At 71.8% G+C, this 113,110-nt stretch carries 99 protein-coding genes and 8 pseudogenes (2 of these 107 cut by a window edge); 51 read left to right on the forward strand and 56 right to left on the reverse strand.

Annotated features, from left to right (window positions below):
• Positions 1-915, reverse strand: partial view of a WXG100 family type VII secretion target gene (locus AB0D59_RS14545; RefSeq protein WP_362564757.1) — the 5' portion only. Its footprint begins 1,764 nt before the window's first position; only the first 915 of its 2,679 coding nucleotides appear in the window; it begins with the start codon at positions 913-915; the stop codon falls past the left edge of the window.
• A 197-nt stretch (positions 916-1,112) separates the two neighbouring features.
• On the opposite strand from AB0D59_RS14545, the gene AB0D59_RS14550 reads away from it, so the two are divergent.
• Positions 1,113-1,835, forward strand: a complete 723-nt coding sequence (locus tag AB0D59_RS14550; RefSeq protein ID WP_362564758.1) for a hypothetical protein — start codon at positions 1,113-1,115, stop codon at positions 1,833-1,835.
• A gap of 86 nt (positions 1,836-1,921) precedes the next feature.
• On the opposite strand, the gene AB0D59_RS14555 is transcribed toward AB0D59_RS14550, so the two are convergent.
• Positions 1,922-4,639 (reverse strand): right-handed parallel beta-helix repeat-containing protein, encoded by a 2,718-nt coding sequence (locus tag AB0D59_RS14555; protein ID WP_362564760.1) that lies wholly within the window; start codon positions 4,637-4,639, stop codon positions 1,922-1,924.
• Positions 4,636-5,457, reverse strand: coding sequence for a hypothetical protein (locus tag AB0D59_RS14560; RefSeq protein WP_351710685.1), 822 nt, complete (start codon positions 5,455-5,457; stop codon positions 4,636-4,638). The genes AB0D59_RS14555 and AB0D59_RS14560 overlap by 4 nt, the downstream gene beginning before the upstream one ends.
• Positions 5,458-5,707: 250 nt before the next feature.
• Between AB0D59_RS14560 and AB0D59_RS14565 the strand changes: the two genes are divergently transcribed.
• Complete coding sequence (locus tag AB0D59_RS14565; protein ID WP_362564761.1) at positions 5,708-6,406, forward strand: response regulator transcription factor; 699 nt, start codon at positions 5,708-5,710, stop codon at positions 6,404-6,406.
• A gap of 105 nt (positions 6,407-6,511) precedes the next feature.
• Here the strand turns inward: AB0D59_RS14565 and AB0D59_RS14570 are convergent, their stop codons facing one another.
• From AB0D59_RS14570 to AB0D59_RS14605, 8 genes are all read right to left on the reverse strand, one after another.
• Positions 6,512-7,906 carry an EsaB/YukD family protein gene (locus AB0D59_RS14570; protein WP_362564763.1) on the reverse strand — a complete coding sequence of 465 codons (1,395 nt, stop codon included), beginning with the start codon at positions 7,904-7,906 and terminating at the stop codon, positions 6,512-6,514.
• A 50-nt stretch (positions 7,907-7,956) separates the two neighbouring features.
• Positions 7,957-8,280 carry a WXG100 family type VII secretion target gene (locus AB0D59_RS14575; RefSeq protein WP_351710679.1) on the reverse strand — a complete coding sequence of 108 codons (324 nt, stop codon included), beginning with the start codon at positions 8,278-8,280 and terminating at the stop codon, positions 7,957-7,959.
• A 65-nt stretch (positions 8,281-8,345) separates the two neighbouring features.
• Positions 8,346-8,669: a WXG100 family type VII secretion target gene (locus AB0D59_RS14580; protein ID WP_351710677.1), complete on the reverse strand. Its 324-nt coding sequence runs from the start codon at positions 8,667-8,669 to the stop codon at positions 8,346-8,348.
• Between the two features lie 205 nt (positions 8,670-8,874).
• A complete protein-coding gene (locus AB0D59_RS14585; RefSeq protein ID WP_362564764.1) occupies positions 8,875-11,418 on the reverse strand; it encodes a hypothetical protein in 2,544 nt (847 codons plus the stop codon).
• Positions 11,419-11,549: 131 nt separating this feature from the next.
• Positions 11,550-14,141 (reverse strand): hypothetical protein, encoded by a 2,592-nt coding sequence (locus AB0D59_RS14590; protein ID WP_362564766.1) that lies wholly within the window; start codon positions 14,139-14,141, stop codon positions 11,550-11,552.
• Between the two features lie 201 nt (positions 14,142-14,342).
• The gene (locus tag AB0D59_RS14595; protein ID WP_362564767.1) at positions 14,343-14,780 is read right to left on the reverse strand and encodes a nuclear transport factor 2 family protein; all 438 of its coding nucleotides are present in this window, start codon (positions 14,778-14,780) and stop codon (positions 14,343-14,345) included.
• Positions 14,781-14,840: 60 nt separating this feature from the next.
• Entirely contained in the window at positions 14,841-15,677 is an 837-nt protein-coding gene (locus tag AB0D59_RS14600; RefSeq protein WP_362564769.1) for a hypothetical protein, read from the reverse strand.
• Positions 15,677-16,900: a Glu/Leu/Phe/Val dehydrogenase dimerization domain-containing protein gene (locus tag AB0D59_RS14605; RefSeq protein ID WP_362564770.1), complete on the reverse strand. Its 1,224-nt coding sequence runs from the start codon at positions 16,898-16,900 to the stop codon at positions 15,677-15,679. Before AB0D59_RS14605 ends, AB0D59_RS14600 begins: the two co-directional genes overlap by 1 nt.
• A gap of 276 nt (positions 16,901-17,176) precedes the next feature.
• On the opposite strand from AB0D59_RS14605, the gene AB0D59_RS14610 reads away from it, so the two are divergent.
• Entirely contained in the window at positions 17,177-17,626 is a 450-nt protein-coding gene (locus AB0D59_RS14610) for a MarR family transcriptional regulator (RefSeq protein WP_362565073.1), read from the forward strand.
• Positions 17,627-17,689: 63 nt separating this feature from the next.
• Here the strand turns inward: AB0D59_RS14610 and AB0D59_RS14615 are convergent, their stop codons facing one another.
• Together AB0D59_RS14615 and AB0D59_RS14620 are read right to left on the reverse strand one after the other, a co-directional pair.
• Positions 17,690-18,820 (reverse strand): ABC transporter permease, encoded by a 1,131-nt coding sequence (locus AB0D59_RS14615; protein WP_362564772.1) that lies wholly within the window; start codon positions 18,818-18,820, stop codon positions 17,690-17,692.
• 137 nt (positions 18,821-18,957) lie between these two features.
• Complete coding sequence (locus AB0D59_RS14620) at positions 18,958-19,743, reverse strand: SDR family oxidoreductase (RefSeq protein ID WP_362564773.1); 786 nt, start codon at positions 19,741-19,743, stop codon at positions 18,958-18,960.
• A gap of 262 nt (positions 19,744-20,005) precedes the next feature.
• On the opposite strand from AB0D59_RS14620, the gene AB0D59_RS14625 reads away from it, so the two are divergent.
• A complete protein-coding gene (locus tag AB0D59_RS14625; protein WP_362564775.1) occupies positions 20,006-20,671 on the forward strand; it encodes a TetR/AcrR family transcriptional regulator in 666 nt (221 codons plus the stop codon).
• Positions 20,672-20,791: 120 nt separating this feature from the next.
• Positions 20,792-21,460: pseudogene (locus AB0D59_RS14630) on the forward strand (alkene reductase); the annotation flags it as partial.
• Positions 21,461-21,519: 59 nt separating this feature from the next.
• Here AB0D59_RS14630 and AB0D59_RS14635 read toward each other — a convergent pair.
• Together AB0D59_RS14635 and AB0D59_RS14640 are read right to left on the reverse strand one after the other, a co-directional pair.
• Positions 21,520-21,837 carry a hypothetical protein gene (locus AB0D59_RS14635; protein ID WP_362564776.1) on the reverse strand — a complete coding sequence of 106 codons (318 nt, stop codon included), beginning with the start codon at positions 21,835-21,837 and terminating at the stop codon, positions 21,520-21,522.
• A 107-nt stretch (positions 21,838-21,944) separates the two neighbouring features.
• Positions 21,945-22,319 carry a ferredoxin gene (locus tag AB0D59_RS14640; RefSeq protein ID WP_362564778.1) on the reverse strand — a complete coding sequence of 125 codons (375 nt, stop codon included), beginning with the start codon at positions 22,317-22,319 and terminating at the stop codon, positions 21,945-21,947.
• A 136-nt stretch (positions 22,320-22,455) separates the two neighbouring features.
• On the opposite strand from AB0D59_RS14640, the gene AB0D59_RS14645 reads away from it, so the two are divergent.
• Positions 22,456-22,821 (forward strand): DUF6479 family protein, encoded by a 366-nt coding sequence (locus AB0D59_RS14645; RefSeq protein WP_362564779.1) that lies wholly within the window; start codon positions 22,456-22,458, stop codon positions 22,819-22,821.
• 2 nt (positions 22,822-22,823) lie between these two features.
• Here AB0D59_RS14645 and AB0D59_RS14650 read toward each other — a convergent pair whose 3' ends face one another.
• Both AB0D59_RS14650 and AB0D59_RS14655 read right to left on the reverse strand, forming a co-directional pair.
• A complete protein-coding gene (locus AB0D59_RS14650) occupies positions 22,824-23,279 on the reverse strand; it encodes an RpiB/LacA/LacB family sugar-phosphate isomerase (protein WP_362564781.1) in 456 nt (151 codons plus the stop codon).
• Positions 23,280-23,376: 97 nt separating this feature from the next.
• Entirely contained in the window at positions 23,377-23,769 is a 393-nt protein-coding gene (locus tag AB0D59_RS14655; protein WP_362564783.1) for a peptidoglycan-binding domain-containing protein, read from the reverse strand.
• Positions 23,770-24,348: 579 nt separating this feature from the next.
• Here AB0D59_RS14655 and AB0D59_RS14660 point away from each other — a divergent pair.
• The 3 genes from AB0D59_RS14660 to AB0D59_RS14670 all read left to right on the forward strand — a co-directional run bounded on the left by AB0D59_RS14660 (position 24,349) and on the right by AB0D59_RS14670 (position 27,694).
• Entirely contained in the window at positions 24,349-25,371 is a 1,023-nt protein-coding gene (locus tag AB0D59_RS14660) for a DNA-directed RNA polymerase subunit alpha (RefSeq protein ID WP_362564785.1), read from the forward strand.
• Between the two features lie 424 nt (positions 25,372-25,795).
• Positions 25,796-26,608, forward strand: coding sequence for a class I SAM-dependent methyltransferase (locus AB0D59_RS14665; RefSeq protein ID WP_362564787.1), 813 nt, complete (start codon positions 25,796-25,798; stop codon positions 26,606-26,608).
• A gap of 300 nt (positions 26,609-26,908) precedes the next feature.
• A complete protein-coding gene (locus tag AB0D59_RS14670) occupies positions 26,909-27,694 on the forward strand; it encodes a hypothetical protein (protein WP_362564788.1) in 786 nt (261 codons plus the stop codon).
• A gap of 25 nt (positions 27,695-27,719) precedes the next feature.
• On the opposite strand, the gene AB0D59_RS14675 is transcribed toward AB0D59_RS14670, so the two are convergent.
• Positions 27,720-28,151, reverse strand: coding sequence for an enoyl-CoA hydratase/isomerase family protein (locus AB0D59_RS14675; RefSeq protein ID WP_362565075.1), 432 nt, complete (start codon positions 28,149-28,151; stop codon positions 27,720-27,722).
• Between AB0D59_RS14675 and AB0D59_RS14680 the strand changes: the two genes are divergently transcribed.
• Positions 28,121-28,387: an acyl-CoA dehydrogenase family protein gene (locus tag AB0D59_RS14680; RefSeq protein ID WP_362564790.1), complete on the forward strand. Its 267-nt coding sequence runs from the start codon at positions 28,121-28,123 to the stop codon at positions 28,385-28,387. The two genes, AB0D59_RS14675 and AB0D59_RS14680, sit on opposite strands and share 31 nt — an antisense overlap.
• Before the next feature lie 2 nt (positions 28,388-28,389).
• On the forward strand, positions 28,390-29,151 hold the full coding sequence (locus AB0D59_RS14685) for an acyl-CoA dehydrogenase family protein (RefSeq protein ID WP_362564792.1): 762 nt from the start codon (positions 28,390-28,392) through the stop codon (positions 29,149-29,151).
• A gap of 1 nt (position 29,152) precedes the next feature.
• Here AB0D59_RS14685 and AB0D59_RS14690 read toward each other — a convergent pair whose 3' ends face one another.
• Both AB0D59_RS14690 and AB0D59_RS14695 read right to left on the reverse strand, forming a co-directional pair.
• A complete protein-coding gene (locus tag AB0D59_RS14690; RefSeq protein ID WP_362564794.1) occupies positions 29,153-29,860 on the reverse strand; it encodes an SDR family oxidoreductase in 708 nt (235 codons plus the stop codon).
• A 127-nt stretch (positions 29,861-29,987) separates the two neighbouring features.
• A complete protein-coding gene (locus tag AB0D59_RS14695; protein WP_362564796.1) occupies positions 29,988-30,689 on the reverse strand; it encodes a hypothetical protein in 702 nt (233 codons plus the stop codon).
• A gap of 71 nt (positions 30,690-30,760) precedes the next feature.
• Between AB0D59_RS14695 and AB0D59_RS14700 the strand changes: the two genes are divergently transcribed.
• A complete protein-coding gene (locus tag AB0D59_RS14700) occupies positions 30,761-31,186 on the forward strand; it encodes an HIT domain-containing protein (RefSeq protein WP_362565077.1) in 426 nt (141 codons plus the stop codon).
• Between the two features lie 49 nt (positions 31,187-31,235).
• On the opposite strand, the pseudogene AB0D59_RS14705 reads toward AB0D59_RS14700, so the two are convergent.
• Positions 31,236-31,676: pseudogene (locus AB0D59_RS14705) on the reverse strand (transposase); the annotation flags it as partial.
• A gap of 86 nt (positions 31,677-31,762) precedes the next feature.
• On the opposite strand from AB0D59_RS14705, the pseudogene AB0D59_RS14710 reads away from it, so the two are divergent.
• The 5 genes and pseudogenes from AB0D59_RS14710 to AB0D59_RS14730 form a co-directional block, all read left to right on the forward strand.
• Positions 31,763-31,861, forward strand: a pseudogene (locus AB0D59_RS14710) (1-acyl-sn-glycerol-3-phosphate acyltransferase); the annotation flags it as partial.
• Positions 31,862-31,998: 137 nt separating this feature from the next.
• The gene (locus AB0D59_RS14715; protein ID WP_362564797.1) at positions 31,999-33,012 is read left to right on the forward strand and encodes a class I SAM-dependent methyltransferase; all 1,014 of its coding nucleotides are present in this window, start codon (positions 31,999-32,001) and stop codon (positions 33,010-33,012) included.
• A gap of 280 nt (positions 33,013-33,292) precedes the next feature.
• On the forward strand, positions 33,293-33,493 hold the full coding sequence (locus AB0D59_RS14720) for a hypothetical protein (protein WP_362564799.1): 201 nt from the start codon (positions 33,293-33,295) through the stop codon (positions 33,491-33,493).
• A gap of 137 nt (positions 33,494-33,630) precedes the next feature.
• Positions 33,631-34,548: a hypothetical protein gene (locus AB0D59_RS14725; protein WP_362564801.1), complete on the forward strand. Its 918-nt coding sequence runs from the start codon at positions 33,631-33,633 to the stop codon at positions 34,546-34,548.
• 280 nt (positions 34,549-34,828) lie between these two features.
• The gene (locus AB0D59_RS14730; protein ID WP_362564803.1) at positions 34,829-35,674 is read left to right on the forward strand and encodes a helix-turn-helix transcriptional regulator; all 846 of its coding nucleotides are present in this window, start codon (positions 34,829-34,831) and stop codon (positions 35,672-35,674) included.
• On the opposite strand, the gene AB0D59_RS14735 is transcribed toward AB0D59_RS14730, so the two are convergent.
• Both AB0D59_RS14735 and AB0D59_RS14740 read right to left on the reverse strand, forming a co-directional pair.
• Entirely contained in the window at positions 35,671-36,453 is a 783-nt protein-coding gene (locus AB0D59_RS14735) for an enoyl-CoA hydratase (protein WP_362564805.1), read from the reverse strand. The genes AB0D59_RS14730 and AB0D59_RS14735 overlap by 4 nt on opposite strands.
• A gap of 10 nt (positions 36,454-36,463) precedes the next feature.
• Entirely contained in the window at positions 36,464-38,638 is a 2,175-nt protein-coding gene (locus AB0D59_RS14740) for an acyl-CoA dehydrogenase family protein (RefSeq protein WP_362564807.1), read from the reverse strand.
• Between the two features lie 153 nt (positions 38,639-38,791).
• On the opposite strand from AB0D59_RS14740, the gene AB0D59_RS14745 reads away from it, so the two are divergent.
• A complete protein-coding gene (locus AB0D59_RS14745; protein ID WP_362564809.1) occupies positions 38,792-39,442 on the forward strand; it encodes a TetR/AcrR family transcriptional regulator in 651 nt (216 codons plus the stop codon).
• Here AB0D59_RS14745 and AB0D59_RS14750 read toward each other — a convergent pair.
• A pseudogene (locus AB0D59_RS14750) lies at positions 39,438-39,822 on the reverse strand (methylmalonyl-CoA mutase family protein); the annotation flags it as partial. The gene AB0D59_RS14745 and the pseudogene AB0D59_RS14750 overlap by 5 nt on opposite strands.
• A 189-nt stretch (positions 39,823-40,011) precedes the next feature.
• On the opposite strand from AB0D59_RS14750, the gene AB0D59_RS14755 reads away from it, so the two are divergent.
• On the forward strand, positions 40,012-41,121 hold the full coding sequence (locus AB0D59_RS14755) for a SpoIIE family protein phosphatase (RefSeq protein ID WP_362564811.1): 1,110 nt from the start codon (positions 40,012-40,014) through the stop codon (positions 41,119-41,121).
• 277 nt (positions 41,122-41,398) lie between these two features.
• On the opposite strand, the gene AB0D59_RS14760 is transcribed toward AB0D59_RS14755, so the two are convergent.
• The 6 genes from AB0D59_RS14760 to AB0D59_RS14785 all read right to left on the reverse strand — a co-directional run bounded on the left by AB0D59_RS14760 (position 41,399) and on the right by AB0D59_RS14785 (position 50,175).
• Positions 41,399-43,558: a beta-galactosidase gene (locus tag AB0D59_RS14760; protein ID WP_362564813.1), complete on the reverse strand. Its 2,160-nt coding sequence runs from the start codon at positions 43,556-43,558 to the stop codon at positions 41,399-41,401.
• Between the two features lie 55 nt (positions 43,559-43,613).
• A complete protein-coding gene (locus tag AB0D59_RS14765; RefSeq protein WP_362564815.1) occupies positions 43,614-44,579 on the reverse strand; it encodes a carbohydrate ABC transporter permease in 966 nt (321 codons plus the stop codon).
• A complete protein-coding gene (locus AB0D59_RS14770) occupies positions 44,576-45,514 on the reverse strand; it encodes a sugar ABC transporter permease (protein WP_362564817.1) in 939 nt (312 codons plus the stop codon). The genes AB0D59_RS14765 and AB0D59_RS14770 overlap by 4 nt, the downstream gene beginning before the upstream one ends.
• An 85-nt stretch (positions 45,515-45,599) precedes the next feature.
• Entirely contained in the window at positions 45,600-46,991 is a 1,392-nt protein-coding gene (locus AB0D59_RS14775; RefSeq protein ID WP_362564819.1) for an extracellular solute-binding protein, read from the reverse strand.
• A 356-nt stretch (positions 46,992-47,347) separates the two neighbouring features.
• Complete coding sequence (locus tag AB0D59_RS14780) at positions 47,348-48,487, reverse strand: LacI family DNA-binding transcriptional regulator (protein WP_362564821.1); 1,140 nt, start codon at positions 48,485-48,487, stop codon at positions 47,348-47,350.
• Positions 48,488-48,786: 299 nt separating this feature from the next.
• Positions 48,787-50,175 carry a hypothetical protein gene (locus AB0D59_RS14785; RefSeq protein WP_362564822.1) on the reverse strand — a complete coding sequence of 463 codons (1,389 nt, stop codon included), beginning with the start codon at positions 50,173-50,175 and terminating at the stop codon, positions 48,787-48,789.
• A 572-nt stretch (positions 50,176-50,747) separates the two neighbouring features.
• Between AB0D59_RS14785 and AB0D59_RS14790 the strand changes: the two genes are divergently transcribed.
• Positions 50,748-52,142, forward strand: coding sequence for an alpha/beta hydrolase-fold protein (locus AB0D59_RS14790; RefSeq protein ID WP_362564823.1), 1,395 nt, complete (start codon positions 50,748-50,750; stop codon positions 52,140-52,142).
• Positions 52,143-52,271: 129 nt separating this feature from the next.
• Here the strand turns inward: AB0D59_RS14790 and AB0D59_RS14795 are convergent, their stop codons facing one another.
• Positions 52,272-52,403 carry a hypothetical protein gene (locus tag AB0D59_RS14795; protein ID WP_362564825.1) on the reverse strand — a complete coding sequence of 44 codons (132 nt, stop codon included), beginning with the start codon at positions 52,401-52,403 and terminating at the stop codon, positions 52,272-52,274.
• Between the two features lie 53 nt (positions 52,404-52,456).
• Between AB0D59_RS14795 and AB0D59_RS14800 the strand changes: the two are divergent.
• The 3 genes and pseudogenes from AB0D59_RS14800 to AB0D59_RS14810 form a co-directional block, all read left to right on the forward strand.
• Positions 52,457-53,299, forward strand: a pseudogene (locus AB0D59_RS14800) (SDR family NAD(P)-dependent oxidoreductase); the annotation flags it as partial.
• 613 nt (positions 53,300-53,912) lie between these two features.
• A complete protein-coding gene (locus AB0D59_RS14805; RefSeq protein WP_362564826.1) occupies positions 53,913-54,914 on the forward strand; it encodes an NADP-dependent oxidoreductase in 1,002 nt (333 codons plus the stop codon).
• 13 nt (positions 54,915-54,927) lie between these two features.
• A complete protein-coding gene (locus AB0D59_RS14810) occupies positions 54,928-55,359 on the forward strand; it encodes a MerR family transcriptional regulator (protein WP_362564828.1) in 432 nt (143 codons plus the stop codon).
• An 83-nt stretch (positions 55,360-55,442) separates the two neighbouring features.
• On the opposite strand, the gene AB0D59_RS14815 is transcribed toward AB0D59_RS14810, so the two are convergent.
• Positions 55,443-56,327 carry a helix-turn-helix transcriptional regulator gene (locus tag AB0D59_RS14815; RefSeq protein WP_362564830.1) on the reverse strand — a complete coding sequence of 295 codons (885 nt, stop codon included), beginning with the start codon at positions 56,325-56,327 and terminating at the stop codon, positions 55,443-55,445.
• Positions 56,328-56,470: 143 nt separating this feature from the next.
• Here AB0D59_RS14815 and AB0D59_RS14820 point away from each other — a divergent pair, with 143 nt between their 5' ends.
• Complete coding sequence (locus AB0D59_RS14820) at positions 56,471-57,487, forward strand: aldo/keto reductase (RefSeq protein ID WP_362564832.1); 1,017 nt, start codon at positions 56,471-56,473, stop codon at positions 57,485-57,487.
• A 71-nt stretch (positions 57,488-57,558) separates the two neighbouring features.
• Positions 57,559-57,772 (forward strand): annotated as a pseudogene (locus AB0D59_RS14825) (transposase); the annotation flags it as partial.
• A gap of 380 nt (positions 57,773-58,152) precedes the next feature.
• Here the strand turns inward: AB0D59_RS14825 and AB0D59_RS14830 are convergent.
• Complete coding sequence (locus AB0D59_RS14830) at positions 58,153-58,599, reverse strand: DUF1772 domain-containing protein (protein WP_362564834.1); 447 nt, start codon at positions 58,597-58,599, stop codon at positions 58,153-58,155.
• 90 nt (positions 58,600-58,689) lie between these two features.
• On the opposite strand from AB0D59_RS14830, the gene AB0D59_RS14835 reads away from it, so the two are divergent.
• The 6 genes from AB0D59_RS14835 (at position 58,690) to AB0D59_RS14860 (ending at position 68,247) form a co-directional block, all read left to right on the forward strand.
• Positions 58,690-59,268: a TetR/AcrR family transcriptional regulator gene (locus AB0D59_RS14835; RefSeq protein WP_362564835.1), complete on the forward strand. Its 579-nt coding sequence runs from the start codon at positions 58,690-58,692 to the stop codon at positions 59,266-59,268.
• 1,550 nt (positions 59,269-60,818) lie between these two features.
• Positions 60,819-61,811, forward strand: a complete 993-nt coding sequence (gene dhaK / locus AB0D59_RS14840) for a dihydroxyacetone kinase subunit DhaK (protein ID WP_362564836.1) — start codon at positions 60,819-60,821, stop codon at positions 61,809-61,811.
• Between the two features lie 49 nt (positions 61,812-61,860).
• The gene (dhaL, locus tag AB0D59_RS14845; RefSeq protein WP_362564837.1) at positions 61,861-62,460 is read left to right on the forward strand and encodes a dihydroxyacetone kinase subunit DhaL; all 600 of its coding nucleotides are present in this window, start codon (positions 61,861-61,863) and stop codon (positions 62,458-62,460) included.
• Complete coding sequence (locus tag AB0D59_RS14850; protein WP_362564838.1) at positions 62,453-62,863, forward strand: PTS fructose transporter subunit IIA; 411 nt, start codon at positions 62,453-62,455, stop codon at positions 62,861-62,863. The genes dhaL and AB0D59_RS14850 overlap by 8 nt, the downstream gene beginning before the upstream one ends.
• Positions 62,864-63,323: 460 nt before the next feature.
• Entirely contained in the window at positions 63,324-65,510 is a 2,187-nt protein-coding gene (locus AB0D59_RS14855; RefSeq protein ID WP_362564840.1) for a CocE/NonD family hydrolase, read from the forward strand.
• Between the two features lie 463 nt (positions 65,511-65,973).
• The gene (locus AB0D59_RS14860; RefSeq protein WP_362564842.1) at positions 65,974-68,247 is read left to right on the forward strand and encodes a M4 family metallopeptidase; all 2,274 of its coding nucleotides are present in this window, start codon (positions 65,974-65,976) and stop codon (positions 68,245-68,247) included.
• 84 nt (positions 68,248-68,331) lie between these two features.
• Here the strand turns inward: AB0D59_RS14860 and AB0D59_RS14865 are convergent, their stop codons facing one another.
• The gene (locus AB0D59_RS14865) at positions 68,332-68,967 is read right to left on the reverse strand and encodes a TetR/AcrR family transcriptional regulator (protein ID WP_362564844.1); all 636 of its coding nucleotides are present in this window, start codon (positions 68,965-68,967) and stop codon (positions 68,332-68,334) included.
• Between the two features lie 163 nt (positions 68,968-69,130).
• Between AB0D59_RS14865 and AB0D59_RS14870 the strand changes: the two genes are divergently transcribed.
• On the forward strand, positions 69,131-69,892 hold the full coding sequence (locus AB0D59_RS14870; protein ID WP_362564846.1) for an SDR family NAD(P)-dependent oxidoreductase: 762 nt from the start codon (positions 69,131-69,133) through the stop codon (positions 69,890-69,892).
• A 21-nt stretch (positions 69,893-69,913) separates the two neighbouring features.
• Here the strand turns inward: AB0D59_RS14870 and AB0D59_RS14875 are convergent, their stop codons facing one another.
• Complete coding sequence (locus AB0D59_RS14875) at positions 69,914-70,600, reverse strand: glycoside hydrolase family 75 protein (RefSeq protein WP_362564847.1); 687 nt, start codon at positions 70,598-70,600, stop codon at positions 69,914-69,916.
• 383 nt (positions 70,601-70,983) lie between these two features.
• On the opposite strand from AB0D59_RS14875, the gene AB0D59_RS14880 reads away from it, so the two are divergent.
• Both AB0D59_RS14880 and AB0D59_RS14885 read left to right on the forward strand, forming a co-directional pair.
• Positions 70,984-71,946 carry a fibronectin type III domain-containing protein gene (locus AB0D59_RS14880; protein ID WP_362564849.1) on the forward strand — a complete coding sequence of 321 codons (963 nt, stop codon included), beginning with the start codon at positions 70,984-70,986 and terminating at the stop codon, positions 71,944-71,946.
• Positions 71,947-72,113: 167 nt separating this feature from the next.
• Positions 72,114-72,668: a hypothetical protein gene (locus AB0D59_RS14885; protein WP_362564851.1), complete on the forward strand. Its 555-nt coding sequence runs from the start codon at positions 72,114-72,116 to the stop codon at positions 72,666-72,668.
• 6 nt (positions 72,669-72,674) lie between these two features.
• Here the strand turns inward: AB0D59_RS14885 and AB0D59_RS14890 are convergent, their stop codons facing one another.
• The 4 genes from AB0D59_RS14890 to AB0D59_RS14905 all read right to left on the reverse strand — a co-directional run bounded on the left by AB0D59_RS14890 (position 72,675) and on the right by AB0D59_RS14905 (position 76,711).
• Positions 72,675-73,217 (reverse strand): PadR family transcriptional regulator, encoded by a 543-nt coding sequence (locus AB0D59_RS14890; protein WP_362564853.1) that lies wholly within the window; start codon positions 73,215-73,217, stop codon positions 72,675-72,677.
• A 22-nt stretch (positions 73,218-73,239) separates the two neighbouring features.
• Positions 73,240-75,255, reverse strand: a complete 2,016-nt coding sequence (locus AB0D59_RS14895; protein ID WP_362564855.1) for an NADPH-dependent 2,4-dienoyl-CoA reductase — start codon at positions 75,253-75,255, stop codon at positions 73,240-73,242.
• Between the two features lie 105 nt (positions 75,256-75,360).
• Positions 75,361-75,729, reverse strand: a complete 369-nt coding sequence (locus AB0D59_RS14900) for a hypothetical protein (protein WP_362564856.1) — start codon at positions 75,727-75,729, stop codon at positions 75,361-75,363.
• Between the two features lie 112 nt (positions 75,730-75,841).
• Positions 75,842-76,711 carry a hypothetical protein gene (locus AB0D59_RS14905; RefSeq protein WP_362564858.1) on the reverse strand — a complete coding sequence of 290 codons (870 nt, stop codon included), beginning with the start codon at positions 76,709-76,711 and terminating at the stop codon, positions 75,842-75,844.
• A 274-nt stretch (positions 76,712-76,985) separates the two neighbouring features.
• On the opposite strand from AB0D59_RS14905, the gene AB0D59_RS14910 reads away from it, so the two are divergent.
• Complete coding sequence (locus tag AB0D59_RS14910; RefSeq protein WP_362564860.1) at positions 76,986-79,064, forward strand: SpoIIE family protein phosphatase; 2,079 nt, start codon at positions 76,986-76,988, stop codon at positions 79,062-79,064.
• Positions 79,065-79,275: 211 nt separating this feature from the next.
• On the opposite strand, the gene AB0D59_RS14915 is transcribed toward AB0D59_RS14910, so the two are convergent.
• Both AB0D59_RS14915 and AB0D59_RS14920 read right to left on the reverse strand, forming a co-directional pair.
• Entirely contained in the window at positions 79,276-80,061 is a 786-nt protein-coding gene (locus AB0D59_RS14915; protein ID WP_362564862.1) for a putative protein N(5)-glutamine methyltransferase, read from the reverse strand.
• A gap of 25 nt (positions 80,062-80,086) precedes the next feature.
• Entirely contained in the window at positions 80,087-81,151 is a 1,065-nt protein-coding gene (locus AB0D59_RS14920; RefSeq protein ID WP_362564864.1) for a hypothetical protein, read from the reverse strand.
• A gap of 135 nt (positions 81,152-81,286) precedes the next feature.
• On the opposite strand from AB0D59_RS14920, the gene AB0D59_RS14925 reads away from it, so the two are divergent.
• Positions 81,287-81,730 (forward strand): MarR family winged helix-turn-helix transcriptional regulator, encoded by a 444-nt coding sequence (locus AB0D59_RS14925; RefSeq protein WP_362564866.1) that lies wholly within the window; start codon positions 81,287-81,289, stop codon positions 81,728-81,730.
• On the opposite strand, the gene AB0D59_RS14930 is transcribed toward AB0D59_RS14925, so the two are convergent.
• Entirely contained in the window at positions 81,691-82,440 is a 750-nt protein-coding gene (locus tag AB0D59_RS14930; RefSeq protein WP_362564868.1) for a GNAT family N-acetyltransferase, read from the reverse strand. The genes AB0D59_RS14925 and AB0D59_RS14930 overlap by 40 nt on opposite strands.
• The gene (locus AB0D59_RS14935) at positions 82,437-83,360 is read right to left on the reverse strand and encodes an NADP-dependent oxidoreductase (RefSeq protein ID WP_362564869.1); all 924 of its coding nucleotides are present in this window, start codon (positions 83,358-83,360) and stop codon (positions 82,437-82,439) included. Before AB0D59_RS14935 ends, AB0D59_RS14930 begins: the two co-directional genes overlap by 4 nt.
• Positions 83,361-83,762: 402 nt before the next feature.
• On the opposite strand from AB0D59_RS14935, the gene AB0D59_RS14940 reads away from it, so the two are divergent.
• The 5 genes from AB0D59_RS14940 (at position 83,763) to AB0D59_RS14960 (ending at position 88,120) form a co-directional block, all read left to right on the forward strand.
• Positions 83,763-84,350, forward strand: a complete 588-nt coding sequence (locus AB0D59_RS14940) for a DUF3592 domain-containing protein (RefSeq protein WP_362564871.1) — start codon at positions 83,763-83,765, stop codon at positions 84,348-84,350.
• Between the two features lie 254 nt (positions 84,351-84,604).
• A complete protein-coding gene (locus AB0D59_RS14945) occupies positions 84,605-85,573 on the forward strand; it encodes an acetylxylan esterase (RefSeq protein WP_362564873.1) in 969 nt (322 codons plus the stop codon).
• Between the two features lie 22 nt (positions 85,574-85,595).
• Positions 85,596-86,000 (forward strand): nuclear transport factor 2 family protein, encoded by a 405-nt coding sequence (locus tag AB0D59_RS14950; protein WP_362564875.1) that lies wholly within the window; start codon positions 85,596-85,598, stop codon positions 85,998-86,000.
• Between the two features lie 89 nt (positions 86,001-86,089).
• Entirely contained in the window at positions 86,090-87,256 is a 1,167-nt protein-coding gene (locus tag AB0D59_RS14955) for a serine hydrolase domain-containing protein (protein ID WP_362564877.1), read from the forward strand.
• A gap of 120 nt (positions 87,257-87,376) precedes the next feature.
• Positions 87,377-88,120 (forward strand): GntR family transcriptional regulator, encoded by a 744-nt coding sequence (locus tag AB0D59_RS14960; protein ID WP_362564878.1) that lies wholly within the window; start codon positions 87,377-87,379, stop codon positions 88,118-88,120.
• Here the strand turns inward: AB0D59_RS14960 and AB0D59_RS14965 are convergent.
• The 6 genes from AB0D59_RS14965 to AB0D59_RS14990 all read right to left on the reverse strand — a co-directional run bounded on the left by AB0D59_RS14965 (position 88,090) and on the right by AB0D59_RS14990 (position 95,154).
• Positions 88,090-88,848, reverse strand: a complete 759-nt coding sequence (locus AB0D59_RS14965; RefSeq protein WP_362564880.1) for a class I SAM-dependent methyltransferase — start codon at positions 88,846-88,848, stop codon at positions 88,090-88,092. The two genes, AB0D59_RS14960 and AB0D59_RS14965, sit on opposite strands and share 31 nt — an antisense overlap.
• Before the next feature lie 69 nt (positions 88,849-88,917).
• Complete coding sequence (locus AB0D59_RS14970; protein ID WP_362564882.1) at positions 88,918-90,831, reverse strand: hypothetical protein; 1,914 nt, start codon at positions 90,829-90,831, stop codon at positions 88,918-88,920.
• A gap of 282 nt (positions 90,832-91,113) precedes the next feature.
• On the reverse strand, positions 91,114-91,875 hold the full coding sequence (locus AB0D59_RS14975) for an SDR family NAD(P)-dependent oxidoreductase (protein WP_362564884.1): 762 nt from the start codon (positions 91,873-91,875) through the stop codon (positions 91,114-91,116).
• Positions 91,872-93,173 (reverse strand): histidinol dehydrogenase, encoded by a 1,302-nt coding sequence (hisD, locus tag AB0D59_RS14980; RefSeq protein WP_362564886.1) that lies wholly within the window; start codon positions 93,171-93,173, stop codon positions 91,872-91,874. Before hisD ends, AB0D59_RS14975 begins: the two co-directional genes overlap by 4 nt.
• A gap of 29 nt (positions 93,174-93,202) precedes the next feature.
• Positions 93,203-94,138, reverse strand: a complete 936-nt coding sequence (locus AB0D59_RS14985; RefSeq protein ID WP_362564888.1) for a VOC family protein — start codon at positions 94,136-94,138, stop codon at positions 93,203-93,205.
• Positions 94,135-95,154 (reverse strand): fumarylacetoacetate hydrolase family protein, encoded by a 1,020-nt coding sequence (locus AB0D59_RS14990; RefSeq protein ID WP_362564889.1) that lies wholly within the window; start codon positions 95,152-95,154, stop codon positions 94,135-94,137. The genes AB0D59_RS14985 and AB0D59_RS14990 overlap by 4 nt, the downstream gene beginning before the upstream one ends.
• A gap of 242 nt (positions 95,155-95,396) precedes the next feature.
• Here AB0D59_RS14990 and AB0D59_RS14995 point away from each other — a divergent pair, with 242 nt between their 5' ends.
• From AB0D59_RS14995 to AB0D59_RS15030, 8 genes are all read left to right on the forward strand, one after another.
• Entirely contained in the window at positions 95,397-95,702 is a 306-nt protein-coding gene (locus AB0D59_RS14995) for an antibiotic biosynthesis monooxygenase (protein ID WP_362564891.1), read from the forward strand.
• An 80-nt stretch (positions 95,703-95,782) separates the two neighbouring features.
• Positions 95,783-96,907, forward strand: coding sequence for an FAD-dependent monooxygenase (locus AB0D59_RS15000; RefSeq protein ID WP_362564893.1), 1,125 nt, complete (start codon positions 95,783-95,785; stop codon positions 96,905-96,907).
• Positions 96,904-97,908 carry an amidohydrolase family protein gene (locus tag AB0D59_RS15005; protein ID WP_362564895.1) on the forward strand — a complete coding sequence of 335 codons (1,005 nt, stop codon included), beginning with the start codon at positions 96,904-96,906 and terminating at the stop codon, positions 97,906-97,908. The genes AB0D59_RS15000 and AB0D59_RS15005 overlap by 4 nt, the downstream gene beginning before the upstream one ends.
• The gene (locus AB0D59_RS15010) at positions 97,905-98,873 is read left to right on the forward strand and encodes a cyclase family protein (protein WP_362564896.1); all 969 of its coding nucleotides are present in this window, start codon (positions 97,905-97,907) and stop codon (positions 98,871-98,873) included. The genes AB0D59_RS15005 and AB0D59_RS15010 overlap by 4 nt, the downstream gene beginning before the upstream one ends.
• Before the next feature lie 8 nt (positions 98,874-98,881).
• Positions 98,882-100,288 carry an FAD-binding oxidoreductase gene (locus AB0D59_RS15015; RefSeq protein WP_362564898.1) on the forward strand — a complete coding sequence of 469 codons (1,407 nt, stop codon included), beginning with the start codon at positions 98,882-98,884 and terminating at the stop codon, positions 100,286-100,288.
• A gap of 3 nt (positions 100,289-100,291) precedes the next feature.
• Complete coding sequence (locus AB0D59_RS15020) at positions 100,292-101,248, forward strand: fumarylacetoacetate hydrolase family protein (protein ID WP_362564900.1); 957 nt, start codon at positions 100,292-100,294, stop codon at positions 101,246-101,248.
• Positions 101,249-101,432: 184 nt separating this feature from the next.
• A complete protein-coding gene (locus tag AB0D59_RS15025) occupies positions 101,433-102,416 on the forward strand; it encodes a LysR family transcriptional regulator (protein ID WP_362564902.1) in 984 nt (327 codons plus the stop codon).
• Between the two features lie 52 nt (positions 102,417-102,468).
• On the forward strand, positions 102,469-103,239 hold the full coding sequence (locus AB0D59_RS15030; protein ID WP_362564904.1) for an SDR family oxidoreductase: 771 nt from the start codon (positions 102,469-102,471) through the stop codon (positions 103,237-103,239).
• Positions 103,240-103,242: 3 nt separating this feature from the next.
• On the opposite strand, the gene AB0D59_RS15035 is transcribed toward AB0D59_RS15030, so the two are convergent.
• From AB0D59_RS15035 to AB0D59_RS15055, 5 genes and pseudogenes are all read right to left on the reverse strand, one after another.
• A complete protein-coding gene (locus AB0D59_RS15035) occupies positions 103,243-104,196 on the reverse strand; it encodes a hypothetical protein (RefSeq protein WP_362564906.1) in 954 nt (317 codons plus the stop codon).
• Between the two features lie 162 nt (positions 104,197-104,358).
• Entirely contained in the window at positions 104,359-105,876 is a 1,518-nt protein-coding gene (locus AB0D59_RS15040) for an MFS transporter (protein WP_362564908.1), read from the reverse strand.
• Positions 105,877-105,889: 13 nt separating this feature from the next.
• Complete coding sequence (locus tag AB0D59_RS15045) at positions 105,890-106,312, reverse strand: VOC family protein (RefSeq protein ID WP_362564909.1); 423 nt, start codon at positions 106,310-106,312, stop codon at positions 105,890-105,892.
• 6 nt (positions 106,313-106,318) lie between these two features.
• Complete coding sequence (locus AB0D59_RS15050; protein WP_362564910.1) at positions 106,319-107,089, reverse strand: SDR family NAD(P)-dependent oxidoreductase; 771 nt, start codon at positions 107,087-107,089, stop codon at positions 106,319-106,321.
• A 124-nt stretch (positions 107,090-107,213) separates the two neighbouring features.
• Positions 107,214-107,819 (reverse strand): annotated as a pseudogene (locus AB0D59_RS15055) (cytochrome P450).
• A gap of 395 nt (positions 107,820-108,214) precedes the next feature.
• Between AB0D59_RS15055 and rho the strand changes: the two are divergent.
• Positions 108,215-109,363, forward strand: a complete 1,149-nt coding sequence (rho, locus tag AB0D59_RS15060) for a transcription termination factor Rho (protein WP_362564911.1) — start codon at positions 108,215-108,217, stop codon at positions 109,361-109,363.
• Positions 109,364-109,457: 94 nt separating this feature from the next.
• A pseudogene (locus AB0D59_RS15065) lies at positions 109,458-110,450 on the forward strand (serine hydrolase); the annotation flags it as partial.
• On the opposite strand, the gene AB0D59_RS15070 reads toward AB0D59_RS15065, so the two are convergent.
• Entirely contained in the window at positions 110,393-111,736 is a 1,344-nt protein-coding gene (locus AB0D59_RS15070; protein ID WP_362564913.1) for a glycosyltransferase 87 family protein, read from the reverse strand. The pseudogene AB0D59_RS15065 and the gene AB0D59_RS15070 overlap by 58 nt on opposite strands.
• Positions 111,733-113,110, reverse strand: partial view of a polyprenol phosphomannose-dependent alpha 1,6 mannosyltransferase MptB gene (gene mptB / locus AB0D59_RS15075; RefSeq protein WP_362564915.1) — the 3' portion only. Its footprint extends 17 nt past the window's final position; 1,378 of the gene's 1,395 nt are visible here — the last part of the coding sequence; its start codon lies beyond the right edge, outside the window — the gene reads right to left on this strand; the stop codon is at positions 111,733-111,735. Before mptB ends, AB0D59_RS15070 begins: the two co-directional genes overlap by 4 nt.

Here is a 113,110-nt window from a genome sequence, read left to right on the forward strand (position 1 = left end):
ACCATGCTCGACCTCACCATCCGCCGAGACATAAACCGTCCCGTCCTGCGAAACCCACCCACCATCCTGAGTATCCGAACCCCACATCGTCTGACCGTCAACGGCCCGCTCGGTCAGAAACTGCCCATCGGACGTCGTCTGCCCGTGCTCGACCACACCATCAGCAGTAACCATCGTCGTCCCGTCCTCCGACAGAAACGACCCATCATCCAACTGCGTCCCATAAACGGCCTGGCCATCGATCTGCAGAACTTCACCATTCGCCAGAAACGCACCATCAGGCGCCGTCAGACCATGCTCGACCGTGCCGTCGCTGGAGACATAGACCGTCCCGTCCTGCGAAACCCACCCGCCGTCCTGCGTGTCCGAGCCCAGCAGATGTTCACCGTCGACGGTGCGTTCGGTGAGGGACGGGCCGTCCGACGTGGTCTGCCCGGGATCTGGGTCGCCGGTGTCCGACGTGGTCGTCGTTGCGCCCGAATCCGGTGACGCGGATGCGGATGCGGACGGTGACGAATGAGGGTCGCCCTCCGGCGTGACCGACGTCGGCTCAGTCGGTGAAGTCCCGTAATCGGGCTGTGTGTTGTCGCGGACTCCTACCGTGTCACCGGCGTCCGGATGATCCGCCGGCGGATGGCCGTGGTGGTCGGCGTGGGCCGGCGTGTCGGGCTCGCTCGTCGCCCGGGAGAAGAACGACCTGTCCAGGTGAGTCAGCGGTCCGCCGTCAGGCGAGTGGTCGGCCCCGTCGGGAATGGAGCCGGGCCCGTCGACAACTGGTTCCGCCAGAGCCGAGCTCTGTGTGTCCGGCGCATCCGGGGTCTGGGCGTCGTCCTGGGCGGTCGAAACCGTCGCGGGTTCGAACAGACCCCGGTCCAGGGGAATCAACGCCTCGCCGTCGGTGTGCGCGTTCGTCATTTCGCCCCGTCTCCTCTCCCTGCCGGCGACTTCATATGTGTCCGCACGGTAAGGGTCGTGGAATGGTCGGAGACTGCGTAGATCCTTGTTACTGACGTACGGACGTCCTGGAATGGGGACGTCGAGCGACGGTCGATATCCCGGCACCATGGATAGGTCAATCAGAAGGCCGATGACCGAAGAAAGCGGGGTGTCCCATGGGCGACAGCGACGACGTGAGCCCGCACGCATCGGAATACCAGAGCGACCCCTGGGTACCGAACGTCGATCCGGACGCGAGCGATCACGGCGACCAGGAGGACGCGGCCGAGACCTACGCCGAGATCTACGGGGTCACGGCGACCACCAACCCGACCGACGACTCGGACGACGACGAGCCGCCGGACGAGATGGTGACCATGCCGAAGCTGAGCATGGCCTACACCACGTCCCCCGACCTGGTGCCCACCGAACCGGGAGGCGGGTCGGGCAGCGCCATGCCCACCCTTCCGGACAGCAGCGCCTTCTCGATCGACCTCGGCGCGCTGCGGGCGGCGGAGCAGACCTTCCTCGACGCCGTCGCGAATGCGTCGAGCGCGTACGAAACCTTGCGGGCCAAGGTGCAGGGTGCCATCGCCGACCCCAATCTGTTCGGCCAGAAAAACGGTCAAGTGGTGGGCAGCGGTCGGACGGCGAGCTGGGTCCCGGACGAACTCGCCGAGAGCGGAGCCCAGTTCGCCGAGGCGATCAACCCGCAGCTGACGAAGGTCATGCAGGACGGCGCGGGCGGCATCGAACTGATGGGCACCTTCACGGCGCTGCTCAACAACGCCGGCCAAACCTACGCCGAGACGGACTCGCAGTCGGCCATGCCGGACTTGGGCCCGCGTGCCCAGCCGGCGGTGCAAATAAGCGACATCGAGTCGAACTCGGCGATATAGCGGGTTCCGCGCACGCAAAACGGCGCCCAGCCACTTCCCGGCCGGGCGCCGTTCGCTGTGTCAGCCGGATGTGATCCGGGCCGCTCTCACTCGACGGCGACGGGCGGCAGATCGTCGGGGAGCAGGGTCACCAGGTCGTCCGTGGTCGGCTCCACCAGTTCCACGACCCGCTGCGCGTGCCGCTCCGTCATGCGCTGGAAGATCTGGCGGGCGGTGCGGCCGTTGCCGAAGCGGTCGTCGCGGACCAGCTCGCCGAAGTAGCCGAGCAGGGCCTCGCGGGTGTCGTCCGGCAGCTCGTACTCGTGCTTGGCCGCGTGGAACTCGACGATGCGGCCCAGTTCCTCGCTGCCGTAGTCGTCGAACATCAGGGTGCGGGTGAAGCGGGAGGCGAGGCCCGGGTTGATGTCGACGAAGCGTTCCATCTCGTCGGGGTAGCCGGCCACGATGATCACGACGTCGTCCCGGTGGTCCTCCATCAGTTTGACCAGGGTGGCGATGGCCTCGCGGCCGTAGTCGTTGCCCTGCCCGGCCGGGGTGAGCGCGTAGGCCTCGTCGATGAACAGGACGCCGCCGAGGGCGCGTTTGAAGACGGCGGTGGTCTTGGGCGCGGTGTGACCGACGTACTCGCCGACCAGGGATCCGCGGTCGGCCTCGATCAGGTGGCCGCGGGAGAGCAGGCCGAGGGCGGCGAGGATACGGCCGTACAGGCGCGCCACCGTCGTCTTGCCGGTTCCGGGGTTGCCGGCGAAGACCAGATGGCGGCTGAGCGGCGGCGCGGCGAGGCCGGCCTCGGTGCGCTGGCGGACCAGCTGCATGACCTTGACCATCGTGCTGACGTCCTGTTTGACGCTCTCCAGGCCGATCAGGTCGCCGAGTTCGGCCAGCACCTCGGAGAGACTCTCGGCGCGGGCCTGCCGGGTTCCGGTGCTCTTGACGTCCGGGGTCGCGGGGCCACCGCCCCGCCCGCCCGGTGCCACCGCGAGCGCCCCGGCGCCCGGAGCGGGCAGCGGTTCGCCGCCGAGTGCCTCCTCGGGCATCGTGCTGATCTTCACGTCGTCGACGCGGCAGCGCTCGAAGGTGGGGTCGGCGCCGTCGGCGAGTTTGAGGTCCTCGTCGGTGTCGTGGATACGGCAGCCGCGCAGCAGGGGCGTCGCCGCGCTGCCGACGTAGACGGCGGGGAAGCCGGTGGCGCTGATGTCGCATTCCTCGAAGCGGCCGGCGGCGTTGTCGGCGATGTAGACGCCGTTCTTCGCGGTGCCGGTGACGGTGGTGCCGCGGACCCGGGGCGCGGCCTTCGCCTGGACGACGAGGCCGGTGCCCTTGGTGTCGGTGATGGAGCAGTCGGTCAGCCAGGCACCGGCGCCCTCGCGGACGAAGACCCCGGCGGCGCCGGTGCCGGTGACGCGGGTGTCGACGACGAGGGCGGTGGTGCCGGCGCCGATGTCGATGCCCACGCCGGAGCAGGAGCTGACGGAGCAGTCGTCGACGAGCGGGCGGTGTTCGGTGCGCAGGGCGATGCCGGTGGTGGCCTTGGTGATCCGGCAGCCGCGGGCGGAGAGGTCGCCGCCGTCCACCTCTATGCCGCACAGTTCGGTGCTGTCGATCTTGGTGTCGGTGAGGGTCAGCATGGCCTGGCCCACACTGCGCAGTCCGTGTTCCGGGGTGCCCTGGACCCGGCTGTCGTGGAGGGTCACCCGGCTGCCGTCGCCCGCGTGGACGCCGGTGAAGGCGGAGACGGTGACCGCGCAGTCGACGAGGCTGAGCCGTGAAGTGTCCGCCGCGTAGACGCCGTTGGCGCCGGAGCGGGTGAATGCTCCGCCGCGTACCTCCACCTGTGCCTCGCCGCCGGCCGCGAGTCCGGAGCCGGAGGTGTCGGTCGTCGTGGTGTCGTGCAGCCGCAGCCGGCCGGCGCCGGTGGCGACGACGCCGGCCGCACGGATGTCGCTGATCCGGCAGTCGATGAGGGAGGCGACCGCGCGGCCGGTGACATGCACCGCGTCCCGGCCGGTGCGGGCGATCTCGCAGCCGCGCAGGGCGACCCCGAACTCGCCGCCGGCGGACGGCCCTTCACCGGCCGCGTCGTCGTCGGGGGCGGTGTCGGCCCCGGCGTCGCCGGTGATGACGACTCCCCCGGCCTCGCTGTCCCCGATCCGGCAGGTGCGCAGCACGGGCCGGGCGCTGTCGTCCACGGCGACGGCGGCCGCCCCGGTGTGGGTCACGGCGCACAGTTCCAGGGCGGCGCGGGCCGCGCCGGTGATCCGGATGCCATGGCCGCCGGTGCGGGTCACCGAGACCCGGGTGAGGGTGGGAGACGCGCCGTGGTCCACCAGGATGCCGACGGCGTCCACGTCGCTGATGCCGGTGTTCTCGACCACGGCCCGGCTGTCCCCGGCGAGATAGAGGCCGATGTCGCCGGTGTGGTGGAGTTCGCAGTCCCGGAAGACGGGGGTGGCGGTGCCGGTGACCTGGGCGCCGGCGCCGGTGATCTCGCAGCCGTTGACCTCCACCGCGCCCGCGGTGACCAGGACGGCCGGTTCCTTGCCGCGGCCTTCGAGGACCAGGCCCTGTATCCGGCCGCCGGGGCTCTGCACGGTGAGCGCGGGCCCGTGGGCACCGGCGACGATCCGTACCGTGCCGCGCCCCTTCTCGGCGGCGAGGGTGATGTCACGGTCCAGGACGACGCTCTCGGTGTAGGTCCCGGGCTGCACGGAGATCACCGCGCCCTCCGGGGCCTCGCGGACCGCGGCGACGATGGTCTTGTACGTGCCCCAGCCGCGAGGGGCGACACGCAGTCCGGCGCTCATGTCGAGGTGCAGGTCAGTCGCAGCTGGGCGGCGGCGACATGGACGCCCTCGGCCGCGTCGCCGCGCTCGGCCCCGGCGTCCACGAGCCTGACGGTGACCCGGCCGGTGCGCACGGTGAACGCGGGCGAGGTGTACCAGCGGCCCTGGTGGGTCTTGCCGATCTGGTCGACCAGAAAGCCGCCGAGGGGCTTGGACTGCTTGTCGGCGCTGGTGCCGAAGGCGTAGTCGTCGTCGTAGTAGTAGAAGTAGGCGGGCGAGCCACCGACCCGGGTACGGGAGGAGTTGGTGGGCACATAGCTGGAGACCCGGCAGGACGCGACCGTGAAGTGGGAGCTGAAGTCGTACTTCCACAGCGCGTAACGGGTGGCGTCGTATCCGTCGGCCTTGCCGGACACCGGCATGGAGAGATAGCCGCCGGTGCAGGCCTCGCCGGTGTAGCCGCCGCTGTCGGAGTTGGTCCAGGCGGTGGTTCCGTCGGCGTCGGTCCCGGTGGAGTAGCCGTACACGGCGAAGCTGGTGGAGCCGTCGCTGCTGGCGGCGCAGTCGGGGCCGGCGATGGCCTTCCAGGTCTGTCCTGAGCTCTGGCCGCCGGCCTGGTAGGGCGTGGCGTCCGGGCTGGGGGCGATCGGCCTGACCTCACTGGGCACGGCGAAGGCCGGGCCGCCGAAGGCGCCGTACACCAGCGCTCCGAGGGCGACGGCCAGGAGCGTGGAGATGCTCACCACGAGCATGCGTTTGCCCGTCAGGCCGCGCGGGTCCTCCGGCCGTACGGATTCGGCGAATGCGGAGGAGAACTCGCGCCAGTCCTCATCAATCATGCGAGAAAGCACCCCTCATTGTTGTGTTTCTGAATAACCCAGGGAAAGGGACAGGGATGGCAGGACGAATAGCCACGGTGCGGCGCACGGGTGGGCAACTCGGCCGCATGGCACCCGACTTGAGTTACGTACGAGGCCACGGGCAGGTTCACGTGATTTCTTTCACCGGGTCCAGGGCGGGGAAGGGGACTGACGCGGCGACTACGTTCGTACTCAGGAACTCACCAAACCTGAGAATGGCAGGAGCGCCATGTCCCCCCAGATTTCTCAGATCGCCGTCGTCGAGCAGCACAGCCTCGTGCGCCTGGGTCTGGAGACCCTGCTCTCCGGCAGCTCCCTGCTGCGGGTGGTCGCGCTGGCCGCGGACCCCGCGCAGCTGCCGGAAGCCGACGCGCAGCGCCTGGACGTCGTCGTCTACGGCGCTCCGCCGCAGCCCGGACCGTCGCTCGCCAAGACCGTCGCCGCCCTCACCCGGTGCGGACGGGTGCTGGTGGTCGCCGACTTCGCGGGCTGGCAGCCGGTGACCGACGCGCTGCGCGCCGGGGCCTACGGCTGTGTCGGCAAGCAGGCGGGCGAGCAGGAGCTGCTGCGCGCGGTGGAGACGGTCGCGCTGGGCGGTCTGCACATCGCGCCCGGTCTCGCCACCCGGCTCCACCACGAGCTGCGGCAGCCGGCCGGCACCCCCGCCCCGGCCCTCGCCCACCGGGAGCGGGAGGCGTTGCGGCTGCTGGCCACGGGGCTGACGCACGGTCAGATCGCCCGGCGGATGGGGCTGACGGAGGCCACGGTCAGCACCTACGTGAAGCGGATCAGGAACAAGCTGAACGTCCGCAACAAGGCGGACCTCACCCGGAAGGCGATCGAACTCGGCCTGCTCCAGGAGGACGAGTTCCGCAGCCCCGCGCTCGCCGGCGGCTTCTCCCCCGCCGGGTACTCCTCCGCCGCCTGACATCGCGCCGCGCCCTTCCGGTCGCAAAGCCCCGTCGTGACCGCCGACCCGCACAGCTTGTGCGGGTCGGCGGTCACAGTCGTACGGTCGTTCGCAGACGAGCCGTCAGATGTGGTGCCCCAGGCTGACGATGGCGCCGAACGCGCCGAAGGTCGCCACCGCCAGGGCGACACTGCCGCCGGCCAGTACCGAGCCGAAGCCGGCCAGCCACCGGGGCCGTGCCATCGCCGGCAGGTCCGGGCGGCGCATCATGCGCCGGAATCCGTAGACCAGGAGCACGGCCGCGGTCAGGGCGCTGCCCACGGGCCCCAGCCAGTTCGCCGAGCCGAAGCGTTCGGGGCCGGTGATCAGCAGGGTGAACAGCCCGGCCGTACCGGCCACCAGCAGCGGCACCACCTCGGCGACCAGCCGGGCCGACCCGGCGCGCAGCAGCACCGCGAGCCCCAGCAGTCCGGCCGCGGGGTTGGCGTACGGGGAGCCCGAGGCCGCCATGACCACAAGGCCGCCGCCGAGGACCAGGCTCAGGGCGCCGCTCCAGGTCGCCAGCAAAACGGTCGCGGCGCGTACGGCGTGGGCGACCTCGTCGTCGCGGGGCTCCTCCTGCACCCGCATCCTGACCCGCCGCCAGGTGAAGGCCACCGTGCCGCTGACGGCCGAGGGCACGACGGTGAGCAGGGCGAACGCGACCACGGCGACCACACAGGCCGTCTGGATCCCGCTGGCCCGCAGCGCCGCGAGACCGATGCCGAGCACCGTCGCGACGGCGGCCGTGAACAGGGTGGCGGAGGTGGTCACCGCCGGCGCCGCCACGGCGGCGAGGAAGGCGCCGAGCAGCGCGCCGAGGGCCAGGGCCGCCACGGCCAGCCCGGTCCTGGTCATGACGCCTTCCACGCCGAGCTGTTCGGTGCCGTAGCCCAGGGCGGCCGACCAGGCGCACAGGGCCAGCGCGGGCACCGCGCACAGGGCCATCGTCATCCGCAGGGCCGCCGGGACGGACCAGCCGCGCTCCATCGCGACCCACGCCAGTACGGGCAGGGCGAGCCCCGCGGCCAGCGCGAGGTCGAGCAGGATGCCCGTGCCCGGGCGGTGCCGGGCGGCGAGCACGAACAGGGTGGCGACGAGCCAGCCCAGGGCGAGCGCGGTCAGGGTGTACGTGCGGGAACGGGCGTCCCACCGGCGGTCCAGGACGCCCTCGGAGACCTCCGCGACCCGCTCGGCGACGTCGTGCACGACCGGGTCGTCCAGCTCGTCGGCGGTGGCGTCACGCAGGTAGAGGACCTGCCCGTCGGTGACGCCCAGTTCCGAGAGCGACCACTCCGGGGCGAAGGCACTCCCGGTCGCCGCGCCCAGGGTCCAGGCCGCCGGCATGATGTCGGACTCCCGCTGGTCGCACAGGCGCGCCAGGGTGTCGGCGTAGCTCACGATCGGGGCGCCGGCCGGGACCGCGAGGTCCACCTTCCGGCGTTCGCCGACGACGGTGATACGGCAGTGCTCATCCACGATGACGATTCCTCAGGGGATGCAGGGGTGTTCCGCCGCCGGGGCGACGGTCAGCGGTGCTGCCAGGTACGGGAGTTGGCCCACTCGGCCTCGGAGTAGTTGTTCCAGTTGACGTGCATCGCGTTGGCGATCTCGCCGAGCACGCCGCCGGGGCCGAAGAGACCGTTGGCGGCGTAGTTCCACTCCGCTTCCAGGCCCTCGAAGTACTGCTGTGCGGCGCCGTTCCAGTCCCCGCCGGCGAGGACCGGCTGGAGCTTGTTGATGAGGTCGTGGAGCTCGTCCGCGATGGTCTGGGCGACGCCGTTGATGTGCGTGCCCGAGCCGGCGAGCTCCTCCTTGACCATGAGGTTCGCGCCGTCGACGTTTCCTGCCATGATTCACTCCCTGGTCGTGCCGGATGCCGTGTGGGTAGGTCGGGGTACGCCGGGCTGACGGTGCGTCAGCTGAGGTTGGCGCTCGACAGACCGGCCTCGATGTTGTTGATCGAGGTGATGTTCTGCTGCTCGGTGTCGGTGTAGTTGACGTAGTTGCCGCGCAGCCCGCTGGCGATGTCGGTGAGCGCGTCGTGGAGCATGCGGGAGTAGATGTCGTACTCCTGCATGAGGGCCTGGAAGGTGTCCTGGGCGATACCCTGCCACCAGCCCTCCATGTTGACCACGTAGGTCTTGAGGTCCGAGAGCTGCCCCTGGATCTCCGCCGCCGTGCTGTCGCACGACGTCGCCGCCAGCGAAATCTGCTCCGGTGTCACCTTGAAGTCGGTCACCGTGCTGCTCCTCTCCGGGTGGCCTGATACCGGTCCAGTTCAGCGTCGCAGCGGCGGTAGGAAGTCGACAGATCCCCATTCCGGTGTCCCCGACGTCCCGCGGACGGTGTCCCGTTCCGGGGCGGTGCGATGGCGGACATGCCAAAAGTCCCTTGCGTGACAAGGAACTTGACGAGGTGTCAAATATCCATGCAGGACTGGGCGTTCAGGGACCGTCGCCCACGGGGCCGGCGCACCGCTCCGGCCAGCCTCCGTCGCCGGTCTGGCCGCCCCGGCCGCGCAGCGCGTCGTCCAGGCCGGCGAGCGCGGCGCGGTCGGCCTCGCCCAGTTCGGCGTTCGCGTCCTGGCCCGGTGCCAACGCCGGGGCCCCGCCCGAGGCGGGCAGTTCGCGCAGCAGGACGACCGGGGCCGGCCCGGCGCGCCGTACGTCGAGGATCATGAACGGGGTGCCCGGGGCGAACACCACCTCCTGGACCTCCTCGGGCCCGTCGGGGGCGTGGAACAGCGGCCGGACGAGCCGACCGGTCACCGACCAGATCGCGTACCGCGGGCCGGGCGGCCGGCCCGCGTCCCCGGCCGCGCGCACGCCGCTGAGCGGGGCGCGGTCCCGGAGCACGGTGCCGGGGCGCAACGGGTCGTTCTCCGGGTCCTCCGCGTGCGGCAGCGCGGACCCCGCGCCGCGCAGGACCGCGCCCCGGTGCGTCGGCAGCCTGCGCAGCGCCGACACCAGGCAGGCGGCGAACGGCAGGAGCCGGTCGTCGCGGCCGTGGCAGGCCGCGGCCAGCGCGTGGTGGTCGAGCAGGCCGCCCGCCTCGTCGAGGTGGAGCCGAAGCGCTGTCAGGTCCGCCTCGGCGGCTTCCCGTTCGGCATCGGCCATGGCCGGCAGCCTGCCGAGCGCGCGGGCGACGGCCGGCGCGTGCCGCTCCCAGGCCGGGCCGGCGAGCAGCCGCAGGGCCGTGTGCTCCGCGGGACTGCTGCGGTGGCCGGTGCGGAAGGACGACCGGGCGAGCGCCGGCCGTACCGGCGCGGTGGCGTCGGGGCGGGGCGCGCCCGGCCGGGGGGTCGGCCCCTCCGCGGCGGCCGCGACCGGTGTGGGCCGCCGGCTCAGGTACTCCCACGCCTCGTCGAGATCGGGCCCGGCGGGCGGGTCGGGGACCACCGGTTGCCGGGGCGCCGCGATCTCCTCCCGGCCCCGGATCAGATGCTCCCAGGCTCCGGCGAGATCCGGCGCGGCGACCGGATCGGCGGCGGTGCGGGGCACGGCCGGCGCAGCGACCGGACCGGTCGCGGTGCGGGGCACGGCCGGGTCCGCCATGGTGCGGGGCACGGCCGGGTCCGCCGTGGTGCGGGGCACGCCCGGTGCGACTGCGGCGACCGGAGTGCGCGAGTACGGGACGACCTCGGCCCCGCCGGACGCGGCCGGTGCCGGGGCCAGTGCCGCGGCCGGGGCGGCCTGGGTGCGGACGCCGTGGCGGGTGGCCAGTTCGCGCAGTGCGGGAGCATCGTCCGCGGTGGTGCCGTACACCTGGAGCGTGGCGCTCGCGCACACCTGCGGCGGCAGCGAGCCGAGCAGGCGGTCCAGCGCGGGCCACAGCGAGTGGTCCGGCCGCTCCCCCGGGACACCGGCCTCGATGACCGGCCCCTCCGGGCCGACCGCGAGCCCCGCACCCGGGCGGACGGCACCGTGCGCACCGACCCACAGCCCCGCCCGGGTCACCGTCACCCACCAGCGGTCGGTGAGCCGGACCGCGCCGTCCGGCGTGCCGTCCGCGCCGGGGAGCGGTGCCGCGCAGCCCAGCAGCCGGGGTTCCCGAGCAGGGTGGCACTCGGCGGCGTTGACGAACGGCAGCCAGCCGGGGGCGCCGTCCGCCCCGAGCACGACGGAGCGGACACCACGGGTGCCTCCGGACGGCCCGTCGGTGAGCAGCGGCAGCCCGGTGGCGACCACCACCGGAGCGCCGAGCCGGTCGGCCACGTGCTGGGCGAGCGGCAGCAGATCACCGGGGCCACCGGGCGCCAACCGCACGCCGTCGCGCACCGGTTCGGGCAGGATCGACAGCAGACCGGCGACGTCGTCCGCCGTCACCTCGTCTCCCGGCAGGCCGCCCACCACCACGGTGAGCCGGCGGGGGTCGAGCGGAACGGTGTGGTACAGATCGCCCGGAACCGTGCCGGGCGCCCGCGCGGGACGCAGCAACAGGCCGGCGGGGATCCGCTCGATCACGTGCCCGCCCGCGGTGTGCCCGGGAACCGCGTCGAGCGCGACCTCCCACGCGGGTCGCGGGCAGCGCGCGCCGATCGGCACCGGGGAGGCGGCACCGGGGGCGAACCCCAGCCATCCGCCGGGGGCGTACAGCGAGCCACCGGGCACGGTGTGCATCGCGGCGGCGGGAGCCTCCACGGTGACGCCCCAGCCGTCGGCGATCCGCCGGGCCAACGCCGGGTGGCCCGGGCTTTCCCCGCCCGTGCCCGCCATCGCCAGGCGTACGGCGGTACGGCCGGACGCGCGCAGCGAGTCGAGCAGTCCGCTCAGGCGGGGCCAGAAGTCCGGCTGCGCCATGGTCCCCGGATCGGTGAGCAGCGTGACCGCCGGGTCGCCGGCCCAGCGCAGCACACGCACGAGGTCGTCGACATCGGCATCGCCCGCCGGCGCGGGGGTGCCGGAGCGCAGCACCAGCAGGCGGTCGTGCTCCTCGACGCGTACCGCCGCGTCATCCACGGTGGCCCGGCCGGTGGTTGCCTGTGCCATCCCGGCTCACTTTCGGGTCGATATCGGGACACGGTGCGGGCTACGACGCCGGTGCGGCCGTCCGGCGCGCGGTCGGGGTCCTCCGCCTCGCCCGCCGCGGCGCCGCGCACCCGTTCCTGGTCCGTTCCGCATCAGGAACGTCCCGCCACGGCCGAGCACGAGGTGGCGACCGCGGCCTCGTCGCCCCGGCCGACGACCGACGACTGCGGCGACAGGACACCGGTGTTCCTCGCCTGCCTGGCCGCCACCACCGGAACGGGCTCCCGCGGCGCAGCCACCCGCCGCCCCCGCGCAGCGGCGCCGGTGGCAGGGGCAGCGGCAGGGGCAGCGGCAGCGCCAACTGCCGGGGGCATCCGCGACTCGACGACGGCCGGAGGCGTCCGCGACCCCGTGGCAGCCGCGAGCGCCTGGGGCTCGCTGACAGCCGAAGACGTCCGCGACCCGGCGGCCACCGGAGGCGTCCCCGACTCGGCGACCGCCGGAGGTGTCCGCACCCCGCCGACAGCCTGCGGAGCCCGCGACCCGGTGGCGGCCGCGGTCGGCCGCGGCTCGCCGGCAGCCGAGGACGACCGGGCCCCGCCGACAGCCTGCGGAGCCCGCGACCCGGTGGCAGGCGCGGTTGCCCCTGGCTCCCTGACGGCCGCAGTGGTCCCCTGCTCGCTCACAGCCGCGGGCGGCCGATGCCCGTCGGCCGACGGAGGCGTCCGGTGGTGGTCGTGGTCGTAGGTCGCCGGTGGGGTCGTCACCGGGACCGGTACGGCGGACGGCAGGTGTGGTGCGGGCGGAGTGGCGTGCGCGGCCTCCAACTGCTCCCGGTAGTGTTCCGCGGCGCGCAGCCAACGGTCGTTCGGGCCCGGCACCTTCTGCCGCAGGGAGACGATCGACGGCGCGATGCGCAGGGCGAGGGCGATGTCGGCGGTGTCCCGCCAGCAGGCGTCCGCGTTGGCGGCGGCCTGCTCCGCGTCCACGCTGTCCATCCCGGCGGTCACCAGCAGGCTGAACGCCACCCGCCGGTAGAGGTCCGCCGCGAGGGCGTTGTGTCCGGCGAGCCGCATCACGTGCGCCCTGATCTGACGGATCTGCAGTGCCGTGGGGTGCTCCGAGCCATGGGCGGTGAAAGCCTCGCGTTCGAGCGCGGTGGCGAGGGCCGTGGCGTCGTCGTACCGGCCCCCGTTGGCGGCCTGCACGATGCCGCCGATCCGTTCGCGGTAGCGGGAGAACCCGTCCGGCGCGGGTGCCTCCCCGGCGGGCGCGACAGCGGCCTGCGCGTCGGCGGCCGGTTCGGGCAGGGCGTCCGGGTCGGCGCCGGCGGTCGGCGGCCACAGCATCCGGACGCCGTGCTGCACGGCGAGGCGGCGCAGCATCCGGCTCTCCTCGGCCGAGCGGCCGGGCGCGTGCAGGACGGCGTACTCACGTGCCTCGGGATCGAGATAGTCGAGCACATGCGACAGGGCGGACCAGCAGGTCTCGTCGAGCGGCCGGTCCGACGGGCCGATCTCGACGGCGAGTTGGTCCGCGAGCACGGGTCGGTCGGCGAGCGGCAGGGGCTGTCCGACGGGTCCGAGGGCGAGCCCGGACCGGGTCATGGTGACCTGCCACCGTTCCGACAGCCGGACCACTCCGGCGTCCTGTTCCCGGACCTCGGGCACCGGGGAGCGCCAGCGCAGCAGCCGGGGGCCGGCGGCCTCGTCGTCGCCGCCGGACGCGGCGGGGCGGCACACCACTGCTTCGACGTAGGGCCGCCAGGTGGGCCGGCCCATGCCGTCGACGAGGACCGACCCGGGAACGGCGTCGGCGTCGGCGTCGTCCGGTACCGCGACCCGGGCCGCCAGGGGCGGGCCGGTCAGCACCTCCACCTCGATGTCCAGTGCGTCGGTGACCTCCTGGACGGCGGGCAGCAGGTCACCTTCGGCGCCGGGGGCGACGCGGATCCGCGCGCGCACCGCGGGCGGCAGCGCGGCGAGCAGCGCGGCCAGGTCGTCGGCGGGGATCCGGGCACCGCCGCCGGGGCCCGGCACGCCGACCAGCACGGTCGGGCGGCCGGTGTCGACGGGCACCGCGTGGCACAGGGCGCCGGGAGCGGGCGGCGGTGTGCCCGGCGGCTGGAGCAGCACACCGGCGGGGACGGGGCGGACGGTGTATCCGCCGGCCGTGCGTTCGGGCAGCGCCGCGAAGGCGGTCTGCCAGCCGGGAGCCGGATGGCGGGCGCCGAGCGGTGTCGGCTCCGTGCCGGGCTGGAAGAGCTGCCAGCCGCCGGACGGCTCGGCGGGGTCGGGGACGAAGAGGGTGCCGCCGGGGACGAGCAGCGCGCTGCCCTCGGGGGCGATCACGCCGAACCCCCAGGCGTCGGCGATCCGCTGGGCCAGCGCTGGCCGGTCGGCGCCCCCGCTGCCCGCGCCCGAGACGACCAGGCGCAGGGTGGTCGTACCGTTCTCCCGGAGCGTGTCGAGGACGTCACCGAGCCGGGTCCACAGCGCGGGCGGCACCGGGCCGTCCACGCCGACGACGACGGTGGCGACGCTCTGGCCCCCTTCGGCGCCCAGGGACCGGGCGAGTTCCGCGACGTCGTCCGGGCCGGGGACGGCTTGTTCGGTGGGGCGCAGCAGCGTCAGCCCGTCGTACTGGTCGACGAGGACGGGCGTGTCGAGCTCTCCCGCCGTGCCGCCGGGCTGCTGGCCCCGGCCCGGTGCCAAGCGCGTGAAGAGAGTGCCCCAGCGGGACATGAACTGCTCCTTCCGTGACGGCATGCCGCCCTGCGCGGGCGTACGTCCATGGGCGGCCTGCCGTCCCTCCGGTGCACCGCCGCCCCCGTGCGGGGGTCCGCCGTGGTGACGGTCCCCGCCGCGACGGGTCGGCCGCGCGGGTTCCCGGCCGCCTCCGCATACAGCTACGGATGGCCGGCAAGATCGGTTCGCCGCTCGCGGTTACGAGGGGTCGCCCGGTACCTGCCGGTCCGGGCCGAGCGGTGGTGCGGCGGCCGGTGACAGGTGCTCGTGCACGCCGAGCCAGCGGCCGTCGGCCTCCCGGCGGAAGACGATGGTCTCCCGTTCGTGGAGGGTCTCCTCGCCGGCGTCGGTGGAGATCCGGGTCTCGACGGAGTGGGTGAACACCGCGGTGTCGCCCCAGAGTTGGACCATCCGGTCGTAGGAGAGGCAGTGCAGCACCCGGAAGCCGTCCTCCAGCACCCAGCGCGCCATGACCCGCCGGTACTCGGCGACGGACTCGATGCGCTGCTCGGCGGTGTGGAAGACGAAGGTCGCGTCCGGGGCGAAGGTCTTGAAGTAGTCGTCCAGGCGTCCCTCGGCGTAGGCGGCCACGAGGTCGTCGGCGGCCTGGAGCACCTGTTTCCGGTCGTCGCTCATGTCGGTGTCTCTCCGGAGGTGGAAGGGGATGGGTGGGCGATGGGTGGGGAGGCGGCGGCGCTAGACGGCCACGAGGAGCAGCGCCCCGGCGCCCAGGCACAGTCCGAGTGCCTGATGCACCGTCACGCGTTCGCCGTCGAGCACGAGTGCGAGGACCACGGTGGCCGCCGGGTAGAGGGACACGATCGGTCCGACCACGCTCAGCAGACCCTGGTCCGTGGCGAACAGGCAGAAGGCGAAGGCGGCCGAGTCGAGCGCCCCGGCCAGCACCACGGGCAGCCACGGCACGGGCGCGCCGCCCGCCTTCGGCCACCCGCGCAGCGCGCCCGGAGCCACGCACAGGATGGAGACGGCGCGGGCGCCCACCAGGGGCCACAGGCCGGCGTCCGGTCCCGGATGGGAGATGAACACCAGCTGGAGTCCGAGCGCTCCGCCGGCCGCCAGGGCCAGCAGCAGCGTGCGCGTCGCGACGATGGCCTGCCGGATCCGCCCGGCCCGGCTCACCAGGGCGATCGAGAGCACCGCGCAACAGACCCCGCACAGTGCGAGCGGGCCGGGCGCCGTCTGGACGGCCAGTCCGACCACCAGGGGCACGACGGCCACCGTCACCGCCGTGACGGGTGCCACCAGCACGATTCCCTCGGCCGCCAGCGTCCGGTAGAGCAGCACCAGCCCCAGCAGGCCCGAGGCGCCGGCCCCGAACCCCCAGGCGAGGGCGGACAGTCCGGGCCCGTGCTCGGTGGTCGCCGCCAGCCAGACGCCGACCACCGGGAGGGACAGCACCTGGGAGAGGAAGACAACCCGCGCGGCCGGTACGTTCCGCGAGGCCCTGGCGCCGCAGTAGTCCGCCGCGCCCCAGCCGAGCGCCGCCACGGCGGCCAGCAGTGTGGTGACCATCAGGCACCCGTCCGGCTCAGCAGCACGTCGCGTCTGGCGTCGGCCAGATACCGGGCCGCCTGGCGGGGCGTGCACACGGCGTCCTCGGCGAGCTTCAGCGTCTCCGTCACCAGGTCACGCAGGGCTCCGCGCACCTTGGACAGGGAGGAGTCGGCGTTCGGGGCGACATCGCCGTAGAGCACCCACCACCACCAGGCGTTGGTCCCCGAGTTGGCGACGACGTCGGGTACGACGACACAGCCGCGGGCGCGGAGCCGTTCCTCCGCGCCCGCGGTCACGGGCAGGTTCGCCGCCTCCACGATGTAGCGGGCCGCGACCCGTTCCTGGTTGGCCTCGTGGACGGAGTAGGAGTTCGCGGCCGGGACCAGCACGTCGGCCGCGAGCGACAGGCAGTCGTCCCGGTCCAGGAGGACGTCGTCCGGACCGAGCCGGCTGCGGTCGATGGCTCCGTAGGCCCGGCGGTGGCGCAGCAGGTCCTCCACAGCGAGGCCGCGCGGGTTGGCGACGGTCCCGTGGACGTCGGAGATGCCGACCACCCGGATTCCCGCCTCGTGCAGGAAGCGGGCCGTCGAGCCGCCCATGGCGCCGAAGCCCTGGACGACGGCGGTGGCGGACGTCCGGGAGACGCCGTCCCGGTCCAGGACGATGAGGACCACCTCCGCGACCCCGCAGCCGCCGACCAGTTCGGCGAGTCCGATGCCGTCGACCTCGACGGCGAACGCGTCGGCGAACCGTTTCCGCGCCGCCTGCGGGTCGTCGAGGGTGCGCACGACCGGGGCGATGCAGCCGTCCACGCCCAGCTCGCCGAGCACCTCGTCGATGAGTTCCGTGGTGGTGACGAGGTCGTCGCCGGTCGCCCAGTTGTTCTCCAGGTACGGCCGGATGAAGGCGAGGAAGCGGGAGAGCACGCCGCGCGCCTCGCTGCTGAGCGGGTCGCAGTCGATGCCGCCCTTGGCGCCGCCCATGGGGAGGTAGCGGCCCGTGGGGTCGTAGTGCAGCGCCTCCTTGACGCTCATCGCCGCCGCCAGTTCCCTGACCTCCTCGAGACGGCAGCCCTCGCGCATCCGCAGGCCGCCGCTGGCCAGGCCCCGGACGAGCCGGTCGATGACGAGGAAGCCCTGGCGTCCCGTGACGGGGTCGGTCCAGGCGAGTGACGCCTCGGGGGGTCGGGTCGCCGCGCCGCCGGCACGGGCCGCGGGCGGGGTGCGAAGACCGGTGTTCACGGCGATGGCCTCCTAGGGAAAGCCGATGAGGTCTGACCGCGGAGCGCGCCACCGGCGGTCGTGGAAGACCCGGAAGCGGCCACTCACGCGCGCTCCGACGGTAGTTCCGGCCGCGGATCACCGGGCAGTCCCCTATTCCGGGGCATGGTCGGCGCCCCTCTTGGGGACCTGCTTCGCGGTAGCCTCTCCCTGTTCGGTCAACTGCGCAGGTCACGCGAGGAACCCATGAGCCAGCCGGAGACCACCGCCGGGACCACGGCACCGGCGGACGTACGCATGCCGGACTCCGTCGCGGCCGGCGCGCTCAATCACGCGATCCTCCGCGTGGCCCGTCTGCACCGCATGCTGGCCGGCCAGCTGCTGCGCCGGGTGGGACTCCACCCCGGCCAGGAACTGGTCATGATGCAGTTGTGGGAGCGGGGCCCGCAGCGGCAGACCGATCTCGTCCGGCTGCTCGGCTCCGACGCCGCCACCATGACGCGCACCGTCCGGCGGCTGGAGAACGCGGGCTTCGTCCGCCGGTATCCCTGTGCCACCGACAAGCGGGCCACCATCATCGAGCCCACGGCGGCCAGCAACGCCCTGCGCGGTGAGGTGGAGCAGGTCTGGACGGACCTGGAGACCGGCGTCGCCGAGGGCATGACCCCGGCCCAGCAGGCCGAGGCCGTCGACGTCCTGAGCCGTATCGAGGAGAGCCTCGCCCGCGCCACGTCACAGCAGACCTGACCAGGATCGGGGCGAACGTCCGCGGCGGGGCCGGGCGGTCCCCGACGGCAGAGTGGCAGGCCGTCAGCGTGCGACCGCGAGGTCCGTGGAGCCGGCCGGCCTGCGGCGGGCGGCGACGCGGTCCAGGACGTACTGGAGGGTGAGACAACCCAGGCCCCAGGCCGCCAGGGTCGTGACAGCACCGGTGAGATGCGCGTCGTGGAAGTAGGCGGCGCCCCGGAGCCCGCGTACCGCCGCGGCCGGCGGCAGGACCGAGGCGAGCGGAGAGAGCCAGGCGGGCAGGAAGGTGGTCGGCAGGATGGCGCCGGAGGTGGCGTTGCCGAGGATCAGCAGGACCACGGAGGCGACCGGCATGCCGAGCGGCCCGAACACGCGCAGCAGCACTCCGGCGGCCGCGGCGACCGCCCACGCCAGCAGGCCCACCACGAGGGTGACCACCGCGAACGGGGCGGGCAACGCGCTCAGGGCGGTGTGCCCGATCAGTGCCACCATCACGCCGGAGGCGGCGGCGAAGACCAGCATCGAGGCGACCCGGACGGCCAGCCGCAGGCGTGGCGCTATCTGGTAGGAGGAGACGGCGAAGAGGAAGCCGGCGAGCACCACGCCGAAGGCGGCGTAGAACACCGACAGTCCGCGGGAGTCGGCCGCCGCCAGGGGCAGTACGTCCTTCACCGGAAGCGGCTTGCCGACCGCGGCGGTCATCGCCGTGGCGAGGCTGGACACCGTGGACGGTCCCTGTGCGCCGGCGACCAGCAGTCGCGTGCCCCGGCCGTCGGCGACCAGGACGGCCGGAACGCGGTCGTGGACGACGGCCCGGCGGGCGGCCGCGGCGTCCGCGTACCGGTAGAAGGTGTAGCCGTCCGGGGCCGCGTTGTTGAGGGCGAGTTCGGTGCGCGCGGCCACCTTGTCGGAGGCGGCGATGCCCACGGGCTGGTGGCGGGCCGACGGGGCGTGGAAGGCCGCGAGGTACACGGCGACGAACACGGTGCCTATCGCCAGCGCGGTGATCACCGGGACGAGTATCGCCTTCCGGGCGCCGTCGGCCGCCGCGAGCACCGGGGCGGGCAGCCCGGGTTCGGAGTCGACCAGCGCGTGCCTGGCGTGCCGTGCGTGATCGGCGGCGGGATCGGCATCCGGGGGGTACGGGATCGGCTGGGGCGGCGCGCTGGCAGAGGGCTGTATGCCGTGGTGCATGGGGCGAGGGCTTTCGGGTCGGGCGGGGCACAGGGCCCTCGTGGTTTGTGCGGGGTCGGGCTGGGCGCGGGGCCCTCGAGGCTTGTCGCGGGTGGACGAGGGGTGGGTCCCCCGGCCCAGCTTCTTCGGCTGTCCGCCTAGAACATCCCGCCGTCGAGCCGCAGGGTGCGGCCCGTCATGTAGGCCGCGTCGGCGGAGGCGAGGAAGGCGTATCCGGCGGCGACCTCCGAGGGCTCCGCCAGCCGCCGCAGCGCGACGCCGACCTTCAGCCACTCGGAGAGGTCCTGCTTCCCGGCCAGATCGGGGTGCAGATAGCTCGCGCCGTTCTCGCGGGCCATGTCCGTGGCGGTGCCGCCCGGGGCGATGGCGTTGATGGTGATGCCCTTGCGGCCGAGTTCCGCGGACAGGTTCAGGACCATCGACTCCACCGCCGCCTTGCTCGCGGCGTACAGCGTGTGCCTGAAGAACGCCTTCGACGCACTCACCGACGAGGTCAGCACGATCCGGCCACCCTCACCCATATGGGTGACGGCATGCTGGACGGCGAACAACTGCCCGCGTGTGTTGACCGCGAAGACACGGTCGAAGTCGGCCGGCGTGATCTTCTCCAGCGCGTCGAAGTGCTCGATACCGGCACAGGACGCGAGCACGTCCAGCCGGCCGAACTCGGCGACCGCCCGCTCGACGAGTGCTTCGGTCTGCTCCGGGACGGCGACGTCGGCCTGAACGGCGACGGCGCGACCGCCGCCGTCACCGAGCTCGGCGACGAGGGCGTCCGCGGCCTCCTGGTTGCCCCGGTAGCCGATCGCCACCGCCGCGCCCTCCTGGACCAGTCGCCTGGCGACAGCGGCGCCGATGCCACGGCTGCCGCCGGTGACGACCGCCACCTTGCCTTCGAAACGTGCCTTCTGCGCGGATGACACCACTGCTCTTCTCCAGGGAAACGTCGAGGGGAGTGTCTCTGTGGGCAACGGCCGCGGCGCCCGAACCCGGCGGGAGACATGCACCGCGCCCGGGGCGTAGGCGCCCGGACGTCGCCGGTCTACGACGGGCACGCCCACCGTAACACCAACCGCAGGAAATCCTTCGCTTAGACATCTACCGGAGTTCGGCTGACGTAATCTCGACCCGTCGACCCGCAGCGATCACGGCCGGTCGGCGCGGCCGAGAAAGGACGGGCTCACGGTGGCTTCCCGCACCCCTGGCGACAGCGGCAGACCACGACTGCGGGCGGACGCGGCCCGCAACCGGGCACAGATCCTCGCCGCCGCCCGCACGGCCTTCCGCGAACTGGGCACCGCCGCCCCCCTGGACGAGATCGCCCGCCGCGCCGGCGTGAACATCGCCACGCTCTACCGGCGCTTCCCCGATCGTGAAGCCCTCGTCCAGCAGGTCGTTCTCGACGGGTTCGCCACGGTGGCCGACGCCGCCCGCCGCGCGCTGGACACGGCACCGCAGGACCCTCTGGCGGCCGTCGAGGGGTTCCTCCTCCACCTGGTCGGCGAACGGGACACGTTGGTACTCCCCCTGATCGGCGGGCCGGTCGCCACCGGCCCCGAAGCGGTCGAGCTCCAGGGCCGGATCGCCCCCCTCCTCGAGGAGGTGCTCGCCCTCGCCCGCTCCCGGGGCGCGATCCGGCCCGATGTGACGCACATGGACCTGATCACCACGGGGGCGCTGGTCTGCCGCCCCATGCCGTACCTGCCCGCGGAACAGGCCAAGGCCCTGGCCACCCGCCATGTGCGCATCTTCGTGGACGGCCTGCGCCCGAACGACCCCCGTCCACTGCCGCCCTCCCCGACCCACCGGGAGGTCGCCGCCCATCTGCACCTGGGTTCGGAGGGCGACTGAGCCCCGGTGCGGCAGGGCCGGCAGGACGGAACTGACGGTACATTTTGTCGGCCATTTATTTTTTCGCGACGAGGCGAGTTCACCGCCCCGCGCAACCCCGGGACCGCCGGTCCCTCCTGTGATTTCGTCACGCCGAAGGAGCTCACCAAGGACGAGATCCGGGACACGATCGCGGACTACGCCGACGCGGCCCGCAACGCCGTCGAGGCCGGCTTCGACGGCGTCGAACTGCACGGCGCCAACGGCTACCTCATCCACCAGTTCCTGGCGCCGAACTCCAACACCCGCACCGACCCCTGGGGCGGCAGCCCCGAGCGCCGGATCCGGTTCGCCGTCGAGACCGCCAAGGCCGTCGCCGATGCCATCGGCGCCGACCGGACCGGCTTCCGCATCAGCCCCGGCAACCCGTACAACGACATCGACGAGAGCGACCGGACCGACGTCGACGCCACCTACACCGCCCTCGTCGACGCCCTCGCCCCGCTGAACCTGGCCTATCTCCACCAGATGGAAGCCCCCGAGGTCCGCGACCTGACCCTGCGCCTGCGCAAGGCCTGGCCCACCACCTACATCCTCAACCCGTTCACCGGCATGGAGCCCACCGGCCCGGACGCACTGGCCCTGGTCGACGACGGCACCGCCGACCTCATCGCCTACGGCGCGCTCTTCCTCGCCAACCCCGACCTGCCCGCGCGCCTCGCCCAGGGCGGCCCCTACAACACCCCCGACCGGGCCACCAGCTTCGGCGGCGACCACACCGGCTACACCGACTACCCCGCCCTGGGCTGACCTCCGGCCCGGAACCACGACCGGCACGCCTCGGCGCCCATCGGGCAAACCTCTCGGGGCTACGTCTTGATCAGGTAGACGAAATATGCGAGCCGCCCCAGTACCGCGACGAAGAGTGCCGCAGGCGGGGCGAGAACCCAGACGCTCAACCAGCACTTGGCGACCGGGATCAGCGTGATCAGGACGGTCAGGGGAGCCAGGAGACAGACGATGTAGCCGGCCAGGATGTTGAACGGCACCACGGACGAGTCGTAGGCCACCCAGGTGTAGACGCCTGTGACGAAGTTCAGGAAGGCCAGCACGGGGGTGAAGACAGCGGCGCCCAGGACGGTGGTGACGGTCAGCCGTCGGCGTACGGGTATCCCCGGCGATGGCATCTCGGCTCCCCCTGGCAGTGATACCCCGCGCACAGACTAGGCCGCCGCAACGGCACCTGAGAGGGTTCCCCCGAACTGGTGACCGACCTGTTCCCGGAGGCCGCCGTTCAGGCCAGGACGGCCATGAACTCCGTGCAGGCCGTGGCGCACGCCCGGCACGCGGCCGCGCTCTCCTCGGCGCCGGGGCGGGTGTCGAAGGCCTGCGCGCACTGGAGGCACATCGTCCGGCACCACTCCAGCTGGACGCGCAGACCGGCCTCGTCCCCGGCGTTCTCCTCGGTCAGCGCCCGGCAGGTCGCGTCGCACACCTCGGCGCACATGATGCCCGTACGGCGCACCCGCTCCAGCTCGACCGTCCCGTCGGGATCGAACACGCCGGCGCGCAGCGCACACTGTCGGGCACACTCCGTGCAGGCCTGTGCGCAGGCGAAACGATCCTCGAGGTATCCGTAGAGCTCCTGTTGAGAAGTCGTCGACGTCATGCACCCCGGGTAGCCGAGGTGCGGGCCCGGCAAACCCGTCGCCGGGGCGGCTCCGGCGGCTACCGTCGCCCACCGCGCACGGCCAGCCACCGAGGGCGTCCGGTTCATCCCGTTCTGGGCTGGGTATCCCCTTCCTATGACTACGGCATCGATGGAGCTGGCCGCCCCCAGCGGCCTGTTGAGTCTCGGGCTGTTCGTGGTGGCGGTGGCCGTACTGGCGATGCTCGCCGGGGGCTTCTGGCTGGGCAACCGTGTCAAGTACCGCGAGTCGCTCCGGCCGCGCCCCGATGAGCAGCCGAAGCTACCGCCGGAGGGCGCGGTCCATGAGATCCGGGAGAACCGTGAGTCGGAGGAGATTCCCCGGATGCCCAAGGGCGGGCGTCCGCTCACTCCCTACGAGCTGAGCAATCAGCAGACCAGGCCGAGTACGTCGACGGACCGGCCGCGCTGGAGCAAGGGCAGCAGCGGCTCGTTCGGCGGTGGCGGGCTCGGCGCCCACTGACCCTAGACAGCCCCCCGGCCCGCGTCGAGACGTCCGACGTGGGTCACGTTCCCGAGATCCTCGGCGTCCTGGCTCGGCGTTGCCGCGAACCAGGCGTCGAGGATCTCCTTGAGCACCGGCTGCGAGGTCAGGCGCAGGCTCAGGGCCAGGACGTTGGCGTCGTTCCAGCGGCGGGCGCCGTCGGCGGTGTACGCGTCCGTGCACAGGGCGGCGCGGACGCCGGGCACCTTGTTCGCGGCGATCGAGGCGCCGGTGCCGGTCCAGCAGCAGACGATCGCCTGGTCGGCGCCGCCGGCGGCGACCTCGCGGGCCGCCGCTTCCGAGCAGACCGCCCACTGCGGGTCGGCCCCTGGCTCCAGCGCGCCGAACGTACGCACCTCGTGACCCCGGCGCCGCAGCTCCTCGACGAGGAGGCGCGCGACGGGTTCGTCCATGTCGGAGGAGACGGAGATCATCATGGTTCTCTCTCTTCTCCCCCGCCCAGAGGGCCAAACTCCCCGCGTCGACAACACCGCCCACCTCATCGCGGAGCGCACATCAACAGTGCGTGCGAGCTCACCCGTTGCGCAGCCTCGTCCAGGTGTTCGGGCCGATGATGCCGTCGGCGGTCAGGCCGCGGCTGGTCTGGAACGCCTTGGCGGCACTGGTGGTGAGGGGGCCGAAGGCACCGTCGACTCCCCTCGGGCCCACATAGAAGCCCCAGAGCTGGAGCAGGCACTGGGCCTCGCGCACCGTGTCCCCGGCAGCGCCCTCACGGATCGTGGGCGGTGTGAGCCGGTCGTCGAAGTCGCAGAAGGCCGGATCCTTCGCCGCGGAGGGACCTGCGGCGGCGAACGGGGCAGTGGCGGACGACGTCCTCGCAGGAGCGGGAGCCACGGCGACGGCAGTGGCCGCACCGGCCAGCACGAGGACGGCGACGGAGGCGGTGAAACCTCGTTTGATCTGCATGACGCTCCTTCGGGTGTCATCCGTACCGGGCCGAGCGGCCGAGCCGTCCGCACCGGACGACCAGTACGAGACCACCCCACCGCCCGCACACCAAGAGTGACCGACTCAACACGTAGCGCCACAGAGCGCGTGAGGCAGCGCGCGGGGCAGGTCATCACCGGCGGGCGGCCATCCCCCTGTGGGCGCGCACCCGGTTCACACTGGCGCGCGTCCGAAGCACGACGCGTACGCCGTCACCGCAGGGCAGAGCGCCTTCACGAAGCCCGAGGAACAGCCGGGCGTCGTCGGCTTGGGCACCCGCCGACGGGCCGCCTCGGCCGCTGTCCCCATCAACGTCATGTTCACGACGTCACCCTGGCCATGCAGCGCGTGCCTGCCTCGTCCCGCGCGCTCGGGAGCTGGACGCGGCAAGGCAGAGGCGGTGGGAGAGGCGGGCGGACGGGAAGCCAGACGCCTCCTCGCTGGGATGAAGTCGGGCGGGTCCGGCCTCATCGCAGGCCTCATCGCCCGTGCCGCCGTAGTCTTCGTGGTGACTACGGCGTCACATAGCGGGCGCCAGACCACTGGAGGCAACACCTCGTGCTGATTGCTCAGCGTCCGTCCCTGACCGAAGAAGTCGTCGACGAGTTCCGCTCCCGGTTCGTGATCGAGCCGCTGGAGCCGGGCTTCGGCTACACCCTCGGCAACTCCCTCCGCCGCACCCTCCTCTCGTCGATCCCCGGCGCTGCTGTCACCAGCATCCGTATCGACGGTGTCCTGCACGAGTTCACCACCGTGCCGGGTCTCAAGGAGGACCTCACCGACCTGATCCTCAACATCAAGCAGCTCGTCGTGAGCAGCGAGCATGATGAGCCGGTCGTGATGTACCTGCGCAAGCAGGGCCCGGATCTGGTCACCGCCGCCGACATCGCGCCCCCGGCCGGTGTCGAGGTGCACAACCCCGACCTGGTCCTCGCCACGCTCAACGGCAAGGGCAAGCTGGAGATGGAGCTGACGGTCGAGCGCGGCCGCGGTTACGTCTCCGCCGTGCAGAACAAGCAGGCCGGTCAGGAGATCGGCCGTATCCCGGTCGACTCCATCTACTCGCCCGTTCTGAAGGTCACGTACAAGGTCGAGGCGACCCGTGTCGAGCAGCGCACCGACTTCGACAAGCTGGTCGTCGACGTCGAGAGCAAGCAGGCGATGCGGCCGCGTGACGCCATGGCGTCGGCCGGCAAGACCCTGGTCGAGCTGTTCGGTCTCGCCCGCGAGCTGAACATCGACGCCGAGGGCATCGACATGGGCCCCTCCCCCACGGACGCCGCCCTCGCGGCCGACCTGGTACTGCCGATCGAGGAGCTCGACCTCACCGTCCGGTCGTACAACTGCCTCAAGCGTGAGGGCGTCCACTCCGTGGGTGAGCTCGTGGCGCGCTCCGAGGCCGACCTGCTCGACATCCGCAACTTCGGTGCGAAGTCCATCGACGAGGTCAAGGCGAAGCTGGCCGGCATGGGCCTGGCCCTCAAGGACAGCCCGCCCGGATTCGACCCGACCGCCGCTGCCGACGCCTTCGGTGCGGGCAATGACGGGGACACGGGCTTCGTGGAGACCGAGCAGTACTGAATACCGCGCTACGGCCGGGTCACAAAACCTCAGAGACGGAGATCCGCAAACCCGGCGCCCAGTCGGTGGACGCCCCCGGTGTGGCGTCCGTGCGGGCCCCGGTCGCGGTGGGCACCGAGGACATGCCGAGGCGTCCGTGGCCCAGCCGGGGAGTACCTGGACTCCGGACGCCTGGTCCTGATCCACGAACAGGCCCGGGTCCGCGCCTGCCCGCGTGCGGCCGCTCATGACTGGTGAGGCCGATCGGGTCAGGCGCGGCGCGCCTCGGGTGTGCGGGCGGTCGTCGGTGGAGGATCGGTGATGCGGCCGCCCCGGGACCGGGCCGCACCATCACGTGAGGAGGCCCGGCCATGAAACTCCGCGACCACCCGCTGTTCCGGCCGCTCGGGCTCGACGGCCCCCTCCGCGGCACTCCGGCGGCGCCATGACCACCGCTCCGGGCGGCGGCCGCTACGGCGAGGCCGTCTTCCGTCCCGGACAGGCGGGCGAGGCTGAGCGCATCGACGTCGGCGCACTCGTCTACGACGACCTCACCATGGCGCGGTTGCGGGCGCTCGGGGCCGGCCCGGGCTGGCGTTGCCTCGACGTGGGCGCCGGCACGGGCACGGTCTCGCGCAGGCTCCTGGACGAGGCCGGGGTGGAGAGCGTGCTCGCCGTGGACCGGGACGTACGTTTCCTCACCGAGCGGCCCGGGCTCGATGTGCTGGAGGCCGACATCACCGCCGCCCCGGACTCGATCCGCGGCCGGTTCCGGCTCGTCCACGCACGCTTCGTGCTGATGCACCTGTCCGAGCACGACCGTCTGATCACCGCGTTGGCCGGACTCGTGGAGCCGGGCGGGGTGCTGGTGCTCAGCGACGCGGTCGACCTGACGAGCGACCGGACGCCCGGCACCCCGTACTCCACGGTGATGCGGGCGATGTGGCAGGGGCTGCGGGCTACCATCGGCACCGACGTCTCCTGGGTGCCGTCGTACCCGCAACTGCTGCGGGGGGCCGGGCTGGTGTCCGTCGCCGCCGAGATCCATGTGCCGCCGCTGCTGCCGGGCAGTCCCATCAGCCGCTTCTGGGCGGACACCTGGGAGCGGAGCCGGGCGGCGATGCTCGCCACCGGCCTGGTCGACGACGCGGCTGTCGACGCGGCGGTCCGCTACCTGGCCTCCGACGAGTGCGCCGCGCTGTCCGCCGGCATGCTGACCGCCTGGGGACGCAAACCCGAGGCGGAGACCGCGCGCTGACGCGCCGGGAACAGCGGTCTCCCGCTTCCCGCCGGGGCGTCAGCCGCTGAGGTGTGCCAACGCCCTGCGCGCGCTCCCGGAGCATGGCGTCGAGTTCCAGGGCCCACCGCGGTTCGCGTACGGCGGTGACTCCGCGTACCCGGCCGTATCCACGGGTCGCATCTGCGCAGAACCAGCACACAGGCTGCACACTGCCCGGCCAAAGGCTCGCTACCGTTCTGGCCGTTCGATCCCACGTGCGATCGAGATCAGGCCACGGCCGAGGACGCCGCTGGCGCAGTCGAGTCAGGAAGACCGCGGATGGACTACTGCTCCTCGTGCCGTCGGCACCTCAACGGCGCGCTCGCGTGCCCCGGTTGCGGCGCCTACGCCCCGGACATCGCGCCCCGCGCCGTCGTGACGCCCTGGCAGGCCCCGGCCGACAGCGCCTGGTACGACGGCACGGACTACACGGACGGCACGGACGAGGCGGCGGAGGATCCTTACGACGACTCCCCCGCCATGGCTGCCGGGCCGCTCGGCCGGGCGGCCCGGCGCCGTCAGCGGGTCCGCTGGAAGAAGACCCAGCGGCGGGCCCTGGTGGCCACCGCGGTCGCTCTGGTCGGCGGCGGGCTGACCGTCGCCTCGCTGGACCGGCAGTCCACGGACCGGGCGCAGGCGGCCAGCGCCCCGGACACCACGACCATGGGCGTCGCGGACGAGGAGGCCACGGAGCCCACGCCGTCGGCGTCGACACCGACCGGCCGCCACCGGGCCCCGGATCCCACCCCCTCCGCCCGGTCGACGGCCACCGCCAACGCGCCGCACGAGCAGACCGCCGGCACGCCCCAGGCCACCCCGACGTCCCGTCGGCTCACCATCACGTCGGTGCCGTCCAAGACGTCGTCCGCCACCCAGCACCAGGCAGCGGCCGCGGCCGCCGGTACGACCTCCGGTACCACCGCGACCCCGTCGGAGCCGACGGCCACGCCCACACCCAGCGCCGGCGACAGCACGTCGACGCCGCCGGCGAGTCCCGCCCCGACCGCGACCTCCCCCTCGACCTCGCCCTCGCAACTCTGTCTGCTGGTCATCTGCATCGGCTGAGGCAGGCACCGCCTCGACGGGCGTCTCACTCCTCGATCCGGTCCACCAGTCCCCAGGCCAGGGCCCGTTCGGCGGGGACGGGCCGGCCGTCGAGGGCCAGGTACAGGGTGCGCCGGCGGCCGATCCGGCGCGGGATGCTCACCGTGCCTCCGGCACCGGGGATCAGGCCCATGGACAGTTCGGGCAGCCGGACGGTGGTGTCGGGTGCCGCCACAACCCGGGTGGCGAAGGCCGGGAGTTCGATGCCCGCGCCGACACAGGTCCCGTGGATCCTCGCGGTGGGCCGTCCGCCGAGGGTGTGCAGACGGGCCGCGCTCAGTGGACGCGGGCGGCAGGGCCGGCGGTCGGTGGGGGCAGTTGCCGGCTGCTGCCGACCAGGGACGGCTGGGCCGCCATGTCCGACGCGCGTCCGGACGACCCGCTGCTGTGGAGCGCGCTGATCGGCCGGGATCTCGATGCGCCGCCGACCTGGAGCAGGCCGTCCGCCGGGCCCGGGACAGCGATCCGCTGGCCACCGCCGAACAACAAGTCTTCGAAACTGTGCGGGACTTGCTGCCCGGCGTCCTGGAGTTGACCGAGACGCCCTGGCGGTCGGAGTACTTCTCCGCGAAGGCGGCCACCCTCTACGGCGGCACCGCCGAGATCCAGCGCAACGTCATCGCCCGCCGGCTGCTCGACCTGGGGAGGGAGTGAGCGTGGACCCCGCCGAGCTGGACCTTCTCTCGCAGACGCTCCGCAGGGCGATGACGGTCACCGCCCCGGGCCCGGCCCTGGACGCGGCACTGGCCGAGCTGGGCGGGCCCGAACTGCTGGCCGGGTTCCCGGCGGTGGCCGTCGCCACGGTGTGCCGGCTGCTGGGCGAGACGGGCGCGCATGCCTCGGTGCTGACCGACGTGGTGGGCACGGCGACCCTGCCGTACGCGGGTGGCCGGTGGGTGGTGTGGGAGTACGGCGGTTCGGGGACGGCGGCCGGACTGGACGAGGAACTGCCTCTGCGGCCGGTGGCCGGCGGTGCTCCCGTGCCCCTCGCCGCCGGCCGGCGGGCGGTCGGATGGTGGCTGCTCGGCACCGGCCACGCCATGCCGGCGCTCGCCCGGGGGCATGCCCTGGCCCGCGTCCAGTTCGGCCGGCCGCTGGCCGCCTTCCAGGCCGTACGGCACCGGCTCGCGGAGACCCTGGTGGCGCTGGAGGGCGCCGAGGCCGCCCTCACGGCGGCCACGGACGACCTGGGCGCACTGCTGGCCAAGGCGGCGGCCGGGCAGGCGGCACTGACCGCGGCCCGGCACTGCCAGCAGGTGCTGGGCGGGATCGGGTTCACCGCCGAGCACCCGCTGCACCGGCACGTCCGCCGGGCCGTCGTCCTGGACGGGCTGCTGGGCAGCGCCCGCGAACTGACCCGCGAGGCCGGGGCGCTGGTGCGCACGCGGGGCACCGCGCCCCGGCTCGTTCAGCTGTGACTCACCAGGACAGCGGGCCGTTGACGTCGAAGTAGCCGCCGGTCGGTCCGTCCGGGCCGAGCTGCGCCATCCGGACGATGATCTCGGCGCCCTCCGCCACCGTCTGGGTGCCCGTGTTGCCGTTCAGGTCGGTCTTGGTGAAGCCGGGCTCGACGGAGTTGATCCGCATGGCCGGGAACGCCTTCGCGAACTGCACGGTGAGCATGTTCACGGCGGTCTTGGAGGTCGGGTACGCGATGCCCGGGTAGAAGTGGGCGGGGTGGTCGGGGTCGGAGAGGGCCGTCAGCGAGGCCAGACCGCTGCTGACGTTGACCACGACCGGTGCCGCCGAGCGCCGCAGCAGCGGCAGGAAGGCGTGCAGGACGCGGACCACACCGAAGACGTTGGTCTCGAAGGTGTTCCGCATCTGGTCGGCGGTCACGGTCTCCGCGGTGGGCACGCTGTTGTCCGCGGTCCGGGTCTCGATCCCGGCGTTGTTGATCAGGACGTCCAGCCCGCCGTCGGCCTCGATCGTCTTGGCCGCCGCGTCGACGGAGGCGTCGTCGGTGACGTCGAGGAGGACGAACCGGGCGCCCAGTTCCTCGGCGGCCCGGCGTCCGCGCCCGGCGTCCCGGGCTCCGATGTACACGGTGTGACCTGCGGCGATGAGCTGGCGGGCGGTTTCGTAGCCGATGCCCTTGTTGGCTCCGGTGATCAGTGTTGTCGTCATGCGTCCAGCCTGCGCCCCGGCCGCCCGGTCAGCCAGCAGACCCTTCTTCCTGGGACTGCCGGTACCACCGACGCACCCCTCTGACCCCCTCGTCCGCTGCGGCCGTTCCGGGTGCGGGCCGAGAAGGTCAGGCGGGGGTGAGGCAGGCTTCGAGGGCCGTCCGCTGCTGAGGGGGGAGGTGGTCGCCCAGAGGGGTTTTGCGGGGGCTCTGCTCGCCTTCGCAGATCCAGCTTCGTTCGTCCTCATCGAACCACCAGTCCTCAGCGCCCCACATGGGGTGCCCTTGGAGCAGACGCCTGGCCAACGCCTCGGTCGCCTCGGGAGCACCGTGAGCGACGAGCGCCCGGCCCACTGCCGTCACGGCCTCCTCCGAAACCGCGGTGTCGCCGAGAACCGGCAGAAGGAGAAGAAGCCGGGCGTGAGGGTCGGTGACACCCGTGGCGCCTGGCGGTGCCTTGAGCAGGGCGGCGAGCTCAGGCCAGCACAGCCCGGGGCCGATGCGGTCCTGATCGTCGCTGGCCAGGACGAGGTCCTGGCGCCAGTCTGGATGCGTGAGGAAGTAGTCCGTGGTCGTGAATTCCTCGCCACTGTTGTAGTGCACGACGATCGCGAAGTCGCTGGCCAAAGGCACTGTGAACGCCGGCCAAGCCGCCGGATCGTGGAGCCGCTCCAGCATGGCGTCGGCGTCGCCCGCGTCGGAGCCGAAGTCCTCAGGCGCGCAGCCCTCGGACAAGTCCGCCAAGTGCGCCGGCCAGAAGCCCGGCTCTTGCAGGAGTGGATGCCCGTCCACGACGGGCGACGAGGCGTACCAGTGCCGTGCCATCACCATGCCTGGATTCTCTCCAAGCCCGGTTGGAACTGTTCACGGCCGGACCGCCGGTTTGTGGCAGGGTCGTCTGCATGTCGTGCCTCTTCTGCCAACTCATCCGCGAAGACAGTACGCAATGGGTAGCGCGTGGACCGTCCGCCTGCGCGTTCACCCCGCTCGACCCGCTCGCTCCAGGGCACACCCTGGTGGTGCCGACGGCTCATTACGCCGATGTCTTCGACACGCCCATCGAGGTGCTGGCCGAGACGGTCGAGCTGGTCCAACTGCTGGCAAGGGCCATGCGCTCCGGTTTGAACGCGACTGGGGTGAACGTCCTCAACGCGAGTGGTCCAGGCTCGGAACAGTCGGTACGCCACCTGCACTTCCACGTCGTTCCGCGATGGCCCGACGACGGCATCTCCACCTGGCCGACCGGGCAGTCGCAGCATCGATTCGCCGGCGACCCTGCCGTGCAACTCGCCGACGCGCTGACCGTCGGCGAGCACCCCAGGAGTTGAGCTTGTTCTTCATGGTCTGACCTGGTCACGTTCGGCGACGCTCTCGCCGGTCGCCCCCGCCGGGCAGACGATCCACCCCCTGGCGGATCAACGTGCCCTCGATGACGGGAAGTTCACCGGTGTGGCTGATCCACGCGGAGCGGATGGTCAGGCGGGTGTGGATGCGGTCCCGGGCCACGGCGCGGGCGATGCCGTACCTGTCGATGACCTGCGCGGACGCCACGTCTGGCGCACCCCAGGTCTCCGGCCCGGCGAAGCGGAACTCCTTACCGTGCTTCGGGGGCCGCCCGCCCTGCGGCGGAGAGATCCACGGCACCGGGACGGGCTTGCTCATGACCCGGTCCGACGCATCCGCCGACTATCTCCACCGGCGGCCTGCTCAGGAGACGAGACATGCCCGGGACGTCGTATCCGGCCTCGAAGACGATGAGGAGGTCGCGGTCGCCGAGGCGCCAGCGGCCCATGTCGATGAGGTCTCGACCACGCGACGAGTGCCAGGTCCACCGGTGATGTCACCGGCCCGTCCGCGCACAGCAACGCATCCACGAGTTCGTCGGCCCGGGTCGCCATGGTGGCGCCGGACCGCCCGTGGACCTGTCCCGTTTCCACGACCGTGCACCGGGGCCGGAGGTATGGCGGGAGGCCACGGAGGAGATCATGGCGGCGACAACGTCCCTGGTGGCCGGGGGACGACGGACACCTTCCGGGCGCGACGGCCCCGGCGCGGTCGCCATGACCGGAAAGGTCCGCGGAGATGATCAGGCGAGGAAGCAGGAGTGACAGTGAACGTCGATGGTGGACACGACCAGCGGATGGAGAGTATTCAGGCCGCGATGACGGCACGCTCCGCGATCAGGAGCTGGGCCGAGGGACTGGAGCTCATCGAACTCGTCCGGGCCACCCATCGTGCGGGGTGGCTCGAGCACTTGCGCGGGGAGACCACCGTCGCCGAACTGGCAGCCGCTCACAGTGCCTCGGCGGAGCAGGTCTCCGACGTTCTGGCGGTACTCGCCTCGGCCGGCGTCGTGCGGCCCGGAGAACAAACGGGATCCTTCCGGCTGAGCCCGGACTTCGACGCTCTCGTGGCCGGAGCTTCCGGGGTCGACATGACGGCCGTGCTCGATGCCGTGGAACTGGCTCGTGACCAGGTGGCGCGGGCGGTGCGGCCGTCGGACCAGGAGCCCGGAATCGACGGTGCGCAGGCGCTGGTGCTCGCCCGCGACTGGGGGGTGCGGCCGACACCGGGCGCCCGACAGTTGATCGGGATGCTGTACGAGGCGCTACCGGAGTTCAGGGCGCGACTGGAGTCCGGCGGCCCGCTGCTCGACGTGGGAAGCGGCGTCGGCGGGGCCTTGCTGACGGGACTCACGCTCTTCGACAAGCTCCACGCCGTCGGTGTCGAGTCCGTCCCGGAGGTCGCCGCGGAATGCCGCCGTCGCGCCGAGACCGTCGGCGTCACCGATCGCGTGGACATCCGGACGATGGACGCCCGTGCACTGCGCGACGAGTCGGCCTTCTCCGTTTGCTTCTGGGCCCAGCCGTTCTTCTCGCAGGACGTCCGGGCGGACACCCTCGCCGCGATCTTCCGCGCTCTGCGTCCGAACGGTCTCTTGCTCGTGCAGGAACTCTTCCCACCGCAGACCGCACAGGACAAGCCCACGGCCCGAACCCGGCTCGACCGGCTCTTCTTCACCCAGCGGCACGTCCCATTCGGCCTGTCCGCCGAAGAACTCGCCGCCGAAGGGCGTGCCGCCGGGTTCCAGGACGCCCAGGTCACCGACAGTCCCCTGGGCAGGCTCGTACTCATGCGCAAGCCCGACTGCTGAGCAGGCCGGGGCAGCCCAGCCGCCGTGCCGCCCTGTTGACCTCTGAGGACATCACGTCCCCCGCCCCTCCAAGGGGCGCCAACGGGAGGCTCACGCTGACGAGACGCAGAGCAGCGGCACTGCTGCTGGGGGTCGGCACGCTGGCGGGGCTGGTCGTCGCGCCAGCCTGCGCGACACCCCCGCAGCACGTATCCCGCAGGCGGGGTGGCGCCCACCACCGGGCCCTTCGAGAAGGTCACGCTCATTACAGGTGACACCGTGAGCTACCACCGCGCGGGGAATGGTCCCCCAGTCCACGACCGGGGAGGCCAGCGGCCGTTCCCGTGCATCACGCGGCGCCGGCCTCGGCTTCGGCGCGGAGGGCGGTGGGAAGAGCGCGGAGGTGCCGCTCGACGGCGGCCTGGTCGCGGTGGACCCGCTCCAGCGGGACGAGCAGGCCGCGCTGGAGCCGGAATCCGATCAGGCAGTGCCTGGCCCGTGAGGGCTTCCCTCCGGGCTCTCGAGACGTGACCGTGGGTTCATGGCTGGATTCGTCGACGTCCGCTTCCCCGCTTCCCGGTCAGGCGGTATTCCCTTGACTTGATGCAGGGCGGGCCCAGGCAGGGAAGGGACACTGCGATGACTTATGCGGGGAGCTATGGCCAAAGAGACCTGGGGATCGCCGCAGCCGGCGAGTCGGCCGCCCGCGGCCGGGCCGAGATGACCTCGTTCGACGAGGTGTACGACCAGCCAGACCCCAGAGACTTCTTCCGCGTCCTGGGTCACTGGGACTATCAGACGCCTCACCATGCGCAGGGGGTGTTCCGGCGCGTGGCCGCCACCCGCACGCGGACCGCCCGCGCCGCCGCCCCGGTCACCGTGCTGGACATCTGCTGCTCGTACGGCATCAACGCGGCCCTTCTCAACCACAGCCTCACCCTGGAAGACCTGTATGCCCACTACACGTCCCCGCAGGCCGCAGCGCTCACCACGGCGGAGCTGATCGAGTGGGACCGCGCCTATTACGCGGCTCACCGACGTCCCGACGCGCACCGGGTGATCGGGCTCGACATCGCTGCGAACGCCATCTCCTACGCTCTCGCCGTCGGCCTGCTGGACGAAGGCTTCACCGAGAACCTCGAAACGGCTCCCCCCACCCCCGCTCTCCTGCACGCCGCGCAGCCAACCCTTCTGGTCACCGTCACGGGCGGAGCGAGCTTCCTGTCCCCGCGCACCTTTCAACCACTCCTCGCCGCCGCTCACGAACAGGTGTGGATCGCGGCGTTCGTCCTGCGTACCGGCTCCTACCGCCACATCGCTGACGGGCTCACACCGCACGGCCTCGTCACCGAGAAAGCGGCCGCCCCGAGCTATCCGCAACGCCGCTTCACAAGCGTGCAGGAGCAGCGGTATGCCATCACCGCGGTGACGGCCGCCGGCCAGGATCCTCGGGGCAAGGAGACCGACGGCTACTTCCACACCGAACTGCACCTGTCACGACCCACGAAAGACGCCACAGCCCTTCCGCTCACCACTTTCACCTCCGAGAGCACGTAAGAGGTGATCTCATCTGGTCGGTCTGCGGTGGCAGCTGAGGGTGCAGGCCATGCCGGCCCCTCCCGTGCAAGGCTCAGACGCAGCTTGAGGCCAACCACCGCGGCGTGAGGGTGAGAAGGTCCGTGGAACGACCTGCCCATCCGTTCGACCCCGATTCGACCCCGTGAGCGCACGCGGAGCAGTCCCACGCTCTGGCCGGGGTAAAGGTGGTGTGGCGGGCCGGACAGCCTATGACTACCGGTACCAGGCACATCCGCGGCCTGCGGTGTTGACTGGGGGCATGACGGCGACGGAACTCGGGCGGGCGCTGCGGCGCTGGCGCGACCGGGTGGCCCCGGGCGCGGCGGGGCTGGCGGCCGGTGGCCAGCGGCGCGCGGCGGGTCTGCGGCGCGAGGAGCTGGCGCTGCTGGCCGGGATCTCGGTCGACTACGTCACGCGCCTCGAACAGGGCCGGGCGACGAACCCGTCCGCGCAGGTCGTCGAAGCACTCGCCCGGGCGCTGCGGCTGTCCGCGGACGAGCGGACGTACCTGTTCGGGCTGGCGGGGCTGGTGCCGCCGGGCCCGGACATGGTGCCCGGATACCTCACGCCCAGCGTCCAGCGGCTGCTGGACCGGCTGGTCGGCACCCCGGTGGCGGTCTCGGACGCGGCCATGACCCTGCTGGTGGCGAACCCGATGTACGGAGCGCTGATGGGCGATCCGTCCGGCCTGCGCGGCTTCCAGCGCAACGGCGTGTGGCGCAACTTCCTCGGCTGGCCGACCCGGGTGCGGCACTCCCCCCAGGAACGGCGCGCCTTCGAGGCCGGCCTGGTCGCCGAGCTGCGCTCGACGGCCGCCCGCTACCCCGCCGACCGTCACCTACAGCGCTTGATCACGGAGTTGCGCACCGAGAGCAAACGGTTCGCCGAGCTGTGGCACGCGGGTGTCGTCGGCCGGCTGGAGGCGTCGCGCAAGACCATCGAGCATCCGCAGGTGGGCCTGCTCACGCTGGACTGCGACCAGCTCCGGGTCGAAGAGCACGACCTGCACATCCTCGTGTACTCGGCCGAGCCGGGCACCGAGGCCGCCGAGAAACTGGAGCTGATCTCGGTGCTCGGCACCCAGAGCCTGGCCGAGCGGCACTAACGCAGCTTCTGCTTCATCTCGTCCAGCTTCGCCAGGATCGGATAGCCGCTGATGCTCAGCGCGTTGCCGTGTCCGGTCTGGTGAACGTCGAACACCGACTGGACGGCGGCGTAGAAGCCCTGGACGTCCAGGGTCTGGTTGACGGCGCGTTTGGCCTGGCGCAGCCCGAAGGCGGGCATCCGGGCGATCCGCTCGGCGAGTTCACGGGTGGCCGCGTCCAACTCGGCTCGTGGAACGACCTGGTTGACCATGCCGACCCGCTCGGCCTCCTCGGCGGTCAGCGGCCGGCCGGTGAAGAGGATCTCCTTGGCCTTGCGGGCGCCCAACTCCCAGGTGTGGCCGTGGTATTCGACGCCTCCGATACCCATGGTGACGACCGGGTCGGAGAACAGGGCGTCCTCTGCGGCCACGATCAGGTCGCAGGGCCAGCACAGCATCAGCCCGCCGGCGATGCAGCGGCCCTGCACGGCGGCGATCGACGGCTTGGGTACGTTGCGCCAGCGCAGCGTGTACTCCAGGTACCTGCGGTTCTCGGCCCGGTAGATCCACTCCAGGGTGATCTCGCCGGGGCCGGGCCAGCGGTCCTTGAGGTCGTGCCCGGCGGAGAAGTGCTTGCCCTCGGCGCGCACCGCGATCACCTTCACCTCCTCCTCCTCGGCGGCCCGGGTCCAGGCGGCGTCGAGTTCGTCGAGGAGAGCGGCGTTCTGGGCGTTGGCGGCCTCGGGCCGGTTGAGGGTGAGGGTGGCGATGCCGTCCTTGACCTCGTACAGGATGTGCACGGACGTCTCCTCAGCGTCGGGGCAGACCGAGCACCCGCTCGGCGATGATCGTGCGCTGGATCTCGGACGTGCCGCCGGCGATGGTGCCGCCGTAGCTGCGGGCGAAGCGGTTGAACCAGCTGGCGGAGTCGTCGTCGAAGCTCATGTGGAAGTACGGCGCCGTCCGCGCCGGATGCACCAGGCCGTCCGGGCCGGACGCCTCCAGGATGTGCTCCAGGGCGTGCTGTGCGGCCTCCGACCCGAACACCTTCAGCACGGACAGCGTCGGCACGTCCTGCTCGCCGCGGGCGGCCCGGGCGAGGGCGGCCGAGCCGAGCAGTCGTAGCGCCTGGAGGTCCATGACGAGCGTGGCGTACCAGTCCTTCTCCAAGGCGTCGGTGGGCCGGAACTCGCGTGCGGCGGCCTCCAGTCGCTCGGCCTCGCCCAGCCACATCAGGGTGCGCTCGTGCCCGAGGGAACCGTTCGCGACCCGCCAGCCCTGGTGGAGGGGGCCGACGAGGTTCTCGGCGGGGACCCGGACGTCCTCGAAGAAGACCTCGTTGAAGTCCTTGTCGTCGGGGCCGGTGTAGGAGGCGAAGGGGCGGCGGGTCACGCCGGGGGTGTCGGTGGGGACGAGCAGGACGCTGATGCCCTTGTGCTTGGGGGCGTCCGGGTCGGTGCGGACGAAGGCGAGGAGCACGTCGGCGTCGTGGGCGCCGGACGTCCAGACCTTCTGGCCGTTGACGGTGAAGTGGTCGCCGTCGAGTACGGCGCGGGTGCGCAGCGAGGCGAGGTCGGAGCCGGCGCCGGGCTCGCTCATGCCGAGGGCGGCGGTGAGCTCGGCGCGCAGGATGGGCACGGCCCACCGGTGCTTCTGCTCCTCGGTGCCGAAGGACAGCAGCGAGGCGGCGATGATGCCGACGCCCTGCGGGTTGAAGCTGTGGCAGATACGGCGCCGGGACAGTTCCTCGCGGTGCACGTACTGCTGGACGACGGTGGCGCTACGGCCGCCGTACTCCGGCGGGTTGCCCGGCAGCAGCCAGCCCTCGTCGAACTGGAGGCGCTGCCAGCGTCGGGCCCACTCGGGCAGGTGCGCGGTGGAACGGGAGCGTTCGGCGGCCTCCGCCTCGGGCGGCAGGTAGGCCTCCAGGAACGCGACGAACTCGGCACGGAGGGCCTCGGCCTCGGCATCGAAGGACAGCCTCATGACACCGCCTCGGCAACCCACAGGTCGGCGATGAGCGCCCGGTGCTCGGCGGCCCCGCACGAGCATCAGCTCACCCGCCTTGGCCCGCTTGATCGCAAACTGCAGGTCGTTCTCCCAGGTGTGCCCCATCGCCCCGAACAACTGCACGGCGTTGCGGAACACCAGCGCCTGGCACTCCCCCGCCGCGGCCTTGGCCATCGAGGCGGCCAAGCCGCGCCGAGGATCGTCCTCGGCGATGGTGAGGGCGGCGAAGTAGGCGAGGGCGCGGGCCCGTTCGATCGCCACATGCATGTCGGCCGCCTTGTGCTGGACGGCCTGGAAGGAGCCGATGGGCGCGTCGAACTGACGGCGGGTGCGGACGTGGTCGAGCACCAGGTCGAGCGCGCGACGGCAGGCGCCGACCGTGGTCATGGCCATGCCGATGAGCGCGACATGACGGGCGTTCGCCGGATCCGCCCCGCTCTGCTCGCCCTCGCCGACCCGGACCTGCGCGAAGGTGACGTCGGCGAGGTGCAGTACGGGGTCGAGGACCGGGGTGCGTACGGCCCTCACCTCGACGGCGGGTACGACGAAGACGCCGGCCTCGGTGACGACGGCGAGGCGGTCGGCGCGGTCGCCGTCGAGTACGTGACGGGCGGTGCCCTCCAGCACCCAGCCACCGCCGTCGGGGTGCGCCGTGACGCCCTCGTGGACGGCCGTACCGGACCGGCCCGGATCGGCGAACCCCGGGGCGAGCGGGGCGAACTGGGTCAGGGTCGCCAGGTAGGGCGTGGGGTCGGCGACCCGGCCCAGCTCCTCCAGGACGATCGCCAGCTCCATCGCGTCCGCCGGGTCGGTCAGCTCGGTCCAGCCGAGGTTCGCGTAGCCGCGCCACAGCGGGTCCGGATCGGCGCCGTCGTCCACGACGGACCGCACCAGCGCCGGCGGGTAGTCCTCGAGGAGGACCTCGTGCACGGTGTCCTGCCACAGCCGTTGCTCGGCGTCGAACTCGAACAGCATCGGCGCCTCCGAACACGAAGAGGAGAATCTCATTCTCGATATCGGAAATCAGTAGTCTCCTCCAGACCTGTGGTGATGTCCATACTGGATATAGGTTCCTTGCCGGTGTGGTTCAGTAATGTTCTCCCCATGGCACAGAAGGCGGATCGGCCCGTGAGCAGCACCTCGACCGAGGGACCGGCCTGGAAGCAGCGCGCGGTCGAGCGTTCCACCCAGGCGGCGAAACGCCGGGCGGAGCAGAGGGTGGAGCGGTTCCTCGACGCGGCCCAGGCGATCATGGCGGAGAAGGGCACGACCGACTTCACCGTGCAGGAGGTCGTCGACCGCTCCAAGCAGTCACTGCGGAGCTTCTACCAGCACTTCGACGGCAAGCACGAGCTGCTGCTCGCGCTGTTCGAGGACGCGATGGGCAAGTCCGCCGACCAGTTGCGGGCCGTCGCCGCCGAGCAGTCCGATCCGCTGGACCGGCTCAGGGTGGTCGTCCAGGAGCTGTTCGAGAGCTCGCGCCCCGACCCGACCGGCAAGCAGCGCCCCCTGTTCACCGACTTCGCGTTGCGTCTGCTGGTCTCGCACCCGGCCGAGATGCGGGTCGCGAACGCGCCGCTGCTCGCGCTCTTCACCGAGCTGATGGAGAGTCTGGAGGAAGCGAACGTGCTCCGCCCGGGCTTCAAGGCCAAGCGGGTGGCGGCACTGACCATGCAGACCGTCATGTTCAACGCCCAGTCCAGCGGCCAGGACGCGGCCCATCCGCTGACCGCGGAGGAGATCTGGGACTTCTGCGCCACCGGGATCACAGGCGAGTAAAGCTGGTACTGGTGCGGTCCAGCGGGATGCCCTCGAAGAGCACCTCGGCGTCGGCTGTCCACGGCGACCCCGACCCGGCCAACCTCGTCGCTCACCTCCGCGTCGTCGGAGTCGTAGCCGCACTGGGTGGGGAGGTCGAGCGCTACCGAGAGGCCCGTTCCGCCCTGTTCCAGCAGGTAGCGGTAACGGCGGTTCGACTCCTCGGCGGTGCCGAACCCCGAGTACTGCCGGAGCGTCCACAGCCGCCCCCGGTACCCGGAGGCGTAGTTGCCTCGCGTGAACGGGAACGTGCCCGGTTCGGGCGGCTCGGCAGCCCGGTCCGCCGGTCCGTAGACCGGCTTCAGCGGGATGCCGGACGAGGTCCGGGCGAAGTCATCCATCGCCGAGCACAGTACTTGCACGAAAAGAGAATGCCAATACCGTAAGCGAGAATGACTCTACTGGAGGTGGGACGGGAGGCTGAAGCGCCCGTGCGGGGCGCGGGGCCGTCCCGCCGCCCTCATGATGCGAGCCGTGACCAACTGCTCGTATCGTGAGAAACCAGAGAGCGGCTCGGTAAGCAGGAGATCATGGCAGAACCGGCCGTCGACTACGCGGCGGTGTTCCAGGCTCTTCCCGGGGCGGCGGCGCTGGTTACTCCGCAGCTGATCCTCGCGGACGCCAACGCGGAGTTCCTGCGCCTCCGGGGCCTACCCCGCGAGCGAGTGGTCGGTAGCTTCATTCCCGACGACCGCCCCGAAAACGACTCCGCCGAGCCTCTCCTGCTCAGAGTTCTGGCGTCACTGCGCCGGGCCGCGGACACCGGTGAGCGCACCGTCGTGGCGCTGCAGCGCTACGACATGAAGGACCCCGACCAGCCCGGGGTATGGCACGAGCGGTATGTCAACGTGACCAACATTCCCGTGTTCGGAGCTGACGGGCGGGTGACGCTGCTGCTGCAGCGACTGGAGGACGTCACCGAACTCATCCGCGCCCGTGAAGTCGCGCTGGCCTTGCAGGAAGCCATGCTGCCCGCCCCTCGCCCGCACGGCCGGCACCCCACGGCCGTGCGCTACCGGCCGGCCGCCGAAGCGCTCAACGTGGCCGGCGACTGGTACGACCTGGTCGACCTGCCCGGCGATCGCATCGCCGTGGCCGTCGGCGACGTCGTCGGTCACGGCCTGTCCGCGGCCGGTGTCATGGGACAACTGCGCAGCGCCCTCACCGCCGCCTCCCTCGTCCCCGAAGGCCCCGCCCGTGCCCTGGAAGTCCTCGGGCTGTACGCCCGCACCATCGACGGCGCCGAGAACACCACCGTGGCCACGGCATTCATCGACTGGGAGAACGACACCATCACCTACAGCAGCGCCGGCCACCTCCCGCCGGCGCTTCTGCAGCGGGACGGGACCGTCGATTTCCTGGACCGGGCAACCGACCCGCCCCTGGCCGCCCGCCCTCAACACGGCCCCCGGACCCAGGCTGTCGCGCCCTTCCGTGAGGGCGCTGTCCTCGTGCTCTACACCGACGGTCTGATCGAACGCCGTGGCGAAGACATCGACGCCGGCCTCGCCCGGCTCGCCGGCTCCCTGGCCCGCCACCAGGCGGACGATCCCGAAGCTCTCGCCGACGCCGTACTCACCGACCTGCTCCCACCCGGTGACGCCACCGACGACACCGCCCTGGTCATCGTGCGCCTGTGAATCGGCTGCGCGCCGGTGTCGGAGCCGGGGCACGCCTCACCGCGACGAGCCCCGCCGGCGTCAGGTCCGGACCGCACGCGTCGGGACCCCGCTCATCGGAAGTACCCGACGGCGGGGCCCGTTTGACCGTCCTTTCGCATCAAGGGCGTCTGCCGGACCGGTTCCCAGTCCTGGGAGCCGTCCGTGGTCGCCGTCCGCAGGGTGAGCTGCCCTGCGGCGGTTGCTCCTCACGTACAGGCTCGTGTGGTCCTCGAGGTGACCCCGACGGGGCTTCGTCCTAGGTCCTCGCTCCGTCGGAATGCGCGGCGACGAGCACCTTCACGTCCCAGGCGCCCAGTTCGAGCGCCGTGCCCGCGGGGACGGGAGTGCCGTCGAGAACATCGGTCAGCTCGACGGGAGCCGCGACCCGCTCGGGCTGCCGGCTCCAGTTGTGGATCACGTGAACCCTGCGGCCGTCCGGGGCCGTGCCCGTGGTGGCGGTGACGGACGCCGGAAGGTTCTGCCAGCCGCTGCGCGCGGCGGGTGCCAGCCAGTCGGCGAGGGCCCGGGCGAGGCCGCGCCCCGGGGCGGTGCCGACGCAGGTGACCTGCCCCTCGCCGTGACGGCGGGTGGTGATCGCCGGCCACCTGCCGAAGTGGGGGTGGTCGTACCGGGCGAGTACCTCGGCGTCGTGGACGATCAGGCCGTCCGCCCAGTGCGTGGCCGTCGCGTCCGCGGGGAGGCGGAGCGGGCCGCCGGGGGTGGGGGTGACCGTGATCCCGGCGGTCAGGTTGCTGAACTCGTCGTACGTCACGCCCGCCGCGCCGGCGAGAGTGCCGGGGGCCGGCTCCGGCCGGGCCCGTGCCTCGTGGTCGGCGTAGGCCGTCCGCGGCCCGAGGACGAGATGGCCACCGGCGTGGGCGTAGGCGGCCAGCCAGTCCACGGTGGTGTCGTGGGCGAGGTACAGGGCGGGCACCACCAGGACCGGGTGACGCCGGGCGGCTTCGGCGGGTGCCATGCCCTCCCGGTCGCCGTCCGGGTCGTGGAGCTGCCGGACGTGGACGATGCGGACCTGACGGCCGGCGTCGAAGGCGCCCCGGTAGAACGGGTCGAAGAGGCGGTGGTAGGAGGCAGGGTCGGGGTCGCCGTCGGCGGTCGCCAGGGGCGGGTACTTCTGCATCAGCCACTTGCTCGGCGTCGAGTAGACCATCGTGATGTCGGCGTCCGGCTCCAGCCCCGCGACGAGCGGGCCGGCCTTCTCGAACTCCGCTCCCAGCCTGGCGAGTTCGGCGTACGTCCGGCCCGGGCGGCCGCTGTGCGGGAGGACGCCGCCCCAGTAGGTCTCGGCGCCGAAGCGCAGGGTCTGCCACTGCCAGTACTCGATCATCCGGGCGCCGCGCGCCACATGGGCCCAGGCGGCCTGCCGCCACTGGCCGTCGAATCCGGGGCGGTTGTCCCAGGGGAAGCCGATGGAGTTCGCGTTGGTCTCGGTGACCAGGAACGGCTCCTGGCGTGAGGAGAACATCCAGTCCGCGGTCTGGTACATCGACCAGACTCCGGTGGTCCTCCAGATCTGTTGGTGCTCGTCGGGCGTGGGGTCGGGGAGCAGCAGGCCGTCCTGCATGTCGTAGTACGGGTTGCCGGAGGCGATGTCGAGGCGGTCCGACAACTCGTCGTCCTCCACGCCGCCTCGCGTGTAGGAGATGCAGGTGGTGACGAACTGTTCCGGCCGGGCGTACTCGCGCACGATGTCGGCCTGCCAGCCGATGAACTCGGTGACCTGGCGGGCCTGGAACTCCCGCCAGGCGACGTCGTACTGGGGCTGCTCGTTGCCGTCCGGGGTCCACAGGTCGGCCCAGGTGGACAGGCGGTGCGACCAGTAGACCAGGCCCCACTCGCGGTTGAGGGTCTCGACGTCCCGGTACTTGTGGCGCAGATGGTCGACGAACCGCTCGAACACGCCCCGGTTGTGCAGCAGGTGCAGTCCCGGTTCGTTGTCCACCTGCCATCCGATGACCGCAGGGTGGTCGAAGTACCGTTCGGCGATCTTCCGGATGACCCGCTCGGCGTGGAACCGGAACGCCGGGTGGGTGATGTCCACCTCCTGGCGGGCGCCCCAGCCGATCCGCTCGCCCGTGCGCCGCTCGCCGGTGATCTCCGGGTACTGCCGGGCCAGCCATGGCGGCACGGCGTAGGTCGGCGTGCCGAGGATCACGGAGATGCCGCGTTCATGGGCGCCGTCGAGCACGGGTTGCAGCCAGTCGAGGTCGAACCGTCCGTTCTCCGGCTCCCAGGTCGACCAGACCGACTCTCCGACGCGGATGACGGTGAAGTGCGCGTCGGCCATCAGGTCGAGGTCGGTCTTGAGCTGTTCGTCGGGCCGCGTGCCGCCGTAGGCCGGCGTGTACTCGTGGTAGTAGGCAGCGCCGAACAGGACACGGGCGGGCAGGACCGCCATGAAGGAACCTCCAGGAGAGGGGAAGGGAGCGGGAGCGGGGTGTGGTGGCCGGCGCCTATTGCTTGACACCGCCGGCGGCCAGACCGCTCTGCCAGTACCGCTGGAGCATCAGGAAGGCCACCACGAGGGGGATGACCGAGATCAGCGAGCCGGTCACGACGAGCGCGAGCATGTCGCTGCTGGCGCCGGCCCCGCCGTTCTGGGCCTGGGCCGCCCAGGAGGAGAGCCCGACCGTGACGGGGTACAGCTTCGGGTCGTTGAGCATGATCAGCGGCAGGAAGTAGTTGTTCCAGGTCGCCACGAGCGTGAAGAGGACGACCGTCACCAGACCCGGTGCCAGCAGCCGCAGGGCGATCCGGACGAAGATCCGCAGCTCCCCGGCGCCGTCGATCCGGGCGGCTTCCAAAAGGCTGTCGGGTACGGCGTCCTGAGCGTAGATACGCATCAGGTAGAGGCCGAACGGGCTGACGAGCGAGGGCAGGACGATCGCCCAGGGGGTGTTGACCAGCCCCACCTTCGCGAAGAGCAGGTAGGTCGGGATCGCCAGTGCCGTGGTCGGGATCATGATGGCGCCGAGGACCAGGTTGAAGGCGGAACTGTTGCCCCGGAAACGGTACTTGGCGAAGCCGTACCCGGCCGCGGTGGCCAGCAGTGCGGCGCCGAGCGCGCTGCCGACCGAGTACAGGACCGTGTTGAGCAGCCAGTGCAGGAAGACGCCGTCGTCGTAGGTCAGGGTCTGCCTGATGTTCGCGAGCAGTCGCGGGCTGTGGGAGAACCACAGGCCGAAGCTGTCGAACAGGTCCTGGGTGCTCTTGGTCGAGGCGACGGCGAGCCAGAACAGCGGCAGGAGGAAGTAGGCGAGTACGGCGAGCATCACGATCGTCAGCGGGGTGCTGCGGCGGCGGACCTGGGAACGGCGCCCGCGCGGGACCTTGGACGCCCGGCGGGACGCGGTGGCGCCGGAGGCGGTCCTGGCCGAGGTCGCGGGGGTACGGGTCGAGGACTGGGAGACGACCGTCACGACGTCCTCCTGCGGTTCGCGGTGATCAGCACGGCGTAGGAGAAGACCACGATGACCAGGCCCAGGAGGAAGGAGACCGCGGCCGCGTAGTTCACCTGCTGCCCGGTGAAGGCGAGGGTGTAGGCGTAGAGGTTCGCGGTGTACGAGCTGTCGATCACGTCGGGGGCGATGGTCTGCAGCAGTTTCGGTTCGTTGAACAGCTGGAAACTGCCGATCACCGAGAACAGCAGGGTCAGCAGGAGCGCCGGCCGGAGCGCGGGCAGTTTGACCGACCGGGCGATGCGCCAGGCGCCGGCGCCGTCGACGGCGGCCGCCTCGTACAGCTCACCCGGGATGGTCCGCAGCGCGGCATAGAGAATGATCATGTTGTAGCCGACGAACTCCCAGGTCACCACGTTCGCCAGGCTGCCCAGCATCCAGGTGTCGCTGAGGAAGTGCGGGACCGGCGCGTCGAGTCTGCGGCCCAGTTGTGCGAAAGGGCCGAAGTCGGGGCCGTAGAGGTAGCCCCACATGAGGGTCGCGACGACGCTCGGTACCGCGTACGGGACGAAGATGCCGAGCCGGATGACCTTGGCGAGCCGCAGCAGGCCGCTGTCCAGCGCGAGCGCGAAGAGCAGCGCCAGCACCAGCATCACCGGGACCTGGATCGCGAAGGACGCCGCGACCCGCAGCAGACCACCCCTCAGGAGCGGGTCCTTCAGGGCGGTCACGTAGTTGTCCAGCCCGACGAACGTCGTCCCGCCGATGAGCCGTTCCTGGAACAGGCTGAGATAGGCGGCGTAGCCGAGGGGGGTCAGGAACAGCAGCACGAACAGCACCATGAACGGTGCGATGAACAACGGGCCTGCCGCACCGTGGCGCAGGCCACCGAGCCGGCGGCGCTTCGGCCCTGCTCGGCGCGGGTCCTCGGTGGAGGCCGCGGTCATGGCGGTCATCAACGGGCCTTTCTGGATGTCGGGAGGACCGGCCGCGGGTCCCGGGGATCGGGCGGCGGGCGCCGGGGCCGGGACCCGCCGGTGGTCAGGCGGACTTGACGGTGAAGCCCTGGTTCTTGGCGTAGGTGGTGAGCCGCTGCTGCCAGGCGTCCAGGGCGGCACCGCTGTCGGTCTGGTCGGCGAGGGACTTCCCGACGGTCTCGGTCCAGTCGGTGGCGGCCTGGTCGAGGAACGGCGGCCACTGGAAGTCGTCGCTGACCGTCTCGCCGATGCCGGCGAAGACCTGGTTCACCTTCTGGCCGCCGTAGAAGGACGGCGTGGCGCCGACGAAGGACGAGTCGGCGAGCAGGGCCTTGGTCGCCGGGAAGAACGACTGCTCGGCCGCGAACATCTTCGCGCTCGCGGGGTCGCTGTTGAGGAACTGGGCGAACTGCGCGGCGGCGACGGGGTTCTTGGTCGAGCGGATGACCGCGCTGGTCGAGCCACCCCAGTTCCCGGACGCGGGGCTCGACGCGTCCCACTGGGGCAGCGGAGCGGCCCGCCACTTGCCCGCCGTGGCCTTGGCGGAACCGGAGAGGAACGCCGGGCCCCACGCGGCGGTGATCCAGGTGGCGTACCTGCCCTTGTTGAGCCCGGCGTACCAGGCGTCGGTGAAGTCCGGGTCGGTGCTGATGACGCCTTCCTTCGCGAGGCCGCCCCAGTAAGTGCCGAGCTTCTTGGAGATCGCGTCGTTCACGTCGATGGTGATGTCGCTCTTGCCGGACAGGGCGTAGGGGTGGGCGCCCACCTGCCACAGCAGGCCGTGCCAGGCGGCGGCCTCGTTCGCCGCGAGGTTGGTCAGGTAGACATCCGGGTCGGCCTGGTGCAGCTTGCGCGCGGCGGCGGCGAACTCGTCCCAGGTCGTCGGCGGCCTGATGCCGTGCTTGTGGAAGATGTCCTGCCGGTACAGCATGCCGAGCGGGCCGGTGTCCTGCGGGATCGCCCAGATCTCACCGCCGGGACCGCTGACCTGCGCCCAGGTCCAGTCCACGAACTCGCTCTTCAGGTCGGCGGCGCCGTAGGGGCTCAGGTCCAGCAGGCTGTCCGTGATGGTGAACGTGGGGATCGCCTGGTACTCCACCTGCGCCAGGTCCGGGGCGCCCTTGCCGGCCTTGATCGCCGTACGCAGCTTGGTGTAATGCGCCACGCCCTGACCGGCGTTGACGACCTTGACCTTGATGGCCGGGTACTTCTTCTGGAAGAGGGCGACCTCCTTGTCGATGTTCGGGACCCAGGTCCAGAAGGTGAGTTCGGTCGGTGTCTTCATCGCCTTGTCGATGTCGGCCGGGGAGAGCGGCTTGGCGGAGCTGCCGCCGCTGCCCCCGCTGCCGTTGCCACCGCTGCAGGCGGACAGCGCGACGCTGAAGGTCGCCGCCCCCACGGCGGCGAGGAATCCGCGACGGCTCGGGGAGGACGACGTGACGAAGGATCTGGGCATGGTGAACTCCCACCGGTTGGGCGAAGGTGAGGGCATGCCTGCGGCGGCATGCCGGGCAAGGGAACGCGAGGAGGTGACGACCGGGACTTCGGGGTCGGTTCGTGGCAGGGCACGTCGTCGTCGGCTGCTCCCGGCTCGCGGTACGGATGGCGGACCACGGGGGGAGGGCAGTCGGAGCAGGCGCCGGTGCAGCGGGCCGCCGTCGAGAAGGAGATCGTGTGGTGCCCGAGTCCCTGCGGGCGGCTGAGCCGGGCATGGCGGGGAGGGGTGAACCGGGCAGCGGCCCGTGCGGCGGCCGCGTGTGTGACAAGTCCGGCCCGGAGTCCGTGGTCTGGGCCGACCGGAGCCGAAGCTGATCAGGAACGGTCGGATAGACCTCCACTCTGCGGCGCGGTCTTCGCACCAGGGCGGGGAGGCACGGCGGAGCCAGGTGCTCCGCCCGGATGCGTCCGGGACGGAGCAGGCGCGGTCGACGCGCGAAGGACGAGCTCGACGGGCGGATCGTTTGCCGGGGGCAGGTCGGCTCCGGGCTTCTCGATGGCGTGTACGAGAAGTCTCAGCCCTTCCTGGGCCACGGCGTCGAACGGCTGACGCACGGTGGTCAGCGGAGGGGTCACGAACGCGGCCACCGGGATGTCGTCGAATCCGACGACGCTGACGTCGTCCGGCACGGCGCGGCCGGCCTCCGTCAGTGCGCGCACGAGGCCGATGGCCATGTCGTCGTTGGCGGCGAACACCGCGGTCACGCCGGGGTCCGCGGCGAGTACCCGGCCCGCCGCGTAGCCCGATGCCGCGGACCAGTCGCCCTCGACGACCGACGGCTCGTCGCAGCCTCGTGCCTCCAGTGCCTCACGCCACCCCCGTAGGCGGTCGCGGGCGGCATACCACCGCTGCGGACCCGCGAGGTGGTGGACGGTCCGGTGTCCGAGGTCGAGGAGATGCTCGGTGGCCGCCCGTGCCAGCAGGTCGGCGCCGACGCCGGCGACCACGGTGCCGGGGCCCGTCGTGGCCACGGGCGCACCCAGGACCAGCACCGGTACGCGTACGTCGGCGGGGACCGCTCCCCCGTCCCCCTCCTCGTCGATCGGCTCGGAGATGACGATGCCGTCCACGCCCTGTTCGAGGAGCGAGGCGATGGCTCCGCCGACGCCCCCCGGATCGCCTTCCAGGGTGTTGACCACGCGAAGCGCGTACCCGGTGTCCCGGGCGGCCCGCTCGATGCCGATGAGAAGGGACGCGGGTCCGTACAGTGCCGTCCCGAGCGTCACCACGCCGATGGAGCGAGTCCGGCCGGAGGCCAGCGCCCGGGCCGCGTGGTTCAACCGGTAGCCGAGTTCGTCGGCCGCGTCGAGAACGCGCTTGCGCACCTCTGCCGAGACGTACGCCTCGTCGTTGAAGACCCGCGACACCGTCTTCTGCGACACGCCGGCCAGCTGGGCCACATCCACGCTCCGGGGCGCACCGGAAACGCCGGCCCGTCCTGCTGATCGCGTCATGATGTCTCCCGATGGCGGCGCTCCGCGTCGGTTGCCCCGACGACCTGACTGCGCAGCCATGTCTACGCAGTCAGAAGATGTCCGTCAAGAGTGCGGAACATATTCGCGACATGGCGTTCCCAGAGCCGGCACCGGCCCTGGAGCGCCCCATCGGCCTCGTGACCTGCACAGACGGACTCCGTCCGTCTCATCGCCCGGCACCGCCGCGTCCCACGACGACCCGCACCCTCAGCGCACCGACGCCGATCGAGGCATCCAGGCATCCAGGCATCCAGGCGGGACGCCGGCGACTCCGCCTCTCAGTTCAGGGACTTGCCGAGGCGTTCGATCCGTGCGGCGACCTTCTCGGCGGTGCCCTCGACGTAGAAGCCGTCGCGTGCCTCGTAGGTGAAGTTGTCGTAGTTCCAGCGGTCGGGCATGTTCTTGGCGCCGCCCTCGAACATCGACATGACGAAGGTGCTGGCGAACGGGGACGCCTTGCGAATGGCGTCCGCCGTGCTGGTGGACAGTTCCGGCTCCACGCCGGCGAACAGGCCGTTGCCCACCTGGAAGACCCAGATCGGCACCTCGACGGTGTCGGTGGGGGTGTACGTGGTGGTCTTCACCGGGCCCGTGGGATGGTCGGTCTCCATCTGGGTGGTGGTGACCTCGTCGGTGAGCAGCCGCACCGTGACGTTCTTGCCGCTCTCGTACCTGGTGATGGCCTGGGACACCCGCACGATCTCGTTGCCCAGGCGCTCGCCCTGTGCGGTCAGCAGGGCGAAGCCGGCGTCGTGCAGGTCGACGCCGTAGGTCCACGCCTTGTTCCTGTCGATCGTGTACCGCTTCGAGCGGTAGGCCGGGAACTGGTCACCGCAGGCGCCGACGAGCCAGAAACCGATGGCGCCGGGGAACTCGCTCTCCACGTGCGCGGTGGCGGCGCCGGCCAGGTCGGCGGTGATCGGCAGGTTGCCGTCGCTCATGACGGAGTCCTGCATCACACAGGACTGCACGTTGTAGTTGGTCAGGACGGCGATCGGGTTGCCGTCGAGATCGTTGAACCGCGCGACGTACACGCCGTGGTCGGAGTTGCCCCGCTCGTTGACGCCCAGCCAGTAGCCGTCCGCGGTGAGCACGTTGCGGTTGACGTTGACGTCGGCCTCACCGTGGCCGTAGCCGACCTGGGCGTCCTGAAGGTTCCTGACCGCGTCGGCGACCGCGCTCTTGGTGGCGCTGACGATGTTCTGCACGTACGTCGCGGCGCCCGCCGACGAGCCGCTGTCCGCGACGTGCGGTGCGGAGAAGCAGTGCGTGACCGTGACCATGATGTTCGCCGCCGCGATGCCGGTGGCCGCGGTGATGGCCGTGCGCATCAGTCCGATCGCCTCGGCACTGATCGAGGTGAGGTCCAGCACGACCAGGGCGACACGGCGGGTGCCGGACTCGACCAGCAGGACGCGCGCGTGCAGGTCGTCGTGGACCGAGGTGAAGTTGTCCAGGGGCAGGATCGAGGCACTGGGCGTGAACGCGGCCTTGCCGGCGCCCACCTTCAGCCCGGTCGCCTGCTTCGTGACGGCCCCGGCGGCCGTCGCGCCGCCCACGACGGCCGTGGCCGCCACCGCGAGGGTCGTCGCCGCGACGAACGAGCGGCGGCTCACGTCCCCGGAGGAGCCCGCTTCGTCCAACTCGTTCTCGTTTCGCTCAGACATCGCAGTCCTCCACAGGAAAAGGCCGGATCCGTAGCCGGCTGCCGGCGCTTTCGGTCAGCTGACCCGACGTGCGTCGGGAGCGGGGCCATAACACCGAGGAAGCATCACAGCGCCTCCAGGAATCGGCAATTCGCAGGACGCAAGCTCAGCTTTCACGACGAGTATCGACGGCTCGATTTCGCAGGGCCTTCCGGTCACACGGAATGCAGTGCGAACTCACAGGTTGAATTCACCGTCTCTGACAGTGCCGGGTGCCTTGACGACCCGAGCCCTGGGGAACGGCCAGCCTGTCGCCCCACGGCTTGGGGCCGCTTCCTGTGCGGTGCTGTCCATTCGGTTTACGGCGGGTGCGGACCGGATCGCGAAAGATGAGATTGCGCACCACGAAGTGACCTTACGACCAGGAGATATCTGCGTAACCTGTGAAAAACGAGAGGCGCCGCAGCTGTGTGGCTGAGACCACACAGCTCTTTCCAAGCAGGACTTCTTAGCGTTGCGGACGTTGTCCGGGCGGCCTGCACGGGCCGATGAATTGTGGCGATCAGTCGTCACTGGAAGAGGAGTCTGCTTTGGTGGAAAGGCGTACGTTCATAGCGGGAGCCGCGGCGGCCGGTGCGGCGGCCGTCGTGGGTGGAACGGCTCTCGGTGCGGCGGCCGAACCGAACGAAGCGGCTTCCTCGGCCGGCCACGTCCGCGGCGCGACCGCGATCACGAAGGTGTTCGGAGACGGTCAGAAACTCATCGCCGTGGCTGTCGAGTACGACCGCGACATCGACGGGTCCGCCCTCTCCACGTCCACGTTCGCCGTCACCGGCCGGACGGTCACCAAGGTCTACGCGAACAAGGCGGCCGCGTTGGCCGAGCGGGGCAGGGACGGCCGGTTCGTCGTCGTCGAGCTCTCCCCCGACGACGACTCGGCGGCGCTGTGGGTGACCCAGCAGGGCGGTGGCGGCACGTCGACGGGCTCCCCCAGCCCCAGCCCCAGTTCCAGCGACTCGAGCGGCTCAGGCGGCGCCCCGGGGGCCGGCGGACCGAAGGTCGGCGACAGCACACCGGGCGGCACGATCGTGGCGGCGAAGGCCTCGGTGATCCAGAAGGACACGGTCAGGACCACGCACGGCGCCCGCTATGCGGCCACCGGCACGACAGTGACGACCAGTGCCGTCGTGAACCTCGTCGTGGACGACTTCAGGCAGTTCACCTTCGAGGACCCCGCCACCGGGCAGACCCTCAGGTACAACCTCTTCGTCCCGAAGGACTACAACCCCCGCAAGCGGTATCCGCTCGTGCTGTTCATGCATGACGCGAGCGTCGTCAACGTGGCCACCGAGGGTCCACTGGTCCAGGGCCTGGGGGCCGTGTGCTGGGCCAGTGCCGAGGACCAGGCGAAGCACGAGAGTTTCGTTCTCGCCCCCGAGTACGGCTCCGTTGTCATCGACGACGACTACGAACCCTCGACCCTGTTCGACGCCACGGCCAACCTCGTCCAAGCCGTGACCGAGCAGTACTCCATCGACGAGAACCGCCGCTACACAACCGGCCAGTCGATGGGCGCGATGATGTCGCTGGGCCTGAACGTCAGGTACCCGGACCTGTTCGCTGCCGCGTTCATCGTCGCCGGCCAGTGGCCCGCCGAACAGGTGGCGCCGCTGGCCGACAAGATGCTGTGGATCGTCGTCTCCCAGGACGACGACAAGGCCTACGCCGGTGAGAACGCCATCACCGGGGCCATCGAGGACGCGGGCACCCAGGTCGCCACCGCGGTATGGGACGGCCGGTCCGCCGCGGCCCAGTTCGCCGCCGACGTCCGCAGCCTCAAGGCCCGGAAGGCACCGGTCAACTACGTCTCCTTCCTCACCGGCACGACGGTCACCTCCGGCTCCGGCACCAGCGCGCACATGGGCACGTGGCACATCGCGTACACCATTCCGGGTATCCGGGACTGGATCATGAGGCAGTCCAAGTAGGACACCTGCACAAGAGGCGGGTTCGGTGCCGGCACGGCCCGGGCCCGCCTGTTCGGTCCGTCGAGATGCGCACAGTGCGCACCGGGTCGGAGTGACGGTCGGGCAGCCCCGGGGCACGCCCGGCCAGGCTCAGCGGGGGGTGAGCCCCTGGAGCAGGTGGCGGACCAGTGCCTCGAGTGCCTCCGCGGCCGACTCCGGCCCGAGGGTGCCGTTGGCCACGAAGGCGGCGAGTCCGTGGAGGGCGGAGCCGGCGGACAGCATGATGGCGTGGGGATCGTCGTGGACGAGGTCTCCGCGCTCCTGCGCTTCGATGATCCGGCGCCAGCAGCGGCCTCGGCCTCGTCACCGCCGACGCGCTGGCCCGGGCCGGCGCGCACGTGGTCCTCGCCGTCCGGGACCCGGCCCGCGGCCAGGCCGCGGCGGCGCGGATGCCCGGCGGCACCGAAGTACGCCGACTGGATCTGGCCGACCTCGCCTCGGTTCGCGCGTTCGCCGACGCCTGGTCCGGTCCCCTGGACCTGCTGGTCAACAACGCGGGTGTCGCGGTGGACAGGCCGGGACGCACCAAGGACGGTTTCGAGATCCACTTCGGCACCAACCACCTGGGCCACTTCGCTCTGACCAACAGGCTCCTGCCGCACATCACCGGTCGCGTCGTCACGGTGTCCTCCGGCGCCCACCGCATGGCCGATGAGATCGTCTACACCGACGATCCCGACCTGTGGGGCCGTCCGTCCTATGGCCGGTCCAAGCTGGCGAACCTGCTGTTCACTCTGGAACTCCAGCATCGTCTGACCCAGGCGGGCTCGCCCGTCCGTGCCCTTGCGGCCGACCCGGGCCTGACGAACACCAATCTGTGGAGCCGGGTGCGCAGCCCCCTGCTGCGGTTGGTCATGTCGCTCTATGCCCGGTTCTCCGCTCAGGATGCCGCGGCAGGAGCCCTGCCCGGTCTGTACGCCGCCACCCAGGACCTCCCCGGCGCCAGCTATGTCGGTCCCCACGGCAAAGGCAAACGTGACGGCGCTCCTACTTTGGTGGGCCGCACCGCGACCGCCGCTGACCCCGACGTCGCCGCCCGGCTCTGGAGCCTGTCCGAAGAGCTGACCGGAGTGCACTTCCCCGCTCTCGGGGCGAAGCAGGTCAGCGCAAGGACCTGACGCGAACAGTCGGGCGCCGTTGACCGGCCGCCGCAGGTGTGAACCCGCGAAACGGACACGCTCTTACGACCATGGGGGGCGTGACGGCCTCGGGTGCGCGGTGCTGGGTGGCGTGGACGGTCGGGGTCGACCGCCTGGTCTCGGCGGTGTACTGCTCTCCCGCCCGCCGCAATCGGGCCTGGCACGCGCGCCGCGCGCGACCCGGCGAGGCGTGAGCCTGCGCGTTCGTGGATGGGGGGCCGCTTCAGGTGCCGGGGTCGTACGCCCCCGCCTGCCGGGCGAGGCGGTCGGATGGTGCGAAGTGACGGGCCGCCAGGGCGAGTTGGCGACACATGAATGTCGGCACGCACGCCGGCAGGAGGGTCGTCCGGCCGATGTGCGGAAACCTTCCCCGGTGGGCAGGCCCGCCCCTCAGAATGTCGGCTTCCCGGACTGCCATCAGCACCGCTACCGCAGCCTGGAGGACCGTACGAAGGGCGGCCGCCCGGTCCCGGCCGCGCGCCCGAGCGGCAGACTGAAGATCACGAGCGCCGGCCCGGCCCGGCTCGGTCACATGACAACGCTCGGGCTGAGCCTTGACCCTGACCCACGGGTCAGGACTTAGCGTCCGGCCATGAATGCGACTCATCGCCTCGTACGCCTGGTCCGCCGCCCCGCTGGATTGCCGACCCCGGACGACTTCACCCTGGCACAGGCCCCCATTCCCAAGCCCGAAGCCGGTCAGGTACTCGTCCGTAACACCCGCTTCCTGGTCTTTCCGGGCCTGCGCACCCTCATCGGAGGCGAGACCCGGGATGTCCCGCTGCCGCCGCTGCGCCCCGGAGACACCCTGTTCGGTCCCGCGATCGGCGAGGTGGTCGATGGGCCACTGGAAAAGGGACAGCTGGTGCTGCACCTTCAGGGTTGGCGGGACTATGCGACGCCCGCCGCTGCCGAGTGCAGGCCGCTGGAGGGCGTCCTGCCCGACCCGGTGGCCCACCTCGCCCAAGGCTCCGCGGCATACGGAGCGCTGACCCGGCTGGCCGAGGTCAAGGAGGGCGACACCGTGTTCGTGACCGGCGCCGCCGGCGCTGTGGGCACCCTGGCGGGCCAGATCGCCCAGCTGCTGGGTGCCGCCCGGGTGGTAGGCAGCACCGGCTCACCCGGCAAGGCTCGGCGGCTGGAGCGGGAACTCGGCTATGACGCCATCGTGTTGCGCGGAGCGGGACCGATCGACAAGCAACTCGCTGAGGCAGCGCCGGACGGCATCGACATCGTCCTGGACACCGTGGGCGGCGAACAGCTGACCGCCGCCGTCCACGCGGCGAACCGGGGCGCCCGGTTCGCCCTGGTGGGCGCGCTGGACGGTCAGCTGTCCCCGGACCGAGCGGGCGGGAGCGCGCCGACTGTGCTCGACACGTACCGGCTGCTGAACAGGGGCATCACGATCGCCGGCTACAGCGGCATGGACCACCCGGATGTCGAGGCGGAGTGGGAGGCCCGCTTCGGGGACTGGCTGCGGGCGGGCGACATCCAGTTCCCGTACACCCCCATCCGTGGAATCGAGCGCGCTCCGGAGGCGTTGCCCGAACTGATCGCGGGCCGCTCCTTCGGGGCCGCAATCGTGGAGCTGTAGGACAGGAGAGCGCATGCGGATCGGCGAGGCGGCGGCAGCAGCCGGCACCACACCCCGAGCTCTGCGCCTGTACGAGGCCCGCGGCCTGCTCCCGCCCCCGCCACGTACCCCGTCCGGCCAACGTGAGTACGGCCCCGCCGAGGTAGCCCGCGTCCGCGTCATCCGCGACCTGCTGGCTCTGGGCCTCACCCTGGAAGACCTCCGCCGCCGGGCCCACCGTCTGGACCTCCTCGTCCAGACACCACCGGCATCTTGTGGCAGCCGTCCAGGCGCGTTCAGCGACGTCGTGGCCGATCGCCTGGCCATTCTGGATACGGAGATCGCACGCCTGACACATCTGCGTCAGAGCCTCGCGGTAGCCGCAGGTGCGGGTGGGCCGTGGGGTGCCCCGGGCCCGCCGACCGCCCCCAGCGGCAGCGTTCCCGCGCCTGGACCCGAGTGCTGATGTCCGGCCGGTCGGAAGGGTCTGACACTGGGCTCGCGCGGTGTGGTCGAACGCTTTCGCGGGGACGCCACCGCGGGATCGGTTCAGGGCCGTGGGGCGTCCGGTTGCGCGGCCGGTGCCGGGTGCTCCGGGGACCGGGACCAGCCGGCCAGCAGCTTCAGGCGTTCCGCGGAGGGGGACCCCGGTTCGGCGGTGGAGACGCCCAGGGTCTGCTCGGGGTCGTCGGCGGGGGCGAAGGCCTCGTAGCCCAGGGCGAGTTCGCCGACGACGGGATGGTGGAAGCGCTTGGTGCCGTGGGTGCGCCGGAACACCTCGTGGTCGGCCCACCAGTGGCGGAAGTCCGCGTCCTGGACGGAGAGTTCGCCGACGAGCTCGGCCAGGGCGGGGTCATGCGGGTGACGTCCTGCGTACAGGCGCAGTGAGGCGACGATGCCGCGGGCTGCGTCCTCCCAATCGGCGTACAGGGTCCGGAAGTGGTCGTCGAGGAAGACCAGGCGGGCCATGTTGCGGCCGCGGGCAGGCAGGGCCTCGAAGTCCGTGTACAGGGCGCGGGCGAGGTGGTTGGCGGCCAGGACGTCCATGCGGCGGCCGTAGACGAGGGCGGGGACGTCGGTGAGGCTGTCGAGCAGCAGTCGCAGGCCGGGGCGGACGCGCTGCGGGGGCAGCGGGCGAGGGCGGGTGCGGGCCGGTCTGGCGATCCGGAACAGGTGGGCGCGCTCCAGATCGTTGAGGCGCAGGGCGCGGGCGATCGCGTCCAGGACGGATGCGGAGACGTTGAGGTGGCGTCCGCGCTCCAGGCGGACGTAGTAGTCGACGCTGACGCCGGCGAGCTGGGCGACCTCCTCACGCCGTAGGCCCGGAACGCGGCGGGTGCCGGACTGGGGTGCCAGACCCGCCTCCTCGGGGGTGATCCTCGCGCGGCGCGAGCGGAGAAAGTCCCGCAGCTCGCTGTTCGGTTCCTGGGCCATGCCACCACCGTAGACCGGGGTGACCTGGGGAGTGGCTGCGCCAGAGGGGGTCTGCTGGACCCCCGGTCAGAGCGGGTCTCCCGCGCCGGCCGCGAGCGGTGCTCGTCTGGTGGGAAGCAAGCACGCACCTGGAGGAACCCCTGATGAAGCGCAGGATTCTCGGCGGCACCGGCATGTCGGTGAGCGCATACGCACTCGGCACGATGATGTTCGGCGCGATGGGCAACACCGACCACGACGAGTCGGTCCGCATGATCCACACGGCACTGGACGCCGGGATCAACCTCGTCGACACCGCCGACGTGTACTCCGGCGGCGAGTCGGAGACGATCGTGGGCAAGGCACTGAAGGGCCGCCGCGACGACATCGTCCTGGCCACCAAGTTCGGGCTGGCGATGGGCGCGGACCCCAACCGGGGCGGCGGCTCGGCCCGCTGGATCCGCCGCGCGGTGGAGGAGAGCCTGCGCCGCCTGGACACCGACCACATCGACCTCTACCAGATGCACCGCCCGGACCCGCACACCGACATCGACGAGACCCTCGGCGTCCTGTCGGACCTGGTCCGGGCCGGGAAGGTCCGGGCCGTCGGCGGCTCGTTCTTCTCCCCCGAGGAGATCGTGGCGGCCCAGTGGGCGGCCGAGCGCCGCGGCCACCACCGCTTCCGCACCGAGCAGCCGCCGTACTCGATCCTCACCCGCGGTGTGGAGAGCCGGGTGCTGACCACCGCCCAGCGCTACGGCATGGGCGTGCTGACCTTCGGGCCGCTCAACTCCGGCTGGCTCTCGGGGCGTTCGGATCCCACCGCCGGGCACCGCAGCGCCGGTGCGGGGGCGAAGATGTTCGACCTCACCCAGCCGGGCGTACGGGCCAAGGCCGACGCCGTGCGCGAACTGACCGCTCTGGCCGCCGAGGCCGGCCTGCCGCTGCCTCACCTGGCCACCGCTTTCGTCCGTGCCCATCCGGCGGTCACCGCGGTACTCATCGGCCCGCGCCGCCCCGAACAGCTGACCGACCTCCTCGCCGCGGCCGACGTGGAACTCGGCGAGGACATCCTCGACCGCATCGACGAGATCGTCCCGCCCGGCGTCGACGTGAATCCCGGCGACTTCTACATCGACCCCACCCCGCCGATCACCGACAAACGCCTGCGCCGCCGCTGAAGCCCCTACGCCTCCATGGCCGGACTTCCGTCGTCCTGCCGCGCGCGAGCCGCATGCCCTACCGGGTAGCGCTGAACGGGATCGTATGGAAACTGCGAACCGTTTCCGCCTGGCGGGACGCGCCGGAACGCTACGGATCCTGACCCTCTACACGCGTTGCCGCAGATGGCGCTGGACGGCACGTTCTCCCGCATGCTCAGGGCGATCCAGGCGGAAAGGGACGCTGCCGGGGACATCGACTGGCTGGTGTCGGTCGACTCCACGATCGTACGGGCTCACCAGCATGCAGAGGCTGCACCAGTTCGGTGCGCTACCGGCGCGCGCTGGTGGGGCTGATGACAGCGGTGGTGGGGCTGATGACAGAGGCCGTGCAGCGCCCCCGAGGAGAAGCCCAGGTCGAAGGGGACGGTTGCGAAGAGCACAACGGGAGTGCCAGCGGTCACGCGATTCCTGCGCGACCGTAGGCAGGTGATCTGGACCAAAGATCTCACCCGAACCAGAGCCGAGAGCCGAGAGCCGCGCAGGTCATCGGGGGCGCCGCTTGTCGTGATCGCAGTTGTGGGCTCTCAGCGGCAGCCGCATTCGCGGGTGTCGGGGTTTCGGTGGCCCGCTACCGCCCAGGGAGTGGGGATTGTGCGCCACCAGCGCGGCGCCGGCCCGCGGGCTCAGGCGAGGGCGGCGACCATCAGGGCGAACGCGGCGACGATGACGGCGACGCGGACGTAGTGGAAGCGGTCCCAGCGGTTCATCTGCTCCTTCCAGTCCTCGGGCCGGTTCTCGGGGGTCCACGTCTTGCCCCGGTTGTTGATCGGGACGAGCAGCAGAAGCGACATGATCACGCTGAGGATCAGCAGCGCGCCGGCGGTGACGACGAGGCCGGTGCCGTGGTGGTGCCATCCGGCGACGGCCCAGACCGCGACGAGGACGAGCGAGGTGATGTACCAGACCGGCATCACGGCGCCGAGCATCCGGCCCCCGTGGGCGCGGCCGAGTTGGCCACTGTCCTCCGGGAGGGCGTCGAGGATCGGGTTGATGACGAAGGCGACCGAGAACTCCACCCCCACCATCAGGCCGACGACCACGGTGGTGAAGACCTCGAGTGCGTTGAGCATGATGACCCTCCCGGAATCTAGTGTTGCTAGCTCATGAGGCAACGCTAGCTCTACTGCCGCTTGCTTGTCTAGCGGTGCTAGGATCGAACCGTGTCGGTACAAGAACGCAAGCAGCGCGAACGGGCGGACCGCGAGCGCCTCATCGTGGCGACGGCCCGCGAACTCGCCGAGCAGCAGGGCTGGGACGCGGTCACCACCCGCCGGCTCGCCGAGCGCATCGAATACAGCCAGCCCGTCCTCTACAGCCATTTCCGCGGCAAGCGCGAGATCATCGGCGCCGTCGCCCTCGAGGGTGCCGCCGAGATGGCCGCGGCGCTGCGGGCCGCGACCTCCGCCGCGGACGGCCCTCGCACCCGGGTCACCGCCCTCGCGCGCGCCTACCTCGACTTCGCCGAGCGCAACCCGGCGGTCTACGACGCCATTTTCCAGCTCGACGGCGGTCTGGCGTTCGCGAAGGAGGACACCCCGGAGCCGCTGAAGGACGCCTTCGCCGCGCTGCTGGAGAGCCTGGACGAGGTCGCCGGGGACGGCGTCCACCCGGGACTGTTCACCGAGGTGTTCTGGGCGGCCCTGCACGGGCTGGCCACCCTGACCCGGGCGGGACGGCTGCCGCCGGTGGACGCCGAGCGGAGGGTGGAGCTGCTCGTGGGCCGACTCGCCATCGTCTGACGCACCGTCGCAGCGCGACGCGCGCGGCGCTGCGTTGACGCCAGGTCGTCCGCGCGTCCGGAGCCGACGGCGTCGCGCCGGCGGCCCCGGGGCCGGCGTCGTCGCTGTGCTCGCCCAGATGGCGCGGGCTTCAGCCTCAGGATTTCCACGCTTTGATGTACCGATGGGTCGAGCGCACGCAAGCGGCGCCCTGTGGTCCGCTTCCCCTGGACATATGGAGCAGGGCACGTTCCGCGGCATGTCGCGGCGAGCCGGGTCAGAACGACCTGGTGCAGCTGTTGCTCGGTGGCCGTGCGGATGAGGGCGGAGGAGAACAAGGCGATCTCGTGGGCGCGGTGCCGTTCGGCTCCGAGCGCGGCCAGCATCTTCTTCCGGCGCGCCTCCTGCCGGGTGTCGTCGCGGATCGTCCCGAAGACCCGTTCCAGGCCGTCGTACTCCAGTTGGACCCTTCGGGTCTGGCAGGCCAGGTGGTGCCGGTCCCCTCGCTCGTCCTGGAACCGCAGGCCGGTCCAGGGGCGCCCGGGGGCGCCCGAGTCCAGGAGCTGTCGCAAGGCACCCCAGTCATCGGGTGTACGTGCCGGACCACCCACGGCAAAGGCACGGAGGCCTCCGGCAACAGCGCGCCCACGTCGGGCGCCCCTCCCAGCCATTCGACCTGCTCCACCTGGGGCAGATACACGCACAGCCCGAGGCCGGCGGACTTCGCCGACATGCGGAACGGGATCAGCAGGCTGCCGAGGCCGTTGTGCATGCTCAGCGAGTGCACCCACACCAACCGTTCGCCGCCGGCCACCGTCGTCGAGCGGGCTTCCACGAGGGTGACCATGGACACCCTGCCGGGCCTTGGGAGCTCCAGGACCCGCATCGCCAGTTGCTGCTTGTCCGCTTGGGCCACGATCCGCTTGACCACGGAACTCTGACTTGCTGGCACCAGCTCCCCTATGGGGCGGCCCACACACTGTTCGGCCGGCCTCCCGAGCGCCTTGGCCATCGGGTTGTTCAAAGAGCGGATGAAGCCGTCGGAGTAAAGGAGGGCCGACGGTTCCGCCCCTTGAAGGAGTGGGTCCGAGAAGTCCTACGCGTGCGCATTGGACGGCACACGAAAGATCCGGACCCTACGCGGACCAACCGAGCCGCAAAGGCCATCTCTTACACCATCACCGCAGTTCAGGAGCGCGCAAGCGCCGTACCACCAGCAGACGAAGAACCCGCCGACAGGCTCTCCCGCGCACACCCTGCATAACCGGCCCACGAAGCCCAGAGCTCCAGTAGCGGCACAGCCGGCAACCGGCGAAAGGGGGACCCGCAGCGCACATGACCTTCGCTGCCGCAAGGTCGATACTGATGAGCAGGGCGCCCGCCCACCGACTCGAAGGGATCCCGGAAAAGACTGATGGCCCGTCAGTCGAGTCAGCATCTGGTCGGCATCGGTGCCGCCGGGATCCGCCGCCAAGCGCCTGAGACCGCCGAGATGAACGCCCGTTATACCCCGCTTGAACAGGGAAAATGCCGGTCAGGGAACTACCTGCTAACCTACTTGGGAGACAGCTATGAAAATGCTGATCAACGTCCCGGAAACCGTGGTGGCGGATGCGCTGCGGGGCCTGGCGGCCGCTCATCCCGATCTCACCGTCGACGTGGAGAACCGGGTGATCGTACGGCGGGACGCCCCTGTCGCCGGGCAGGTCGGGCTGGTGTCCGGCGGGGGTTCCGGGCACGAGCCGTTGCACGGCGGATTCGTGGGACCGGGGATGCTGTCGGCGGCCTGTCCCGGTGAGGTGTTCACCTCGCCCGTCCCGGACCAGATGGCGCGCGCCGCCGCGGCCGTGGACAGCGGCGCCGGCGTCCTGTTCATCGTGAAGAACTACACGGGCGACGTGCTCAACTTCGACATGGCCGCCGAACTCGCCGAGGACGAGGGCATCCAGGTGGGAAAGGTACTCGTCAACGACGACGTCGCCGTCACCGACAGCCTCTACACCGCCGGCCGGCGCGGCACCGGCGCCACCCTGTTCGTGGAGAAGATAGCGGGCGCCGCGGCGGCCGAGGGACAGCCGCTGGAGCGGGTGGAGGCCATCGGGCGCCAGGTGAACGAGAACTCCCGCAGCTTCGGTGTCGCCCTGAGCGCCGTCACCACCCCGGCCAAGGGCACCCCCACCTTCGATCTGCCGTCCGGCGAACTGGAGTTGGGCATCGGGATTCACGGCGAGCCGGGCCGGGAGCGGCGGGCCATGATGACCTCGGGCGAGATCGCCGACTTCTCGGTCAACGCCATCCTGGAGGACATGCCCCCGCGCAACCCGGTGCTCGTCCTGGTCAACGGCATGGGCGCGACCCCGCTGCTGGAACTGTACGGTTTCAACGCCGAGGTCCAGCGGGTGCTCGCCGAGCGCGGAGTCACCGTCGCCCGCACACTGGTCGGCAACTACGTCACCTCGCTCGACATGGCCGGCGCCTCCATCACCCTCTGCCAGGTCGACGAGGAGCTGCTGAGGCTGTGGGACGCGCCGGTGAAGACGCCGGCCCTGCGCTGGGGAATGTGAGCGAGAGACCGCAGCGACCAGCGTCCCTACCGCTACGCAAGGAGATCCAGTGCTCGACGCCGACTTCTTCCGCCGCTGGATGGCGGCGACCGCCTCCTCCGTCGACCGCGAGGCGGAGCGGCTCACCGCCCTCGACTCCCCCATCGGGGACGCCGACCACGGCAGCAACCTCCAGCGCGGGTTCAGGGCGGTGGTGGCCGCGCTGGCGGAGGAGGCGCCCGACACCCCGGGTGCCGTGCTGACGCTCGCCGGGCGCCGGCTGATCTCCACGGTCGGCGGCGCGTCGGGACCGCTGTACGGGACGCTGCTGCGCAGCACCGGCAAGGCGCTCGGCGACGCGGCCGAGGTCAGCGAGGCGCAGCTCGCCGAGGCGCTGCGGGCCGGCGTGGACAAGGTCATGGCGCTCGGCGGGGCCGCGCCCGGCGACAAGACGATGATCGACGCCCTGGTGCCGGCCGTCGACGCGCTCGGCGACGGCTTCGGCGCGGCACGGGCCGCCGCCGAGGAGGGCGCCCTGGCGACCACCCCACTGCAGGCCCGCAAGGGCCGGGCGAGCTATCTCGGGGAACGCAGCATCGGCCACCAGGACCCGGGCGCCACCTCGTCGGCGCTGCTCGTCGCGGGACTTCAGGAGGCAGCCGATGAGTGACGACAAGCCGGTCGGGATCGTGCTGGTGTCGCACAGCGCGGAGGTCGCCGCCTCCGTCGCCGAACTGGCCAAGGGCCTGGCGGGCGGCGGCACGGCGGTGCCGGTCGCCGCGGCGGGCGGCACCGAGGGCGGCGGGCTCGGCACCAGTGCGGAGCTGATCGCCGCCGCCGCCGCGTCCGTGGACCGAGGAGCGGGGGTCGCCGTCCTCACCGACCTGGGCAGTGCGGTGCTCACGGTGAAGGCGCTGCTCGCCGAGGGCGACGAACTCCCGGACGGCACCCGCCTGGTGGACGCCCCCTTCGTCGAGGGCGCGGTCGCCGCGGTCGTGACGGCGGCCACCGGCGCCGACCTCGGCGCGGTGGAGGCGGCCGCCGCGGAGGCGTACTCCTACCGCAAGGTCTGACCATCCCCTGAGGGTGTTGGGCGGCTCATCGCAGCGGTGTCGCCGCCGGTCGCCCGCTCCCTCACCACAGCGCCCCGCCCGGCCGGAAGGCGCCTCTTCTCGTGGCCGACCCGATCCGCCGCCGGCGGGCGCTGGTCCCGCGGTGGACCCGGCCCGCCGGAGCCGGCCGAAGGCGACCCCTCGGAAACGCCGGTCCGGCGGCTTCCGAGGGGCGGCCGCGTCGCGCGGCCACCCCAGCGGTCCGGTCGGCACGGCCCGTGCCGCGTGGCTGTCCCCGTGCTCCGCACCACCGCGGTCCGGCTGCCACGGAACCGTAACTCGCCGCCGCGCACGATCCCTTGACACTCCCTCCCGCTTTGGTCGAAGCTACCGAACATTCGGTCGGTGGCGTGCCTTCGGCGACCCCACCGACTCCTCCTGGAGCAAGGGGTGACCAAGGTGTCAGCGACAACAACCCCCGATGCGGAACAGCCGCCCGCCAGAGCCGGCGGCTCCCCCGATCGCCTGGCAGATGGTCACGGTCGTCTTCGCGGTAGCCGGCGCCGACAGCGGCACCAAAGGGGCCGTGCCGACCGCGTTCGGCCTGCTCACGCCGACCATCGTCATGCTGATCACCGCCTACCCGGGCGCCTCCGGCGCCGGGGTGCCGCAGGACTTCGCCCTCAGGTCGGCGGCCTGTCCGGAGACCGTCCTGGCCGCGGGCGCCTTCCGTCCCGTGCCGGCCGAACTCACCGAGGGGAACTTCGGCCGGAACCTCCGGTGCCGCTGTGCCCGCCGAACCGCCGACCGCCGGTCGGGGCGGCACAGCCCGTGTTGTCTGCGTGATCCGTACGGCGCGCGCCGCCCGTCGGCCCGCATGACAAGGAACAGGCCCATGAACACACCCATGAGGAACACACGCCTGCGTGTCGGAGCGGCCGTACTGGGTCTGCTCGGCGCCCTGACCTCAGGGCAGGCGGCCGATGCCGCCGCCCCGTCCGGCACCCGGTGGCAGCCCGAGGCCGCCTCCTACGGGGTGAGCACGCCGGAGCACACCACCGTCAGGATGGACGACGGGGTCGGCATCTCCGTCGAGGTGACCTACCCGACCGACCCGGCGACCGGCGCGCGGGCGACCGGGACCTATCCGGTGCTGCTGACTCAGAACCCGTACGGCACGGCCCGCTCCGACCCGACCAGCACCGGTGACTACTTCGTGCGGCGCGGCTACATCTACGTGGCCTCCGCGGTACGCGGCACCGGCGCGTCCGGCGGCCAAGTCGACTGGTTCGGCGGCCGCCAGGGCAAGGACGGGGCCGAACTCGTCGACTGGGCGGCCCATACGCTGTCCGGCGGCGACGGCCAGGTCGGTCTCGACGGATGCTCGTACCTCGGGGTCAACCAGTGGTTCACCGCGGCCGCGGTGGGCAGGCACTCTCCCCTCAAGGCGATCACGCCGTTCTGCACGGACTCCGACTTCTACAACGACCTCACCGCCGACGGCGGCATCCCCACCACCTTCGTGGCCGGCATCGCACGGGCCGAGCCGCGCGGGCCGGAGGACGACCCCGCCACCGACCCCCAGTCCGTCACCATCGCCCAGCAGGCGAACGGCGGCTCGCGCTCGTACAACGACGCGTACTGGCAGGCACGGAACGTGCAGAAGCTCATTCCGCGGATCGTGGCCAACGGCATCCCCGCGCTCACCGAGAGCGGCTGGAACGACCTCTTCCCCGGCGGCAACCTCGGTGCCTACGTCTCCGCGCAGAACGCGTACCACCACCGGCCGTTGAACACCCCCGTCACCGCCGGTCAACCGGTCACCGGTCGTTACCAGGCGATCGTCGGGCCCTGGACGCACGGCGAGCATGTCGACGAGAGCAGCCTTCAGGCCATCCGTCTGGAGTGGTTCGACACCTGGCTCAAGAACGAGCCCACCGGCATGGCGTCCACCTCCACGCCCCTGCACCTGTTCGAGAACGGCGCGAACCGCTGGGTCGACAGTGCCGCGTGGCCCCCGTCGGACCACGCCCGGACCTACTACCTCGGCGACGGCTCCCTCACCCCCGGCAAGCCGTCGGCCGCCGGCCGGGACAGCCTGGCCTGGGCAGCGGCGAGCGCCGCGAACACCCTGACGTACACGACGGCTCCGCTGACCCGGGCCGCCGTCCTCGACGGACCGACCGACGTCACCCTCTACGCCGAGTCGACGACGTCCGAGACGGAACTCACCGCGACGCTGAACATCGTCGCGCCCGACGGCACCGTGACCAAGCAGGCCGACGGGATCCTGCTCGGCAGTCAGCGCGCGCTGGACTCCCGGGACAGCTGGTACGCAGACAACGGCACCCTGCTGAAGCCGGGCCACCCCTTCACCCAGGCCTCCCAGCAGGCGGTGGTGCCCGGCAGGACCACGCGCCACGACATCTCGCTGCTGTCGAACCTCACCCGGATCCCGGTCGGTTACCGCATCCAGATCGTCGTCAACAGTCGGCCGCCGGCCGGCTTCCACGCCTCGCTCATGCCCACCCCGCAGGAGCAGGCCGATCTGGCGGGCGGGACCTACACGGTCGAGCGCTCACCGTGGGCGGCGTCGTTCGTGAACCTGCCGCTGGCCTCTCCCGGCTCCTTCACGACCAGCCCCGTCGACTGGGGGCCGTCCTTCTGAGGAGCTGAAGTCCTCTTGAGGGGCCCGGTACCGCAATCCGGTGCCGGGCCCCTCCGGCGTGCGGTCGGCCGGCCGGCCTGGCGAACTCCCGGCACCGGGCGGGGAGTTGGCCGCGCCTCCCTGGGGCGGGACCGTCCTCCCGGAACGGCCTGAAACCGTTGTCGCGGTGCTCGAAACCCTAGCTCGCAACCACCAGTTCCAGCCGTTGTTCTGATGCGGTCATGACAGCCGCGATCACCAGGTGCCAATCTGCTCTCCGAAAGTTCACCGCCCCCTCACAGCCGGCTCACGCAAAACCCACATCGCGTCACCCCTTCTCCGGCACGGCCGAGCAGACGTCGTCCCGTCACGCCGTGCCCTTCCCCCCTCCCCCTCCCACCCGCGCGCCGCCGGACGGCTCGACCCAGCCGACCCGCTCTCCCGGGCTCCGCCGAGCCCGACCACCCCACAGAAGGAGAACGCCATGTCCCGGCAGGACGGTCACCATCGTCGCGTCAGATACAGCGTCGCCCTGGCGCTGACCGCCGCAACCACCCTGCTCGCGGCCGGTATCCAGAACGGCACCGCGCTGGCCGCGGCAGGCGACCAGCACGGCACCGCCAGGATCCGGGCCACCCCCAGAGCCGGAGCGGCCCCCGCCGCGCTCTCGCCCGCGAAGCGCACCGCGCTGCTCAAGAGCGCCGCGACAGGTGCCCCCGAAACCGCGAAGACCCTCGGCCTCGGTGCCCGCGAGAAGCTCGTCGTCAAGGACGTGGCCCAGGACGCCGACGGCACCACGCACACCCGCTACGAACGCACCTACGCCGGCCTGCCCGTCCTCGGCGGTGACCTGGTCGTCCACGCGAACGGCGGCCGCCTCACCGTGTCGAAGGCCACGAAGGCGGCCCTCGCGCTCCCGTCCACCAAGGCGAAGATCTCTGCCGCCACGGCGAAGGCCCGGGCGCTCAGCACCGCCGTGAAGGCCGGCGCCGAGCAGCCCAAGTCCGACCGCGCCCCCCGGCTCGTCGTCTGGGCCGCCTCGGGCAAGCCCGCCCTGGCCTGGGAGTCGGTGGTCGGCGGCTTCCAGGAGGACGGCACGCCCAACGAACTCCACGTGATCACCGACGCGGCGTCGGGCAAGCAGCTGTTCCGGTACCAGGGCGTCGAAACCGGCACCGGCACCGGGCAGTTCAACGGGAGCGTGCCCCTCAGCACCACGCTCTCCGGCTCGACCTACCAGCTCGTCGACGGCGACCGTGCCGGACACCGCACCTACGACCTGAACCAGGGCACCTCCGGCACCGGAACCCTCTTCACCGACGACAACGATGTCTGGGGCGACGGAACAGCGGCCAACCGGCAGACCGCGGGCGTGGACGTCGCCTTCGGCGCGGCGGCCACCTGGGACTTCTACAAGAACGTCTTCGGCCGCAACGGCATACGCAACGACGGTGTCGCCGCCTACAGCCGCGCCCACTACGGCAACAACTACGTCAACGCCTTCTGGCAGGACGCCTGCTTCTGCATGACGTACGGCGACGGCTCCGGCAACACCCACCCGCTCACCGCGCTCGACGTCGCCGCCCACGAGATGAGCCACGGCGTCACCGCCGCCACCGCCGGCCTCACCTACTCCGGCGAGTCGGGCGGCCTGAACGAGGCGACCTCCGACATCTTCGCCGCCGCGGTCGAGTTCTACGAGAACCTGCCCGCGGACGTCCCGGACTACGAGGTCGGCGAGAAGATCGACATCAACGGCGACGGCACCCCGCTGCGCTACATGGACAAGCCGTCCAAGGACGGCGCGTCCAGCGACAACTGGAGCCCGTCACTCGGCGGACTCGACGTCCACTACTCCTCGGGCCCGGCCAACCACTTCTTCTACCTGCTCTCCGAGGGCAGCGGAGCGAAGACCGTGAACGGGGTCGCCTACGACAGTCCCACCTACGACGGCCGGCCGGTGACCGGCATCGGCATCGAGAACGCCCAGCAGGTCTGGTACCGGGCGCTCACCACCTACATGACGTCGAGCACCGACTACGCGGGCGCCCGTACGGCCACCCTCCAGGCCGCGGCCGACCTCTTCGGCGCCTACAGCCCCTCCTATCTCGCCGTCGCCGACGCGTGGGCGGCGATCAACGTGGGCGACCGGATCGCACTCGGCGTCAACGTGGCACCGATCGCGGACCAGATCAGCGGTGTCGGGCAGGCGGTGTCGCTCCAGACGGACGCGTACACCACGAACTCCGGCGCGGGCCTGACGTACACGGCGACCGGTCTGCCGGACGGACTGACCATCAGCGACACGGGCCTGATCTCCGGCACCCCCACCACGCTCGGGACCAGTGACGTCACGGTCACGGTCACCGACGACACGGGGGCCACCGCCACCGAGCACTTCTCCTGGCAGGTGGCCTACGTCTACGCCAGCGCCACCCGGGTCGACATCCCCGACAACGGCGCCGCGGTGGAGTCCCCGGTCACCGTCACCGGCCGCACGGGGAACGCCTCCGCCACCACCCAGGTCTATGTGAAGATCATCCACACCTACCGGGGCGACCTGACCGTCGACCTCGTCGGCCCCGACGGAACCGTCTACTCCCTCCTGAACCGCAGCGGCGGCTCCGCCGACAACGTCGACCAGACGTTCACCGTCGACGCCTCCGCACAGCCCCTGACGGGCACCTGGAAACTCCGGGTCCAGGACCGAGCCGCGATCGACGTCGGCTACATCGAACAGTGGCGGCTCACTCCCTGAGCCCAGCCCGCCTCACACAGAACCGTTGCCCCGGCACGCCCACCGCGCGCCGGGGCAACGGCTCGTGCCCCGCTCTGCCATCACCTAAGCGAGACCGTCCGCCACGACCGCCAGGGCCGCGAGCAAGGTCGCCGCGAGTTCGGCCTCCGCCGTGACCGGGTCGGTCGCCCTGTCGGCGGACCGCCATGCGTAGTGCTCGACGGCCGCACGCAGGGCCGCGTTGAACATGGCCGCCTGGATGGTCGGACGGAGATCGTCGGCGGGAAGGCCCGCGCGCTCGGCGAGGGCGCGGGCGAACGCGGGCTCGGCCTCGTCGTAGGTCTGCAGCCACTCCGCGCGCAGGCCCGGCTCGGTGCGGGTCAGACGGACCAGGGCGCCGACGGTGGTGCGGTCGGGGCCGCGCACCAGGCGGCTGTCGGTCGGTACGGCGCTCTCGAAGGCCTCCGCCAGCGGCCGGCCCGGCCGCCAGGCCCGCAGACAGTCGGCGACCACCTCGATGCCGGCCGCGAACAGCGGCCGTACGCAGGCCTCCTTGCTCGGGAAGTAGCGCCACACCGTGCGCGCGGAGACCCCGACCGCCTGGCCGATCTGCTCGCCCGTGGTCGCCGCCACCCCCTGGGCGACGAACAGGTCCACCGCGGCACGGGCGATCTCCAGTCTGGTCTCGGCCTTGCGCTCCTCGGTGAGGGGCGGCCGTCCCGTGCGTCCCCCTGCGGTCATCTGTCCCTCCGGTTCCGGCGACTGCTGCACCGAGATTCTCTCCGAGGAGCCGGAGCACGGAGAATTCCGGCCACGACTTTATGTCAGTCACCGCCATTAAGTCGTATGGTGTGCCCGTCACCGGGCGCGGGGCGCCCTCGAACCCACCTGATGGGAGCACCACATGGCCAGCGGACTCGACGGGCGCGCCGTCATCGTCACCGGCGCGGGATCGGGGATCGGGCGGGCCGCCGCCCTGGCCTTCGCCAGGGAGGGCGCCCGGGTCGTGGTCGCCGACCTGAACGCCGAGGGAGCGGGCGCCGCGGTCAAGGAGATCGAGGAGGCGGGCGGTACGGCCGTCGCCGTCACCGGCGACCTCAGCGAGCGGTCCGTGGTCGACGAGGTGGTCGCGACCGCCGTGGCGCGGTTCGGCGCGGTGGACGTACTGGTGAACAACGCCGGGATCATGGACCGGATGTCGGCGCTGGGCGAGGTGAGCGACGCGGAGTGGGAGCGGGTGATACGGGTCAACCTCACCGCGCCGTTCCTGCTCACCCGCGCCGTGCTGCCGCACATGCTGGCGGCGGGCCGGGGCGCGATCGTCAACACCGCCTCCGAGGCCGGTCTGCGCGGCAGCGCGGCCGGCGCGGCCTACACGGCCTCGAAGCACGGTGTCGTCGGTCTGACCAAGAACCTGGCGGTGATGTACCGCAACCAGGGCATCCGGGCCAACGCCATCGCGCCCGGCGGCACCAGGACCGGGATCCAGATCGACCTGGCGGACGGCGCCCACGGGCCGGCCGCGCTCGGCCCGTACTTCGGCAATGTCGGCCAGGTCTCCGAGCCCGAGGAGCAGGCGGCCGCGATCGTCTTCCTGGCCTCGGACGCGGCCGGCAACATCAACGGCGCGATCCTGCCGGTGGACAACGGCTGGGCGGCCGTCTGACCCCCTGCCGGGGGCGGCCGGTCAGCCGCCCTCGGCGAACAGCGCCGCCAGACGTTCTCCTTCCGCCTGCGCCGCGTCGTGGTCCTCGATGGGTTTGACCTCGGAATCCTTGAAGACGATGTAGGTGACGCCGGACGGCACCCCACCGGCGCGCGGGTCGGGGTCCACGCCCAGACCCTTCGCGGTGGCGTACGACGCCTCGCCGATGATGTCGCTCGGTCCCGTGTCGCCGACGACGGCGTACTGCACCCGGTCCTTGTAGATCACGGCGGCGATCGCACCGCCCCGGATGCCGTGCGCCCGGTAGTCCCAGCGGCTGCTGGGGCCGGGTACGACGACATAGGGCAGCGTCTCCGCGTTGAGGTGACTGCCGTCGGACTGCTGGAAGGCGGTGGCGGCGGAGAACGCCGGGTCGGCGGTGCGGTTGCAGTGGGCGGTGATCTGGCCGTCGCAGTCGATGTCGAGGTCGGCCTCCCAGAAGACGGCCTGCTCGGTGCCGCACACGGGGACGGTGGCGGCGGTTCCGGCGTCGGTGCGATAGCGGCTCTTGGAGACCTCGGTGCAGTCGCGCATCCGGGCTCGCAGGTCGGTGGCGGTGATGCGGTGCCGTGCTCCGGGGGCGGTGAGCGAGGCGGCGGGGGCGGACAGTGTGGTCGGGGCGAGCAGGGCGGCGCCGGCCGTGGCCAGCGTCAGCGTCTGGAGACGCACGATGAGGGACCCTCTCCGTGGGGGACATGGAGCCAACCGGTCCAATGTGGTGGGGACGAGGCGGCCGGGCCAGGAAGCGGAGGCCGTACAGGGCCGATCGGAGCAACGAACTGACACTCCGTGAGAATCCGTCAGGGGCCGGGGCGTCGAGCCGGTGTCAGCCCGCTCGCCCCGGCCGCCCGCGTCGGCGCGGGATCAGCGACGACAGCGTTCCGCGCCACGGGCGCGAACTCCCCTTCCCTCTCGGGAAGTTCGGCCGTAGAACCCTCAGCATACGTAACTCTCCCCCGCTGTCTGCAATACGGCCCTCTTGATGTCCCACCGCGGGCAGGTCATATTGGTCCGGACCTTTGCCGTCCTGCCGTCCCCGGGGAGGCGGAACCGTGCGCCGAGTTGTCGTCCTGGTCTGCGCCCTGCTGTTCATGACCTCCTGCGGCTGGGGCGGGGCCGCCGACGGCGACAGCGGCCGGCTGCCCGGCGCCCCCACGGGGGTCACCGCGGCGGCCGGGAGCGCGACGAGCGTGCATGTGATGTGGAACGCGTTGCCGGCCGGTTCGGGCGTCCGCGTCTACGAGGTGTATCGCGGCGCCACGAAGGTCGTCGAAGTGCCGGGGTCGCAGCACATGGTGGACGTCACCAGGCTCAGGCCGTCCACCATGTATGCCTTCACCGTCCGGGCGCGGGGCGACGACGGCAGCCTCGGCCCGCGCAGCCGTGCGGTGCGGGCGACGACGCCGGCGGTGGTCGCGGCGGACCGCTCGGCGCCGACCCGTCCGATGCACCCGAGCGGCCGGGCCGTGGGCAGCCGTGCGGTGCAGCTGTCCTGGGGCGCCGCCAAGGACGACCGGGCGGTGGTGTCGTACGACATCTACCAGGGCGGTGCGAAGATCCACAGTGTGGGCGGGAACCAGACCGCGACGGTGGTCACGGGGCTGCGGCCGGGTACGCGCTATGTGTTCACCGTCCGGGCCCGGGACGCCGCCGACAACCTCTCGCCGTCCGGCGCGGCGGTGCGCCTGGCCACACCGGGCAGCGACGACGGCCGGAACACCGCGCCGACCGGGTTCACAGCGCAGAGCCACGAGGAGAGCGGGGCGTACTACCTCGACCTGGCCTGGGATCCGCCTCGCCTGGACGGGGTGATCACGGAGTACCAGATCCGGCTCGACAGCGGTACGACGACCTCGCTGGTCTGGGGCGGCACTCCGCCCAAAGGCCACTCGACCTACAGCTTCTATGTGGGGCGGGACCATGGAGTGGTGCACCATGTGCGGCTGCGGGCGCGGCTGCCGGACGGAACCTGGGGCGGGTGGTCGGCGCAGCGCGCCGTCACGACGGGGGCGTGAACCGCATACCGGCCTGGGCCGGACGAAGGAATAGATCACCTGGACGGCCGCCCCCGGGTGCGGCGCGGGCCGCGCCCGCTTTGGCTGACCCTGAGGCAGCACGGGAGTCTCCGATCCTCGGCGGCGCAAGGGACGTTCCGCCTACCGTGCCGCCGGAGGGCAGCCACATGCGAAACTCACGACTTCTCCTCCGCTCCGGCCTGACCCTGGCGGCCGCCGCCGCGCTCCCGACCTGGCTCGCGGGACCGTCCGCCGCGCTCTCGGGCATCTCGGTGAGCACCACCGGCACCACGGTCTCGGTGGTCACCAGCGCCTGCACGCAGAGCGGCGGCAGCTGGGGCAGCGCCTCGCTGCTCAACAGCGGTCAGACCGCCTTCGCCCAGGGGCGGCAGGCGGCCCTGGCGGGCACCACGGTGAGCCAGTCCGCCGCCTGGTCCGGCGTGTCGCCGGGCACCTACACGGTGGTCGTCGTCTGCTCCAACGGCGGAACGGCGGGCACCCAGTCGGTGATCGTGTCCGGAACCGCCGCGGCGCCGACGACGCCGACGACCTCCTCCACCACCAGGTCGGCCGCGCCCTCCCGGGGCGTGATGGGCGGGCTGGGCGGTGCCGCCCGCGACTACGGCCCGCTCACGCTGGGCATCGGCGCGGCGCTGGTCGGCTCGGGCGTCATCGCCACCGGCTGGTACCTGCGCAAGCGCTCGAAGCCGTACCGGCTCTGACCCCGCTCAGGTCTCCGGGAGTTCCCCGACCTCCCGCAGGGCCTCGTTGAGCCACTGCGTCCAGAAGGACTCCAGGTCGATGCCGGCCCGCAGCACCAGGTGCCGCAGCCGGTCCTCGGGGGCGTCCTTGCCCGGCGGGAAATCGCGCCGCTGGATCTCCTCGTACTCGGCCAACTGCCTTTGGTGCAACTCCAGATGGCGGCGCAGATCGGCTTCGATTCCGCCGGTGCCGACGACCGCCGCCGCGCGCAGCCGCAGCAGCAGCACGTCCCGCTGCGGCTTGGGGTCCTGGGCGGCGGCGGTCCAGCGGGCGAGTTCGGCACGGCCCGCGGGCAGGACCTCGTAGCTCTTCTTCTGCCCGCGGGCAGGCTGTTCGGCCGGCAGGGTGCGGATGTAGCCCTCGGCCTCCAGCTTTCCCAGCTCGCGGTAGATCTGCTGGTGCGTGGCCGACCAGAAGTAGCCGATCGACCTGTCGAACCTGCGGGTCAGCTCCAGCCCCGACGACGGCTTCTCTAGCAGGGCGGTGAGGATCGCGTGCGGGAGTGACATGGGCTCATCCTAGGGACGGCCCCTACAGGGCGGCCGCCAGCTCGGTGCCCTGCTTGATGGCTCGCTTGGCGTCCAGCTCGGCGGCGACGTCGGCACCGCCGATGACGTGTGCGCTGCAGCCGGCGGCTACCAGCTCCTCGTACAGGTCCCGGCGCGGTTCCTGCCCGGTGCACAGCACGACGGTGTCGACCTCCAGGACGGTGCTCTCCCCGTCGACGGTGACATGCAGCCCGGCGTCGTCGATCAGGTCGTACCGCACGCCCGGGACCATGGTGACGCCCCGGTGCTTGAGTTCGGCGCGGTGGATCCAGCCGGTGGTCTTGCCGAGGCCGGCACCGACCTTGCCGGTCCGGCGCTGGAGCAGGTGGACGGTGCGCGGGGGCGCGGGGCGCTCGGGGGCGGCGAGGCCGCCGGGTGCCCGGTAGTCCATGTCGACGCCCCAGTGCCTGAAGTACGTCGCCGGGTCCTCGCTGGCCTTGTCGCCGCCGTCGGTGAGGTACTCGGCGACGTCGAAGCCGATGCCGCCGGCGCCGAGGATCGCGACCCGGTCGCCGACGGGGGCGCCGTCGCGCAGCACGTCGAGGTAGCCGAGGACTCGGGGGTGGTCGACGCCGGGGATGTCGGGGGTGCGCGGAGTGACGCCGGTGGCGACCACGACCTCGTCGTAGCCGGTGACGTCCTCGGGCTCGACGGTCGTGTTCAGGCGCACGTCCACGCCGTGGGCGTCGAGCTGGTGGCGGAAGTAGCGCAGGGTCTCGTCGAACTCCTGCTTGCCGGGGACCTTGCGGGCCACGTTCAGCTGGCCGCCGATCTCGGCCGCCGCGTCGAACAGGGTGACCTGGTGGCCGCGTTCGGCGGCGGAGACCGCACAGGCGAGGCCGGCCGGTCCCGCGCCGACGACCGCGACGCGCTTGCGCCGCCGGGTCGGGGCGAGGACCAGTTCGGTCTCGTGGCAGGCGCGCGGGTTGACCAGGCAGGAGGTGATCTTGCCGCTGAAGGTGTGGTCGAGGCAGGCCTGGTTGCAGCCGATGCAGGTGTTGATGGCCTCGGGCGTGCCGGCCGCGGCCTTGGCGACGAAGTCGGGGTCGGCGAGCATCGGGCGGGCCACCGAGACCATGTCCGCGCCGCCTTCGGCGAGCAACTCCTCGGCGAGTTCCGGGGTGTTGATGCGGTTGGTGGTGACCAGCGGGACGGAGACCTCGCCCATCAGCCGCTTGGTGACCCAGGTGTAGGCGCCGCGCGGCACCGAGGTGGCGATGGTGGGGATCCGGGCCTCGTGCCAGCCGATGCCGGTGTTGATGATGGTCGCCCCGGCGGCCTCCACGGCCTGGGCGAGGGTGATCACCTCGTCGAGGGAGGAGCCGCCGGGCACCAGGTCCAGCATGGACAGCCGGTAGACGATGATGAAGTCCGCGCCGACGGCCTCGCGCACCCGCCGGACGATCTCGACGGGGAACCGCATCCGGTTCTCGTAGGACCGGCCCCAGCGGTCGGTGCGGTGGTTGGTCCGGGCGGCGATGAACTCGTTGACGAGGTAGCCCTCGGAGCCCATGATCTCGACGCCGTCGTAGCCGGCCTGCCGGGCGAGGCGGGCGGCACGGACGTAGTCGTCGATGGTCCGCTCGATGTCCTCGTCGGTGAGTTCACGGGGCGGGAAGGGGCTGATCGGGGCCTGGAGCGGGCTGGGCGCGACGAGGCCCCGGTGGTAGGCGTAACGGCCGAAGTGCAGGATCTGCATCGCGATCCGGCCGCCCTCGCGGTGCACGGCCTCGGTGACGGCGCGGTGCTGTCCGGCCTCTTCCTCCGTGGTGAGCTTGGCGCCGCCCTCGTACGGCCGGCCCTCCTCGTTGGGCGCGATGCCGCCGGTGACGATGAGGCCCACTCCCCCCCGGGCCCGGGCCGCGTAGAACTCCGCCATCCGCTCGAAGCCGCGCTCGGCCTCCTCCAGGCCCACGTGCATGGAGCCCATGAGCACGCGGTTGGGCAGAGTGGTGAAACCCAGGTCGAGGGGTTTCAGCAGATGCGGGTAACGGCTCATCGGAACCTCCGTGCGCGGTGTCTTCGCATCAGTTCTAAAGGACCGCGCACGGATTATGCAACTAGTTGCACAAAGGCTCCGGGGTGACGTGTCTCAGATCACCGGTCACCGGCTTTCGAGCAGAACGTGCAGCTCCCTCTCCTGGTCGCCCGAGGCGGAGGACAGGCTGCGCACCGCGAACAGGGAGTCGAGGGTCGTACGGAGCCGGTCGATCGCCCAGTAGCCGCCCTGCGCGTCGGCCTCGACCGAGGCCGCGAGCCGGGGCGGCGGGGTGCACTCGTGGGCGTCGGTGACCTCGAACGTGCCGAGCCACACCATCGGGCGGGACTCGTGGAGCTGCTGGGGCACGTCCTCGGCCTCCCGGTCGGACTCGAAGCACTGGCACAGCGCGTCGAACACGATCCGGGCGTCTTCCTTGCTGCATCCGCTGATCTCAAGCGAGACGGGTTCCTCGTGCAGTCGCTCAGGACCCATGGTGATCGCTCCTCTCATGGCGATGGCGCGGCCTCACGGGTTCCCCCGCGAACCGCGCCATGCCAACAGAAAAGCACCGATTTCCGGGTGGTGCACCACCCGGGCAGGGAACTCAGCCCCGCGTGAACCTGTACGTCTTGCTGTCCGTGAGGATGCAGAACCCGGGCGACATCACGATGACGCGCAGGGTGCCGCTGCGCCGGTCGTAGTCGATGCCCTCGGCCTCGAAGGTGCCCGAGCAGGAGCTGCGCAGCGGGAGCTGGCGCAGCGCGGTGACATGACCGGTGACGTTGCTCGACCCGGGCTGGGCGGACAGGTCGATCTGCAGGAGCGGCTTGGTGTAGCCGAAGAGGCTGCCGTCCGGGTCGTCCGAGGAGCACAGCAGCGTGGTCGCGCCGGAGAAGTCGCAGCCCTGGACGTCACGCACGGCGTGGTCCAGGTTGACGACGGACGCCAGCGGGAGGTTCGCGGACGGCGAGGTGCTCTTGTTGACGCCCGGGGTCGGGAAGACCAGGAAGCGGGTCATCGTGCCGTACTCGCCGGAGAGCATGTACTGGCCGTCGGGCGAGATGGCGTTCCAGGAGTTGTTGAGGGCCTCTCCGGAGGCGAGCGTGTGCACGTACTCCGACCAGGCGCCACCGGGGGCCTGGACCCGGTACATCTTGGCGGTGCCGGAGTCGGCCTGATACGGCTCGACGTAGTAGCCGTCGTACGACTCGTCGGGGTCGCCGACGTGGTTCCAGCCGCGGCTGGAGACGCTGACCGGGATGGTGCCGACGCCGGTGTAGCGGTTGGCGCTGTTGGCAGGGACCTCGACCGAGGTCAGACCCTGGCTTTCGGTGAGCGGGTCGGCGCGGTCGGAGCCGGTCTCGGTCCAGGTGTCGGCGGCGGACGCCGGGCCGGTCGAGAGGGTGAAGGCCGCGGCGAGGGCGATCAGGGCGGTCAGCCCTGCGCGACAACGTTGCCGGGTGGACGCGGGCATGGAAGCCTACTCCTCGGTTCGGGGGGTGGGACGCGCGTGCGGCGGTCAGTCTGGCGTGCCCCTGACAGACATGTACAGACCAATGACGGAACGGGAAGGTGAACTCACGCCCGTGCCGCCCCGGTGGTCGTTTCGCTGTTACGGATGCCGTCGTGTTGAGAGATGGTGGAAAAGTCGGCGGCGGCGTCGGAGAGTCAGGTGTGAGCGCGGTAGAACAAGGGGAGTCGGCACGGGGGACGGCGTGCCGTGCGGAGGTTCGAAGGCGGTGCGTGGGATGAGTCCAGCCGAGGCTTCAGCGGCCGAGGGCGAGGAGCCGGTGCGCGGACCCGTGCGTCCGGGCGGGCTGCTCGACGTCCTCGGCATGGCCTCGGTCGTGCTGGACGCCAAGGGGCGCATCGTGCTGTGGAGCCCCCAGGCCGAGGAGCTGTTCGGCTACTCGGCCCGCGAGGCGCTCGGGCAGTACGCGGCCCGGCTGATGGTGGACGAACGCCATATCGGTCTGGTCGGCAAGCTGTTCGCGGACGTGATGAGCACCGGGCAGAGCTGGGCGGGCGGCTTCCCGATCCGGCACAAGGACGGTTCCACCCATGTGGTGGAGTTCCGCAACATGCGGCTCACGGACGACAACGGCGACGTGTTCGCGCTGGGTCTGGCCGCCGACCAGTCGACGGTGCGCCGGCTGGAGCAGGACGTGGCGCTGTCCGAACGGATCGTGAAGCAGTCGCCGATCGGGCTGGCCGTCCTCGACACGCAGCTGCGGTTCGTCTCCGTCAACCCGGCACTGGAGCGGATCAACGGGGTCCCGGCCGAGGAGCACGTGGGACGGACGCTCCGCGAGGTGCTGCCGCTCATGGATGCCGACGCCCTGGAGTCGGCGTACCTGCAGGTGCTGCAGACCGGCGAGCCGGTGATCGACCAGTCCGCGGTGGGCCGCACGCCGGCCGACCCGGACGAGGAGCACATCTGGTCGCTGTCGGTCTACCGGCTGGAGGACGCTCTGGACAACGTCCTGGGCGTGGCGACCTCGGTGGTGGACATCACCGAGCCGTACCGGGCCGGTGTCGAGGCCGAGAACGCGCGCCGGCGCCTGGCCGTGATCGCCGACGCCTCGACCCGGATCGGTACCACCCTGGACCTGGAGCGCACCGCAGCCGAGCTGGCCGACGTCGCCGTGCCGGAGCTGGCCGACGTGGCGGCCGTGGACCTGCTGGACACGGTGGTCGAGGGCCGGCGCAGCACACTCGGACCGGCGGAGCCTGCCATGCTCCGCGCTCTCGCCGTGCACGCGGAGCAGGAGGCGGACGCGGTGCAGGCGGCCGACGCGCCGGGCACGGTCGCCCGGTACGCCCCGGACCAGCTGGTCACCGAGTGCGTACGGACCGGTGAGGCGGTGCTGGTGCCGCAGGTCAAGGACGAGGACCTGCCGAGGATCGCCCGCTCCCCCGAGGCGGCCGTGCTGCTGGGGCGGGCCGGCCTGCACTCGTATCTGGCCGTTCCGCTGATCGCCCGTGGCGAGGTGCTGGGGGCCCTCGACCTCAAGCGCACCCGCAATCCGGCGCCCTTCGACGACGACGATCTGCTGCTGGCCCGGGAACTGGCCGGCCGCGCGGCCGTGCAGATCGACAACGCCCGCTGGTACCAGAACGCCCGCACGACCGCCCTCACCCTCCAGCGCAGTCTGCTGCCCACGCATCCCCGGGTCACCACCGGCCTGGAGGTCGCCTCCCGCTACCAGCCGGCGGGCGAGACCGTCGAGGTGGGCGGCGACTGGTTCGACGTGATCCCGCTGGACGGCGGCAGAACGGCCCTGGTGGTGGGCGACGTGATGGGCAGCGGCATCAACGCGGCCGCGACGATGGGCCGCCTGCGCACCGCGACCACCACCCTGGCCGCGCTGGGCCTGGATCCGGCCGTGCTGCTGGAGCACCTGGACAAGACCACCTCGGGCCTCGATCACTCCATCGCGACCTGCGTGTACGCCGTGCACGACCCCCGGCTGCGCCAGTGCCGGATCGCCAACGCGGGCCATCTGCCCCCGGCCCGGCTCCGCCCCGGCCGGCCGCCGGAACTGCTCGACCTGCCCACCGGGGTCCCGCTGGGCGTCGGCGGCATCCCCTTCGCCACGACGACCGTGGACTTCGAGCCCGGCGACGAGCTGGTGTTCTACACCGACGGTCTGGTCGAGACCCGCCGCCACTCGCTGGACGAGCGGCTGGACGCGCTACTGGCACTCCTCGACGATCCCGCCCGCCCGCTGGAGGAGGTCTGCGACCTGCTGTTGCGGGAGCTGCACCACCCGGACAACCACGACGACGTGGCGCTGCTCATCGCGCGGGCCCAGGAACTGCCGTAGCCGAGACGGTCGACAGCCCCGGATCCGCGGCACGCGGATTCATCGCATTCACAGGGACTGATTACCGAGTTCTGATGGGCGAACTCCCGCAATCACACAGAGAGGCATGCATCGCTGTGCCGCGGGCCGTTCGCCGATGGGAGCGAGCCGTGACGCCCGAACCGGAGCACGAACACCGTCGTGACGGCGGCCTGGTCCTGGCTGGTCCTGGCTAGTCCTGGTCCCGTACGCCGATCACGACGTTGGCGTACAGCTCCTCCGAGACCGCGAGCCGGGCGGTCAGACCGGCGGCGGCGAAGGCCTCGACGGCCGCCTCTGCCTGGCGCTCGCTGGTCTCGACGAGGACGCAGCCGCCGGGCGCTAGCCACTCGGGCGCCCCGGCGGCGACCCTGCGCAGCACGTCGAGGCCGTCGCCGCCGCCGTCGAGGGCGACCAGCGGCTCGTGGTCGCGGGCCTCGGCCGGCAGCAGGCCCACCTCGCCGCTGGGGACGTAGGGCACGTTGGCCGCGAGGATGCCGATCCGGCCGCGCAGGGCGGCGGGCAGCGCTTCGAACAGGTCTCCGAGGTGTGCGTGACCGCCGTAGGAGGCGATGTTGCGCCGGGCGCAGCCGACCGCGGCCGGGTCGATGTCGGCGGCATGCAGTTCGGTGTCCCCGAGGGCGGCGGCGAGGGCCGCGCCCACCGCGCCGGAGCCGCAGCACAGGTCCACGACGACGGAGGCGTCCGGGGCCTGCACCAGGGCCTCACCGACCAGGAACTCGGTACGGCGGCGGGGCACGAACACGCCCGGTTCCACGAGCACCCGCAGCCCGTGGAAGCCGGCCCAGCCGAGGACGTGTTCGAGGGGCTGTCCGGCGGCGCGCCGGTCCACCATCGTGACCAGCTCGTCCGGGGTGCCGGCGGTGGCGAGGATCAGCTCCGCCTCGTCCTCGGCGAAGACGCAGCCCGCGGCACGCAGCGCGGAGACGACGGCGGTGGTGTCCGAGAGTGAGAGCATCGCCGAGAGCCTATCCGGCCGCCGGTCACACGCCGACCGTTTCTTCTTCTTCCGCTTCGGTCTCGGCCTCGGCCTCGGCCACCTCCGCCGTGTGCCCGGCGGGCGAGTCCGGTACGGCCATGCGTGCGGCCGGGGCCTTGGCCCGCTCGTAGGCCGCCGCGACCGCGGTGACCGCGAGGCCGACCAGCAGCCAGACGACGAGGGTCCACACGTCGCGGCCCAGGCCGTCGTCGCCGAAGTACAGCAGGCTGCGGATGCCCTCGACGAAGCCGGCGCCGTTCCAGAAGGCGTGCAGGGTGCCGAAGAAGCCGTTCTGCAGCTCGGGGCGGAACAACCCGCCGGAGCTGGTGAAGTTGAGCATGACGAACAGCACCATCATGGCCAGCGTGGTCCACCGCTTCAGGAAGGTGTGCAGGCCTACGCCGATGAGCAGGATGCCCGCCGAGTAGAGCCAGGCCATGCCCCAGACGCCGGCCAGGGCGTGGTGGGCGAGGTGGAAGACCGGTCCGGCGAGCAGCGCGCCGATGCCGCTGACGACGGCGGAGACGCCGAGCGCGAGCAGGGCGCGTATCCGCATGGGGAGCGTGCCGCCGGCCGCGCCGAGCGCGGCGACCGAGGCGTAGGAGCCGATGCTCACCGCGATGAGCAGGAAGAACAGGCCCTGTCCTGTGGGGTCGTCGGCGACCGGCCGGGCCACGTCGGTGACCTTGAGCGGGACGCCCTCCTCGGCGGCGACGGGGGTGAAGACCTTCTCGACGGCGGTGGCGCCCATGTCGGAGGCGGCGCTCGCGACCAGCAGTTCCGGCGCCTTGGCGCTCGGCACATAGGCGCCGGTGACGGTACGGGACGTCAGCAGGTGGACGGCCGCGGTACGGGTCGGGACGGTGCGGACGTCGAGCCGGTCACCCGCGGTGTCCTTGACGGTCTGCGCGAACACCTTCGCCTCCGGTCCGGCGCCGACCACGGCGACGGGCAGGTGATTCGGCTCCGGGTGGACGAACGCACCCATGTACGCCAGCCCCATGCCGAGGCACATCAGCAGCGGGGTGATCAGGTGCGTGAGCACATGGCGCAGTGCCGGTGACCTCATCGCGTACGACCTCCATACCTTCCGGGCAAACTGGTTGGCTTATACAACTCACACTCAAGTTGTACTCTACAACTAGAACGTCGGAGGAGGTATTCCCATGCGGGATTTGCTGGTGCCACCGTCGAAGGTCCTCCCTTGACGGCGGCGGAGACGGCCGTCGAGACCATCCAGCGCGAGATGACGGCCTTCGCGCGCCGGGCCCGGGCGTCCGCCGGGCGTATGCACCCCGAGCTGTCGCTGGTGTCGTACACGCTCCTCGGGCATCTGGAGGAGCGCGGCGGCTGCCGGGCGACCGACCTGGCCGCGCACTACGCGCTGGACAAGTCGACGGTCAGCCGGCAGGTGGGGGCGCTGGAGCGGGCTGGGCTGATCGAGCGGCGCCTGGACCCGGAGGACCATCGGGTCCAGGTGCTGCATCTCACGGACGCCGGGCAGGAGATCCTCGCCCAGGTCACGCGCAGCCGCCGGGCCGCGTTCCGGGAGCGGCTGGCGGACTGGCCGGAGGAGGACCTGGTCAGGTTCGCCGGATACCTGGAGCGCTACAACGCCGGGACGTCCGCGGGCACCGGCGAGGACTGACCGGACGTCTGCGGCACCCGGGCCGCGAGGAAGGCGGTACGGCGGCGCAGCCGGAAGCCGAGGGACTCGTACAGCCGGATCGCGGTGGTGTTCTCGGCGCCGGTGTGCAGGAACGGCGTCTCGCCGCGGGCCCGGATGCCGTACGCGACCGCGCGGATCAGCCGGGTCGCCAGACCCTCGCCGCGGTACGCCGCGTCGGTGCAGACGGCGCTGATCTCCGTCCAGCCCGGCGGGTGCAGCCGCTCCCCCGCCATCGCGATCAGCCGGCCGTCCCGGCGGATGCCCAGGTAGGTGCCCAGCTCGACGGTACGGGGCAGGAACGGACCGGGCCTGGTGCGCTCGACCAGGTCGAGCATCTCGGGTACGTCGGCGGGGCCGAGGCGGACCGCCTGCGGCTCCGGGACGGCGTCCATGCCCTCGTCCACCAGCTGCACGCCCGCGAGGTTCATGGTGAGCTCCCAGCCGTCGGGAAGCTCACCCTGGAAGCCGGCCAGCCCGACCTCCGCACCCGGTCCGGCCAGGGCGGCGAGGTCGGCCCAGTCCTCCGGGCCGGGATCGTCGGGCAGGGCCAGCCACGGAGAGACGTCCACGGGGTAGCGCAGCACCCGTCCACGTCGCTCGGCGAAGAGGGCGTGCGGGCCGGTGAGCGAGGCGAGGGCGGGGTTGTCCAGGACGTGCGGGGCGCCCGCGCCGGGGCTCGGGACGCTCATGCGGCGACCTCGATCACGATCTTGCCGCGGGCGTGCCCGTCCTCGACGGTGCGCAGTGCCTCGCCGGCCTCGTCGAGCGGGAAGGTCCGCGAGACGTACGGGTCGAGTTCACCGCCCAGGACGAGCTCGGCCACCTCGTCGAGGACGGCGGCGGTACGGGCGCGCGCGACCCGGCTGCCGCCCAGCGCGGCCACGGTGTCCGGGGCGGCGCCCGCGGTGATGAGCTTGGTGCGATCGGTGAGCAGGCCGGCCGCCTCGGCGAGCACCTCGCCTCCGATCAGGTCGTAGACGCCGTCCACGCCCTGGGGCGCGGCGGCCCGCACCCGCCCGGCGAGGCCGGGTCCGGAGGGCACGTGCACGGCGCCGAGCGACTCCACGAAGTCCTTCTTGGCCTCGCTCGCCACGCCCACGACCCGCAGCCCCCAGGCGCGGGCGATCTGCAGGACCGCCGCGCCGACTCCGCCGCCCGCACCGGTGACCAGCAGGGTCGCACCCTCGGGCAGGTCGAGCTGGCGCACCCCGTCGTAGGCGGTGGCCGCGGCGACCGGCAGGGTGGCGGCGTCGGTGAAGGACAGCGCGGCGGGCTTGTGCGCCGTCACGGACGCCGTCAGCAGGGCGTACTCGGCGAACGCGCCGGCGGGCGTGTTGCCGAAGACCTCGTCGCCGACCGCGAACCCGGTGACACCCTCACCGATCTCCTCGACCACTCCGGCGGCCTCGCTGCCGAGGACGACCGGGAAGCGCGCCTCGCCCTCGCCCGGGCGGCGGAAGCCGTTGCGCAGCTTCCAGTCGACGGGGTTGACCCCCGCCGCCCGCACCGCGACCAGCAGCTCGCCGGGGCCGGGAACGGGCCGGTCCACATCGGCGAAGGCCTCGCTCTCCGGCCCGCCGTGCCTGGTGTAGACGTACGCCTTGGGCATCGTTCTTCCTCGCTCTCTGATGCTGTCACCGGTGTCCCGGTACCGGCACTCTGCGGCAAGGACGATCGCCCGGCTGCTATTCCCGCACCCTGGGTTCGTTCATAAGGCCGCAATGATCGGGGCCCTGACCTGGGCCGGATCGGGCTGATCGGCTGACGGCGGCCGGCCGGCCGGCCTCGCGGGAGCGCGCGGGCCGGGTGCCTCGGGGCGCCGGGGCCGGGGGTGCGGCGCGCGGCGGAACCTTTGCTTCAGCCGGTGTCGCCTTCGTGGCTACGAGAGGTGGGCGGGGTACCCCGTACGGGGTACCAGATCGATGTGGACGCTCGCGTGCAAGGGGGGCACGCTGGGAGCTGCGGACCGGCTGTCCGGCCCTACGGCTCCCGTGGCGGCGAGGAGGTCGACATGCGTACCCGAGTGCGTGGCTGGCGCTGGCGGCACAACCCGCTGCGGCGCAAGTCCGACCTGGTGGAGGCATGGATCGCGCTGACCGTCGCGGTCCTGTTGTGCGTGGGCGCGCCCCTGGTGGGGGCGGTGGCCGGGCTGTGGGCCCATGAGCGGGCGCGGTCGGTGGCGACGGTGGAGCGGGCCGAGCGGCACATGGTCCGGGCGGTGGTCGTCGGGAACACCCCGGAGCAGCTGCCGTCGGTGGAGGGCGGTGACCGGGAGCACGCCTATCAGGCGGACGTCCGCTGGACCGAGCCCGGCAAGGGCACGAAGACCGCCCTGGCCCGGGTGCCGGCGGGGACCCGGGCCGGTGACACGGTGGACGTGTGGTTCGACCATCGGGGCCACGGTGTCGCCCCGCCACCCGACGAGGTCGCCGTCTGGCAGCACACGGTCACCGTGGGCCTGTGCGGGGCGGGTGGCGCCGCGGCCGTGGTGCTGCTCGGCCACGGCGTGGTCCGCCGGGTCGCGCTGCGGCACCGGCTCGCCGAGTGGGAGCAGGAGTGGGCCCGCACCGGCCCGGACTGGACCCGCGGCCGCGCCTGAGGCCCCGGCGAGATCCCGCGCCGCCGCCCGGGTCCGCGTCCGCGGTGACCCGACCACCTGTGGCGGCGGTCCCGCCGCCATGGATCTCCCTGCGCCCCCGCCGACGACCAGTCCGGCGCCCCTGACCAGCGGATCGACGGCCCAGGGCATGGGGTCACGGTGGGCGCCGGGCGGCACGGAGGCCTGGCGACTCGTCCGACCACCCACGTACGGTGTGATCATCCGCACGATCCCTTCGCCAAAGGCGGTTGTTGATGGCTCTGTTCGACCTTCCCTTCGACGAACTCCGCGAACACCGCAGCGCGTCGGTGGCGCCCGAGGACTTCGACGCCTTCTGGTCCAAGACCCTCCAGGAGGCCCGCGAGCACGACCTCGACGCCCGCTTCGAGCGGGTCGACACCGGGCTGTCCACGGTCGACGTGTACGACGTGACGTTCGCCGGGTTCGGCGGCCACCCGGTCAAGGGCTGGCTGCGGCTGCCGGCCGGGGCCACCGGGCCGCTGCCGCTGATCGTCGAGTTCATCGGCTACGGCGGCGGGCGCGGGCTGGCGCACGAGAACCTGCTGTGGGCGTCGACCGGGCGGGCGCACTTCGTGATGGACACCCGCGGCCAGGGCAGCGCCTGGGGCGGCGGGGGCGGCACCGCCGACCCGGTGGGCGGCGCGCCCGCCTTCCCCGGGTTCATGACGCGGGGCATCGACGCGCCCGAGAACTACTACTACCGCCGGGTGTACACGGACGCGGTCCGGGCGATCGAGGCGGCCCGCTCGCACCCGCTCACCGACCCGGCGCGGACGGTGGCGCTCGGCTCCAGCCAGGGCGGCGGGATCACCATCGCGGTCGGCGGTCTGGTCCCGGACCTGGTCGCGGTGGCGCCGGACGTGCCGTTCCTGTGCGACTTCCCGCGCGCCGTCACCCTGACGGACCGTCACCCGTACCGTGAGATCGCCCTGTTCCTCAAGACGCACCGCGGCCGCTCGGCGGACGTCCAGCGCACTCTGTCCTACTTCGACGGTGTGCACTTCGCGGCGCGCGGCCGGGCCCCGGCGCTGTTCTCGGCGGCCCTGGAGGACCAGACCTGCCCGCCGTCCACGGTGTTCTCTGCCTTCAACTCCTGGGCGCACGAGGACAAGGCGATCGAGGTGTACGACTTCAACGACCACGAGGGCGGCGGCCCGTACCACGAGGCGGCGAAGCTGCGCTGGCTGCGCAGCTACGCCTGAGGAGACGGAGGAGGCGCCGGAGATGGACACGCGCGAGGCCGCCGAGCGGTTCGTCCGGGTCTGGGAACGGGGCTGGGCCACGCACGACGTGGAAGCGCTGCTCGCCCTGTACGCCGAGGACTGCGAGCACCGCTCGATGCCGTTCCGCGAACCGCACCGGGGCCGGGACGGGCTCGCCGCCTATCTGCGCTGGTCGTTCGAAGCGGAGCGGGTGACGGACGTGCGGTTCTCCGCGCCCCTGGTCGGGCCCGACGGGGTCGCGGTGGCCGAGTTCCGGGTGCTCTCCGAGGAGAGCGGTACGGCGGCCACGCTGGCCGGGTGTGTGTTCGTGCGTTTCGACGGGCGGGGCCTGGCGGTGGCGAGCCGCGACTACTGGCACACCACGGAGGGACATCAGGAGCCGTACGGAGGTCTCTTCCTCCACTGACCTTCCCTCCAGTCCGACCAGTCGGTACGTTCGGGGTGCCCGGGCCGCAGCGTCGCGGTCCGGGTTTTCCGGCGTACGACGGAGGGCGCATGTCCGAGCACGAGCCACCGGTCCACGGTCACTGCGAGCCGCGTTTCGCGGCGGTGCGGGAGGCGTTCGAGGAGAACTTCCGGGACCGGGAGGAGCTGGGCGCCGCCGTGGCGGTGACGGTCGACGGCGAGACGGTCGTGGATCTGTGGGGCGGCTGGGCGGATCCGGGGCGCGGCCGGCCGTGGGAGCGGGACACCCTGGTGAACGTCTGGTCGACGACCAAGGGCCCGGTCGCCCTGTGCGCACACATCCTGGCGGACCGGGGGCTGCTCGACCTCGACGCGCCCGTGGCCGAGTACTGGCCGGAGTTCGCGGCGGCGGGCAAGGAGCGGGTGCTCGTCCGGCATCTGCTCTCGCACCGCGCCGGCCTGTCCGGCCTGCGGGAGCCGCACTCGCTCCAGCAGCTGTACGACTGGGAGCTGACGACCGCCCGGCTGGCGGCGACGGAGCCCTGGTGGGAGCCGGGCACCCGGTCCGGGTATCACGCGATGACCTACGGCTTCCTGGTCGGCGAGGTGGTGCGGCGGGTGTCGGGGCTGCGGCCGGGGGCGTTCCTGGAGCGGGAGGTGACCGGGCCGCTGGGCATCGACTTCACCGTCGGGCTGCCGGAGAAGGAGGCCGGGCGGGCGGCGGTGCTGGACCATCCACGGGTCCTGTCGGACAGTGAACAGGCTGCGATCTTCAGCCAGTTGGCGCCCGCGGCGGTGGCGGCCCTGGCCAACCCGGGGGTGGGCGCGAGCGCGGCGAACACCCCGGAGTGGCGGGCGGCCGAGATCCCGGCGGCCAACGGTCACGGCACGGCCCGGGCGGTCGCCGCGCTGTACGGCGTGTTCGCGGGCCGGGGCGAGTACGGCGGCCTGCGCCTGCTGTCGCCGGCGGCAGCCGAGCGGGTGCGCGAGGGACAGGGCAGCTGCCGTGACCTGGTGCTCGGGGCGGGTTTCGCGCACGAGACCGAGGTGGCGCTCGGCCTGTGGCTGAGCGGGGCGAACGGCTCGTACGGGCCGAACCCACGGGCATTCGGCCACGACGGGTTCGGCGGTTCGTGCGGACTGGCCGACCCGGAGGCGGGGGTCTCACTGGGGTACGTGATGAACCGGATGGGGCCGCGGATCGCGGATGATCCACGGAAGACGGCCCTGGTGGAGGCCCTCTACGCGAGCCTGTGAGGCCGGTTCGGTTTCGGCCGAACCTGTGAGCCGCCCTTCCCTGTTGGTTTAGACCAATGCTAGATCTGGTCGCGCAATGAGCCCGCACGGCTACGTCTTGTCACCAACAGGAGGCGCGGCATGGCCCGCACCACCCAGCACGACCACTCCGAGAGCGAAGAGCAGCCCCTGTACGGGCGGATCGCGGCACAGCTCCTCGGCGAGCTGCGCGACGGCACCATCCCGCCGGGCGAACGGCTGCCCGGGGAAAGACAGTTGGCACAGCACTTCGGCGTCAGCCGGGAGACGGTCCGGCAGGCGCTGGAGGTGCTGCGCCACAGCGGTCTGGTCGCCACCGACCGGCGGGGCAGTCACGCCACGCTGCGCGGCCGGCCGGTGGAGAGCCCGGTGTCCCTGGCGTTCCCGGTGGGCGCCGGGACCACGGAGCACGGCGCGGTCGACCGGGCCACCGTCACCTGGGAGGAGCCACCGCCGGAACACGCGGCGGCACTGGGTCTCGCCCCGCACCGGCCCACCCTGGTCCACCGCTACGAATCCGCTTTCCCCGACGGCCGCGCCCTGCGCACCGCCGTGACCTCCTTCTCGGCCGTCGCCCTGACCGAGGTCGAGGAGCTGGGCCGCTACCGGGACCGGGCCGACGGCACGGCCGCCGCCCAACTGCGCCGGGCCTACGACTGGATGCGCAAGGCCGGCCTCACCCTGCACCACAGGGACTCGATCAGCCAGATCGCGGACGCGGCCTCGGTCCTGGTGACCCGCCGGGTGCACGACCAGTACGCCCGCCCGCTGGAGATCACCGACCTCGTGGTGGACGCCCAGCAGGACACGCTGATCTACGAGTTCACGGTACCGGCCGCGGGCTGACCTGTGCCGGTCTTCCTGGCCACGACGAGCCGGGCACGCGGGCTGCCGTCGTCACGCCGGCCGAACTCGGGCAGCGCGCACAGCTCCACCGAGAATCCCGCCCGCTCCAACTCCCCCAGCACGGACCCGAATCGGAAGGCGCGGTAGTACATGACGAACGGCGGCCGCCACAGGGCGTTGCGCACCCGCATCACGGCGTCGAAGCCGAGCAGCGTCCAGAAACCGAGGCCGGTGGGCCGGAGCGGCGCCAGCACCGGGAAGGCGAAGGTGCCGTCCGGCCGCAGTACCGAGTGCACCTGGCCGAGGAGACCGGGCAGCTCCCGGGGCAGGAAGTGCCCGAACGCCCCGAAGCTGACCACGAGGTCGAAGGCGGCCCCGAACGGCAGGGCCCGGGCGTCGGCCCGTACCCAGTGGGCCTCCGGCCCGTCGGGCGGGGGCAGCCGCCGGGCGATGTCGAGCATGCCGGCGCTGAAGTCGACGCCGGTGACGCTGTTCCGGCACGCCCGGGCCAGCACGTCCAGACCGGCGCCGGTGCCGCAGCACAGGTCGAGGCCGTCCGTGAACGGGCCGAGCGGGGTGAGCGCCTTGGCGACCGCCTCCAGGACCGGGTCCGGGGTCCGGAAGGGGGTGTGGTCGAACTTGGGGGCCAGCAGGTCGTAGCCGCGCTCGACCGAGGACAGGGCCTGGACGGTGAGCTCGCGGAGGCTCGGGCCATCGGGGCTGAACATCCGGCCAGCTTACGGGAGCGCACGGCGCGGGCGCGGACCCTTCCAGAGCCGCGCCTGCGCCGCCCGGTGTCAGGCCACGGTGAGCGTCAGGGCGCCCGTAAAGGTGGAGCCGGCGGTGAGGGCGGTCTCGGTGCCGTCCACCGTCAGCTTCACCGTCCTGCCGCGCGGCGCGCGTACGGCCGCGTCGGCGGCGAGGGTGAGGCTGGTCAGGTACGAGGTGCCGGTGACCGTCCAGGTCGAGCCGCTGTTCAGTCGGACGACGACGCCGTTGTTGACGGCGGCCTGCACGGTGTTGGTGACGATGCCCAACTCGTAGAAGGTGGACGAGTCGATCGAGGTCACCCGGTGCTTGGCCCTGGTCGCCGAGATGACGCCCTCGACGCTGGAGTCCTCGAAGGCGAGGACCATGTTCTTGCCGCCCCGCATGCCGTTGTAGAAGTCGCCCTTCAGGCCGATGGAGCTGAAGGTGGCGGCGCCGTCGGTGGAGTGGACGGCGGTGACGTCGAAGGAGGAGTCCTTGGTCGGGTCGGTGGTGGGCTCGGTGTAGACGCCGATGTTCATCATCTTGCCGTTGACGTTGACCGGACCCGGATCGTCCAGCTCGATCATCTGGAGGATGACGCCGTCGCTCGGGTTGAGCCGGGCACCCTGGGAGCCGTCGACCGAGATCGCCGTCTGCTGGCCCTTGTTGAGGAAGGTGGCCCGCTCGGAGTTGACGACGGTGCCGCCGTCCAGGGTGAGTTGCCCGGCGCCGAAGAACATGTAGCCGAAGTGACCGGAGTTCACGACCGTGCTGCGCACCGGCACCCTCGCCAACTCGGCCTCGGACAGCTCGAGTTCCAGCTCGGTGTTGAGTGCGGCGACCGCCTCGCGGGTGCTGTCGCCGTAGTGCACGACGGCGGCCGGGCCGGCGATGATCGTCGCGTAGGAACCGACGTCGAAGCGGGAGCCGAGCACGCGGACGGTGGCGTCGCCGATGGCGTAGGTGCCGTAGCCGTACTCGCCGGTGTTGCCGACATGGCTGTTGATAGCGGTCAGTTTCAGCCCGCTGCCACCCTCCACCGACAGCGCGCCCCACGTCTCGGAGAAGACGGTCGAGTTGAGGTAGGTGGCGATGCTGTTCTTTCCGATGAGGTTGGTGGCGCGGACGTTGCCGTCGAGGCCGAGCATCCAGGGCACGGACTCCATGTACGGGGTCTCGACGGTGGCCTGGTAGTCGGCGGGCAGCACGCCGTTGCGGGCGCGCAGGAAGGAGTCCTTGACGAGGACGTTGGCGCCGCCGTTGGCGATGACCGTGGTTCGGACCACGCCCTTGTTGCTGATCCGGGCGCCGTCCACGACCAGCTTGGTCGCGGAGCCGTCGCCGACCACGGCCGCGCCGTACCCGGCGAAGTCCGAACGGCCGTTGCCGGTCAGGGAGATGGTGGGGCTCTGCAGGGTGTAGCCGCCACTCTCGACGTAGACGCCGTTGAAGCACTCGCCCGTGGAGGTGATCGCCACGTTCCGGGCGGCGGCGTCGGTGACCTTGCCGCCGCGTACCGCGGACAGCACCGACTTCGCGGAGTCGACCCCGTCGGGGCCGACGTAGAGGGCCTGCCGGAAGGGGAAGGTGAGCGTCTCGTAGGTGACGTCGTTGGACCCGGCGACCGTGAGGACGACGTCGCCGCGGTAGGTGCCGGCCTGGATGAGGGTCGCGGTGCCGCCGGTTCCGGTGAGCAGCTGGCCGGTCTCCACGCCGTCGACGGTGAGGCTGATGTCGTACCCGTCCGGGGCGGCGATCCTGCCGCCGTCGCCGATGGTCAGCAGGCTGACCCTGGTGGTCGCGGCGAGTTCGTAGGTCTCCCCCGCACCGACGGAGAGCGTGCCGCCCGACGCCTTCGGCGCGGCGGTGGCGGTGGCGGTGCCGGAGGCGACCGGAACGAGCACGGCCGCCGCTGTGGCGGAACCGGCGATCAGGAAGGAGCGTCGGGATGTCAGCGTCATTGCAGGCCTTTCCACGGGTGGAGTGCGCCGTCGCGCAGAGTCACGGGTCGCCCGTCGAGACCGAGGCGACGAAGGCACTTGAGGTGTGCAGGTGGGAGTGAAGCAGCGTGGCGAAACCTGGGACAGGCCTGGCGCACACGCATCCCTGAACCCGATGCCTTCGATCGTGCCGCCCGCTTCATGGCGATCACACAGAGTGGCCACAGTCCGTGCCAGTGTGCACGCATGACGGCGAGGCGGACGGCCTGCGCGCCGTTCGCCTCGCCTTACTCGTGTGGGTGATTACGCCGGTGCGACCATCCCCGCCGACAGGTCGATGTCCGCCCCGCACAGTCCGGGCATCGCGAGCATCGCCACCAGGGCCTCGGCGACCTCGTCCGCCTCGACGAGCCGGCCGAGCGCGGCCCGGGAGACGAAGTCGCGTTCCGCCTCCTCGACGGTGCCGCCCGTGAGTTCGGCCGCGAGCCGGAAGTTGCGGTCCATCCGCGGACCCCGTACCGGGCCCGGGGAGAGGGAGTTGACCGCGACCCCCTGGGGGCCGACCTCGCCCGCGAGGGTCCGGGTGAGGCCGATCAGGGCCATCTTGGAGGCGGTGTACGGCGTGCGGTGGAGCAGCGGCCGCTTGCCGCTGACCGAGGCGACGTTGACGATGTCACCGCGTCCCGCGGCCAGCATGGGCGGCAGAAAGGCCCGGCACATGAGGTAGACGCCGCGGACGTTGACGGCGAACACGTCGTCCCACTCGTCGGGTTCGATGTCGACGAGCGGCCGCACCGGTCCCGCGACACCAGCGTTGTTGACGAGCAACGACACGTCTTCGCCCGCGAGTTGGCGGTTCAGGGTGCGCACGGACGCCGGGTCGCAGACGTCGCACACCGCCGTGCGGGCCGCCTCCCCCACCTTGGCCGCCGCCTCGGCGAGGGCCTGCTCGTTCCGGCCGACGAGGACCACCCGGGCACCGGCGTCGGCGAGTGCCAGTGCGAACGCCCGGCCCAGCGGGCCTCCGCCGCCGGTGATCAGGGCCGTACGGCCGTCCAGGCTCACCCTTCGTTCCAGGGCAGCTCGTCGCCCGCGGCCTGCGCGGCCCGTACGTCGCCGGAGCGGGCGTGGCCCTCGAAGAGCTCGACCCGGGAGGCGCGTCCGCACAGCCGCCCGAGCAGTGCCTGCGAGGCGGTGTCGGTGACTTCCTGGTAGGTGACCGTCTTCAGGTACTTCCCCACCCACAGGCCGCCGGTGTAGCGGGCGGCACCACGTGTGGGCAGCACATGGTTCGTGCCGATCACCTTGTCGCCGAACGACACACAGGTGCCCTCGCCGAGAAACAGCGCGCCGTACTGGGTCATCTTCTCCAGAGCCAGCCGCGGCTCGGCGGTGAGCACCTCCACGTGCTCGAAGGCGAACGCGTCGGCGAGGGCGTACAGCTCGTCGAGGGTGTCGACGACATGGACCTGGCCGTGGTCGCGCCAGGCGGGCCCGGCGTAGTCGCGGGTGGGCATGGAGGGCAGGATCCGCTCGACCTCGGCGATGGTCTTCTCGGCGACCTCACGGGACGTGGTGACGAGGACGGCCGGGGAGTCCGGGCCGTGCTCGGCCTGGGAGAGCAGGTCGACCGCGCAGACGAACGGGTCCGCCTGCTCGTCGGCGAGGACCAGGATCTCGGTGGGCCCGGCGAACAGGTCGATGCCGATCTCGCCGAACAGCTGGCGTTTGGCCTCGGCCACATAGGCGTTGCCGGGTCCGGCGATCAGGTTGACCGGCTCCATGGTGTCGGTGCCCACGGCCATCGCGGCCACCGCCTGGACCCCGCCGAGCAGCCAGATCTCGTCGGCGCCTGCGAGGTGCATGGCGGCGACCGTGGCGGCGGGGATCTCGCCGTGGATGGGCGGGGTGCAGGCGACCACGCGCGGTACGCCCGCCACCTTGGCGGTGACGATGGTCATGTGGGCGGAGGCGGTGAGCGGGTACCGGCCGCCGGGGATGTAGGCGCCGGCCGCCTGCACCGGGATGTGCTTCTGCCCGAGCCGTACGCCCGGGAGCGTCTCCACCTCGAACGCGCGCAGGGAGTCCCGCTGGTGGCGGGCGAAGCCACGGACCTGTTCCTGCACGAACCTGATGTCGTCGATGACCTGCCGGGGCACCGAGGCGACGATCCTCTCGACCTCCTCGGCGCTCAGCCGGAAGGACTCGGGGCTCCACTGGTCGAACTTCTCGGAGTACGCGCGGACGGCCGTGTCACCGCGTTCACGGATGTCCGCGATGACGCCGGCCACGGTGGTGCGCACCTGGTCGAGGGAGGCGGCCACCTCGGCCCCGGGCACGGCGTGCTTCAGGATCTCTGCCACAACTACGGCCTTTCTCAGGAGGATCGGGGTCACACCGGGGGCGCTTCGAAGAGCACGTCGGGGTCGTTGAACTGCTCCTTGGCGACCGACTCGCTCATCGGGTCGGCGGTGCCCCACTGGTCCTGGGTGACCGGGTCGGCCACGTCGTGCCGGTCGGGGTGCCACAGGTCCTCTTCGAGGACGGCGAGTTCGGTGGTGTACTCGACGGTGTTGCCGTGCGGGTCGTGGAAGTACGAGAAGGTGTTGTCGCCCGCCAGGTGCCGTCCCGGCCCCCAGGTGAGCCGGGTCCCGGCGCGCAGTGCCCGCCCGGTGCCGCGCATGTACTCCTCCACCCCGCGCATCTCGAACGAGGCGTGGTGCAGCGACACATGGGGCCCGCGTGCGATGGCGAAGGAGTGGTGCAGCGGGCTGCACCGCAGGAAGTACATGAGGTCACCCATGTGCGTGGAGTACAGGGTGTCGGTGAGCCGGAAGCCCAGGTGCCGGACGTAGAAGTCCCGCAGCCCTTCCGGGTCCTGGGAGTTGACCACACAGTGCGAGAGCCGGACGGGGATGGCCTCGCGCTCCTCTATCCTGCGGTGAGTGCGGGTGGCCACGTCCGCCGAGACCTCGACGACCCGCCCGTCGGGGTCGAAGAAGCGCAGCCCGTAGCCGCCACCGGGGGTGTCCAGCGCCCGGGGCTCGTGGATGATCCGCACTCCGGCGTGGCCGAGCCTTGTCGCCAGTTCGTCGACCGCCACGGCCGACACCGCGCCGAAGGCGACGAGGTCCATCCGCTTCCGCTCGTCCGCGCGGATGCGGACGATGTACTGCTCGGGGCTGCCCTCGGCGGCGAAGAACGCGATTCCGTTGTCGTTCGCCACCTCGGTCAGGCCCCAGGTGGTGCCGTAGAAGGCGCGCTGGGTGGCGAAGTCCGGTACGGCCAGGTCGACATGGCGCAGATGGCTGACGGGCTGGAAGCTCATGGGTGGCTCCTGACGGTGTTGCGCTGGCGGCCGAGGCCGGTGATCTCCGCCTCGATCACGTCTCCGGGCCTGAGGAAGACGCCCCAGTGCGCGCCGTTGCCGGCCGGGGAGCCGGTGAGCAGCAGGTCGCCGGGGCGCAGGGTGGTGGTCATGGAGGCGTAGGCGATCAGTCGCGGAATGTCGAAGATCATGTCCTTGGTGGACTCGTCCTGCCGGACCACCCCGTTGTGCCGCAGCGTGATCCTCAGATCGCCCGGGTCGCCGACGAAGTCCGCGGGGACCAGGAAGGGGCCGGTCGGCAGGAAGGTGTCGGCGTTCTTGGCGGTGAACCAGTCGGTGCCGATGGCCTTCAGGTCGGGCCGGTAGAGCCGGTCGCGGGTCGTCAGGTCGTTGCTGATCGTGTACCCGGCGACGTACGACATCGCCTCCTCGGCCGGGATGTCCTTCCCCGGCTTCCCGATGACCAGGGCCAGTTCGAGTTCCCAGTCGTGCTGGTCGCCGAGCGCGGGGAGCACGATGTCGTCGTAGGGGCCGCACAGCGCGCGCGGTGAGCCGAGGAAGAGGTACGGGACTCCGGCGCGGATCCGTTCGTCCATCATCTTCTCGGCGTCGGCGCGGGCCTCCTGCGGGGTGGCGCCGTGCACGCTCTCCTTCTCGGCGGCGACCAGATCGACCACGTGTTTGCGGTAGTTGGCGCCGCTCTGCAGGATCTGGCCCGGCTCGATCGGTGTCAGGACCCGCAGGGCGGCCAGGTCGTGCCAGATGCCGTCGGCTTCTGCGTCGGGGTCGGGGTCGGCGTCGGCGTCGGCGTCGGCGTCGGCGTCGGCGTCGGCGGCCAGATCGTGGAGCCGGGGCAGCCAGGTGTCCCAGTCCTCGACCAGGGCGCGTACCGACGCCACCAGGCCGGAGAGGTCGCGGACCCGCGCGCCGGCGACCAGCCCGGGGAAGGCGGCCGCGCCGTCGCTGAAGGTGCCGAGCGCGAAAGGACCGGCGGGGGAGGGAAAGGGTTCGGGCACGGGCGGCTCTCCTCGTACGGGTGCGGGCTCGCCTTCGACGCTAGGCACCGCACGCGGTCGGCGGAAATGGCCGTTGGCGATGGCTGCCATCGCCCGCGGTTCCGCCCCGTGCCCGCACCGACGTGCGGCGCCGCCATCGCCGTACGGGATGGATGCCGTCCCCCTTGCCGATGCCTCGATCCGTTGACCCTGCACGGACCGCCGACCAGGCTCGATGCCACCCCGAACCCGAGGAGAACACCGTGGTGGTCGAGCATGCGGAGCTGACCGTCGAGGAAGGCCGGGAGGCCGAGTTCGCGGAGGTCTTCGGCAAGGCCCGCGAGGTGCTCGCCGAGGCCGGCGGTTTCCGCTGGGCGGAGCTGCTGCGCTGCGACGAACGGCCGCGGAACTTCCTGTTGCTGGTCGGCTGGGAGTCGGTCGAGGCGCACACGGTCGGCTTCCGGGCGTCGGAGCGGTTCGCGCGCTGGCGGGCCCTGGTCGGCCCGTTCTTCGCCGCGCCGCCGGCCGTCGAGCACTACCACGAGCTGGGCCCGCGCTTCACCGGCTGACAGCCGCAGGTCGCTGCTCCCTTGTCTTTCTCCCTTTTCTTTCTCCTCTGAGGTCTTTCTACTGTGAGCAAGGATCGCCCATGCCCGTTCACAAGGTGCTCGTCGTCGGCGGCGGCATCACCGGAAGCGTGCTGTGTCTCGCGCTCGCCCAGCGCGGTGTCGAGGTGGAGCTGGCCGAGATCTCACCCCGGTGGTTCGGGGTGGGCCATGGCATCACCATCCAGGGCAACGCGCTCAAGGCACTGCGTTCGGTCGGCGTGCTGGACCGGGTGCTGGCCCGGGCGGTGCCGTTCGACCTCATGCGGCTGCGCCGGGCGGACGGCGGTCTGATCACCGAGCTGGAGACCCCGCACACCGGTGGTGCGGACCTGCCGTCCACGGCGGGCGCGCTCCGCTCGGACCTGCAGAACGCGCTGTGCGACGCGGTGTACACGCACGGCGTCACGGTCCGCCTGGGGCTGAGCGTCGAACACCTCGACCACTGGCCCGATCACATCGACGCCACCTTCACCGACGGCTCGACCGGCCGCTACGACCTGGTGGTCGGCGCGGACGGCATCAACTCGGCGCTGCGCGCGCTCATCGGCATCACCACGCAACCCCGCCCGGTCGGTATGTCGATCTTCCGGGTGGTGGCAGGGCGGCCCGCCGAGATGGACTGCGCCGAGGTGTACTACGGCGGCCCGCGCTACAAGGCGGGTTACAGCCCGATATCCGGCGACCAGTGCTACGCCTACCTCCTCGACGAGAACCTGGACGCCTCCCTGATCGGCCCGCATGCCTCGCTGGACCTGCTGCGCGAGCGCGGCGCCGGGTACGGCGGCACCTGGGGGAGGATCATCGCCTCGCTCCCGGACGACACGGCGGTGGACTACCGCTGGATCGAGACGGTGCTGGTCGACGAGGACTGGCACCGGGGCCGGGCGATGGTGATCGGCGACGCGGCGCACGCCTGTCCGCCGCTGATCGCGCAGGGTGCCGCGATGTGCATGGAGGACGCGGTGCTGCTGGCCGAGCTGGTCACCACCGACGAGCCGGTGGAGCGGGCCCTGGCCCGGTTCATGGCCCGGCGACTGCCGCGGGTGCGGATGGTGCTGGACAACTCCCTCCGGCTCGCCGAGTGGGAGATCCACCCGGAGACCCCGGGCGCCGACCCGGCGCGGATCATGTCGGAGACACTCTCCTCGCTGACGGTGGCCGCATGAGCGCGCCCGTCGTCGACTTCCACGGCCACCTCGCGGTCCCGGGGGCCGACGCCCTGGTGGCCGGCACCGAGGGCTTCGCGGCCGAGCTGGCCGCCGAGCAGCGCGCCCACTCCCCCGCGTCACTGGCCGCCAACCGGAACCAACTCAAGCGGCTGGCACCAAAGTTGACGGACACCGGCGCCCGTCTCGCCGACCTGGACGCGATGGGCGTCGACGTCCAGGTGGTCGGCCCGATGCCCATGCACCACTACTGGGCCGGCCCCGAACTGGCGGTACGAGTGGCCCGTACCGTCAACGAGGCGGTGGCCGCGCACTGTGCCACCGCGCCCGAGCGCCTCCACGGCCTGGGCACGGTACCGCTCCAGCACCCGGACCTCGCGGTCGCCCTGCTGGACCAGGCGGTCACCGAGCTGGGCCTGCACGGCATCAGCGTCTCCACCGCCGTGGCGGGCCGCGAGCTGGCCGACCCCGCGCACGACGAAGTCTGGCTGAAGGCAGAGGAGTTGGGTGCGATTGTCTTCGTGCACCCCTGGGGCTGCTCGCTCGGCGAGCGGCTCGCCACCCACTACCTCGGCAACACGGTCGGCCAGCCCACCGAGACCACGGTCGCGCTCTCCCGGCTGATCTTCACGGGGGTCCTGGACCGCTTCCCGCGGCTGAAGCTGGTGGCCGCGCACGGCGGCGGCTACCTGCCGACGTACATCGGCCGCTCCGACCACGCCTGGCGGGTACGGCCGGACGCGCGCGGCTGCGCCGAACCGCCCAGCTCCTATCTGCGCCGGATGTGGTTCGACGCCCTTGTCTACACCCCGCGCGCGCTGCGCCACCTGGTCGAGGAGGTGGGCGCGGACCGGGTGGTGCTCGGCACCGACCACCCCTTCGACATGGGGGTGACAGACCCGGTGGCGCGGCTCGACGCGGCCGGTCTCGACCCGGTCGCGCGGGACGCGATCGCCGGGGGCAACGCACTGGAACTGCTGCTGAAAGGACAGGTCCGATGACCGTCGGTCCCATCGAGGAAGAACTCGCCAAGGCCCGTGCCCTGTACCGCAACTGGGGCCGCTGGGGCGAGGACGACGTGCTGGGCACGCTGAACTTCGTCGACGACGCGATCCGCGCGCACGCCGCCGGGCTGGTCCGGCGCGGCCGTTCCTTCTCGCTGGCGCAGGAGTTCAACGAGTCGGGCCCGCAGCGCGGCTTCCGGGGCCGGATCAACCCGGTGCACTACATGCGGGACACCGGCTCCGACGCGGCGGCCGGCACCCAGGGCTTCCCGCACGGTTTCGGCGGCGCCGACGACCATGTGCTGATGCCGCTCCAGGCCTCCACGCAGTGGGACGGGCTGGGCCACATCTACGACAACAAGCAGGCCTGGAACGGCCGGCCGTGCACGATCGTGGGCGGCGACGGCGACTCCGTGACCGGTATCGAGCACATGCGGGACGCCTTCACCGGCCGCGGGGTGCTGCTCGACGTGGGCCGGGCGGTCGGCGACGCGCACGGTGAACTCCCGGACGGCTTCCCGATCCTGGAGGAGCACCTGCGCACCACCATCGAGGCGCAGGGCGCCACGTCGAGCGTGCGCAGGGGTGACATGGTGCTCCTCCGCACCGGACAACTGGGCCGGGTGCGGCGGCTCGGCGAGTGGGGCGGGTACGCGGCGGGGGACGCGCCCGGCCTGTCCTTCACCACCCTCGGCTGGCTGCACCGCACGGAGATCGCGGCCATCGCCTCCGACACCTGGGGCCTTGAGGTACGGCCGTACGAGTTCGCCGAGCCGGCGATGTCGCCGCTGCACCAGATCGCCATCCCCAACATGGGCCTGCCGCTCGGCGAGATGTGGGACCTGGAGGCCCTGGCGGAGGACTGCGCGGCCGACGGAGTCCATGAGTTCCTGCTGGTCGCGGCGCCGCTGCCGGTGACCGGCGCGGTCGGTGCCCCCGTCAACCCCATCGCGGTCAAGTGAGCCGCCCGGTGACCGCGATCAATCGGGGGACGACCCCCGAACCCCCGGACGAGAAGCGCTTCTCCGGCACCCTCCACCTCCCCGGTGACGAGGACTTCGAGGACGCCGTGTACCGGCGGGTCTTCAACGCCCGCCGCCCTGACGACCGCATCCCCGCGGCCGTGCTCGAGGCGGCCACCGAACGGGACGTCGTCGAGGGCGTCCGGCTCGCCCTGGAGCGCGGCTGGCAGGTCGCCGTGCGCTCCGGCGGGCACAGCTGGGCCGCCTGGTCGGTACGCCGGGACGCGCTGCTGATCGACCTCGGCGGCTTCCGCGAGATGGCGTACGACCCGCGGACCGGAATCGTCACGGCCACTCCCAGCGTCCAAGGCGGCGACGAACTCAACCCGTATCTCGGCGAGTTCGGGCGGTTCTTCAACGGCGGGCACTGTCCGTCGGTGGGCATCGGCGGTTTCCTGCTCCAGGGCGGGCAGGGCTGGAACGCGCGCGGCTGGGGCTGGGCGGCCGAGAACATCGTGGCGATCGACGTCGTCACGGCGGACGGCGAGCTGGTCCGGGCCGACGAGACGCGGCACAGCGACCTGTTCTGGGCGGCGCGCGGTGCGGGCCCCGGTTTCTTCGGGGTCGTGACCCGCTTCCACCTGCGTACCCGCCCGCTCCCCGGGCACCTGGCGCACACCGTGCACGCCTACCCGCTGGACCTCTTCGACGAGGTCATGACCTGGTTGCACCACACCCATCACACCGTCTCCGACCTGGTGGAGATCGTCGCTCTCACCCAGACCCCGCCCGATCTCGACGGACCGGTGCTGCTGGTGACGGGTGTGGCGATGACGGACACCCCTCAGGAGGCGGCCGAGGCGCTCGCGCCCCTGCACGCCAACCCGTACGCCGACCGGGCCCTGTTCCGGATCGAGGCCGAACCCACCACCTTCGCGGAACAGTTGGCCGGGCAGCGCGCCGCCAACCCGGAGGGTCACCGCTACTTCGTCGACAACGCCTGGCTTTCCGGCACCGCCGAGGAGGTCGTCCCGGCGATCCGCAAGGCGTTCACCGAGCACCCCACCCGGGGGACCTTCACCATCTGGTTCTCCATGGCCCCGCTGCGCCGACTGCCCGACATGGCCTTCTCGTTGCAGTCCGAGATCTACTGCGCGAGCTATGTCGTGCACGACGAGCCGGAGCGGGACGCGGAGCTGCGCGGCTGGCTGGACGGGGCGATGGCGGCGATGCGGCCGGTGACCGTCGGCCAGTACCTGGGCGATTCCGACTTCACGGTACGGCAGTTGAGGTTCATGGGCGACGAACAGTGGCGGCGGCTGAACGAGATCCGGGCCGCCCGTGATCCCCAGGGCGTGTTCGCCGGCTATCTGAGCGCCGGGACCGTCACCAACACCAACCACTGGGAGCAGTGAGCCATGCGTTTCGCGACATACGAGCACGAGGGCGAGGAGCGCGCCGGTGTGGTGTGGGACGGGGTGATCCATCCGCTGCCCGAGGGGGTGAGCCTCCTGACGCTGATCGAGGCGGAGGTGCTGTACGCGGCCGGCATCGAAGCCCTCGATGTGCCAGGCGGGTTGACGGTGGATCAGGTACGGCTGCTGCCGCCGCTGAAGCCGCCCTCGATCCGGGACTTCGTCGGGTTCGAGGCGCACATCGAGGGCGTGTCGAAGTCGCTGGACGGTCTGGAGCGGGTGCCCAAGGAGTGGTACCGGGCGCCCAACTTCTATTTCACCAACCCGCACGCCGCCTACGGCGCGCACGACGACGTGCCGGTCCCGGCGGGCTGCTCGGTGCTCGACTTCGAGCTGGAGGTCGGCGCGGTCATCGGCCGCAGCGGCCGCGACCTCACCCCCGAGCGGGCCGGGGACCACATCGTCGGCTATCTGGTCTTCAACGACTGGTCGGCCCGTGACCTGCAGAAGCCGGAGAAGAACCTCGGGCTGGGCTTCTCCAAGGGCAAGGACTTCGCCCACACGCTGGGCCCCTACCTGGTCACCGCCGACGAGGTGCGGGACCGGCGGGATCCGGACGGCTTCCTGGACCTGGAGATGACGGTCACCCTGAACGGGGAGCTGATCGGCCGGGACACCCTCGCCAACGTCTCCTGGACCTTCGAGGAGATGATCGCCTACGCCAGCCGGGACGCCTGGGTACGGCCCGGTGACATCCTCGGGTCCGGCACCTGCGGCTGGGGCGCGCTGGCGGAGTTCTGGGGCCGGCTCGGGGAGCGCACCCCGCCCCCGCTGAAGCCCGGCGACGAGGTGACGCTGAGCGTCGAGGGGCTCGGCACGGTGTCCAACCGGATCGTGCCCGGGCGGGCGGACGCGTACCTTCCGCGGGCCCGCAAGAGGGGTCGCACACCCCGCCCCTAGCACCCGAAGCTGTGGGGGGCCTGTGGTGCGCGCGCGCCCCCCACCTGGGGGTATCCGGTGCCCGGATGCCTGGCATCGGATCTTCCTGAGAGTCGCCCCGCCCCCCTTCCTCGACGGCCGTCCGCTGGTTAACCTCCCGTTTCACCGAAGCTTCAATGACGTGGCCGGCCGGAAGGGGACACCCGTGGGTCTCGGAGCGATCGATCTCAATCTTCTGGTGGCACTGGAAGCGCTCCTGGAGGAGAAGAACGTCACCCACGCGGGGGTACGGCTGTCCACCAGCCAGTCCGCGATGAGCGGCTCGCTGGCCCGGCTGCGCCGGCACTTCAACGACGAGCTGCTGATCCGGGTGGGCCGCGAGTACGAGCTGACACCCCTCGCGGAGCGGCTGCTGCCGGTCGTCCAGGGCTCGCTGCAAAAGGCCGAGGAGGCGCTGTCGCTGACCCGGCACTTCGACCCCGGACGCAGCCGCCAGCGGTTCTCCGTGGTCATGTCGGACTACGTGATGACGGTGTTCGTGGAGCCGCTGCTGCGGGTCATCGCGGCCGAGGCGCCGGGGGTGCGGATCGACTTCCACCCGATCGTCGACGGCCAGCTGGAGACCGAGACGCATCTGCGCTGCCACGACCTGATGATCGTGCCGCTCGGCTACCAGCTCCCCGGGGTCAGCGAGGCCGTGATGCACGACCGGTTCGTGTGCCTCGTCGACCCGGACAACCCGCGCCTGGTGGACGGCCGACTCACCCTTCGGGACCTCGCGGAGATGCTGCACGCGGCCTGCGCCATCGGCAAGAGCCACACCCCCGCCGAGCGCCAGTTGGAGACCCTCGGGATCACCCCGAAGGTCCAGGTCAGCACGCCCGGCTTCAGCGTGCTGCCGTTCCTGGTGAGCGGCACGGACCTGGTGGCGATGGTCCCGGAACGGCTGGCCAGGCGGTACGAGGGTTTCGCGCGCTGCGCGGTCGTACCGGCGCCGTTCCCGGACGTGCCGCTGGTGGAGGCCATGTACTGGCACCACAACCGGCATGCCGACCCGGCCCACCGCTGGCTGCGGGACACCGTGCGCAGGGTCGGGGCGGCGCTGGGCGAGGAACCTCCCTGCGAGATCGCCGACGTGGATGGCAGCCATCCCGAGAGCGCGTTTCCGCAGCTGTCCGCGGCTTCCTAGCGTGGGCGGCAGGACATCCCGCACGCCCCCCTCGGAGGACATCGTGGAAGCCGTGAGCCGCACGCGCCTGGCAGGCCGTACCGTCGTCGTCACCGGAGCCGCACAGGGCCAGGGAGCCGCGGAGACGGCCGCGACCGCCCGGGAGGGCGCCACGGTGATCGCGACCGACGTGCTGGACGAGGCCGGCGAGAAGCACGCCGCCGCCCTGCGCTCCGACGGCCTGGACGTCCGGTATGCCCGTCTGGACGTGACCTCGCCGGAGGACTGGGCGACGCTGGCCGCCTCCCTCGACGTCGTGCACGGTCTGGTGAACAACGCGGGCATCCCGATGCGGGCCCGGCTCGGCCAGGTCGAACTCGCCGACTGGAACCGGGCGTTCGCCGTGAACACCACCGGCGCCCTGCTCGGCATCCAGGCCCTGGCACCGCTGATGCCGGCGGGCTCCTCGATCGTGAACGTCGGTTCGGTCGCCGGGCTCACCGCCCATCACGCGGTCGCGTACACGACCAGCAAGTGGGCGCTGCGGGGCCTGTCCAAGGTGGCGGCCCTGGAGCTGGCCCCGCGCGGCATCCGTACGAACGTCATCCACCCCGGCTACATCGAGACCCCGCTGATGGCCACCGCCAACCCGGTGTTCGTCGCCGCCCACCTCGCCATGACGCCCCAGGGCCGCCCGGGCACGGTCGACGAGGTGGCGCCGCTCGTCGTCTATCTCCTCTCCGACGAGGCGTCGTACGTCAACGGCGCGGAGATCACCGTCGACGGCGGTTACTCGGCGCACGGCCCGGTGAAGGCGATCACCGACGCCCTGGACCGGGGCTGAGCGTCAGCTTTTGAGCTGCTCCAGCGTGGACCTGGTGTCCGTCTTCAGCCAGTCCGTCACGTCGTCGAGTGTCGGCGGGTCGGTGTCGCTGTCGTACGAGGAGAAGTACGCGCTGTAGTACATGGTGTACGTCATCCAGCCGTCCCGCACCGCGAGCGTGGCGTACCGCGAGCCGCTGGTGGTGGAGCCGTTGCTGGTGTCCTGGGTGACCAGGTAGGCCTCCTCCCCGATGCCGCTCACCGGGCTCACGTCGTAGTCCGTGTGGCTGTCGCCGTACTTCTTCCAGGTGGCCGTGAACTCCGGCCCCGGGTCGGTCTTCTTGTGCAGGTCGACCGTCATGGTGAGATAGGCGTCCCCGTAGCTGGAACCGGTCTTCTTGAGACTGAGACTGCAGTAACTCTCGTCCAGCGCCGGGTCCTTCAGCACGTTCTTCGTCGGGGACGAGTCGTCGACGGGGTACTCGTCCTTGAACGACGAGTAGTCCGCGCCGGAGCAGAGGTTCGCGGGCGCCTGGTAGCCGCGCAGATCGGCGCCGGTGCCGAAGCCGCCGGTCAGGAAGATGCCGCCCGCCCAGGCGGCGGAGGCGACCACCGCCCCCACGACGGCCCACAGCACGGCTCTCCCGGCCGCGTTCCCGCCCGCCGACGGCGGTGGTGGGGCCGGGGGCGGGTAGCCGTAACCGGGCTGTACGGCATAGGGGTTGGCCTGCTGCGTGCCCTGTTGCGGGGGCGGCGCGGACTGGTTGACGAGGGTCGGCTGGGCGTAGGGGTTCTGCGGGGGCGGCGACTGCGGGTTCGGATACGGGTACGCGGTCGGCTGGGGTTGTTGGGGCGGCACCGCCGGCGACTGGTCCGGCTGCTGAGGGGGCTGCTGGGGCTGCTGGGGCTGCTGGGGCTGCTGGGGAGTCGACGGCGGTTGCTGCGGCGAGGACGGCGGCTGCTGCGGTGGCGTGGACATGTCGTGAAGATAAGGCATTACCAGACATCAAGTCCCCTCCCGGCCAGGACCGTTATGGATTGCGGACATCCGTTGCCCTTCCACGACCTCCTGACGGCACCGGAGTTGACCACATGTCAGAAGGCCGGGGCGCAAGCCCCGGCCTTCTCGTCGTGTCCGTGGTCAGGCGGACGCGGGCTGCACCGGCAGCTGGGCCGTCGCTCGCGCGGTGTTCTTGCGGACCAGCAGCAGGGTGACCAGCGCGCCGAGCAGCGAGGCGCAGCCGCAGATCACCACGCCCAGGGCCATGCCGTGCGCGAGGGCGTCCTGCGCGGCGGCCCTGGCACTGTCGCTGCCCGCGTTGACCACCGCGAGCGGACCGGCGGCGGCCTCCATGCCCGCGTCGGCGCCGCTCAGCTTGCCGACCAGCGCGGAGGAGGCCGCGCTCATCGCGATCGTGCTGATCACGGCGGGCCCGAGGCCCTGGCCGAACTCGCGGACCAGGCTGGTCGCACCGCTCGCCATGCCGGTCATCTCGATCGGAACGGCGTTCACGGCGGCCGACGTCAGCGAGGAGACCACACAGATGAAGCCGATGCCGAGCAGCAGTACCGGGCCGATGAAGGCGGCGAGATCGGTGGTGGTGATGGGCAGCGCGGCGATCCAGAACTGGCCGGCGGCCATCGGCAGCAGACCGCCCATCAGCAGCCAGCGCGGCTCGACCCGGGTGAGCATCCTGCTGAGCACGGGTGCCAGGAGCAGCGGGATGAGCTGGAGGATCACGAACGGCATGCCGGCGCGCAGCGCGCTGAGGTGCATCACCGCGCCGAGCCGGATGGAGACGCAGTAGGCGGTGCCGATGAAGCCGAACATGCCGGTCAGCGCGACCACCGCGGCCGCGGCGAACGACGGGATCTTCAGCAGCTCCAGATTGAACATCGGGGACTCGGCGCGGTTCTCCGCGACCACGAAACCGACCAGCGCGACGGCGGCGAGCACCAGCGCGAAGACGATCGAGGGGCTGCTCCAGCCGCGGTCGCCGCCCTCGATGATGCCCCACAGCAGGGCGGTGAGGCCGACGGCGATGCTGATCTGCCCCGGCCAGTCCAGGGCCCGGCCCTCGGGGGCCTTGGAGTCGGTCACCAGCGCCCAGCAGGAGACGCCGACCGCGATGCCGAGGACGACCGGTGGCACGAACGCCCAGCGGAAGTCGGCGACCGTGGCGAGGATGCCGGAGGAGAGCGGGCCCACGGCGGAGGCGAGGGAGATGCTCAGCGCCCAGATCGAGACCGCCTTGGCGCGGTCCTTCTCACCGGGGGTCGCGGCCGCGATCACGGCGAGGGAGCTGGGGAACAGCGCGGCTGCGCCGACACCGGCGAGAGCCTGGCCGATCCAGAGCATGGTGATGTTCTGCGAGGTGACGTTGAGGAGTTCACCGACCGCCAGCACGAATCCGCCGAGCACCAGCAGCCGCTTACGGCCGAACAGGTCGCCCACCACACCGAAATTCAGTTCCAGAATCGCGGTGGGCAGAATGAAGGCCGAGGTGACCCAGGCGACCTGTGATCCCGAGGCGCCGAACGCGGCCTGTATTTCCCCGTTGATGGGCGAGGGAACGGTAATGCACAGCTGCGCGGCGGCAACTGCCAGACAACAGGCCACGAGCGTGCCCACGTCCAGTTTTCTCACAGCGTTGGTCATTCCGTACTCCATCTCACGGGTCAACAGTGGTGCCGCGTTCTATGAGTTCGATGAGATTTCCCTCTGGGTCCCTGACCCAGGCCATCCGCACCCCCGGTTCGGGGGACGGGCCGGGTTTCAGCACCTCGCCCGCCCCGTGTGCCACCAGGGCGGTGTACACGGGGTCGAGTTCGGGGGTGGTGACCGCGAAGTGCCCGTACCCCTCGGTGAGGGCGGCGGTCATCGGGTCCGGTGCCCTGAGGCCCGGCGCGGACCCGGGCCTGGCGAGGAGTTCGATCCGCCAGCCGTGCGGGTGTTCCAGGACGACACCGCTCAGGCCGGGTCCGTCGAGGCGGAACTCGAAGACGGTCCCCAGGCCGAAGGCCGTCCGGTACCAGGCGAGTTGGGCGGGCAGGTCGCGTACGTTGACGCCCACGTGGTCCAGCCGTGCGTGCATCGGCGCTCAGCCCGCCATCGCGCTGTCGCCGCCGTCGACCATGAGGTTGGCGCCGTTGACGAAGGCCGCCTCGTCGGAGCAGAGGAAGGCCGCGGCACGGGCGATGTCCTCGGGCTGCCCGATCCGGCCGACCGGGTTCCGCGCCTCCAGCCGGCCCTTCGGGCCGTCCGGGTCGTCGAGGAAGGGGGCGGTGGCCGACGTGCGGGTCATGCCGGGGGCGATGGTGTTGACGCGGATGCGGTGCGGGGCGCCGGCGGCGCACAGGTGCTTGCTCATGGCCAGCACCCCGCCCTTGGCGGCACCGTGCGGCACCATCGGCATGAAGGGCGCGCCGCGCACGGCGGCCACCGAGGCGACGTTCAGGACGGCCCCGCCGCCGCGCGCGACCAGGTGCGGCCAGGCGGCCCGGGTGCAGAAGTAGGGGATGTCCAGCTCGTTCCTGATGGTGAAGTACCAGTCCTCGGCCGGCATCGTCTCGAAGGGGCCGTTCCGCAGCGCGGAGGCGTTGTTGTAGAGGATGTCGATCCCGCCGAACTCCTCGATCCCGGCCTCGATCCACTCCCGCGCCCCGGTCTCGGTGGAAAGGTCGACCGGTGCCAGTGAACGCATCACGCCGCCGGACTTCTCGACGAGTTCGACGGTTTCGGCGGCGCTCTTCTCGTCGATGTCACAGCCGAATACGGTGGCGCCCTCCGCCGCGAATACCTGTGCCGCGGCCCGGCCGATTCCAGCCCCCGTTCCACTGATGAAAGCGATTTTCCCGGCCAGTCGACCCATATTCGCCAAGTCCCTTGTCCCATGCCGCCGAAGTGCGGTGGTGGCAGCGTAGGTAGGACCTATGACCAGAACAAGAAATGCGTCAGGGAAGGGCTATCGGGGGTTCGTATGGCTGGTATGCGGCTCAGACGCCCAGGCGAACCGGGAGGGCGCGGACGCTGTTGCCGACGAGGCCGGCCTCCCGGGCGAGGCCGTCCTCGGGCACGGCGAGGTCCAGAGCGGGGAAGCGGTCGAGGAGCCGCTCCAGGGCCATCGTGGCCTCCAGCCGGGCCGGCGGGGCCGCGAGGTCCAGAGCGGGGAAGCGGACGAGGAGCCGCTCCAGGGCCACCGTGGCCTCCAGCCGGGCCGGCGGGGCACCCAGGCAGTAGTGGGCGCCCTGGCCGAGGGAGAGGTTACGGACGGCGTCGGGGCGGGCGGGCCGGGTGACGTCGAACGTGTCGGCGTCCGGGCGGTGCGCGGCCGGATCGCGGCCGGCGGCGGAGTAGCCGCGCCAGCACTGGTGTCCCCTCAGGGATCACCGTGCCCGCTCGGTGAAGTGCCGCGCGTTCTTGGCGACTTCGGGGTGCTGGAGGAACTCCTTGAGCGTCTCGTGCCCGAGTACGGCCATGCCCTCGGCACCGCCCGGCAGCACGACCGGCACCCCGGAGCCGCGCGCCGGCAGCCTGGCGTTGTCGGCGTGCGGACAGCCGCCGGCGGGGTTCAGCAGGTGCGGCACGGGCGAGGTCTCCACCGCGGCGACTGGCGGGCGTGGTACACGGGCACGGCCGATCGTAGGCGCACCCGAGCCGCCGGGATGCGGGGTTCCCGGCCACTCAGGTCCGGGAACCGTCCGGGAATATCGGTGACCGGTGGCATGTTGACGACCACGGAACGCCGGGTATAGTGCGATGAGCACCTGTGGTCGCCCCCTCTTCGGGCGCCGGTGCCGTTCCCTCTCCTCCAGCCGCTTCGGCCGTCGCTTTCCGATCGGCTCGCCGGCTTCTCCGCACCACCTCGTGACCAGGGCTTTCCGTGTCGTTCCCGAGGTGTCGTTTCCCGCCGCACGGAGGCCTGTGTGTACGCCTCCCGCTCGCGGCCCACTCCCCCTTCTCTCCTGTCTTTCCGTCCTCGAAAGGACCACCTCTCATGACCACCACACTCGAACCTCCCGTACAGCAGCAGGCCCACAACGCCGTCCGGCCCGTCACCGGTGTCCTCGACATCGACGCGGGCGGGAAGGGGCAGCTGCGGGCCCCGAACTGCGTGTCCTCCCCAGCCGACCCCCAGGTCTCCGCCGCGCTGATCCGCCGTCACGGCCTGCGCAAGGGCGACCTCGTCGAGGGCGTCCGGGGCAACCAGCGCACCCTGACCGAGGTCACGCGCGTCAACGGCCGTACGCCCGAAGAGCTGCGCGGCCGACGTCACTTCCGCGATCTGACCCCGCTCCACCCGCACCAGCGGATCCGCCTCGAACACCCCGCGTCGGGGCTCGCCGGACGGGTCACCGACCTGCTCGCCCCCGTCGGCAAGGGGCAGCGCGGGCTGATCGTGGCCCCGCCGAAGACCGGCAAGACCGTGCTGCTCCAGCAGTACGCGGCCGCCGTCGCCGGCAACCACCCGGAGTGCCACCTCATGGTGCTGCTGCTCGACGAGCGCCCCGAGGAGGTCACCGACATGCGGCGCTCGGTCCACGGCGAGGTGTACGCCTCCACCTTCGACCGTCCCGCCAAGGAGCACATCGCCCTCGCCGAGCTCGTCGTCGAGCGGGCCAAGCGGCTCGTCGAGGACGGCCGGGACGTCGTCATCCTTCTGGACTCCCTGACCCGGCTGTGCCGGGCCCACAACAACGCGGCCGCCTCCAACGGCCGTACCCTCAGCGGCGGCGTCGACGCCGGCGCGCTGCTCGGCCCGAAGCGGTTCTTCGGCGCCGCCCGCAAGGCCGAGGAGGGCGGCTCACTCACCATCCTCGCCACCGTCCTGGTGGACACCGGCTCCCGGGCCGACGGCTACTTCTTCGAGGAGCTGAAGGGCACCGGCAACATGGAGCTGCGTCTGGACCGCGAGCCGGCCTCCCGGCGGGTCTTCCCGGCCGTGGACATCGCCCCTTCCGGCACCCGCCGCGAGGAACTCCTGCTCACCCCGGCCGAGTTGACCGCCGTACGCGGCCTGCGCCGGGCCCTGCAGAGCCGCGAGGGGACCCCCTCCGGCCTGGAGACACTCCTTGAGCGGATGCGTGAGACGCCGGACAACGCCACCTTCCTGCGCCGCGTCCAGCCGACTCTGCCGGCGGGCTGACACCGGAGCCGAACATGCGGCATCCGGGTTGCTCAGGGCGTCCATCCGGCCCAGGCTGCGCGCCGGACGCCGACTCCCTTCCTACGTTGATCGTATGACGATCGGATTCTCTGACCGATTCCCTCGCCGGGCGGCGGTGTCGACCTGTGCCCTCTGCGCGGCGGGCCTGCTGGCGCTGACGTCCGGTACCGCCGCCGCGGGCACCGTGGCGCGGGACCCGGCCCCGCCCCCGCGGGCGGTGGTGCCCGGGCCGTCCCTGCTCTACCACTCCGGCACCCAGGTACGGCCGCACTCCGGGGTGCCGGAGGTCCCGGACGTCTCCGCGCTCTCCTGGCTGGTCGCCGACGCGGGCAGCGGCCAGGTGCTGGCGGCGAACGAGGCGCATCACGAGCTGCCGCCGGCCAGCACGCTGAAGACCCTGTTCGCGCTCACCGTGCTGCCGGTCCTGCCGGCCGGTCTGGAGCACCGGGTGACGCCCCAGGAGCTGGCGGACGTCGAGGAGGGCAGCAGCCTGGTCGGCGTCGAGAAGGGCCACACCTACCGGGTGGCCGACCTGTGGCGCGGGGTCTTCCTCAGCTCGGGAAACGACGCCGTGCACGTCCTGGCCGCACTCGCCGGGGGCTGGGACCGCACCGTCACCCTGATGCAGGCCAAGGCGCGTGCCCTGGGCGCCCTCGACACGCACGTCGAGTCCCCCGACGGCTACGACGCACCGGGGCAGGTCTCCTCGGCGTTCGACCTGGCGGTGTTCGGCCGGGCCGGACTGCGCAACCACGACTTCGCCCGGTACTGCTCCACCGCCGCGGCCCGCTTCCCGGCCGGCGACGGCTGGTCGTTCGGCATCGAGAACACCAACCGGCTGCTGACCGGCCTGGACGGTGTGCCGCGCTATCCCGGCCTGATCGGGATCAAGAACGGCTACACCACCAACGCCGGCAACACCCTGGTCGCCGCCGCCCGGCGCGGCGGGCGCACCCTGCTCGTGACGGTGATGAACCCCCAGGACGGCGGCGTGTACGACGAGGCCCGTCAGCTGCTCGACTGGGGTTTCGAGGCGGCCGGACGGGTCGACCCGGTGGGCTCGCTGGACGCCCTGCGGGCCAGGCCGCGTCCCCAGTCGGGGCCGAGTACCGTGCCGATGGCGGCGGCCACCGCGCCGGAGGACGACTCCGGCTGGTCCGACACCGCCATGGCCGCGGGCTTCGCGGTACTCGGCGTGGGCGCCGTGACCCTCGCGATGCGGCTCAGGGGCGACCGCTCCGCACGGGACTGACCGGTCGGCAGGCCCAGCAGCAGACCCAGGGTGATCCAGGTGTAGATGTTGCTGCCGAGGAACCCGTCGATGCCCGAGGCGTCGTCGAACCACAGCCACACCACGCTCGTGCACATCACCGCGTAGAGGGCGCCCGCGATCCGCGGGTACCCCGCGCGGGCCAGCAGGGCGAACGAGGGCAGCGCCCACACCAGGTGGTGCACCCAGGTGATCGGGCTGACCAGGCAGGCGGCGAGTCCGGTCAGCGCGAAGGCGGCCGTCCAGTCCCCGGCCGCCACCGCCTTGCGGGTCCGCCACGCCCACACGGCCAGTGTGAGCAGCACGGCCGTCGCCCACAGCGGCTTGTCCGGATGGCCGAGCCGGGCCAGTACGCCCTGCAGCGACTGGTTCGACACATAGTCGAGCCGGCCGACCCGGCTGGTGTCCCAGAGGGCCTGCGTCCAGTAGAAACGGGACGCCTTCGGGTCGGCCCAGGCGGCGAGCCCGGTGGCGGCGAGCGCCACGGCTGTGGCGACACCGGCCGCACGCCACCTGCGGCCGATCAGCAGCATGCCGATGAACAGCGCGGGGGTGAGTTTGATCGCGGCGGCGAGCCCGATGCCGATCCCGGCCCAGCGGCCCCGCCCACTGCGCAGCAGACAGCAGTCCGCAAGGACCAGGGCGAGCAGGATCAGGTTCACCTGGCCGAAGCTGAAGGTGTCCCGCAGCGGCTCGAAGAGCGCCAGCGCGCACAGGACCAGCGCCCAGCGGTACCAGCCCCAGCGCCGCCAGCCCGGCCCGGCCAGGATGCGCAGCACGAAGGCGAGCGCGGCCAGGTTGACCAGCAATGACGCCGCGATGGCCAGGTGCAGCCCCACCAGCGCCATCGGCAGCATGCCGACGGCGGCGAACGGCGGATAGGTGAAGCCGTACGTCGTCCCGGGCACCCGGTAGTCGTAGATCCGCCCGCCGTGGTGCACCCAGGTGTGCACAGTGCCGTAGTAGACGCGCAGATCGAACCAGTCGCGCAGCAGCGGCACGGTGGCCGTGAACGCGGTCACGGCGGCGACGAGGACCAGGACGAGCAGCAGTCTCCCCCGGTCGGTACGCGGTCCTCTCATGCCGTACGTCCCACGGCCGGGGCCTGCGCGGCCTGGTGGGCCTGCCAGAGCACGACCACGCCCAGCACTCCGCCGGAGACGGCGAGGATCAGCTGGCCGATGTCGGCGGAGCCGCCGCTGGGCAGCACCGCGAGAGCGAGCACTCCGGTGACGGCGGCCACCCGGTGCCGTACCGAGGTGCTGGGCGCCGCTGCCGCTATCAGGAACAGGCCCCAGATCGCGTACCAGGGCCGGATCGCCGGTCCGAAGGCGGCGACCGCGGCCAGGCTCAGGCCGAGGGCGTAGATCGGGCGGGGCCGCAGCCGGACCCATATCAACAGCACGGTCACCGCCGTGAGCGCGAGCCCGAGCAGATGCCAGACCGGCACGGCCAGCGGCGCCAGATCGCTCCCGAGGTGTTCCAGGAGCGCGCCGGTGGCCCGGCCGAGCAGGCTGCTGAGCGCCCAGTTGTGCGCGGAGACGGGCGTGTCGAGTGCCCTGATCCACCCGTACCCGGTCCCGGCGACGGCGGTCGCGACCACCGTCGTGGCGCCGGACGCGGTCGCCGTCAGCAGGGTGGCGCCCACCGGGCTGCGGCCCTTGCGCGCCTGTACGACGATGATCGCGAGCAGCCCCAGTGCGGCCGGTGCCTTCACCAGTGCCGCGAGCGTGACGAGCACGGCTCCGAGGATCGGCCAGCGGCCGAGCGCCGCGACCAGGCCGAGGCCGAGCAGACCGAGCATGATCGCGTCGTTGTGGGCGCCCGCGACCAGGTGCAGCAGCACCAGGGGATTGAGGGCGCCGAGCCAGAGCGCGGCCGCCGGGTCGGCGCCGCTGTGCCGGGCGAGCCGGGGCAGCGCGGCCGCCATCAGGCCGACGCCGAGCAGGGCGACCAGCCGCATCCCGAAGAGCCCGGCCGGGAGTTCGCCCCGGGTCAGGCCGGACAGCAGCGAGGCCACGCCCATGAACGCGGGGCCGTACGGTGCGGCGGTGTTCTGCCAGACCGGGGCGACCTCGTCGGCCAGCGGACCGCCGAGCTGCGCGGGTCCCGCCGTGTAGACGTCCATGTGCGCGTCGACCATCGCGCCCTGCGCGAGGTAGCTGTACACGTCCCGGCTGAACAGTGGGGGCGCGAGCAGCAGCGGGGCCGCCCAGACGGCGAGGACCAGCAACAGCTGGCGGGGGCTGGGCGGTTCGCCACCACGCACGAGGCGGCCCAGCAGCAGCCACGCCGCGATGAGCAGCACGACGCCGAAGTAGACCCCGACCAGGCCGAACGCCGCCTGCACCGAACTGGGCGCGAGCAGGTCCTCCACGGGGAGGGCGCCGGCGGTCTCACCTCCCAGGGCGAGGAACGCGGTACCGGCCAGGCCCAGGACCTGGCATCGGCGAAGA

It is taken from the genome of Streptomyces sp. NPDC048417, assembly GCF_040651615.1.
Lineage (GTDB): Bacteria > Actinomycetota > Actinomycetes > Streptomycetales > Streptomycetaceae > Streptomyces.

Excerpts from the sequence above, each read along its gene's own strand:
- AB0D59_RS14550 (WP_362564758.1), top strand. The coding sequence starts at position 1,113 with ATGGGCGACAGCGACGACGTGAGCCCGCACGCATCGGAATACCAGAGC.
- AB0D59_RS14555 (WP_362564760.1), bottom strand. The coding sequence starts at position 4,639 with ATGAGCGCCGGACTGCGTGTCGCCCCTCGCGGCTGGGGCACGTACAAG.
- AB0D59_RS14560 (WP_351710685.1), bottom strand. The coding sequence starts at position 5,457 with ATGATTGATGAGGACTGGCGCGAGTTCTCCTCCGCATTCGCCGAATCC.
- AB0D59_RS14565 (WP_362564761.1), top strand. The coding sequence starts at position 5,708 with ATGTCCCCCCAGATTTCTCAGATCGCCGTCGTCGAGCAGCACAGCCTC.
- AB0D59_RS14575 (WP_351710679.1), bottom strand. The coding sequence starts at position 8,280 with ATGGCAGGAAACGTCGACGGCGCGAACCTCATGGTCAAGGAGGAGCTC.
- AB0D59_RS14585 (WP_362564764.1), bottom strand. The coding sequence starts at position 11,418 with ATGGCACAGGCAACCACCGGCCGGGCCACCGTGGATGACGCGGCGGTA.
- AB0D59_RS14590 (WP_362564766.1), bottom strand. The coding sequence starts at position 14,141 with ATGTCCCGCTGGGGCACTCTCTTCACGCGCTTGGCACCGGGCCGGGGC.
- AB0D59_RS14595 (WP_362564767.1), bottom strand. The coding sequence starts at position 14,780 with ATGAGCGACGACCGGAAACAGGTGCTCCAGGCCGCCGACGACCTCGTG.
- AB0D59_RS14600 (WP_362564769.1), bottom strand. The coding sequence starts at position 15,677 with ATGGTCACCACACTGCTGGCCGCCGTGGCGGCGCTCGGCTGGGGCGCG.
- AB0D59_RS14610 (WP_362565073.1), top strand. The coding sequence starts at position 17,177 with ATGCCGGACTCCGTCGCGGCCGGCGCGCTCAATCACGCGATCCTCCGC.
- AB0D59_RS14615 (WP_362564772.1), bottom strand. The coding sequence starts at position 18,820 with ATGCACCACGGCATACAGCCCTCTGCCAGCGCGCCGCCCCAGCCGATC.
- AB0D59_RS14635 (WP_362564776.1), bottom strand. The coding sequence starts at position 21,837 with ATGCCATCGCCGGGGATACCCGTACGCCGACGGCTGACCGTCACCACC.
- AB0D59_RS14640 (WP_362564778.1), bottom strand. The coding sequence starts at position 22,319 with ATGACGTCGACGACTTCTCAACAGGAGCTCTACGGATACCTCGAGGAT.
- AB0D59_RS14645 (WP_362564779.1), top strand. The coding sequence starts at position 22,456 with ATGACTACGGCATCGATGGAGCTGGCCGCCCCCAGCGGCCTGTTGAGT.
- AB0D59_RS14650 (WP_362564781.1), bottom strand. The coding sequence starts at position 23,279 with ATGATGATCTCCGTCTCCTCCGACATGGACGAACCCGTCGCGCGCCTC.
- AB0D59_RS14655 (WP_362564783.1), bottom strand. The coding sequence starts at position 23,769 with ATGCAGATCAAACGAGGTTTCACCGCCTCCGTCGCCGTCCTCGTGCTG.
- AB0D59_RS14665 (WP_362564787.1), top strand. The coding sequence starts at position 25,796 with ATGACCACCGCTCCGGGCGGCGGCCGCTACGGCGAGGCCGTCTTCCGT.
- AB0D59_RS14670 (WP_362564788.1), top strand. The coding sequence starts at position 26,909 with ATGGACTACTGCTCCTCGTGCCGTCGGCACCTCAACGGCGCGCTCGCG.
- AB0D59_RS14690 (WP_362564794.1), bottom strand. The coding sequence starts at position 29,860 with ATGACGACAACACTGATCACCGGAGCCAACAAGGGCATCGGCTACGAA.
- AB0D59_RS14695 (WP_362564796.1), bottom strand. The coding sequence starts at position 30,689 with ATGGTGATGGCACGGCACTGGTACGCCTCGTCGCCCGTCGTGGACGGG.
- AB0D59_RS14700 (WP_362565077.1), top strand. The coding sequence starts at position 30,761 with ATGTCGTGCCTCTTCTGCCAACTCATCCGCGAAGACAGTACGCAATGG.
- AB0D59_RS14715 (WP_362564797.1), top strand. The coding sequence starts at position 31,999 with ATGGAGAGTATTCAGGCCGCGATGACGGCACGCTCCGCGATCAGGAGC.
- AB0D59_RS14720 (WP_362564799.1), top strand. The coding sequence starts at position 33,293 with ATGGTCCCCCAGTCCACGACCGGGGAGGCCAGCGGCCGTTCCCGTGCA.
- AB0D59_RS14725 (WP_362564801.1), top strand. The coding sequence starts at position 33,631 with ATGACTTATGCGGGGAGCTATGGCCAAAGAGACCTGGGGATCGCCGCA.
- AB0D59_RS14730 (WP_362564803.1), top strand. The coding sequence starts at position 34,829 with ATGACGGCGACGGAACTCGGGCGGGCGCTGCGGCGCTGGCGCGACCGG.
- AB0D59_RS14740 (WP_362564807.1), bottom strand. The coding sequence starts at position 38,638 with ATGCTGTTCGAGTTCGACGCCGAGCAACGGCTGTGGCAGGACACCGTG.
- AB0D59_RS14755 (WP_362564811.1), top strand. The coding sequence starts at position 40,012 with ATGGCAGAACCGGCCGTCGACTACGCGGCGGTGTTCCAGGCTCTTCCC.
- AB0D59_RS14760 (WP_362564813.1), bottom strand. The coding sequence starts at position 43,558 with ATGGCGGTCCTGCCCGCCCGTGTCCTGTTCGGCGCTGCCTACTACCAC.
- AB0D59_RS14770 (WP_362564817.1), bottom strand. The coding sequence starts at position 45,514 with ATGACCGCCATGACCGCGGCCTCCACCGAGGACCCGCGCCGAGCAGGG.
- AB0D59_RS14775 (WP_362564819.1), bottom strand. The coding sequence starts at position 46,991 with ATGCCCAGATCCTTCGTCACGTCGTCCTCCCCGAGCCGTCGCGGATTC.
- AB0D59_RS14780 (WP_362564821.1), bottom strand. The coding sequence starts at position 48,487 with ATGACGCGATCAGCAGGACGGGCCGGCGTTTCCGGTGCGCCCCGGAGC.
- AB0D59_RS14785 (WP_362564822.1), bottom strand. The coding sequence starts at position 50,175 with ATGTCTGAGCGAAACGAGAACGAGTTGGACGAAGCGGGCTCCTCCGGG.
- AB0D59_RS14795 (WP_362564825.1), bottom strand. The coding sequence starts at position 52,403 with ATGCTGTCCGCCGGCTCCGCCCTCCACGGACTCGCCGCCTTCGTGGCC.
- AB0D59_RS14805 (WP_362564826.1), top strand. The coding sequence starts at position 53,913 with ATGAATGCGACTCATCGCCTCGTACGCCTGGTCCGCCGCCCCGCTGGA.
- AB0D59_RS14810 (WP_362564828.1), top strand. The coding sequence starts at position 54,928 with ATGCGGATCGGCGAGGCGGCGGCAGCAGCCGGCACCACACCCCGAGCT.
- AB0D59_RS14815 (WP_362564830.1), bottom strand. The coding sequence starts at position 56,327 with ATGGCCCAGGAACCGAACAGCGAGCTGCGGGACTTTCTCCGCTCGCGC.
- AB0D59_RS14820 (WP_362564832.1), top strand. The coding sequence starts at position 56,471 with ATGAAGCGCAGGATTCTCGGCGGCACCGGCATGTCGGTGAGCGCATAC.
- AB0D59_RS14830 (WP_362564834.1), bottom strand. The coding sequence starts at position 58,599 with ATGCTCAACGCACTCGAGGTCTTCACCACCGTGGTCGTCGGCCTGATG.
- dhaK (WP_362564836.1), top strand. The coding sequence starts at position 60,819 with ATGAAAATGCTGATCAACGTCCCGGAAACCGTGGTGGCGGATGCGCTG.
- AB0D59_RS14850 (WP_362564838.1), top strand. The coding sequence starts at position 62,453 with ATGAGTGACGACAAGCCGGTCGGGATCGTGCTGGTGTCGCACAGCGCG.
- AB0D59_RS14855 (WP_362564840.1), top strand. The coding sequence starts at position 63,324 with ATGCGGAACAGCCGCCCGCCAGAGCCGGCGGCTCCCCCGATCGCCTGG.
- AB0D59_RS14860 (WP_362564842.1), top strand. The coding sequence starts at position 65,974 with ATGTCCCGGCAGGACGGTCACCATCGTCGCGTCAGATACAGCGTCGCC.
- AB0D59_RS14865 (WP_362564844.1), bottom strand. The coding sequence starts at position 68,967 with ATGACCGCAGGGGGACGCACGGGACGGCCGCCCCTCACCGAGGAGCGC.
- AB0D59_RS14870 (WP_362564846.1), top strand. The coding sequence starts at position 69,131 with ATGGCCAGCGGACTCGACGGGCGCGCCGTCATCGTCACCGGCGCGGGA.
- AB0D59_RS14885 (WP_362564851.1), top strand. The coding sequence starts at position 72,114 with ATGCGAAACTCACGACTTCTCCTCCGCTCCGGCCTGACCCTGGCGGCC.
- AB0D59_RS14890 (WP_362564853.1), bottom strand. The coding sequence starts at position 73,217 with ATGTCACTCCCGCACGCGATCCTCACCGCCCTGCTAGAGAAGCCGTCG.
- AB0D59_RS14895 (WP_362564855.1), bottom strand. The coding sequence starts at position 75,255 with ATGAGCCGTTACCCGCATCTGCTGAAACCCCTCGACCTGGGTTTCACC.
- AB0D59_RS14900 (WP_362564856.1), bottom strand. The coding sequence starts at position 75,729 with ATGGGTCCTGAGCGACTGCACGAGGAACCCGTCTCGCTTGAGATCAGC.
- AB0D59_RS14905 (WP_362564858.1), bottom strand. The coding sequence starts at position 76,711 with ATGCCCGCGTCCACCCGGCAACGTTGTCGCGCAGGGCTGACCGCCCTG.
- AB0D59_RS14910 (WP_362564860.1), top strand. The coding sequence starts at position 76,986 with ATGAGTCCAGCCGAGGCTTCAGCGGCCGAGGGCGAGGAGCCGGTGCGC.
- AB0D59_RS14915 (WP_362564862.1), bottom strand. The coding sequence starts at position 80,061 with ATGCTCTCACTCTCGGACACCACCGCCGTCGTCTCCGCGCTGCGTGCC.
- AB0D59_RS14920 (WP_362564864.1), bottom strand. The coding sequence starts at position 81,151 with ATGAGGTCACCGGCACTGCGCCATGTGCTCACGCACCTGATCACCCCG.
- AB0D59_RS14930 (WP_362564868.1), bottom strand. The coding sequence starts at position 82,440 with ATGAGCGTCCCGAGCCCCGGCGCGGGCGCCCCGCACGTCCTGGACAAC.
- AB0D59_RS14935 (WP_362564869.1), bottom strand. The coding sequence starts at position 83,360 with ATGCCCAAGGCGTACGTCTACACCAGGCACGGCGGGCCGGAGAGCGAG.
- AB0D59_RS14940 (WP_362564871.1), top strand. The coding sequence starts at position 83,763 with ATGCGTACCCGAGTGCGTGGCTGGCGCTGGCGGCACAACCCGCTGCGG.
- AB0D59_RS14945 (WP_362564873.1), top strand. The coding sequence starts at position 84,605 with ATGGCTCTGTTCGACCTTCCCTTCGACGAACTCCGCGAACACCGCAGC.
- AB0D59_RS14950 (WP_362564875.1), top strand. The coding sequence starts at position 85,596 with ATGGACACGCGCGAGGCCGCCGAGCGGTTCGTCCGGGTCTGGGAACGG.
- AB0D59_RS14955 (WP_362564877.1), top strand. The coding sequence starts at position 86,090 with ATGTCCGAGCACGAGCCACCGGTCCACGGTCACTGCGAGCCGCGTTTC.
- AB0D59_RS14960 (WP_362564878.1), top strand. The coding sequence starts at position 87,377 with ATGGCCCGCACCACCCAGCACGACCACTCCGAGAGCGAAGAGCAGCCC.
- AB0D59_RS14965 (WP_362564880.1), bottom strand. The coding sequence starts at position 88,848 with ATGTTCAGCCCCGATGGCCCGAGCCTCCGCGAGCTCACCGTCCAGGCC.
- AB0D59_RS14970 (WP_362564882.1), bottom strand. The coding sequence starts at position 90,831 with ATGACGCTGACATCCCGACGCTCCTTCCTGATCGCCGGTTCCGCCACA.
- AB0D59_RS14985 (WP_362564888.1), bottom strand. The coding sequence starts at position 94,138 with ATGAGCTTCCAGCCCGTCAGCCATCTGCGCCATGTCGACCTGGCCGTA.
- AB0D59_RS15000 (WP_362564893.1), top strand. The coding sequence starts at position 95,783 with ATGCCCGTTCACAAGGTGCTCGTCGTCGGCGGCGGCATCACCGGAAGC.
- AB0D59_RS15005 (WP_362564895.1), top strand. The coding sequence starts at position 96,904 with ATGAGCGCGCCCGTCGTCGACTTCCACGGCCACCTCGCGGTCCCGGGG.
- AB0D59_RS15010 (WP_362564896.1), top strand. The coding sequence starts at position 97,905 with ATGACCGTCGGTCCCATCGAGGAAGAACTCGCCAAGGCCCGTGCCCTG.
- AB0D59_RS15020 (WP_362564900.1), top strand. The coding sequence starts at position 100,292 with ATGCGTTTCGCGACATACGAGCACGAGGGCGAGGAGCGCGCCGGTGTG.
- AB0D59_RS15035 (WP_362564906.1), bottom strand. The coding sequence starts at position 104,196 with ATGTCCACGCCACCGCAGCAGCCGCCGTCCTCGCCGCAGCAACCGCCG.
- AB0D59_RS15040 (WP_362564908.1), bottom strand. The coding sequence starts at position 105,876 with ATGACCAACGCTGTGAGAAAACTGGACGTGGGCACGCTCGTGGCCTGT.
- AB0D59_RS15045 (WP_362564909.1), bottom strand. The coding sequence starts at position 106,312 with ATGCACGCACGGCTGGACCACGTGGGCGTCAACGTACGCGACCTGCCC.
- AB0D59_RS15050 (WP_362564910.1), bottom strand. The coding sequence starts at position 107,089 with ATGGGTCGACTGGCCGGGAAAATCGCTTTCATCAGTGGAACGGGGGCT.
- rho (WP_362564911.1), top strand. The coding sequence starts at position 108,215 with ATGACCACCACACTCGAACCTCCCGTACAGCAGCAGGCCCACAACGCC.
- AB0D59_RS15070 (WP_362564913.1), bottom strand. The coding sequence starts at position 111,736 with ATGAGAGGACCGCGTACCGACCGGGGGAGACTGCTGCTCGTCCTGGTC.